The following is a 113764-nucleotide window of genomic DNA, read 5'->3' as shown; positions in this document are numbered from 1 at the left end:
TCGGGCAGTAGTTCGAGGCTGTGCACGGGCCGAGGCGCATTGGGCCACCCCACCACGGCCGTGATCCCCGACATCGCCTCATCGGCGCTGGTGTGTGCACTGCCCAGGTTGGGCATGGTGGGGCCGATCACCACCGGGCCCTCGGCGAAGTGGGTGAGCAGCGCCGTCACGAACCGCTCGGTCGGCCGGATGCTGCCGCTGACGATGGCCACCAGGAACTTGCCCTGCACCACCGACAGCGCCGATCGGTCGAACTGTTTGGCCGTGTTGTGGATGGCCAACGGCACCGACACGTTCTGCTCCGGTGGGGGTATGCCGACGATGACGGTCGCCGGTGCGTCGGAGTCCCAGTTGAGGGCGGCGGCCCGCGAGAGCAACTGCGGTCCCGTGTCACCACGCACCACTGCGTCCACCACCAAGGCCTCCAGCCGGGAATCCCAGGCGCCGCGCGACTCGGCCGCCGAGGCGTAGATGGAGGCGGCGGCAAAGCCGATCTCACGGCCGTAGCGCAGCACCGATTCGGTCAGCGCACGTAGCTGCGCGTCGTTGCGGGCCAGCAGGGGCAGCCACTTCTCGAAGAATTCCATGGCCACGCGGACCATCTCGACGGTTTGCAGCAGGGTGATGCGCCGGGCCAGATCCTGTGGGACCACCTGGAAGGCCTGCACGGTGAACTTGACGTTGCCCTCGGGGTCCTGAATCCACTCGACAAAGTTGACCACCGCGGTCTGCACCACCAACTGCACGCTGGCCCGCTGGGCGGCATCGAGGTCACCGAAGTAGGGCAGCTGGTCCTGCATGGAATGCACGGCCTCGGTGGCCAGGCGACCGCTGTACTGTTTCACGCGCCGCAAGAGCGTGTCGGGAAGCGCATCGTGCACCGTCGCCGGTGCCGGGACGTGCGCCCCCCGTTCGCCGAATACGTCGGCCGGCGGTGGCTCAGGGTTCAGCGGAGCGTCGGTCACCACTTCAATCTATGCCCTCGGCCACGCACCGATCCGCAGACGGTGAGTGGCCGAGGACATCGATGGGCTGATCAGGCGACCCCGGGGTCGCTCGTCTGCTCGGGTGCGGCTGCCACATCGGTGATCTGGTAGCGATCGGCAGCTTCCTGGGCGACAGTGAACGGGATGTTGTTGTCGCGTGCCAGGCCGACCAACACCCCGACCACGATCGACTCCGCGTCGACGTTGAAGAACCGGCGTGCGGCCGGACGTGTGTCGGAGAAGCCGAACCCATCGGTTCCCAGGGTGAGATAGGTGCCCGGCACGTAGGCGCGGATCTGTTCCTGCACCGCGCGCATGAAATCGCTGACCGCGATCGTCGGGCCGACCGTCTGACCGAGCACCTCGGTCAGATACGGCTGTGGGTGCGCCGTGTTCGGTTCGCGGACACCGAGCCGGTCGGCCTCGACGCCGTCACGGGCCAGTTCGCTCCACGAGGTCACCGAATAGACGTTGGCGCCCACATCCCACTCGTCGGCGAGGATCTCGGCCGCGCGCAAGGCATCCGGCATGGTGACCCCGGACACCAGGATGTTGGCGTAGAACTTCTTGCCGTCGGGCGCCGGCTGGAACCGATAGATGCCCTTCAGCAGCCCGGCGACGTCGAGGTTTTCCGGCTGGGCCGGCTGCGAGATCGGCTCGTTGTAGACCGTCAGGTAGTAGTAGATGTTCTCTGGGTTCTCGCCGTACATACGCTGGAGGCCGTCGGCGACGATGTGGCCGAGCTCGAACGCGAAGGCCGGATCGTAGGAGACGACCGCTGGGTTGGTTGCGGCCAACAGCGGGGAATGACCGTCGGCGTGCTGCAGACCCTCACCGGTCAGCGTGGTGCGACCTGCCGTCGCGCCGATGACGAACCCGCGGGTCATCTGGTCACCTGCGGCCCAGAAGCTGTCGCCGGTGCGCTGGAAGCCGAACATCGAATAGAAGATGTAGAGCGGGATCATCGGTTCGTCGTGGGTGGAGTACGACGTGCCGACCGCGGTGAACGAGGCCGCCGACCCCGCCTCGTTGATGCCCTCGTGCAGGATCTGGCCGTCGGTGGCCTCTTTGTAGGCGAGCATCAGCTCCGCATCCACCGAGGTGTACAGCTGTCCGTTGCGGTTGTAGATCTTGAGTGTCGGGAACCACGAATCCATGCCGAAGGTACGTGCCTCGTCCGGAATGATCGGCACGATGCGGTCGCCGATCTCCTTGTCGCGCAGCAGGTCCTTGAAGATGCGGACCAGCGCCATGGTGGTGGCCACCTGTTGTTTGCCCGAGCCCTTGCCTGCGGTTTTGAGTGCCCGGCTCACGTCGGGTTTCAGGGCCTTTGACTTTGTCCGGCGGGCCGGCAACGAGCCGCCGAGCTGCTTGCGGCGGTCCAGCATGTACTGGATCTCCGGTGCATCCATCCCGGGGTGGTAGTAGGGCGGCAGATAGGGGTCCTTTTCCAGCTGCTCGTCGCTGATCGGGATTCGGGTGGAGTCGCGGAAGGCCTTCAGATCATCGAGGGTCAGCTTCTTCATCTGGTGCGTCGCGTTGCGCCCCTCGAAGTGCTTGCCCAGTGTGTAGCCCTTGATCGTATGGGCGAGGATCACCGTCGGCTGGCCCTTGTGGGCCATCGCCGAGGCGTAGGCGGCGTGGATCTTGCGGTAGTCGTGACCGCCCCGCTTGAGATTCCAGATGTCGGCATCGGAGAGGTCCTTGACCAGCTCCTTGGTGCGGGGATCCCGGTTGAAGAAGTGTTCGCGGACGAAGGCGCCGTCGTTGGCCTTGTAGGTCTGGAAGTCACCGTCGGGCGTGGTGTTCATCAGGTTGACCAGGGCGCCGTCGCGGTCGGCGTGGAACAGCGAGTCCCATTCGCGGCCCCACACCACCTTGATGACGTTCCAGCCGGCGCCGCGGAAGAACGATTCGAGCTCCTGGATGATCTTGCCGTTGCCACGGACCGGACCGTCGAGCCGCTGCAGGTTGCAGTTGATCACGAAGGTGAGGTTGTCGAGGCCCTCGGTCGCGGCGAAGCTGGCGAAGCCGCGGGACTCGGGCTCATCCATCTCCCCGTCGCCGAGGAACGCCCACACGTGCTGATCGGAGGTGTCCTTGATGCCCCGGTCGTGCAGGTAGTGATTGAAGCGCGCCTGATAGATGGCGTTCATCGGTCCGATGCCCATCGACACCGTCGGGAACTGCCAGAACTCCGGCATCAATCGTGGGTGCGGATACGAGGGCAGACCGCCACCCTCACCGGCGTGGCTGTGCTCCTGGCGGAACCCGTCCATCCGGTGTTCGTCGATGCGCCCTTCGAGGTATGCGCGAGCGTAGATGCCGGGGGAGGCGTGGCCCTGGATGAAGATCTGGTCGCCGCCGCCCGAATGATCGAGTCCGCGGAAGAAGTGGTTGAAGCCGACTTCGTAGAGGGCCGCCGACGACGCGTACGTGGAGATGTGACCGCCGACGCCGACACCGGGACGTTGGGCCCGATGCACCATGATCGCCGCGTTCCAGCGCAGCATGGCGCGGAACCGGCGCTCGACGTCCTCGTCCCCGGGGAACCAGGGTTCGCTCTCGGTCGGGATCGTGTTGACGTAGTCGGTCGAGGTCAGTGACGGGATGGACACGCGCTTCTCGCCTGCGCGTTCGAGCAGTCGCAGCATCAGGTACCGGGCGCGCCCGGGCCCGGCGTGATCGAGCATGTCGTCGAAGGACTCGAGCCATTCGGCGGTCTCGTCTGGGTCGATGTCGGGCAGGTACGAGGCGACCCCTTCACGGATCACCCGGACACGGTTACGACCATCGCCGTTGGCGCCCTCGGCCGGCTTCTGCGAGCCCGACTCCTTGGTCGTCGTGTGTTCTGCCTGTTCGGTCACTGTGATGCCTACTCCCTCGGTCGGCCGAACACGGTGGTGTCCGGCGTGCGATGACACGGGGCCGCTCCCATGATGTCGGGACCACGGCGTCCCCCTCTTATCGTGCCGCATGTCACTACGGTTGGCACCGGGTGGGCGAGGTTGTCGCCGGATGGCTGCCACCCGCTGCGACCTGCGGTAGCGTTTCGGTGTTTGTTACTGATGAGTCAGGAGAGCGATGCGGGGCGACGGTGATCGTGGGGTCACGCGCACGACGATGAGTCGGGTGCGTAGGTCGTCGATCGCGGTCGGGATCGTCGTCGCCGCGGGCTTCGGGACCGCGGGTTGCGCGACACCGATCGACGGCTCGGGTTCCGCCGCGCCCGGCCAGGTGGCCGCCTACCAGGCCGAATTGTCGGCCTCGGTGGCGTCGTCGATTCGGCAGGACGGCGTGGACCTGTGTCGGGAAGCCATGTCGTCGATGGTGGTGATGGTGCGCGGCTACAACGCGTTCGTCCAACGTCTCAGCGAGGTGCACAGCTACGACCGGGTGGGTGACCTCGACGACCGGGCGCGCGCCAGTCTGATCGCGGGTTCGGACGTGATCCGTGGGCATCTCTCGTCTGTCACACCCGAGGACGTGGCCGATCCGACCGCGCAGTTCCTCGACTCCACCGGACGACTCGGTGACGCCATCGCCAAGCGGCGGTTGACCGGCCTCAACCCGATCGCGGCGGAGTGGACGAAAGACAAGAACCTCGTGTTGGACAGGTGCGCGCAGTACCTACCGCTGCCGCCGACCTCCGACGCGTCGCCGGCTCCGGCGCCCGGGTCGGGTGCGCCGCAGACGGTTGCGCCCCCTTCGACGGCGCCATCGGCCCCGGCGACGCCATGACGGGTGACGACCTGGTGTCCGCATACCCCTGTTCGGGTTGCACCCCGAGCATTTAGGCTGTTCTCTAAGCTGACAGTCGAATACGCATTGGCAGGGAGGTCACACGCGGTGGTAGCCGCCACAGAGTCCAGCAGCGCTGGGGACAATAGCGCCCACAAGCTCGGATTCACGTCTGGCATGGTCGTGCAGGAACTCGGTTGGGATGAGGACACCGACGACGAGTTGCGGGCCGACATCGAGGACGTCATCGGTGAGGAAATGCTCGACGAGGACGCCCAGGAAGTGATCGACGTGGTCGTGCTCTGGTGGCGCGACGGTGACGGTGACCTCGTTGATGCGTTGATGGATGCGATCGGACCGCTGGCCGATGACGGGTACGTCTGGGTGTTCTCACCCAAGACCGGAACCGATGGTCACGTCGATCCCAGTGAGATCGCCGAGTCCGCACCGACTGCGGGGCTGACTCAGACCAATGTGCTCAGTCTGGGGAGATGGTCGGGATCACGGCTGGTTCAGCCCAAATCCCGTAAGCGCGCATGAGTAGCGAGGTCGCCGAACAGCCGACGTCGCCGCTGGAGGTGGGGGAGGCGGCCCCGGACTTCGAACTGCGTGATCAGAACAATCAGCGCGTCTCGCTGTCCCGGCTGCGTGCCGACGGGCAGGTGCTGCTGGTGTTCTTCCCGCTGGCGTTCACTGGCACGTGTCAGGGCGAACTGGGCTACATCCGAGATCATGAGCCGAGCTTTATCCACGAGGGGTTGCGGACCGTCGCGATCTCGGTGGGGCCGCCGCCGACGCACAAGGTGTGGTCCTCGGCGCAGGGGTTCTTGTTCCCGATCCTCTCGGACTTCTGGCCGCACGGCGAGGTCGCACGATCGTACGGGGCCTTCAACGAGGTCTCCGGGTACGCGAACCGGGCCACCTTCCTCGTGGATCGGGACGGCATCATCCGATTCAGCGACATGCTCGAGCCCGGGGAGGCGCGCGATTCTTCGCTGTGGGACAAAGCGTTGCTCGCCGTGGCCGAGGACGGAGCGGCCCCGTCGCCGCGGTGACGGGTCGGCCGGTTTGGGCTCTGAGGAGATACCCATTACATTCATGAGTTGGCGTCGGCCGGTGGGTAACCCTGCCGGATCGTCACACGCGCGTATAGCTCAGCGGTAGAGCTCTGGTCTTACACACCAGCGGTCAGGGGTTCGAATCCCTTTGCGCGCACCACCGCGGATGTGTCGTCGAGCGGTCGTGTGAAAAGGGCGCCGCGGGCAGCGCGCCGGAACCTTAAGAGCCGCGCCGGGACTCGCCGAGATGTCGAATGAATTGATGAAGGTCCGGCGCGCCCGACACTCGATCCGCGGACGTTGTACGAGACTTTCCACGTGCGAATGATCAACGCGCGGCGCGCGATTGTCGCAGCAGGCAGCGCAGCGCTCGGGGTCGGCATCGTCGGGAGCGCGACGCTCGGGAGTTCGCTGCTCCCGGCTCTGCTGTTCGCCAGCTGATCCATCCGCGAGGCCGCGCCGAGTGGGTTGCCTCAGGAGGTATGTTGCGACACCTCCGCGACAGCGCCGGGCTTACTCGCAGGCGACCCCATCACCGTCGCCGTCGAGTGCGGCGCGGTACCCCGGCTGACCAAGCCGCAACGGCGTGGCCCCCGCGGCACGCGCTGCCGCGCAGTTCGGGAAGTAGGAGGCCGGCGCGACCCGGTCGGTCTTCGTCGGCGGGGGCGATGCCGTCTCTGATGTCGGGATCGCGGTGCCGGAACAGGCCGTGAGCACCCGTGTCATCGCGTCCTTCTCCGCCGGCGTCACCCAGAGCCGATACAGCGACTTCACCTCGATCTGGCGGGATACGTAGGTACATCGGTAGCTCTTGTTCGGCGGCAGCCAGGTGGCCGCGTCCCCGTCGCTTTTGCGTTGGTTCGCCGACCCGGCTACTGCCTGCAGGTTTCGCGGGTCGTTCGCGAAGTCACGCCGCCGATCGGCGTCGAGTTGCTGCGCTCCCTTCTGCCACGCATCCGACAGGGCGACAACATGGTCGATCTGGACCTGAGCGGAGGTGTCCGGACCACGGGTGAAGGAGATCGTCTGACGGGTGTACGGGTCGTCGAGCGTGCCGGCGAGAACCACACAGCCGCGGGTGTCGGGTTTCAGCGCGACGTCGGTGAGGTCGCGGCGCAGGATGTCGTTGCGGGTGTCGCAGCCGTTGTGGCCGTCGGTGACGCTCACGTCGTCTGACCATGATTGTCCGAACTGCTCGCGTTCGTATCCGGTCCTGGGTGCCCGACCCTTCACCGCCAGGGTGTCCAACGTCGTCAGGGAGCGTCGGACGGCTTCCGACTGTCCGGCGGGCGGTGCGGTGGTCTCCGGGGCAGGGGAGACCGACCGGGCTGCGGAACCGCTTGCGGGCGCACTCGGCACGGTCGAGCCCACTGCCGTGCGGTCGCCGCCGGCGGTGGTGTCGTCGGCATCGGGCAGCGCGCTGACCACCACGAGTCCGAGGGCAGCCACGAGAAGAACCCCGAGCAGCAGCCAGGTTCGTCGTCGGATCGGTGTCGTCTTCGGCATCGGCGCTTTCGTGTCACAGGCGGTCGGCTGACAGCATGTCACGGGCCGCCGACAGCGTCGGAAGGTGTGCGTCGGGTGCGCATGCGAGCGGGCTGCGGAACAGTGCGAAACGCGTTCGCGCAGTTGATCAGATGCTTCATCCGTTGTTCATCCGGCGCTGTTCGACCGGTGCCGGATCGCCCGGTAGCGTCGAGGGCGCCGACGGATCGATCGTTGCACTCGCCCCGGACGATCCCGAGGACGCACCACCTTTGTCGACATCCCGTACCTGCGGGACTCCGGGGGTGGTGTCAGACAACTCACCGCGCCCCGACCGCTCACCCGCGGCCGGGGCGCTGTGGATTCACCGGCCTCGCAGGCGTCCCGTCACAACCGTCGCCGCCAGCTCGTCAGACGACGCCACCGAGGTCAGCAGACCGTGCTCCGACAGCGCTTCGGCGGTCAGTCCCGCCTGCGCCGCGCCGGTTTCGATCAGGACGTGACCACCCGGGCGTAGCCATTCGCCCGCCGCAGCAGCGATCCGGCGGTGATGGTCGACGCCGTCTGCCCCGCCGTCGAGGGCTTGCCGCGGCTCGTGGTCACGTGCTTCGGGAGGCATGTGGGCGATCTCGGCGGTCGGTACGTACGGGGCGTTCACGACGATGCTGTCGACGGTGCCGCGCAACGCCGCGGGCAGCGGGTCGAACAGGTCACCGCAGAATATTCGGCCACCGAGCGGTTCGATGTTGCGGGCCGCGCAGCGCACCGCAGCCGGATCGATATCGCAGGCATACAACCGGATGTCAGAGACCTCGCGCGCCACCACGAGACCGATCGCACCGGTCCCGCAGCACATGTCCACCACCGACGAACCGGCCCGGGTGACCGCGACGGTCTGTCGGACCAACCACTCGGTGCGTCGGCGTGGGACGAACACCGCGGCATCGACGAACACGGTCTGCCCACAGAAGGTCATCTGGCCGAGCACCACCTCGAGCGGTTCTCCGGTCACGCGGCGAGCAATCCAGGCGGCGAGCTGGGTCTCGTTGTCGGCATGGGCCAGCAACAGTTGTGCTTCCTCCTCGGCGAACACACAACCGGCAGTACGCAATCGTTGCGTGGTCTGCGCCAGCAACGCGGGCGGGTCGGCGACGTTCATGATCGTTCGGCGGCGTCGGCCGCGCGCAGGTATCGTGCCGCGACGTCGTCGTGATAGCGGGCGACCGCCCGACATTCGTCGATGAGTTCGGGCGGCTCCAGGATGGTGAAGTCGGCGTCGAAGGCGCGCAACCAGCGCGCGATGCTGACCAGAGATGTACTGAAAAGCACCAATTCGCAGCTGTTCTCGTCTCCGGCCTCGATGGTGCCCCACTCGTCGTGCACCATGGCGGCAACAGTGGCCAGCGGCGCGTGGACACGTACGCGCGCCGACGCGCGTCGATACACCGCCCCGAGGCTCCGGGACAAGTATCCGGTGGCACCGCCCTCTGGGAGCTCACGCGGGACGAAGCGCGGACCGGTCGGTGTCTTCGGTTCCATGCGGTCGACCCGGAATGATCGCCAGTCGTCGCGCCCGAGATCCCAACCGATCAGGTACCACCGCAGCCCGCTGCGAACCAGCCGGTACGGCTCGACCTCGCGTCGGCTCTCGGTTCCGTCGCCGCGTCGGTAGTCGAATCGCAGGCGTTCGGTGCGGTGGCACGCGGTGGCGATGTCGGTGAGGGTCGCACCGGAGACGGGATTTCGGGTCTCGCGTGGCACGGCCTCCATGGTGAGCGCATCGAGCCGGTGGCGCAGTCGTGACGGCATCACCTGACGGAGCTTCGCGAGTGCGCCTGCCGATGCCTCGGCCATGTCGCTGACCGACCCGGTGGTGATCTCGTTGAGGCCGAGCGCCACCGCGAGCACCTCCTGATCGTCGAGCAGCAGTGGCGGCATCTCCGCCCCCGCGCCGAGTCGATAGCCGCCCCCGACACCGACGGTGGCGTCGACCGGGTAACCGAGCTCGCGGAGTTTGTCGATGTCACGGCGCACCGTGCGAGTGGTGATGTGCAGCCGGTCGGCGAGCTCAGAACCCGACCAGTCGCGGCGGGTCTGCAACAGGCTCAGCAACGCCAACAGGCGGGCGGAGGTCTCCAACATGTGACCATACTGCCGTCTTTTGCGGACAGGCGTTGACCGCATTGGTCGGCGCGGTCGACACCGTTGCGCCCCGATCGACTCCGTCCGTCGAATGACGATTCTCTCGATATCGCCATCGCCGTGTGCGAAAATCGACGTGGAGCCCGACCCGAACGGTGTGGCAGCCCGCAGCCGGGTCAGGTGGACCAATTGTTTTGTGTCAGTAACGAAATGATCAGTCGGCTCTTGTTGAATCCCTGCCGGTCCACAATCAGCGGTCTGATTCTCGAGGATCTCCAGGAGCACAATCATGACCGCACATCTCAAGAAGCTGGCAGCAGGGGTAGGGCTCGCAGCGGCAGCGGCGCTGGCCGTCGCGCCCACCGCGTCGGCGGCACCCACAACGCATGAGGCAGCAACGATCGAAGTGCCCGAGATCCCGGTGCCGATCCTGCCCGTGCCGCTGCTGCCGGTGCCGTTGTTGCCGGTGCCGCTGGTGCCGATCTTCCCGATCCCGGACGCACCCAAGACGGTGTGCATCACGATCGTGTGCGTGCCGGTGGGGTGAGTCCGGCTTCAGCGGGCGCGTGAGTGGCCGGTGACTCTCAACCCACGTCGACGGTGAGCTCGGCGCCCGTGCGTGCGACCACATCATCGACGCTCACGCCGGCAGCGACTTCGGTGAGCAGCAGCGTGCCGTCGCCCATCACGTCGATCACCGCGAGATCGGTGATGATCCTGTTGACGACACCCGCGCCGGTGAGGGGCAGCGTGCAGGTATCGAGGATCTTGGGGTCACCGTTGCGGGTCGTGTGTTCCATGAGCACGATGACCCGAGCCGCGCCGTGAACGAGGTCCATCGCGCCGCCCATGCCCTTGACCATCTTGCCGGGCACCATCCAGTTCGCCAGGTCGCCGGTGCGCGAGACCTGCATCCCACCGAGCACCGCGGTGTCGATGTGGCCGCCGCGGATCATCCCGAACGAGATCGCCGAATCGAAGAATGCCGCACCGGATCTGACGGTGACGGTCTCCTTGCCGGCGTTGATGAGGTCGGCGTCGACGGCGTCCTCGGTCGGGTACCCGCCGGTGCCCAGGATGCCGTTCTCGGAGTGCAGCGTCACGTGGATGTCGGCGGGGAGGTGATCCGGGATCAGTGTGGGCAGCCCGATGCCGAGGTTGACGTACTCGCCGTCGATCATCTCGGCGGCGGCGCGTGCGGCCATCTGCCGCCGAGTCCAGCCGGTCACGGTGGTGGTCATCAGGCGGCTCCTTCGGTGGTGCTGATCGTGCGTTTCTCGATGCGCTTGTCCTGAGGTCCGGTGTGCACGATCCGCTGCACGAACACCCCCGGCAGATGCACGTCGGCGGGGTCGATCGTGCCCGGCTCGACGAGCTCCTCGACCTGCGCGATGGTGATGCGGCCGGCCATCGCTGCGAGGGGATTGAAATTCATCGCGGTCTTGTCGAACACGAGATTGCCGTGGGTGTCGCCGACACGCGCATGCACGAGCGCGAAGTCGGCGTGGATGCCCGCTTCGAGTACATACCGTTTGCCGCCGAACACCCGCGTCTCCTTCGGCGGTGACGCGACGGCGATCGTGCCGTCGGTGGCGTAGCGCCACGGCATGCCGCCGTCGGCGATGGGCGTCCCCACCCCAGCCGGTGTGTAGAAAGCCGGAACTCCGTTGCCGCCGGCGCGCAGTCGTTCGGCGAGAGTGCCTTGCGGGGTGAGCTCGACCTCGAGTTCGCCGGCCAGGTACTGACGCGCGAACTCCTTGTTCTCGCCGACGTAGGACGCAGTGACGCGGCGGATTCGGCCCAATGACAACAGGATGCCCAGCCCGTGGTCGTCCACCCCGCAGTTGTTGGAATAGACCTCGAGGTCGGTGGCGCCGGATTCGGCGACTGCCTCGATGAGCTTGTCGGGTATCCCACACAGCCCGAAGCCCCCGACAGCGAGCGTGCTGCCGCTGACGATGTCGGCGATCGCCTCGCCCACCGTAGTGCTCACCTGTGTTGCCATGACACCTCCACCGCGCTTGCGTTCGTTCAATGAACGCGAAAGTTACTGGGTGGTGAGTCTGCTCATCTGCACGTCATGCCGCAATCTTTCGTCCAGATATCGCGCCTATTGCTCGACAGATGATCTTGGTGGACGTAACGCGTTCATTATATGAACGCTATTGTCGAGCCCATGTCCAGTGCATCCGGTAACCAGGTGATCGACCGCGCCGCGGCGTTGTTGCGTGCTGTGGCCGCCACCGAAACGGGTGGTGCCACCACCTCCGAGCTGGCGCGCGCCACCGATCTGGCCCGGCCCACCGCGCATCGTCTGCTGACTGCGCTCGCCCAGCAGGGGATGGTCGATCGGGACAGCACCAGCGGGATGTGGTCGCTGGGCCCCGAGCTGTACCTGCTGGGTGCGGGCGCCGCGCAGCGCTATGACATCACCGCGGCGGCGTCCGACATCGTGGAGCGTCTGGCCCGCGACACCGGTGAGAGTGCGTTTCTCTCGGCTCGGCGCGGTGACGAGACAGTGTGTGTGCTGAGCCGCGAGGGCAGCTTCCCACTGCGCTCACATGTGCTGTATGTGGGCATCCGGTTTCCGCTCGGCGTGGCCACCGCGGGCCTGGCCATCCTGAGTCACCTACCGGATCGGGAGGTGAACGAGTACTTCTCCCGCAGCGCACTCGAATCTTACTGGGGGGACGAGCATTCCGAGAACGAAGTGCGCAGGCGGATCGCCCGCACCCGTCGCGACGGGTATGCCACCAACCCGGCGCTGCTGGTGGAGGGGAGCTGGGGACTGGGGGCCGCGGTGTTCGATCGGGCCGGACGGCCCGCCTGGGCGTTGAGTGTGACCGGCGTGCAGACGAGGTTCGGCCGTGACCGCCGAGCGATGATGGGCGAGTTGCTCCTCGATCAGGCGCAGGCGTTGTCGGTCCGCCTGCAGAACCGCGGTTGACTCCCCGGCGGCTACTCGCGCGCCCCGAGATTCAGTTCGTCCGGATGGGCCCCCACGCGGGTGCCCGTGTCCAGTTCGGCGATAGCGGCCAGGTCGTCGGCGCCCAACTCGAAGTCGAGGACGTCGATGTTCTGCGCGATGCGCTTGTCGTGCACAGACTTGGGGATCGCGATCACGCCGTTCTGCAGATGCCAGCGGATCATCACCTGGGCCGCCGATCGGCCGTACCGTTCGCCGATGCGGGTCAGGGTCGGGTCGGTCAGCAGGGTGTTGGGCGACGAGTCGGTACCCCAGCCGGCGCCGCTGCCGCCCAACGGGCTCCACGCCTCGACGGCGATGCCGCGTGATTTGCAGTAGTCGCGCAGTTCGCGCTGGGCCAACCGCGGATGCAACTCGATCTGGTTGACGGCGGGCACCACACCGGTCGCGTCGATGATGGCGTCGAGGTGATGGGGTTCGAAATTCGACACACCGATCGACAGTGCCTTACCGGTATCGCGGAGCTCGGCCATCGCGCCCCAGGTCTCGATCATCCGTTCGCGGTTCTGCAGCGGCCAGTGGATCAGATACAGATCGACGTGGTCGAGGCCGAGACGCGCCAAGCTGGCGTCGAGCGCTGCGTGTGTCCGGTCGCGGCCGTGGTCGGCGTTCCAGAGCTTCGTCGTGACGAACACATCCGATCGGTCGACGCCGGAGCCGGCGATGCCCCGTCCGACTGCGGCCTCGTTGCCGTAGGCGGCCGCGGTGTCGATGTGCCGGTACCCGGCCCCGCCGATGGCGTAGCCGACCGCGTGCTCGGTGTCGGCGTCATCGGCCTGCCACACGCCGAGGCCGAGCTGAGGGATCAGCGTGCCAGTGGACAACTCGATGGTCGGGACGTCGGTGCTCATCACTTCAGGCTAGTGTTCCCGCGCGGGACGCCAGGCACATGACTGCGAGATCACGACGAACCCAAGCGCGGATGGGTGAGGAAGAACTGCCAGATCAGCTCGGTGGCCGACACCGTGTCGCCGACGCTGCCGGTGCTGTGGCCGGGGATCGGCGCCGGCCAGCGATGGGTTCCGCCACCCAGTCGGTAGTGCACCACCGCGGCCTCCGGACGTGCACACAGCGGCCACGAGATCCGGTCGACGGCGCGGTTCATCGGCACCACCAGCGGTGCGTCCACGCAGCCTGCGCGCTGGGTCCACCGTCGTAGCCAACTCGAGGTCGAGAGGTAGGAAGCACCGAGTTTCGTACCGCCTCGATAGGCGATCGTGCGGTCGGCGGTGCCGTGGAAGTCGATCAGCGAGATGGCCGGGCCATGGGCGCACCCGGCCACGGCCTGCTGATATACCGCCGCCCCGACGGTCGCGAAGCCGGCGAAGTCCGCGGGAAGCCGACAGGCCAGCATCGCCACGAGCCCACCGCCGTTGGACCGGCCGATCGCATACGTGCGACCGCGATCCACGCAGAACCGTGACCGCAGGTCGCGCAGCATGGCGCGGGTGAATCCGACATCATCGGCCCGCGGCGACGAATAGGGTGCGCCCTGCCACGCCGACGCGCCACCCCGGCCGGGAACGGCGACCGGATACACCACCACCGCCGGCAGACCCGAGAGGCCGGTGTAGCGCTCGAAGGCAGCGGCGCGTTCGGCTCGCCCGTGGTAGGCGAGGATCAGCGGCACCGGCACCGTGCCGGGATAGAACGCGGGAACGTGCACACGAAATCGGCGCGTCACACCACCCACCGACACCGACCGCACCATGCTCGACCCCGGTCGCACAGAGTTCCCGGCGCATCCGGACACCGGGTGGACGGCTGCGTGGTGGCCGTGCGGCGCAGGAGCGTCGAACGGTGGTAGGGGCGTTGCGGTCACTGCGGGGGCGAGGCTCGCACCCAGTCCCGAGGCGAGGATGAGACCTAACCAGACGACGGAGAGGCGCCGCCGGATGCGACGTCGGGAGCCGGGCATCGCCACAGAGTACGGCGCGGTTCGGTGGCATCGGGTGGTGTTGGCCGGACGCGGTTTCCCTTCCCGCGAGTGCCGGATCTGGAATCCTTGGCTGGTGCTCCGAGGCAAAGCGTCCCATGCCGCCCGACCCGCCGCGCGCTCGACCACAGTGTTGTCGGCCATCGTCGTTGTCGCCGTGATACTTCTCCTCGGGACAATCGCACCGCCCGCCGGTGCAGCGCCGGCGCGTCTACCGAGCACGTTCGCGTGGGGCGTGTCATCGAGCGGATTCCAGAGCGAAGGGTCGTCGCCCGACAGCAACTGGCGGCGCCACACCCACTCGGGCCGCACGCACGACCGGGTCGGGACATCGGTTGACTTTCGGCACCGCTACCGCGAGGACATCGCACGTGCCGCCCGGCTGGGTGTCGGCGTCTACCGCATCGGAGTGGAATGGGCGCGCATCGAGCCGCGGCCGGGCGTGATCGACCACGACGAGCTGGCCTACTACGACGATGTGGTCGCCGCGATCGTCGCCGCCGGCATGCGCCCGATGATCACGCTGGACCACTGGGTGTATCCCGGCTGGATCGCCGACCGAGGTGGGTGGGCCGACCCGGCCACACGCGAGTACTGGCTGCGCAACGCGCGGCGCGTGGTGAACCGCTACGACCGGTTCCACCCCTATTGGATCACCATCAACGAACCGTTCACCTACGTGACCAACGAGCTGCGCATCGGGGGGATCACGCCTGCAGCCGTCCCGACGATGGTCGACGGTCTCGTCGACGTGCATCGGGCGATCTACCGCTACATCCACCGCCGCGACCCGAACGCCATGGTGTCGTCGAATGTCGCCTACATTCCCACGGTGGAGCCGGCTCTCGACATCGCTTACCTCGATCGGCTCCGCGGCGCCCTCGACTTCATCGGGATCGACTATTACTACTCGGTGTCGCCGGGTGACACGAATGCTTGGCGTGCGGCGACCGAGGAACAGTGGCTGGCCCCCGTTGCGGCCGACGGTCTCTACTACGCGCTGCGTGACTATGCCCGGCGCTTCCCGGGCATCCCGCTGTATGTGGTGGAGTCGGGTATGCCCACACGCGACGGCGCCGACCGGCCGGACGGGTATCGGCGTGGGGACCATCTGCGCGATCTCGTCTACTGGCTGCAACGGGCCCGCGGCGACGGCGTCGACGTCATCGGGTACAACTACTGGAGTCTCACCGACAACTACGAGTGGGGAAGCTACACACCGAGGTTCGGGCTCTACACGGTGGACGTGGGGACCGACCCGACACTGACCCGCCGGCCGACGGATGCGGTCGAGGCCTACCGGCGGATCACGGCCGCCAACGGGGTTCCGGCCGAGTACCGGCCGACCCGCAGCGCCGAGGTCTGTTCGCTGGTCGCGGCGCCCTCGAGTTGCCTGGAACCGGTTCGATGACAGACCTTTCGATGACAGACCCTTCGATGACCAAGGAGGCCACCCATGGCCAAGACCGTGTTGCCCGCGGAGCCCATCGTCGACGCGCTCATCGCGCAGTGGCAGACGTTGGACGATGTGGTGTCTGCGCTGAGCGACGAACAATGGTCGGCGGACTCGATACTGCCGGGCTGGTCGATCGCCGACATCGTGGCGCACGTGATCGGAACCGAGAGCATCCTCGAGGGGCGCGACGTAACCGCCGCCCGCGACGTCAGTGCACTCGAGCATGTCCGCAATCCCATCGGTGAACTCAACGAACGATGGCTCGACCACTATCGGGAATCGCCGCGTGCGGATGTGATGGAGGCGTTCCGGGAGATCGTCGGTGTCCGCACCGAACATCTGCGTGCGATGACACAAGAGCAGTTCGACTCCGACGCGCTCACCCCCGCCGGCCAGGACACGTATGGGCGATTCATGCGCATCAGGGTCTTCGACTGCTGGATGCACGAGATCGACCTACGCGACAGCACCGGTGGGTCGGCCCCCTCGGACGAGGGGCCGGCCGGTGTGGCACTCGACGAGATCGCCGCGTCGCTGCCGTTCGTGGTCGGGAAGCGAGCCGCGACTCCCAAGGGCAGCTGCGTGCTGTTCGTGCTCGAGGGCCTCGCGGCCCGGCGCATCCGGATCTACGTCGATGACCGGGCTGCCAAGGTCGATCAGTTCCCGGACGGCGACGACTCCGCCGACGTCACGCTGACCGTCGATTCGATCGACCTCGCCCGGTTGGCCGGCGGACGGACAAGTGCGGACCCGAGCCGGGTCGCGATCGCCGGGGACGACGAGATCGGTCGAGCCATAGTCGGCGCCCTCAACTACGTGATCTGACGCTCGGGAGCGCGTCGTATGCGAACGTGTGTGCGAGGCAGGTTTCGAGTTCGGAATCCGAAGGTTCACTGTCGAGAACCCGGTGTCGTCTGAACGGATGAGTTGGGTGGGGTGCTGGCCGGTTTCGTCAACCAGCGGTGGGGGCGTCGGTGATGATCGCGCCGGAACCGAACTCGCGGGCGCGTGGGCCGTCGAGGATCTGGGCGGGTTGTGGATCACTCAGCAGCGTTCGGACGAGTTCCGGGGTCGCGGAGATCGGCTGATCGGCGGCCGCGAGGACGATGTTGCCGGTGCGTCGGCCCTTGAACATCGCCGCATCGGCGATCAACGCGACGTGCCGGAACACGGTCGTGGCGGTGGACACTTCCGCGCGGGCCAGCGCGAGATCCCGGTTGTCGCCACAATTGGCGAGGTATATTCCGCCGGGGGCCAACACACGGTGGGCCTGCTCGAGGAACTCCCGGCTGGTCAGGTGGCGTGGAGTGCGGGCGCCGGCGAATGCATCCCGCACGATCACGTCGCGAGTGTTCGCGGTCAGCGACGTCACCACCTCGCGGGCATCGCCGACCCTGATGCGTAACCGGGGGGCGCGGGGCAGATCGAACCACTCGCGGGCCAGGCGGGCGAGCTCACCGTCGATCTCCACCGCCACCTGCTTCGAGGCCGGGTATCGGCCGGCGATGAACCGTGGCAACGCACAGGCCGCCGCACCCAGGTGCAGAACGCGCACCGGGCTGTCGAACGGAAACCTCTCCGCCATCACCGCGCTCATCTGCCGCATGTACTCGAAGTCGAGGACCGCGGGGTCGGGGTGGATGTGGGAACTCTGCGACCCGTTGACAGTGAGCAGCCACCCACCGGCAATGGTGTCCGGCATCAACTCGGCCACGCCGGTGTCGATCGAATAGGTGCCGGCGACGGGCTCGGCCTGGGATCTGGGCATTGCGGTGAGTCTATGCCGCCGCCGACGGTCGCAGGATCGAGCGCGGATACGATCGCCGACGTGCCGCATCCATCGCTCCCACCTGCGCCCATCCGCCGTGCCCGATCGGGGCGCGGCATCGCGAGCGGCCTCGTGCTCGGCGCCCTCGCCGATCGGTTGCTGGGCGATCCGCCGCGCTGGCATCCAGTGGCCGGCATCGGCCGCGCGATCGCGGTACTCGAGCAACAGCTGTACGGGGATGCGCACGCCCGGGGTGCCGGGCTGACCGGGCTGAGTGTGGCGGCGGCGTGGGGCATCGGCGCGCTCGCGACGAGACGGGCGGGTGCAAAGGGCACGGTTCTGGTCACCGCCACAACCACCTGGGCGGTGCTCGGCGGGACGACGTTGTGCAGGGTGGGTGTGGCGATGGCCGACGCCCTCGACGCGGGCGACCTGGACGCGGCACGGCGCTTGGTCCCCAGCCTGTGCGGTCGCCACCCGGACGCTCTGGACGAGGCCGGGATGATCCGCGCTGCAGTGGAATCGATCGCCGAGAACACCTCCGACGCCGCAGTGGCGCCACTGTTGTGGGGCGCGGTGGCCGGCGTGCCCGGCCTGCTCGCATACCGCACCGCCAACACCCTCGACGCGATGGTCGGCTATCGCAATCCTCGTTACCAGCGATTCGGATGGGCGTCCGCGCGCCTCGACGACCTGGCGAACCTGGTGCCCGCCCGGCTGTCCGGCCTGCTGGTGGTGGCGCTCGGCGGTGCGCCGACGCGGACCGTCGCCACCTGGCGTCGCGATGCCGGTCGCCATCCGAGCCCGAATGCCGGGGTCGTCGAGTCCGCCTTCGCCGGGACGCTCGGCGTCCGACTCGGCGGGCGCACCGAGTATCGACATGGCGTCGAGAACCGCCCGCTGTTGGGGACCGGGGCGGCGCCGACGACGACCGACCTGCGGGCCGCGGTACACCTGTCGCGCCGGGTTCAGGTGGCGGCCGCGCTGACCTCGGCGATGATCGCGATTCTGGTCAATCGCCGTAGCGGCGACTGAGCTTGGCGCGCACGTCAGCGTCCGCTGTTTCCGATTCCGGAGCGTTGCCGATCTGATGACGCTGCCGGGCACCCGATGCGGTGCCCGCCTCACGCAGATCAGCGCGGACGCGCTCTCGGCGGCTGCGGGCCGCAGCGGACGGGTCCGCGGTCGCGTCGGGTGAGCCGACCGCGATGCCGGACTCGGTCTCGGATGCCATCCGTGCTGCCCGACGTCGCTGCCGGATCTCGGAATAGATGAAATATCCGGCGCCCAGCGGCGCCATGATCCCGAACGCCAGCCACTGGAGGCCGTACGAGAGGTAGGGGCCCGAATCCAGTTGGGGAAGCGAGATCTCGCCGAGGGAACCGGGCTGGTCGGGCGACAGTTGCAGATAGAACGGGTCCAGCGACGTATCGACCGCGCGGCCGACTTCGGCCGGGTCGATGGTGTAGACGGCCGCTCGTCCCGCTTCGGTATGGGCGCCGCGGCCCGGAGATGTGCCCTCACCCTTCCGGATTCGCGCGTCGATCGTGGTCGACTCGGAGGGCGCGGCGGGAATCGACGGCAACGCGCCCTGCTCGGGGCGGACGTACCCGCGGTCGACGAGGACCACGCGGGAACCGTCGTCGGTGGCGAACGGGGTGAGTACCTCGACGGCCGGCCGTTCGTCCACCGACCGCAGGCGTACCAGGACCTCGCGATCGGTCAGATAGCGCCCACGCAATGTGACCTCACGCCATTCGGTCGAGGGGTCGAACCCGGCCCCGGCCGGTGCGACCTCGTCGATCGGCACTGCCGACTGCGACATGGCGGACGTGATCAGGTCGTTGCGATGTTCGGTGTCAGAATTCTTGCCCAGCTGCCATGGTGCGAGCAGGGTGAAGCACATCGCGGCGAACGCCACGACCACCACACCCAGGGCCAGCCACCCCGGGCGTAGGAACGTCCGCAACACATGCACACCACAACGGTACCGAGCGGACGAAATCGACTCGGCCCGGCGTGACGCTCGGTGGGGGCGGCCCGCGGTAGCGTTGTCGCAATTCACTCGAACGCGACCGGGCGAAGGTGACGACGTGCACCGCGACCAGATGAGGTGGAGTTGTCGGAGCCGTACCGCGCCGTGCTGGGGCATCTTCCTCACGACGTCGGCCACTATTACCAGCTGGTCCTGACCGACGCCGCGGCACGCGCGCGGTTCGTCGAGCTGTTCGGCGATCCGGACGAGAACCATCAGGCAGCGTCGGGTCGGGGCCTCTCGCCATCTGTGCCGCCCGGCTGGGAACAGGACTACGTGTCGGCCGCAGCCGCCACCCATCCGGCCGAGGACTTCGCCGAGACGTTTGCGCATTACCTGCACATCCGGGACACCCTCGACACCGCGGCATCGTTCGCGATGGCACCCGCCGGTTCGTCGCCGGAGAGCGTGATGTCCGGCGACATGGGATTCGAACAGCTGGTGGAGTGGTGGTTACCGCTGAGCTGGGCGCTGAATCAGATCAACCGCTCGATGGGACATCCCGATCTGTATCCGTATCTGCTGCCCGACCGCGTGTTGGACAAGATCCGTTTCGTGCACAATCTCGTGTCGCCGGGGTGACGGTCGGCTCAGTTGCCGTCCAGCGTCGCATGAACCCACGCCAGCAGGCCTGGGATGGCGGCCTCGATCTGTTCGCGGGTCTCCTCGAAATCCTCGCCGGTCCCGTAGTAGGGATCGTTGAGATCCAGGTCGTCGGGGTCCGCACCGGGATCGAAGCTGCGGAGCAGACGCACCCGCTCTCCCAACCGCTTGCGTTCCAATTCGCGGACGTGTCCGGCGTCCATGGCCACCAGCAGGTCCGCGTCGAAGTGTTCGGGGGACAACTGGGATGCCACGTGGGCGTCCGGGTACCCGTGTGCCAGCAACTCGGTCCGCGCGCGGTTGTCGGCCGGTTCGCCGGTGTGCCACCCGGTGGTCCCGCAGCTGGTCACCCGGACCCGCGCACCCAGGCCCGAGTCGTCGAGTGCCGACTGAAAGATGTTCTGTGCCATAGGTGACCGGCAGATGTTGCCGGTGCACACGAAACACACGTGTAGTTGATCAGACACCAAGTACCTCGCGCAGATCTGCAATGGACCCGACCGACCAGGCCGCCGAGTCCTCCTCCCCATGCAGAGCGTAACCCCATGCGACGATCACTGCTGGGATCCCGTACAGGGCGGCACCTTCCACATCGTGAGCGCGATCACCGATCATCACCACAGGGGAATCGGTCACGGCAGAACCGGGATCCGCGGTGATACCGAGCTGCGCGAGTGCGTGTGCGATCACATCGGATTTGGCGCGTCGGCTGCCGTCATCGCTGGCGCCGGCGATGACGTGGAAGTGCTCGGCGAGCCCGAAGTGTTCGAGGATCGCGCGGGCGGTCTTCTCGTTCTTCGACGTGGCGACCGCGAGGGTGCGGCCGCCGGACCGCAGGTCGGCGAGCAGGTCGCCCATACCGTCGAACACCGAGTTCTCCAGCCAGCCCACGTCGGTGTAGCGCTCCCGGTATGCACGCATCGCGTTGTCGGCGGTGGGGCCGTCGAGCCCGAGGCCGGTGAGCGTGTCGATCATCGGCGGTCCGGCGATACCGGCCACGACCTCGGGCGAGGGCGCGTCGGCACCCACCGCGGCCAGAGCATGCCGGAAGCTGTTGGCGATGCCGTCGAAACTGTCGGTGATCGTCCCGTCGAGGTCGACCAGCAGCACCGTCGAGGGATCACGAGGATCAGCAAGAGGGGCGGCGAGATCGGGTGTTCCAGGCGTGTCGGTCACAGTTCCATGGTGCACGTAGGCTGGGGATTTATGACATCGGGGCTGTTCGCGCGGGACCGTCACGGCGATGCCGACGCCGAACCGGGACTTGTCGACTTCGCGGTCAACGTGCGGGGCGGGCCGCCACCGTTCGTCGCCGAAGCCCTGACCAGCCGGATCGGTGATCTGGCCGCCTACCCGTCGGGCGATGACGAGCAGCGGGCGGTGAAAACCATTGCCGTGGCCCATGGCCGAACCTCCGACGAGGTGCTCTTGCTGTCCGGTGCGGCCGAGGGCTTCGAGCTCCTGCCGCGACTGCGGTCGCGCCACGCCGCGCTCGTCCAGCCGTCCTTCACCGAACCGGAGATCGCGTTGCGCGCCGCCGGGATCCCCATCACCGATGTCGTGTTCACCGACCCGTGGGAACTCGACCCGGACGCCGTGCCCGATGACGCCGACCTGGTGGTGGTGGGCAACCCCACCAACCCGACCTCGGTGCTGCACCCCGCCGCCGCGATCGAACGTCTGCGGCGACCAGGACGTTTCGTGGTGGTCGACGAGGCCTTCGCCGACATCACGATCGATCCCGCCACGGGCCGTCCGGAACCGGAGTCCGTCGCTCACCGGTCGCACCCAGACCTCATCGTCATCCGCAGTGTCACGAAGACATTCGGTCTCGCCGGACTGCGGGCCGGATACCTGCTCGCCGCCCCGGAGGTGATCGCGCGGTTGACGGTCGGCCGACGACCGTGGCCGCTGGGCACCTTGGCGCTGACCGCGCTGACCGCCTGTGTCGGACCCACCGGTCGGGAGTACGCGCACGGTGAGGCGCGCCGGCTCGCCGCGGATCGCGCCGAGATGGTCGCGATGCTGTCGTCGGCGGGCCTCGAGGTCTGCGGGCAGCCACGTGCATCATTCCTGCTGATCCGGGTGCCACAGGCCTTGCGGGTCAAACAACGACTGCGTGATCGGGGTTTCGCGGTGCGCAGCGCCGCGAACTTCGTCGGCCTCGACGACGACCACATACGTCTGGCCGTGCGGGACATCGCCACCACCCGAACGCTCGTCGACACCATCACGGCCATTCGAGAGGAGATCGCGTCATGTCCACAACCGTCGCCGAGGTGATCGAGGTCCTCGACCGCGCCTACCCGCGAGGGCTGGCCGAGCCGTGGGATTCGGTCGGGTTGGTCTGCGGCGATCCCGGTGAGCCGGTCGACACGATCCTGACCTGTGTCGACGTCACCGAGGACGTGGTGGCGGCCGCGATCGGCATGGGGGCCCAGCTGATCGTCGCCCATCATCCGCTGTTGCTGCGCGGAGTGGATTCGGTGTCGGCCGACACCGACAAGGGGCGGATCGTGCATCGGCTCATCCGGTCGGGGATTGCGCTGTTCACCGCGCACACCAACGCCGACAGCGCCCGCCCCGGAGTCTCCGATGCACTCGCCGACGTACTCGACGTGGTCGACACGTTCCCCATCGAGCCGCGGTCGTCGACTGTTCTGGACAAGTGGGTGGTGATGGTGCCCGAAGGCAATGCCGAGCAGGTCAGCGAGGCCATGTTCGCCGCCGGGGCCGGCGAGATCGGCGAGTACCGGGATTGCTGCTGGTCGGTGGTCGGTACGGGGCAGTTCGAGGCGCAGGGATCGGCCGATCCGACGATCGGCGAGGTGGGATCGCGCACACGGGTCGATGAGGAACGGCTCGAGATGGTTGCCCAGCGCCGACTGCGTCGCGCGGTGCTGACCGCGCTGCGCGGAGCGCACCCGTATGAAGAGCCGGCGTTCGACATCCTCGAGCTCGCCGAAACCGAGATGTCGACCGGGTTGGGCCGGATCGGACGGCTCCGGGAACCGACCACGCTCGCGGACTTCGCCGAACTGGTCGCCGCGCGCCTGCACACCCCGTCCGGAGTGCGGGTGGCAGGGTCGTCACAGATCGCCGTCGGCACTGTCGCGGTCTGCGGCGGCGCAGGCGATTCGTTGCTCGAGGCGGTCGCGTCGGCCGGTGCGGATGTGTACGTCACGGCCGATCTACGCCACCATCCGGCCGATGAGAACCGACGTCGCGGCGGACCGGCGCTGATCGATGCGGGGCATTGGGCCACCGAGTTCCCGTGGTGCGGTCAGGTATCGCGAATGTTGGCCGCCGAGTTGCATGTCACGGTCTCGGTTCACCGTGAACCGACCGATCCGTTCGCGGTCGTCACCAGATACTGACGGCCGCGTCCGGCGTCATGGGCGGACGCGTACGGTATGGGGACCGTCGCACGGCGCCCCACCGCGGGCCCCGCGTCGGGAGAACAGAACAGTGAACGGCGCAGGGATGAGGCACTGGTGACGACTGCACAGCACGACAGCCAACGACGGAGGTGGGCACGGTGAAGGCGGATCCGGGAGCGCAGCGGCTCCTGCTCGACCTCGCCGACGTCGACGCCGAAATCGCTCGCATCGACCATCGCCGGGCATCACTCCCGGAGGATGCCGAGCTCGCTGAACTGTCCAAACGCGTCGAGGTGGCGCGCGATGACCTGGTTCGCGCCGAGATCTCCGCGGAGGATCTGACCCGGGAGTACCGCCGAATGGAGGGTGAGGCGAACGGGATGGCAGCGCGCGAAGCCAAGGACTCCGCGCAGCTGACCGCCGGTGGGCTCGCACCCAAGGCGCTCTCCGAACTGCAACACGAGCTCAACGGTTTGGCTCGCCGTCGCGCGGCGGTGGAGGACGACATGCTCGGTGTGATGGAGCAGCAGGAGGCCGTCGCCGCCGAACAGCAACGCGCCGCGGCAACCATCGATCAGGTCGACGCCGAGGTTGCGACGGTGCGTGAGCGGCGCGACCGTGCGCTGGCCGCGGCAACCGACGACCGCGAGGCGGCCGACGCTCGGCGCACGGCCTTGATTGCCGACATCGCTCCCGAGTTGCTCGCCATCTACGACCGGCAGCGTGCGTCCGGTCGGGTCGGCGCCGGCTTGCTGCGCGCACGCCGGTGCGGCGCCTGCCGAATGGAACTCGACCGAGGCACCATCGCATCGATCTCCGGCGCGTCTGCCGACGACGTGATCCGCTGCGAGGAATGTGGCGCGGTCCTGGTGCGGACCGCAGAGTCAGGTCTGTAGTAGATGACCAACGCCACCGCGACCGGCGACAGATCACCCACCTGGCAGGGGCAGCGGGTGCGGCCGACGCGGCTGTTGTTGCTGCGGCACGGTCAGACCGAGCTGTCGGTGCAGCGCCGCTACTCCGGGCGAGGCAACCCCGAACTCACCGAGCTCGGACGTCGTCAGGCGGCGGCGGCGGTCACACGACTGGGGGCCGACCCCGAGATCGCCGCGGTGGTGTCGTCGCCGCTGAGACGGGCGCAGACCACCGCACGTGCGGTCGCCGACCGGCTGGGGCTGGATGTGACGGTCTCGGACGGGCTGATCGAGACGGACTTCGGTGCCTGGGAGGGGCTGACCTTCACCGAGGCCGCCGAACGCGACCCCGAACTGCATTCCCGATGGCTGGCCGACACCGGCGTTCCCGCGCCTGACGGCGAGAGCTTCGCCCAGGTCGCCGAGCGCGTCCGATTAGCCAAAGATTCACTGCTGCAACGATACTCAGGCCAGACGGTGCTGGTGGTGTCGCATGTCACCCCGATCAAGTCGCTGCTTCGGGACGCCCTCGGCTCTGGCCCGGAACTGTTGTTCCGCCTGCACCTCGACCTCGCCTCACTGTCGATCGCCGAGTTCTTTCCCGATGGCGGATCGGTGGTCCGGTTGGTCAACGACACGGGCCACCTCGACTGAGGTGCGCCCGCGCACCGATATCCTGTATGGGCGAACGAGTCGGCCGGGCGGCCGCGGTGCGCGGAACGGCCCGACAACGGGTACGCCGACATCGAGGAAAGTCCGGACTCCACAGAGCAGGGTGGTTGTCAACGGCAACCCGGGGTGACCCGCGGGACAGTGCCACAGAGAACAGACCGCCGCCGCGGATCTTTCGAGATCGGCGGCGGTAAGGGTGAAACGGTGCGGTAAGAGCGCACCAGCGGCACGGGTGACCGTGCCGGCTCGGTAAACCCCACCCGGAGCAAGGCCGAAGCTCGCACCGCGGGAGACCGTGTGTGCGGGTGCGCGGATGGCAGAGGGCTGCTCGCCCGAGTCCGCGGGTGGGCCGCTCGAGGTACCCGGCGACGGTGTGCCCAGATGGATGGTCGCCACCCGGTCCTCGTGATCGGGAACAGGATCCGGCTTACACGCCGACTCGTTCGCCCCGCGGCCGGGATCCACCGGTCGGGCACCTGCTCGCATACAGTCGGGGGCGTGCAGCGCGTACTGTCGGCCCCCGATCTCGACTTCGACGCGGTTCGTACCGAACTCGGCGTGACCGAGGACTATGGTGCCGACGCACAGGCCGAGGCCGAACACCCGGTGGACCGGTATGCGGGTGAGCGGGAGGACCGTACCGACCTGGCGTTCGTCACGATCGATCCGCCGACGTCGATGGACCTGGACCAAGCGGTGCACATCGCTGCCGACGCCGACGGTTTCGTCATTTCTTACGCGATCGCCGACGTTGCTGCGCTCGTGGCCCCCGAGGGTGCCTTGGATCAGGAGAGCCGCAGGCGGGGCACCACGTTCTACTTCCCGGACCGATCGGTGCCACTGCATCCCCGGGCGCTGTCGGAGGGAGCCGGCTCGCTGTTACCCGACCAGCGTCGGCCGGCGGTGATGTGGACCATCCGGGTCACCCCGGAGGGTGCTGTCACGCAGGTGTCGCTGCGTCGGACGATGATCCGTTCGGTCGCCAAACTGACCTATGCCGGCGTGTCCGACGATGCCACGCGCGGCCGGCTGCATCCGTCGATCGCGGCGCTACCGGCTTTCGGCGAACTGCGGCACCGGGTCGCACTCGAACGCGGCGCCGTCGAACTCGACCTGCCCGACCAAGAGGTCACGCGCACCGATCGTGGGTGGATGCTGCGGCTGGCGCCGCACACCCCGGCCGACATGTGGAACTCGCAGCTGTCGCTGCTCACCGGAATGTGTGCGGGGCGGATCATGGCCGAGGCGGGCGTCGGCCTGCTGCGCACCCTGCCGCCGGCCGATCATGCTGCGGTGGTGGCTCTGCAGAGCTCCGCCGCAGCCCTCGGTGTCCCGTGGCCGCCCGGAGCGACGCCCGGCCAGTTCCTCGCCGGGTTGCCACGCGATGCACCCGCCACACTTGCGTTGATGTCGGCCGGGGCGGGCCTGATGCGCGGAGCCGATCATCTCGTGCTCGGCGGTGACACCGGACATGCGACTGCGGAGAAGATGAGTCATGCCGCGATCGGCGGGGTGTATGCGCATGTGACCGCGCCGCTGCGTCGACTCGGCGATCGGTTCGCCACCGAGGTGTGCCTGGCGGTCACAGCCGGCGAGCCGGTGCCCGACTGGGTGACCCGGGCGCTACCGACGTTGCCGACTCTGCTGCGGTCGGCGGGCTCGCTGGCGTCGGCTGCCGACCGGGCCGGCATCGATTTAGCGGAGGCAACCGTACTGGCCGACCGAGTGGGGGAGACGTTCGAGGCGGTGGTCTTGCACTCGGCCACGCAGAATCGGCCTGCCCAGGTGTTTCTCACCGAGGTCCCGGTGATCGCTCCGTGCGATGGTGACCCGCCACCGGGGCGTCGGTTGCCGGTGGTGCTGCGGGCTGCCGACCCGTCCGCGCGGGTGGTGCGGTTCGAGTTCATCCCCGATTCGGGGCAGTAGCTGGTGCCTCGAATCGGTACCACCGACAAACGTCAGAGGTCCTTGGCCGCCTTGCGGTAGTCGGCCAACGCCCGTTCGCCGTCGACCTCCTGCCGGGCGTCGATGCGCCCGAGGACGAACATGTCCGGTCCCGACAGGGTGTTGGTGGCTGCGAGTTCGCCGAGACGCTGACGGTTGATGCGGGTGTCGTTGTAGTCACCGAGGGAGCTCTGCAGTCGCTTGGCGGCCTTGGCGACGGCCTTGTAGCGCTTGCGACCCAACGGCTCCGCGGCATCGGTGCTGTACCGTAACCGCTTGGCGCGCTTACGGATCGTGTGCAGCTGTTCCTCCCACTCGGGGGACCGTTCGGTCATCGCGGCCAGCGTTTTCTGCGCCTTGCGGATGCTCTTGCGGTTCTTCTCGATGGACCGGTCCACGGCGGTCACGGCATCGATGTCGGCATCGGGGCCCGGCGGCGGGGAGGCGATGAGTTCGTCGATCGAGTCGAGCAAGGCGAAATAGCGGGCCGAATTCATCGCGGAGTGCGCGGCTTTGATGGCCCGATCGTGGATGGTGGTCTCGGTGCCAGTGAGTTCGGCGACCAGTGCGGCCGAGGCGTTTTCCGAGCGCAGCAGTCCCTGGTCGATGGCGATCTGAACCTCGGAATCGCGAGCGTCGCCGAGAATGCGCGCCAGCAGCTTCAGTTCCTCGTTCAGATGGGCGGTACGCGCCGGGTCGAGCACAGTGGGAAAACCGGCGAAGATGCTACGCAGTCGTCGGCAGGCCACCCGCATCTGGTGGACGGCGTCCTCGGCGTCGATGCGCACCTGCGGGTCGTAGGCGACCAGGGAGTTGCGATGGATGGCGATGTCGGTGACCACCAGATCCAGCGCGGTGGGGCGCCGTCCGAGGTGCGGTTCGACGACGGTCGGCGTCGAACCGATGGCACGAGCAAGTTTGGACGCCGACGATGCGGTTCGCCCGCCGGAGTTGCGCAGCAACTTCTCGGCCGCCTTGAGTAGACGGGTGTCGCGGCCACCGTCGAGGAGTTCGAACTCCCACTCTGCCCATTCCTGGTAGTGGCCGCCGGGCAGCATCGACTGCGCGGACACGAGGTCCTCGGCGAATTCGGCAACGGGCCGACCGTCGGCGCCCATCAGCGTGGTCACCGTGCGCGTGGTGGACAGCGCGGCGACCGGGATCAGCTTGCGGGTACGGGTCAACGCGATGACCGGGGTGATCAGCTCGGCAGGGACGTCGGCGTCGGCGGGCGCGTCGCCGAAGCCGATCCGCAGCTCACGTCGGGCACCGGCGATGCCGGTGGGGCGCTTGAGATGCCAGCCGGCGTCGTGTCCGCCGGTGCGCCGGCGCATGGTGATCCGGTTGCCGGCGAGGTCGAGGTTCTCGGTGTCGAAATAGGTGGCGTCGAGCTGAAAGGTCTCCGGTGCCGACGCGCCGATGACACCTGGCAGAATCCGGAGGTCCGGGGCGGTGTGGCCCGCGTCCACGTCGAACTTCAGTTCCACTTCGATCTGCTCGGATGGGGCCACCCCAGATCCTCCTGTTCACCGGCCGGGGCTCGGCGTGGCCCGGCGTGCGCATACGTCGTCCTGACGAGTCTAGAGTGCACCGGACATCGTCACCGCGACCGATTCGCGAAGTCGTCGGTAGCAGTGATCAAGTGGTGCTTGATACCCGGTTCGAAGGAGGCGTGACCGGCGTCGTCGACGATGTGCAACGTCGCGGACGTCCAGGCGCGGTGTAGATCCCACGCGCTGCGGGTGGGGCAGACGACGTCGTAGCGGCCCTGCACGATGACCCCGGGAATGTGCGCGATGCGGTCGATGTCGGCGAGCAATTGGCCCTCACGCAGGAAACCGTGATTGACGAAGTAGTGATTCTCGATCGCGGCGAAGGCCAGGTCGAAACGCGGGTCGCCGGCGGCCATCCCGGAATTGTCCTGGGGCTTTTTCGGCAGCAGATAGCTGGTGGCCTGCTCCCAGCCCGTCCACGCGGTCGCCGCGGCCTGCGCGAGGTCCCGGTCGGTGGAGGTGAGCAACCGGTGGTAGGCCGCGACCAGGTCGCCGTCGCGCTCGGCTGCCGGGATCGGGGCCAGGTAGGACTCCCACAGGTCGGGATAGATGTGCGCGGCTCCACCGTTGTAGTACCAGTCGATCTCACTGCGGCGCAGCAGAAAGATTCCGCGCAGCACGAGTTCACTGACGCGATCGGGGTGAGCCTGCGCGTAGGCGAGACCGAGCGTGGACCCCCAGGACCCCCCGAACACCTGCCACCGGTCGATCTGCAGATGTTCGCGCAGCCGTTCCATGTCGGCGATGAGGTGGCCGGTGGTGTTGACCGACAGGTCGGCACCGTCGGCGATGTGCGGCCGCGACCGACCACACCCACGCTGATCGAACAGGACGATTCGGTAGCGCGTCGGATCGAAGAACCGCCGCTGCTCGGGCGACGTGCCGCCACCCGGACCACCGTGCACGAACACCACCGGCTTGCCGTCGGCACGGCCCGAGACCTCCCAATAGACCTGCTGACCGTCACCGACGTCGAGATGGCCGTGGTCGTGCGGTTCGATCGGCGGATAAAAATCGCGCATGGGGTAAGCCTAGAGCGTGGTCGAGAACCGGCTCACCCGTTCCTGCGCGAGGGGCGCCTCAGTAGCTGTGCTCGGGTGCGGGGAACGCTCCGCGACGCACCTCGTCGGCGTACTGCTCTGCCGCAGAGCGCAACTCCGACCCGACGTCGGCGAACCGTTTGACGAATTTCGCCGTCTTGCCGTGCGTCAGGCCGGCCATGTCCTGCCAGACCAGCACCTGCGCGTCGGTCTCGTTGCCCGCGCCGATCCCGACGGTCGGGATGGTGAGTTTGCGGGTGATCTGTCCCGCGAGGTCGGCGGGCACCATCTCCATCACGACGGCGAACGCGCCGGCTTCCTGGACTGCGATGGCATCGGCGACGAGTTGATCGCCGGCGTCGCCCCGTCCCTGGACGCGGTAGCCGCCGAGCCCGTTCACGCTCTGCGGAGTGAAACCGATATGCGCCATCACGGGAATCCCGGCCGCGGTCAGCGTGGTGATCTGATCGGCCACCCGCTCACCACCTTCGAGCTTGATCGCGTGCGCGCCGGTCTCCTTGAACACCTTCACCGCGGACTCCAGCGCCTGCTGCGGGCCGGCCTCATAGCTGCCGAACGGCAGGTCGGCGACGACCAGGGCATGCGGCGCGCCGCGAACCACGGCGCGGATCAGCGGGATGAGTTCATCGACGGTCACCGGGATCGTGGTGTCGTAGCCCAGAACCACATTGGCCGCGGAGTCACCGACGAGTAGCACCGGGATCTCGGCGGCGTCGAAAATGCGGGCCGTCGAGTAGTCGTAGCAGGTCAGCATCGACCACTTCTCGCCGTCAGCCTTCATCTGGCCGAGATGGTGAACGCGAGTGGTGCGGCGACGGGGGGCCGAGGCGGACGAATCGCCCGCAGCGGGGCCCGTGGCGCCATAGACCGAAGATTCGGACATCGTTGTCTCTTTTCTGCCTCGAGTCCTGCCGTGCAGGTACCCGGGTTGGGGTTGGACACTGCCATTGTGGCACCGGGGAGTGCCCCGATACATGCCGGTGACCTGTGGTTTTTCTCACATCCGGCGAATGGTTGCGGCGAGCGGTGACCGTACGATCTGTGCCATGGCGAGTTCCGGGACGCTACCTCGACGCGCCGGATTGCTCGTCCTGCTGGTGCTGGTGACGGTCGTCAGTGGCTGTCGCGTGATCCCGGCGGACGCCGAGATCGACTGGCGGCCCTGTGGTCCGGAGTTCGCAGTGGCCGCCGGCGCGGTACCCGGCATGCTCGCCGGGCGTGTGTCGTGCGGTTGGGTCGAGGTTCCGCTCGACCCAACCGACACGGGTCGGGGGAACGTCGATCTCGCCGTTGCGCGGATCTCTGCTGCGGGCCCGAGCAACGGCACGGCGGTCATCGACCCGGGCGGCCCGGGGGCGTCGGGCGTCGGCCATCTCGTCGGCGCGGCGGCGGCGCTGGCATCGCAACCGATCGCCGCCACCCATGATCTCGTGGCGGTCGATGCGCGCGGGGTGGGCGCCTCGCGGCCGTCGCTGCGGTGTCGCACCGATGCCGAGCGTGACGCCGAACGAGCGATGGACTTCGGTGACCGGTCGACCACCGGTGTGCGACGCATCGAGTCCTACCGGCGCAGCATCGCTCAACGATGCGCCGATCGGATCGGCGAGCACTTCCTCACGCGGGTCGGCACCGACTTCGTGGCAGCGGACCTCGACCGTGTCCGCCAACTGCTCGGCGTCGAGGAGATCTCGTTTCTCGGTCACTCCTACGGCACCCGTCTCGGTTTCGCCTACGCGCAGCAGTATCCGGACCGCCTGCACGCGATGGTCCTCGACGGGGTGGTGGATCCCACGCAGGACCCGGACGATGCGACGGTCGAGCAGATGGCCGGCTTCCAGGCTGCGTTCGACGCATTCGCCGCCGACTGCGTGGCCTGGGCGGGGTGTCCGCTGGGTGATGGGGCCGGTCGCGCGGTCGAGGTCTACCGCGGCCTCGTCGGGCCCTTGGTCACCAGGCCCGTACCCGCCGGTGATCGATCACTGACCGCCGGGGATGCGGAGTCGGGCACCATCTTCGCGCTGTACCAGCGGTCCCGGTGGGGCGATCTGCGTCGCGCGCTCGGCTCGCTCGAGCGCGCCGACGGCACTCCGATGGTGCAGTTGGCCGATGCGTACGAGGGACGCGGCCACGATGGTCGCTACGGTCCGATGCAGGATGCGTTCCTGGCGATCAGCTGCGCCGACGAACCGCCGCTCGACGCGGGAGCCGACCCCGGCGAGCTGGACCGGCGGATAAGGATCGCCGCGCCGTTCCTCGACGACGGACGTGGCACCGGTCGGGGCCCGGTGAGTATCTGCGAACTTCTGCCTCCACCGGCCCGGTCGCCGGCGGAGCCTGGCGCCGATCCGGCGAGCGTGGCCTGGCCGGCGACGGCGCCGACTCCTCTCGTCGTCGCTTCGACCGGGGACCCGGCGACGCCGTATCGGACGGCGATGTCGGTGGCCAACAGGATCGGGGCGCAGACGGTCACCGTGGTCGGCGCCGACCACACGGCGGTCTTCGTCGGTGACCGCTGCGTCGACGAGGCGGTCGACAGCTATCTGGCTGATCCCATCAACTCGTCACGAAGTCTCACATGTTGAGATGGCATCTGAAAAAGCCCAGCGTGTCGGGTTTGACTTGCGCGTGTAACACAGATTTAACAGCGTACTTCTAATGTCCCGGACATGGATCGCCAAAAGGAATTCGTGCTGCGGACCCTCGAAGAGCGCGATATCCGATTCGTCAGGCTGTGGTTCACCGACGTACTCGGCTATCTCAAATCGGTGGCGATCGCGCCGGCCGAACTCGAAGGAGCCTTCGCAGAGGGTATCGGGTTCGACGGTTCGGCCATCGAGGGGTTCTCCCGCGTCTCCGAGGCGGACACGGTTGCCAAGCCGGATCCATCGACGTTCCAGATCCTGCCGTGGACCACGTCGGCGGGCCGCCACCACTCGGCCCGGATGTTCTGTGACATCGCGATGCCCGACGGCACGCCGAGTTGGGCCGATTCCCGGCATGTGCTGCGCCGCCAGCTGAACAAGGCGGCCGACCAGGGATTCAGCTGTTATGTGCACCCGGAGATCGAGTTCTTCCTTCTCAAGGACGCCCCGCTCGACGGCAGCGTGCCCACACCGGCCGACACCGGCGGCTACTTCGATCAGGCCGTGCACGACGCGGCGCCCAACTTCCGGCGGCACGCGATCGAGGCGCTCGAGTCGATGGGGATCTCGGTGGAGTTCTCCCACCACGAAGGCGCACCCGGCCAGCAGGAGATCGACCTGCGCTACGCCGACGCGCTGTCGATGGCCGACAACGTCATGACCTTCCGGTACGTGATCAAAGAGGTCGCGATCGAAGAGGGCGTCTGGGCCACGTTCATGCCCAAACCGTTCAGCGAGCACCCCGGCTCGGCAATGCACACCCACATGAGCCTGTTCGAGGGCGACTCGAACGCATTCCACAACCCCGACGACCCGATGCAGTTGTCGGCGACCGGAAAGAAGTTCATCGCAGGCATCCTGCACCACGCCAGTGAACTGTCCGCGGTCACCAACCAGTGGGTGAACTCTTACAAGCGGCTCATTCACGGCGGGGAGGCGCCGACGGCGGCCACCTGGGGTGGCGCGAACCGGTCCGCGCTGGTCCGGCTACCGCTCTACACGCCGAACAAGGCATCCTCGCGCCGAATCGAGGTCCGCAGCCCGGATTCGGCCTGCAATCCGTACCTGACGTTCGCCGTGCTGCTGGCGGCCGGTCTCAAGGGCATCGAGGAAGGCTACGAACTGCCCGACGAGGCCGAGGACGACGTGTGGGCGCTCACCCCAGGTGAACGCCGGGCGATGGGCTACCGGGAACTTCCCGGCAGCCTCGCCGACGCGCTGACCGAGATGGAGAAATCCGAGCTGGTCGCCGAGGCGCTCGGGGAGCACGTCTTCGACTACTTCCTGCGTAACAAGTGGACCGAATGGGCCAACTATCGCAGCCTGGTCACCCCCTACGAACTCAAGAGCTACCTGCCTCTCTGACCCGCCACCTGAGTGAGAGGTGGTCGGCTCCGCCCGCTAGTTTTGGGTTGTGACTTCACTTCGTGGACGAGGCCGCCTGCCCAGCGCGGGACGGCTGGGGCTGCTCGAGGACACCGCTCCGGGCCACCTCTCGGAGTTGGGTTGGAACAACGACGAATCGGTCGACGTGCTCTGGGCCCTGTCGCGCGCGGCGGACGCGGATCTGGCGTTGCGTGCGTTGATGCGGATCAAAGGCGTGGTCTCCGCCGACGAGTGGTCGGAGATCGACCGGCTGATCCGTGACGACCGTGGCTTCCGGGGACGCCTGTTCGCGGTGCTCGGGGCGTCCGATGCCTTCGGCGATCACCTCGTCGCCGAACCGGCGAGCTGGCGGTTGCTGACGTCGTCGACGCTACCCACCCTCGACGAGATCTATACCCGGATGCTGGCATCGGTCGACGCCAGGGCCGAACCCGGCGAGGTGGAGCAGGGCAACAAGCTCTATCGCGCGGCGGTCACCGGACCCAAAGCTGTGGTCGCTCTGCGGATCGCGTATCGGAATCTGCTGCTGGAGCTGGCCGCGCACGATCTGGCGCCCACAGTCGAAGACGAACCGGTTCACTATCTGCCCGAGGTCGGCGGATTTCTCGCCGACGCCGCTGACGCGGCCTTGACGGCTGCGCTCGCCGTCGCGATTGCCGAGGTGTGCGGCGACAACCCGCTGCCGGTACGGCTCGCCGTGATCGCAATGGGCAAATGCGGTGCGCGTGAGCTCAACTACGTCAGCGATGTCGACGTGGTTTTCGTCAGCGAACCGGCCGACGGCGTGGCCGCCCGGATCGCCGGCGAGATGATGCGCGTCGGGTCGTTGGCGTTCTTCGACGTGGACGCGGCGCTGCGACCCGAGGGCAAGGCGGGCGCGTTGACCCGCACGCTGGAATCCCATGTCGCCTACTACCGACGATGGGCGAAGACCTGGGAGTTCCAGGCGCTGTTGAAGGCGCGCGCCATGACCGGCGACATGCAGCTCGCCGCCGACTACGTCGACGCCGTCAACCCGATGGTGTGGACGGCTGCCGAACGGGAGGATTTCGTTCCGGAGGTGCAGGCGATGCGACGGCGCGTCGAATCGCTGGTGCCCGAGGAATTGCGTGAACGCAACCTCAAACTCGGCAGCGGCAGTCTCCGCGACGTCGAGTTCGCGGTGCAGTTGCTGCAGATGGTGCACGGACGTGTCGACGAGGACATCCGCGAGAAGGCCACCGTGGACGCGCTGACCGCCCTCACCGCCGGCGGCTACGTCGGTCGTGACGACGGCGCCAATCTCAATGCGTCCTATCAGTTCATGCGTGCCCTCGAACATCGTCTCCAACTGCAACGCCTGTCGCGGACACACCTGTTGCCCGCCTTCGAGGACACCGGCAACATGCGGTGGCTGGCGCGGGCGGCGCACATCCGCCCAGAAGGTGACAAAGACGCCACCACCGTGTTGCGCGAGGAACTGACCCGGCAGAAGGCCCGTATCCGTCGCTTGCACGAGAAGCTCTTTTACCGTCCGCTGTTGGAGGCGGCCACCCGGTTCAACACCGACGAACTGACGTTGTCCGACAAGTCGGCTGAGCGTCGGCTGTCCGCCCTCGGCTACGCGAAACCCGAACGCGCACTGAGTCACATCCGCGCGCTGGCGTCGTCGCCCGGGCGACGGGGCCAGATCCAACTGCTCATCCTGCCGTCGTTGCTGGAGTGGATCGGCAACACCCCCGATCCCGATGCCGGCCTGCTGAACTATCGGCGGCTGTGCGACGTGATGGACGACGCCGAATGGTTCATCCGCCTGCTGCGCGACGACGGTGTGGTCGCCGAGCGGTTGATGCACGTCCTGGGCACCTCGGAGTACATCGCGAACCTGCTGATGCGTTCGCCGGAGGTCATCCACCTCTATTCCGACGGCGCCAACGGACCCAAACTGTGCGACGTGCGACCAGAAGACGTCGCCAAGGGGCTGATCGCGTCGACGGTGCGGCAAATCGACCTGAAACGTGCGGTGGCGGTGGCTCGTTCGCATCGACGGTTCGAACTCGCGCGGATCGCCTCAGCCGACATCCTGGGACTGATGGATGTGCCGGCGGTGTGCGCGGCCCTGTCGAGTGTGTGGGCGGCGGTGCTGAACGCGGCACTGAGCGTGGCGATCGCGCAGTCCGAACGCGACCGCGGTGAACCCGCGCCCGCGCGGATCGCGGTGATCGGTATGGGCCGGCTCGGCGGGGGAGAGCTGGGCTACGGGTCCGACGCCGATGTTCTGTTCGTCTGCCAGCCGCAACCGAACGCCGATGAGTCGGCCGCAGTGCGATGGGCGCAGACGATCGCGGAGAAGGTCCGATCGATGCTGGGGTCGCCCAGTGAGGACCCGCCGCTCGAGGTCGACACCGGGTTGCGTCCGGAGGGTCGTAACGGGCCGGTGGTGCGGACGCTCGCGGCGTATGCGGCGTATTACGACCAGTGGGCACAACCCTGGGAGATCCAGGCGCTGCTCCGGGCGCATCAGGTTGCCGGCGACGATCAGCTCGGTGTCGACTTCCTGCACATGGCCGACCGTATCCGCTACCCCGAGGGTGGGGTGTCGGCGGATGCGGTGAAGGAGATCCGCCGGATCAAGGCGCGCGTGGACGCCGAACGGCTCCCGCGCGGTGCCGACCCGGCGACGCACACCAAACTGGGTCGAGGCGGCCTGGCCGACGTCGAATGGACGGTCCAGCTCCTGCAGTTGCGTCACGCGCATCGCTACATGTCGCTGCACAACACGTCCACCCTGCAATCGTTGGACGCCATTGGGGCGGTGGAACTGCTCGGCGAGAACGACGTGGCGCAGTTGAAGGAAGCGTGGCTCACGGCCACCCAGGCGCGCAATGCGCTGGTGCTGGTACGGGGCAAACCGGTCGATCAATTGCCGGCCCCCGGCAGCCAGCTGCGTGCGGTTGCCTACGCCGCGGGGTGGCCCGAAGACCAGGCCGCGGAGTTCCTTGAGCATTACCTGCGGGTGACGCGTAGAGCGAAGGTCGTGGTGCGCAAGGTGTTCGGCGCATGAGCGGGCACAACGCACAGTCGGTGTCCGTGGGTCTGCGTTCAGCAACCGCGGTGGCCCACGATCGCGCCGAACGAGCGCATTTCGTCGACGATCTGATGTCGGGACGTCTCGACGCCGCCGGGTACCTACGGATGGCGGTGCAGCTCTATTTCATCTATCGCGCATTGGAATCGGTCGGTGACGAACTCTCCGGCGACGAGGTCGCCGGAGCGGTGGTCGACGAGCGGTTGCGCCGGCTGCCGCGCCTGACGGCCGACTTGGCGGCACTCGGCGTGGACCCGACCACGATCACTCCGTTGCCCGGGGTGACCGCGTATGTGGCTGCGATCGAGCGGACTCGCACCGATCCGGTCCGATTCGTCGCCCACCACTACACCCGGTACCTCGGTGATCTCAGTGGCGGACAGGTGATCCGCAGTCGGATGAAATTGCACTACGGGCTGACCGACGACGCGCTGAGCTTCTACGTTTTCGACGAGATCGACAAGCTCAAGCGCTACAAAGACACGTACCGGGACACCCTGGATGGCCTACCGCTCGACGACCACCAGGTGCGCATCCTCCTCGATGAGGCGGTCCGGGCGTTCGAGCACAACGAACAGATGTTCGCCGAGCTGGCGGGACACTAATTCGTGGAATCCGCCCGGTTCTCCCGAGCGCTGGTGATCCCTGCCTTCACCAGCAGGTAGGGGACCACCAGGGTCGCGGCGGCGGTCACCAGCCAGACGATGACGGTTGCGGCGATCCAGGTTTCGACGCCGCTGATCTCTATCCCGTTGCCGCCCAGCAGCGTCGCCAACAGCAATGCCACAAAGGTGGAGACCAGACCCACTCCGCCCATGAACGCCTCGGCGTTGCGGTGGACGAACTTGGTGATGAACGGGCTCAGGATCAACTGTGCGGCGGCGAAAACCGCCAGGGTGATGAGGAACCCCGCGAAGTGGACGGTCATGTCGTCGAGGATCCAGGTCGCGACGAGCAACCCGATCGCCGCGGAGATGAGATAGGTGAGCGTGCGCACCAGAATGCGGATCATGACGTCATCCTAGTGTCCGCAGGCCTGGCACCTGCAGCATTCGCCGGCCTGCTCGACCGTGTCGTCGCCAGAACGACGCCGACGCGCAACGATCGGGCCGGGCGGCTCGACCGGTGAATCAGGTCACGATCAGACGCGACGACCGGTGCCGGTGCGCTTGAGGATTGCCGAACCGACCGCGACGACGATGACCGAGCCGATCAGGGCACCGATGATGCCGCCCCAGTCGAACTTGTCGTCATCGCCGATGCCCAGCAGGCCGGTGAAGATCCAATAACCCAGCAGTGCGCCCAGTAGACCCAAGACGGTTGAAGCCGCCCAGGACTTCCATCCGCTCATCGCCTTGAATGCGTCGTTGGGGACCAACGCGCGGGCGATGGCTCCACACACGAAACCGAGTAGCAGCGCTGCGATCAGACTCCCGATGTCCATGACACCTCCTGAACGCAGACTAATCGCGCCGGGTCACGGCGACACCGATATTCGGTGACTACAAGATTTCGACTTTGGCGCCGGAGTCGAGCAGGATCTCGCTGCGGTCGTCGTCGGAGCTGGTGACGAGCTCCAGCAGGAGCTGATCGGTGGCGGTCCGGGTCGCGGGCGTGCGGACGACGGCTCGGATGCCGTTGACGCTGATGCGGTCGCCCGGAGTGAGGTCTTCGACGAATCTGGTGCGGCTCATGTCCTCAACTTAAATCGAATCGGAGTGAAACGGCAGGGTACAAAGGCCTTAACGTGACGTCAATCACGCGAATGTTGAGCTGCGCAGACGGCGAAGGGCGGCCGGGTGATATCCCGGCCGCCCTTCGCGTCAGGCGTGCTGCGCAGGTGCTGCGCTCAGCAGTCGTAGTAGAGCGAGAACTCGTACGGATGGGGACGGATCTGCACCGGCTCGATCTCGTTCTCACGCTTGAGCGCGATCCAGGTCTCGATCAGGTCCTCGGTGAACACGCCACCGGCGGTGAGGTATTCGTGATCCTCTTCGAGCTTGTCGATGACCGCGGACAGCGAGGTCGGCGCCTGTGGGATGCTCTTGGCCTCCTCTGGCGGGAGCTCGTAGAGGTCCTTGTCGACCGGCTCGTGCGGCTCGATCTTGTTCTTGATGCCGTCGAGACCGGCCATCATCATCGCCGCGAACGCCAGGTACGGGTTGCCCGAGCTGTCCGGGCAGCGGAACTCGAGGCGCTTGGCCTTCGGGTTGTTGCCGGTGATCGGGATACGCACGCAGGCGCTGCGGTTGCGCTGGCTGTAGACCAGGTTGATCGGGGCTTCGTAACCCGGGACCAGGCGCTTGTAGGAGTTCACCGTCGGGTTGGTGAAGGCCAGCAGCGACGGCGCGTGGTGCAGGATGCCGCCGATGTAGTAGCGCGCCAGATCCGACAGACCCGCGTAGCCGGCCTCGTCGTGGAACAGCGGCTTGCCGTCCTTCCACAGCGACTGGTGGGCGTGCATGCCCGAGCCGTTGTCGCCGAAGAGCGGCTTCGGCATGAAGGTGACGGTCTTGCCGTTCGCGTACGCGGTGTTCTTGATGATGTACTTGAACAGCAACACGTCGTCGGCCGCGTGCAGCAGGGTGTTGAACTTGTAGTTGATCTCCGCCTGGCCGCCGGTGCCGACCTCGTGGTGGCCGCGTTCGAGCTCGAAACCGGCGTTCTGCAGGTTGGTCGACATCTCGTCGCGCAGATCCACGTAGTGGTCGTACGGCGCGACCGGGAAGTAGCCACCCTTCGGGCGGACCTTGTAGCCGAGGTTCGGGCTGCCGTCCGGGTCGGTCGGCGAGGCGGTGTTCCACCAGCCCGATTCCGACTCGACCTCGTAGAAGGTGCCGTTCATCTCCGATCCGAAGGAGACGCCGTCGAAGATGTAGAACTCGGCCTCGGCGCCGAAGAAGCAGGTGTCGGCGATGCCGGTGGAGGCCAGGTAGTCCTCGGCCTTGCGGGCGACGTTGCGCGGGTCGCGGCTGTAGGCCTCACGGGTGAAGGGGTCGTGGACGAAGAAGCTGATGTTCATCGTCTTGGCCTTGCGGAACGGATCGATCCGCGCAGTGGCCGGGTCGGGTAGCAGCATCATGTCCGACTCGTCGATCGACTGGAAGCCGCGAACCGACGAGCCGTCGAAGGCGAGGCCGTCCTCGAACACGTCCTCGGTGAACGCCGAGGCCGGGATCGAGAAGTGCTGCATCACACCGGGCAGGTCGCAGAAGCGGATGTCGACGTACTCGACACCTTCTTTCTTGATGCCCTCGAGTAGTTCTTCTTTGCTGCTGTACACCGTGCGGTGACTCCTTAACTTGTTCGGGTGGCCAGCGACCTGGCCCGACTCAATCCGCCGCACCACGAGATGCAGCGCCGGATCTCAGCTGGAACCGTATGGACGCGAGGTTGCCTAGCCGTCAAGGGCATGTTTCTCCTGTGTTACACGCCCTTGATGCCTCGACAACACGGGTGTCCCGCATCGCAACAATGCCATGCCCGTCCCCGACGCACCACGCAACTCCCCGAATCGTCGCGAACGGTCGTCGGGGAGGTCGGCACACACGGGCCGATACCATGGAGAACATGCGAGTACCGACTCCGTCCGATCATTCGCCCACGCCCGGTGTGGGGGAGTGGTTCTGATGGGCCGCGCAACGGGAACGTGGCTGTCGGGACCACAGATCGGTCCGGGCGGCGGTGGCGACTACCGCGGGCAGGATTTGGGACTACCGGAGTCGGGACCCGGGTCCCTGGCCGGTGGCTGGCTGCGGACCCTGGGACTCGGAGTGGATTGGATTCTGGCCGGTGGGGTTTCGCTGCTGTTCGTCTCGTTCGACTCGCCGAATCTGGGCACGACGGTGTTGTTCGTGTGGTTCGTGCTGGGAGTGGTGTCGCTGACGCTGTTCGGCTTCACTCCAGGGCAGTTCGCTGTCGGCCTTCGGGTGGCGCGCGTCGACTACGGACCCGATCGGACCGAGGCGGAGGTGACCGGCGAGGTCCCGGTTGCCGCGGTCGGCATCCTGCGAGCTCTCGGTCGGCAGGTGCTGATCGTGTTCCTGGTGCCGGCGCTGATCAACGACTACAACGGGCGTGCTCTGCACGATCGCGCCACCGGCACGGCATTGGTCCGGAGCCGCTGAGCCAGGTGATGGCCGCCGGTGCCACCTCGTAAAGGGCCACCGGCCGCCCGTCAGAAGGCCGCGCCCAAGCGCGCGAGCACCTCGCGCGACTCCGCCGCCGACTCGGCGTCGGTGACCGTCAGGACCGAGGCCCGCCACGTCGCGGCGAGGACTCGGCCGGTGCTCGTTCCGCCACGCGTGATGTCGGACAGGAACTCCGCCACGCGGTCTTCTTCGGCGTAGGGCGCCGCTTCGCCGAGAATGCGCGTGAACTCGTTGTCGACGGCGAAGTCGAACCCGACCACGAGCGCCTGTCGTAGCCGGAACGAGTCCCGACCGGCCGCCGCGCCCGTCATGCGGTCCAGCAGTCGTTGCTCGACATCGGTGCGCACCACCCGGTAGAGGCCGAGCTTGTTCTGGAAATGGTGATACAGGGCCCCCGTGGTGACGTCGGCGGCCCCGGCGAGATCTCCCACGGTGACCTCTGCATACGGTCGGGCGCCGAACAGTTCGACCGCAGACAGCACCAATCGGCCCTTGGCTGAGGTCGATACCGGAAACCACTCACGCACGCGTCCATAATGCCGTTATGCTTTGCATAATCCAATTATGTCGAGAGGGTGCACTATGAAGCTGGAATTCTTATTGGCTCCGACGCGCGACCTACAGGCCTCGCTGAGCCTGTATCGCGACGGATTGGGCCTCGTCGAGAAGTGGCGAGAAGGCGATATGACTGTGACGCTCGCGCTGCCCGATTCCGATGTCGGGATCATGCTGGACGCAGCCGACCCGGATGCCCCGAGCGGTCCGGTGTTCGCGGTCGACAGCGTCGCCGCTTTTCACGCCGACCGGCCGAGTGAACTCGGCGTCGTCGCCGAGCCGTCGGAGATCCCGGACGGTTCGATCGCCGCCTACAGCGACCCGGGCGGTTTCGTCTTCTACGTGTTGGATCAGGCACAGGCCACGTGACGGCGCGTGGGTGACCGCACGCCCCCGCGGATCAGCCCTTACGCCGCGCGGTGCGCTGCATCCCGCGGACCTTTGCGTTGCCGGGCATCGGGCCCTTGGGCATGCCCGGCCCCTGCGGATTGCGTCCGCCCAGCGCCGACAACCGACCCTCGAGGGTCTCCATCCGCTTGCCGTCGATGTTCTTGGGCAGCTTGTTGATGTGGCGCTCGAGCTTGTTCAGCGGGATCTGCCCGTCGTCGTTGCCCACCACGATCTCGTAGATAGGGGTGTCGCCGACGACCCGCGCGGCCTTCTTCTTCTCTTGGGCGAGCAGGGGTTTGACGCGGGCGGCCGAACCCTCGCCGACGAGGATGACACCCGGCTTGCCGATGACCCGATGGACGGCGTCGAGATGGGCGTTGCCCGAGACGGCCTGCTTCACCCGCCATTGGCCGCGCATGTTGCCCAACGCCCAACCGGCGGCTCCCGGCTGGCCTTCGGCCCGGGTGTAGACGGTGCGCTGCACGCGACGGCCGAAGAGGATGAACGCGGCGAGCAGGCCCAGGACGATACCGAGGGGCAACAGCAACCACACCGAACCGAACAGCAGGCCGAGCCCGACGAAAATGGCGACGATGAGCACGAACAGGCCGACCATGTACGGGATCAGCCGCTTGTCTTCCTTCCGCTGCATCTGGAAGGCCTGCCACAGTTGCTGGCGACGTTCCTTCGACGCCTGCTTCCGAGCCTTCTTCGCCGCGGCTTTCGCCTCTTTGTCTTGCGCCTTTGCCATGGAGCCCAGTTTACGGCGCCACGCCACCACCCCTCGCAAGGGTTCCTCCGCACGTGGTACGCAGGTCCTCCGGACGCGCGCCGCGGAGGCGGAGATGGCCCAGGGACGAACCCAGGGGCCGGTGTCGAGCCCGGTTACCTGCCGGCGAGGCGGGTGAGGAGGCTGGATGCCTCCTGGCTGGCCGAACCCTCGTCGGCGAGGTGCGCCAGCGCGGGGGACAGGTCACGGCCGCGATGTGCCATGGCCTGCGCGTAGAGCCGTCCCGCGCGGTAGGACGAGCGGACCAGCGGTCCGGCCATCACTCCGGCGAAGCCGACCTCGGTGGCGAACTCGGAGTGGTCGACGAACTCCTCGGGCTTGACCCACCGCTCGACCGGGTGGTGCCGCGGCGAGGGGCGCAGGTACTGGGTGATGGTGAGGATGTCGCAACCGGCCTCGTGCAGGTCGACGATGGCCGACTGCACCTCTTCTGGCGTCTCGCCCATCCCGAGGATCAGGTTGGATTTGGTGACCAGTCCGAAGTCGCGGGCCTGGGTGAGCACGTCGAGCGACCGCTCGTACCGAAACGCCGGTCGGATGCGCTTGAAGATGCGCGGCACGGTCTCCAGGTTGTGCGCCAGGACCTCGGGACGGGCCTCGAACACCTCGGCCAGCAGATCGGGTTTGGCGTGGAAGTCGGGGATCAGGTTCTCCACACCGGTGCCCGGGTTGAGGCGGTGGATGGCCCGTACGGTCTCGGCGTAGAGCCACGCGCCCTCGTCGGGCAGGTCGTCGCGGGCGACACCGGTGATGGTGGAGTAGCGCAGACCCATCGCCTGGACGCTCTCGGCGACGCGACGCGGTTCGTCGCGGTCGAGTTCGGCGGGTTTGCCGGTGTCGATCTGGCAGAAGTCGCAGCGACGCGTGCACTGTTCACCGCCGATGAGGAAGGTGGCCTCGCGGTCTTCCCAGCACTCGTAGATGTTGGGACAGCCGGCCTCTTCGCAGACGGTATGCAGGCCTTCGCGTTTCACCAAGCCCTTGAGTTCGGTGTACTCGGGCCCCATGGTTGCGCGGGTCTTGATCCAGTTCGGCTTGCGCTCGATGGGGGTCTGCGCGTTGCGCACCTCGAGGCGGAGCAGTTTGCGGCCGGCCGGCTCGGGGGTGGCCGAGGAACCGTTGGCGGCGGTCGTGTGGTCGGTGGATGAGGACACAGTCACTGCTCCGATGCTACGCCCGTGGTGCTCAGGGCATCCGGGGCGCGATGGTCGTGGTCGAGTGCGTTGGTGATGGCCGCGGCGACAGGATCTATGAACGCGTCGAGTCCCAGGGGTCTGCCGAGTTCGCGGGCCAGCGAGGTGACGCCGGCGTCGGCGATGCCGCACGGGACGATCGCGTCGAAGGCGGACATGTCGGGGTCGACGTTGAGTGCGAAGCCGTGCAATGCGACGCCGCGGGCGACGCGGATGCCGATCTGACCGAGTTTGCGTTCGTCGGCCTTCGTGACGCTCGCAGGCGTGTCGACAACCCACACACCTGACCGACCCTCGACGCGGGTCGTCGCGACACCGAGATCTGCGCAGACGGTGATCAGTGCTTCTTCCAGGCGACGGACGTACTCGACCACATCGAGGGGTTCCGCGAGCTTCACGATGGGGTAGCCGACCAATTGCCCCGGCCCATGCCAGGTGATGCGGCCACCCCGGTCGACGTCGATGACCGGCGATCCGTCGGTCGGTCGATCGGCGTCCTCTGTTCGTTTGCCCGCGGTATAGATCGAGGCGTGCTCGAGCAGCAACAGCACGTCGTGGTCGAGGACTCCGTCGGCACGGTCACCGGCCAGTTGATGCTGCAGGTCGTACGCGGTGCGGTAGTCGACGAGTCCGTCGAGTAGTCGGACCTCGATCGGATCGCTCGAGGCGCGGATCGAACCCTCACGCATTGACGTATCCGAGTGCGGTGTCGATGTCGGGATGGCGGAATGAGAATCCATGTTCGGTGAGCACGTCAGGTGCAACGCGCTGACTGAACAGAATCATTTCCTCGGCCATCTCGCCGCCCACCGCCTTCGCCGCGAAGGCAGGCACCTTCAGGACTGTCGGACGATGCATCGAGCGGCCCACGGCCGAGGCGAACTCACCGAACGGCAGCGCACCCGGGGCGCACAGGTTCACCGGACCGCTGATCGAGGATTCGAGCAGGAACGCGATCGCGCGTACCTCGTCGGGCAAGGTGATCCAGGAGAAGTACTGCTCACCGCTGCCGATCGGACCGCCGAGGCCGAACCAGAATACCGGCCGCAGCCGACCCAAGAGACCGCCCTGGCGCGAGAGCACCGGTGCCGTCCGCAGCAGCACCACGCGGGTACTGCTGCCGGCGTTGGCCGTCGCCGCGTGTTCCCAGTCGGTGACCAGGCCGGCGAGGAATCCGCCACCGGCGCCGTCGGCCTCGGTGGCCACGTGACTGCCGGTGTTGCCATAGAACCCGGTCGCCGAAGCGCTGAGAAAGGTGGGCACGCCTGCGGCGGCCACTGCTTCGGCCAGCACCTCGGTGGGCGTGATCCGGGAATCCCGCAACTCCTGCTTGAACCGCCCACTCCAACGCTGGTTACCGACCCCGACACCGCCGAGGCCGATCACCGCGTCGACGCCATTGAGACTCTCCGCTGGGACCCCGAAAGTTTCAGGGTCCCAGCTGAACTCGTCGTCATCGAGTGCCTCGCGTCGCACCAGTCGGACCACCGTGTGGCCGGCCTCGCGCAGTGCGGCGACCACCGCGGTGCCGATCAGGCCCTGCGAGCCGGCGACGGCGATGCGCATCTCGCCCTAGAGTCCCAGATCAGCCGCGAAGCCGCCCTGCTCGAGCCGCTTCTTGATCGTCGTCAGGAAGCGGCCGGCGTCGGCGCCGTCGATCAGACGGTGATCGTAGGTCAACGGCAGGTAGGACATCGAACGCACCGCGATCGACTCCGAGGCGTCGTCGCCGGTGATCACGACCGGACGCTTAACGATCGCACCGGTGCCGAGCATCGCCGCCTGCGGCGGGACCAGGATCGGCGTGTCGAACAGTGCGCCCTGGCTGCCGATGTTGGTGATGGTGAACGTGCCGCCGGCCAACTCGTCGGGCTTCAGGCCGCCGGCGCCCTTGCGGGCGCGGGCCGCGATGTCGGCGATGGCGCGGGCCAACCCGGCGATCGACAGGTCGTCGGCGTTGTGAATGACCGGCGACAGCAACCCCTGCTCGGTGTCCACGGCGATGCCGAGATGCACCTTGTCGTAGTAGGTGATCTCCTTGCGGTCCTCGTCGATCGACGCGTTGACATTCGGATGCGCCTTGAGCGCCTCGACGACGGCCTTGGCGATGAACGGCAAGAAGGTGAGATTCACACCCTCGGAGGCCTTGAAGGATTCCTTGGCCTGCTTGCGCAGCGACACGATCTTGGTCATGTCCACCTCGAAGACCTGCGTCAGCTGCGCGCTGGTCTGCAGCGATTCACGGGTCTTCTTCGCGGTGATCTGACGGATGCGGTTGATCTTCTGCGTGGTCCCGCGCAGCTCGGCGAGCTCCGGCTTGATCTCCGGCGACGATCCGGCCGACGCGGCGGGTGCCGACGGCGTCGCCGCGGCGGGCTCGGCCGGAGGCTGGGCCGGCGCCTTCGCCGACTCCGCGGCGGCCAGCACATCCTGCTTACGGATGCGCCCGCCGACACCGGTGCCCTTGATCGAGTTCAGGTCGATGTCGTTCTCGGCGGCCAGCTTTCGGACCAGCGGCGTGACATACGGGGTCGAGGTCATCGTCTCGGGCTCACCCTTGGCGACCGTGACGGTGTCGGTTTCGGCGGCCGGGGCTGACTTCTGCTCGGGGGCCGGCTTCGACTCGGTCTTCGCGGGCTCCGGTTCCGGCTCCGGTTCGGGTTCGGGCTTGGCGGGCTCGGGTTCGGGTTCGCGCTTCGGAGCCGGTGCCGCCGACGCGTCGCCGATCACTGCGAGCTTCCCGCCGACCTCGATCACGTCGTCTTCCTGAGCGACGATCTCGAGCAGGGTGCCGGCAATCGGCGCGGGGATCTCGGTGTCGACCTTGTCGGTGGACACCTCGAGCAGCGGCTCGTCGGCCTCCACGCTGTCGCCGACGGACTTGAGCCAATTGGTGACGGTGCCCTCGGTGACGGACTCGCCGAGTTCGGGCATCACCACATCGGTGCCCTCGGCCGACCCGCCGCCCTGGGTGGACTCCGCGGACGGCTTCTCGGCAGGCGCCTCGGCCTCGGTGGAGGGGGCCTCGTCGGCCTGCTCGGGTTCGCCGGCGTCGGTCGGCTCGTCGCCACCCGCCGAGTCATCACCGCTCGAGCCGTCACCGGCCTGCTCATCGGCGTCGCCGATGAGGGCGAGTTCCCCGCCGACCTCCACCACATCATCTTCTTGCGCGATGATCTTGGTGAGCACACCCGAAGTAGGCGCAGGGATCTCGGTGTCGACCTTGTCGGTGGAGACCTCGAGCAGTGGTTCGTCGGCCTCGACCGTGTCGCCCTCCTCCTTCAGCCACCGGGTCACTGTTCCCTCGGTGACGCTTTCACCCAGGGCGGGCATTTCGACGGAGAAGGCCATCGTTGTTGACTCCTGAACTCGAGGTGTTGTCGTTGGTCTGCGCGCCGCGGTGTGTGCGCCGTCGGTGCACCGAGACGGGCTGAGGCGGGTGAGCCGACCGTCCCCGATCACCCTACCCAAGCCGCGTCACACAGATGTGCTGTGGCCGGACTTGTCTGTGCGGCGGTCAGCCGTCGGCCGCGATGTCCTCGAGGACGCGCGCGATGGTCCGGACGGGAACGCCGGTGCCGCCCTTGGGGGTGTAGCCCCACGCGCCGCCGGTGTTGAATGCCGGTCCGGCGATGTCGATATGCGCCCACGCAACCGACTCCGGCACGAATTCTTTGAGGAAGATGCCGGCCGCGAGCATCCCACCGTTGCGGTGATTGGTCACGTTGGCGAGGTCGGCGACCCGTGATTTGAGATCGGCGCGGAGCTCGGTGGGCAGGGGCATCGCCCAGGCGTTCTCGCCGACCTCCCGCGACAGCGCGGCAACCCGATCGCGGAACTCGTCGGTGCCCATGACCCCCGGCGTACGCGCGCCGAGCGCCACCATCTGGGCGCCGGTGAGGGTGGCGGTGTCGATGAGGTAATCCGGTTCGTCCTCGCACGCGCGGACGATGGCGTCGGCGAGGATCAGCCGGCCTTCGGCGTCGGTGTTGAGGACCTCGACGGTGGTGCCACCGTACTGGGTCAGGACGTCGCCGGGGCGCTGGGCGGTCGACGAGGGCATGTTCTCGGCCATGGGCACCGTGGCGGTGACCGACACGTCGAGGTCGAGTCGTGCGGCCAGGATCGTCGCGGCGATGACGGCGGCCGCGCCCCCCATGTCCGAGGTCATCGCATCCATGTTGGCGGCGGGCTTGATCGAGATGCCGCCGGTGTCGAAGGTGATCCCCTTGCCGACCAGGGCCACCTTCTTGGCGCCCTTCTTGCCGGCGTGGCTGAGTCGGACAAGCCGCGGCAGGCGCGAGGAACCCTTACCGACACCGATGATGCCGCCGTAGCCGGCCTTCTCCAGCGCGGTGTCGTCGAGCACCTCCACCTTGAGTCCGACCGAACTGCCCAGGCGGCGGGCCCGCTCGGCGAATTCCTCGGGGTAGAGGTGGCTGGGCGGGGTATTGACGAAGTCTCGTGCGATCGCCACGGCGTCGGCCACCGCGGCGGCGTGCTCGAGGTCAGACTTGGTCGCCTTGTCCTTGTCGTCGCTGAGCAGCGTGATGCGTGTTGGGGGTGTCTTCTTGGGCTGGGTCTTGTCGGACCGGAAGGTGTCGAAACGGTAGGCGCCCAGGAAGAGTCCCTCGGCGACGGGTTGCAGCTGCAGCGTCGACAACGTGGTGGCGACGGTGCCGACACCGTCGAGTTCGCGGATCACCACGCCCGCGGCCTGACGCAGCCGTTCAGCATCGTCGACGTCGGCGGATTCGCCGAGCCCCACCGCAACCACCAGGTCCACCGGCAGTCCGTCCGGTGCGGGGAGACGGGTGACCTCCCCATGCGCACCGGTCGCTCCGAGTCGGCCGACCGCCGTGGCGATCGCGTCGGCCTGCGCGTCGTCGAGGATGCCGTCGCCGATGACCAGGGTCGGTTCGGTGTCGGTGTCGGGCTTGATGAGACCGATCACCAAAGCGTCATCCGACTTGCCGAGAGAGGTTGCCACTGCCAGTTCCGGGCCGCGCACGCGGTCGATGCTGTCGTTCTTGCTCACGGCGTCAACTCTAGTCACGTCGACTCGGGTCACGCGGAGTCCGGCGACGTCGATGTCGACGCTGTTGTCGCCGCGAGGACCCTAAGGTTGTCGGTATGACCGAACTTCTCGCCGGACCGATCGCCGACCGTCACACTGCCCTCGGTGCCACTTTCGCGGCCTTCGGTGGCTGGCACATGCCGGTGTCCTACGCGGGCACCGTCGCCGAGCACACAGCCGTACGCGAATCGGTGGGCCTGTTCGACGTGAGTCATCTGGGCAAGGCGGTGGTGGCCGGGCCGGGAGCGGCGGAACACGTCAACCGGGTACTCACCAACGACCTCGCCAAGATTGGTCCCGGAAAAGCTCAATACACGTTGTGCTGCAACGACTCCGGTGGAGTCGTCGACGACATGATCGCCTACCTCGTCAGCGACGACGAGGTGTTTCTGATCCCGAATGCGGCGAATACCGCGGCGGTGGTTGCGCAACTCTCGGACGCGGCGCCCGCCGGGGTGACGATCACCGATGCGCATCGCGACTTCGGGGTGTTCGCAGTGCAGGGCCCGAAGTCGCCGGATGCGGTGGCCGAGCTGGGGCTGCCCACGGAGATGGAATACATGGCGTTTGCCGACGCGGAACTGTCCACCCCCGACGGCGCGGTGCCGGTACGGGTGTGTCGCTCCGGCTACACCGGGGAACGCGGCTTCGAGATACTGCCGCGGTGGGCCGATGCCGGCCCGGTGTTCGACGCGTTGCTGACGGTGGTGCAGCGACTCGGTGGATCGCCGGCCGGGCTGGGTGCTCGGGACACCCTGCGCACCGAGATGGGCTACGCCTTGCACGGTCACGAACTGAGCCCGGAGATCAGCCCGGTCCAGGCGCGGACCGGGTGGGCGGTCGGTTGGACGAAGCCGGAGTTCGTCGGGCGTGAGGCGCTCAGTGCCGAGAAGGCGGCCGGACCGGCGCGACGTCTGTACGGACTCAAGGCGACCGGCCGGGGAGTACCGCGCGCCGACTGCCGTGTTCTGGCCGAATCCGGCGGTGCCGACATCGGCGTCTGCACCTCCGGGACGTTCTCACCGACCCTCAAGCAGGGCATCGCGTTGGCCCTGTTGGCCACCGATTCCGGGGTGGGCAAGGGCGATCAGGTGGTGGTCGACGTCCGCGGCCGCGACCTGGCATGTGAAGTCGTCATCCCACCGTTCGTCACCTCGCACGTCTGAGGCGCGGCGTCGCCGTTGACGGCCGCGGTAATCCGTTTGCCGCCCGGCGGTACGATTGGCCAATGACCTTGCAGTTCACGCGTACCGAACATCCCCACCCGGTGTCGGAGAATCGTCGTGCGGAGATCCTCGCCGCACCCGGTTTCGGCAAGTACTTCACCGACAACATGGTGATGGTCGACTACGACGTGGACCGCGGATGGCACAACGCGCAGGTGCGCCCGTACGGGCCGATCGCGCTCGACCCGTCGGCCATGGTGCTGCACTACGGCCAGGAGGTGTTCGAGGGGCTCAAGGCCTACCGGCAGCCGGACGGGTCCATCGCGGCCTTCCGGCCGGAGTCCAACGGACTGCGCCTGCAGCGTTCGGCCGAGCGGCTGGCGATGCCGCCGCTGCCGGTGGACGACTTCATCGCCTCCCTGCGTGTGCTGCTCGACGCCGACAACGAGTGGGTGCCCGCCGCCGGCGGCGAGGAAGCGCTCTACCTGCGCCCGTTCATGTTCGCCTCGCAGGCCGGTCTCGGTGTCAACGCGCCGTCGGCGCAGTACATCTACTCCGTGATCGCCTCTCCGGCCGGCTCGTACTTCACCGGCGGTATTAAGCCGGTCAGTGTCTGGCTGTCCACCGAGTACGTGCGGGCTGCGCCCGGCGGCACCGGATTCGCCAAATGTGGCGGCAACTACGCCGCCGCATTCCTGGCGCAGGCGCAGGCAACCGCGCACGGCTGCGATCAGGTCGTCTGGCTCGACGCGGTGGAACGTCGCTACATCGAGGAGATGGGCGGCATGAACCTGTTCTTCGTCTTCGGATCCGGGGCCGACGCCCGCCTGGTGACGCCCGAACTGACGGGGTCGTTACTGCCGGGAATCACCCGGGATTCGTTGTTGCAGTTGGCCACCGACGCCGGCTTCACCGTCGAGGAACGTCGCATCAGCACCGAGGAGCTGCGCAAGGGAGTCGCCTCCGGCGACATCACCGAGGTCTTCGCATGCGGCACCGCGGCCGTTATCACGCCGGTCGGCCGGGTGAAGGGCGACACCGAGGACTACCTGATCGGCGACGGCGCGGCCGGCGAGGTCACCCAGGCGTTACGCGACACACTGACCGGCATCCAGCGGGGCACCTTCGCCGACACCCACGGCTGGATGACGGAGTTGTATCGCCGCTGAGTCTGTGCCCGGTGGTCGGTCTCAGATGAGTAGGCCGATCACCGCGAGCGCCACGCCCACCTCGGTTCCCGCCCCGAGGACGTCACCGTTGATACCGCCGATCCGGCGGGCGCAGTGGGCGGTACCGAACCAGCCGAACGTCACCACCACTGCGACGACGGCCACTGCCCAGCCCGCCGCCGGGAAGTCGAGACCGTCGGCCTGCCATCCGACGCCGATGGCGCCCACCACTGCTGCGGCCGCCCACACGGCGATCGACATTCGCTGCGTGCCGGCGACCAGGGCACCGAACCCTTCGGCACGCGCCGGGTGCAGTCCGCGGCGTGCACCGATGACGGCGACCAGTCGACCCAGCGCAATCGCGTAGGCCAGTTCATACCAACGGTGCTGGTCGGTCAGCGCGCCGAACCCGACCGCCTGAATCGCGAGCACCACGACGATCGACGCCACGCCGAACGGCCCCGAAGACCCGCTCCTCATCACCTCGACGACGCGGTCGGGCGGCCCGTAGCAGCCGAGCCCGTCTGCGGTGTCGGCGAGGCCGTCGATGTGCATCCCCCTAGTGAGCAGCGCCAACGCCGCCACGATCAGGAGCCCGATCAGCGCGGTGGGTAACTCGGTGAACGACAGCGCCGCGGCGAACGCGGCACCGAGTGCGCCCAGGGTGACCCCGACCACCGGCACCGCGGCCATCACCGCAGCCCCCACCCGTCGGTCCATCGCCACCGCGGGCTGAGGAAGTGGGACGACGGTGAGCCAGCTCAGCGCGACGTGGACAGCCCGGACCGGGGACGGCATGATCGCCCGGTCAGCGGGTCACGGCGACTGCTGTGGGTGACGGCTCGCCGGGCGCTGTCGCAGACGGCGAGTCGGTAACGGTCGGCGACGCGTCGCGGTCGCTGACGCCCGCCTCGTCGAAGGTCGCCATCGTGGACAGGATGTCGACTGCCGACGCCACGAGGGGGAGGGCGGCCAGCGCGCCACTGCCCTCGCCCAGGCGCATGGACAGGTCCAGCACGGGTTCGAGGTCGAGATGATGCAGCGCGATGGTGTGTGCCGGTTCCACCGAGCGGTGTCCGGCCAACCACCACCGTGATGCGCCCGGGGCGAGTTCGGCAGCCACCATCGCAGCAGCGGTGACGACCATCCCGTCGAGGATGACGGGGGTCCGGCGCACCGCCGCCTGAGCGAGGAATCCGGCCAGCGCGGTGAGGTCGGCTCCGGCCACCGAGGCCAGCAACGACAACGGATCGTGCACATGGCGTCGCGCGCGGCGCATCCCGTCGCGGATCGCCGCAGTCTTGCGAATCCATCCGGCGTCGTCGATTCCGGTGCCCCGTCCCACGATCTCTACGGGTTCACGGCGCGACAGCGTGCCGATCAGCACGGTCGCGGGGGTGGTGTTGCCGATGCCCATCTCGCCGCCGATCAGCAGATCAGCACCCGAATCCACCAGTTCGTCGGCGATCGCCCGTCCGGCCGCGAGGGCCGTGCGGGCCTCGGCGAGGGACAACGCGTCGGTGGTGGTGAGATCGCCGCTGCTGCGGCGCACCTTGAACCGGGACACATCGGGTGCGGTGTCGGCGTCGACGGACATGTCGAACACATGCACCGTGGCGCCGGAACGTCGGGCCAGTACGTTCACGGCCGCGCCGCCACCGGCGATGTTGGCGACCATCTGGGCAGTCACCTCTGGCGGGAAGGCCGAGACCCCGGAACGGGCGACACCGTGGTCGCCGGCGAACACCGCAACCGTCGGCGCGCTGAGCGGACGCGGCGGACACACGCCTTGGCACGACGCCAGCCACACCCCGATGTCCTCCATACGGCCCAGCGAGCCGGCCGGTTTGGTCAGGGTGAGATGCCGTTCCCTGGCCGCGCGCGCGATGCCGAGATCCGGAGTGGCCACGGTTTCGAAGACCTCGGCATCGGTGGGGTCGACCGAACTCGACTTCTGTGCTGCCGTCGTGGGATTCGCACCGGGTTCGGCTGGGGTTTCAGGCTTCGTGCGTTCCGGTCGGCCGGGTGCCGGCCGAGGGGCATGTGGGGAGGGTGGGGAGGAGACGACGGGGGTGACCGGGGTCGGCGCGGCGGCTGCGGCGGTGGCGGGTAACTCGACCACGCGCCCCGCGACGACCAGCACCACCCGATCACACGCGGCGGCGACAGCCTCGTTGAGCGTGCCGAGTTCGTCCTGAAAGCGGCGTCCGGCAGGGGTGGGTGGCACCAGCGACAACCCGGCCTCGGGGCTGATGATCACCAGGTCGCCGGTGAACGACGCGATCGCGGCACACAGGGTGGCGCGCAACTCGGCTAGGTCCACCGGTTCGGGACCCCATCCGCCGAGTTCGTCGAGTTCGGCGGCGAGCCACGTCCCGAGGTCGTCGATCAGCGTCGGGGTGTGCGGGTCGGATCGCAGCGCGCCGCCGATGTCGATGGTCTCGAGAGTCGTGTACCGCTCATCGCGCCGTTGGCGGTGCGCGGCGACACGTGCCACCCACTCGGCGTCGGTCGATGTGGTTGGACCGGTGGCGAGATATCGGACCTCGGTGTGCGCGCGCAGCAGCGACTCACCGTGCCCGGACTTGCCCGATCGCACCCCACCCAGGACGAGAGTGCGCACGCCGGCGCGAGTGGGCTGCGAGTTCACCTCACCGGGCGAGGACCCCCGTGACACCACCGATCAGACCTCGTCGCCCGGCGACACCTGCGGTTTGGGGGCACGCATCATCCGCAACTGCATGGCACGGGTGAAGGAGTACCAGCCCAGCCGAAAGCCGGTCTGCGAGGAATCGGTGTCGGGATAGCGCTCTCGGACGCGGCGGTTCACCAGCCGACCGAGGACCACGGCGTCGATGGCCATGAACAGCACGAACACCAGCAGCACCATGTTGGCGTAGACCGCGAGCTGCGGGACGAACATCACCACGATCAGTGCGATCGCGAACGGCATGAACAGGCCCGCGAAATTGCGGCGGGAGTCGACGATGTCGCGCGCGAAACGGCGCACCGGACCCTTGTCGCGCGGCATCAGGTACCGCTCGTCACCGGCCATCATCTTCTCGCGCTGTTCGTTGCGCTGTGTGCGTCGATCGTCGGCGAGTTTGCGTTTCTCGTCTTTCGACAGCGTCGACTTCAGGGCCTTCTTGCGCGCACGTGCTTCCGAGCGGTTGGTGGGCGGCGGTGCCACCGGGCCGCGTCGTCGGCCTTCGGCCTGGCGTCGCGACGGGGTCGCGCGGCCTTTGCCCGGGGTATAGGCGCTGCCTTTGGAGTCGGGTTCTTCGGTGAGGGATGCACCGGCTTCGGTGGCCTCGGACGCCGCATCGTCGGTGCTCGTGGCGGCGTCGTCATCTGACTTCCATGGCAACTTCACACCATCGAGCCTAGGCGATTCCGTGCTGCCGAGGTTTGCCGACCTCCCTATACTTCGTGCGCATGAGAGCACGCCTCGGACAGCAACCGTTTCGGCAGGCGACATGCGCGTACTGATCGCACCGGACTCGTTCGGGGACACGCTGTCGGCGGTGGCGGCGAGCCGGGCCATCGCGCGAGGATGGTCTGCTGCCCGACCGGCCGACGACGTGCGTTGCGCTCCGCAATCCGACGGTGGACCGGGCTTCGTGGACGTCTTGGCCTCGCGTCTGGGGACCATGCGCACCGCGACTGTGGCGGGCCCACTCGGCGCGGCGGTCGATGCCCGGTGGCTGCTCGACGATTCCGAGTCGCGTCCGGTCGCCTACATCGAATGCGCGCAGGCGTGTGGGCTCCATCAACTCGGGGGCCGGCCGACGCCGCGTACCGCGGTGTCAGCAGACACCACCGGGGTCGGCGAACTGATGGTCGAAGCACTCGGCGCGGGCGCGGCGACGATTGTGGTTGGTCTGGGTGGGTCGGCGACCACCGACGGTGGACGCGGGATGATCGACGCGCTCGGCGGTGCTCGGGAGGCGGCGGCGCGATTGGCCGACGTGTCTCTGGTGGCGGCGTCGGACGTGGAGAACCCGTTGCTCGGGCAGTGGGGAGCGGCGTCGGTCTTCGGGCCGCAGAAAGGCGCCGACCCCGCCACAGTCGAGCTCCTCGAACGCCGGATGACCGATCACAACGCGACACTGACCACCATCGCCGGCCGAGATATCTCGGTGGAGGAAGGTGCGGGAGCCGCGGGCGGCCTCGGGGCCGCTCTGCTCGCGCTGGGCGCACGACGGATCTCCGGTGCGACCGTGGTGGCCGATGCGACCGGCCGCGCCGCGGATGTCGAGGCCGCGGGCTTGGTGATCACCGGCGAAGGGAAGTTCGACTCGCAGACGCTGCGCGGCAAGGTGGTCGCCGCCCTCACCGCAGCTGCGACCGCGGCCGGAATTCCGACAGTGGTGTTCGCCGGTCAGGTGGCGTTCACGTCGGATGAGATCGCTGCGGCCGGGATCGCCGGTGCGCATGCCATCGTCGACATCGCCGGTTCGGTGGAGGTGGCGATGAACGACGCCGACCATCAGTTGACTCGACTCGCAGAGCAGGTTGCGGCGCAGTGGTCGGAGGGGGATGTCGAACGCGGGTCGCGCGGTGCGTGACCGGCCGTGAGCGGCGATGCGGCCCTCACTGCCTCCGACCGATCCGCGCGGCGCTCGAGCGACCATCTGACCGGCGCCCTCTGCGCCCTCGGTGCCTACGCGCTGTGGGGATTCCTACCGCTGTACTTCGTCCTTCTCGAACCCACCGGACCGTGGGAGGTGGTGGCCTGGCGGATACTGTTGTCGCTGGTCTTCTACGCGGTGCTGGTCCCGCTCTCGGGCGGTTGGCCCCGGCTGCGTGGGATCCTGCGACAGCCACGACTGCTGGGCGCGACCGCGTTGGCCGGGGTGCTTATCTACGTGAACTGGCAAATCTTCGTGATCGCCACCTACACCGGCCACGTGATCCAGATGAGTCTGGGGTACTTCATCAACCCGATCGTGACCGTGATCCTCGGCGTGCTGGTGTTGCGGGAACGGCTGCGGCCGCTGCAGTGGGTCGCGGTGGTACTGGCGGTGGTGGCGACGCTCGTCATCGTGCTGGGGTACGGCGCGTTCCCATGGTTGGCCGTGGGCGTGGCGTTCTCGTTCGGGTTCTACGGGTTGGTGAAGAAGACGATCGGCGCAGACGTCGACGTCACCAGTGGACTGACGTGCGAGTCGTTGTGGCTGGCCCCGCTGGCGATCGGACAACTAGTGGTGGTGGCGCTCACCACCGGCTTGACGTTCGGTTCGGCCGGACCCGGTCATGCGGTCCTGCTTGCCATGGCCGGTGTGGTGACGGCCACGCCATTGATGTTGTTCGCGGCGGGCGCGCGCCGGGTGCCGCTCGTGGTGCTCGGCATCGCCCAGTTCGTCACCCCGACGATGCAGCTGATGATCGGTGTGGCGATCCTCGACGAGCCCATGCCGCCGGAACGATGGGCCGGGTTCGCGATCGTCTGGATCGCTCTGGCCATCTTCACCACCGACGCGGTCATCGCGAGCCGGAGACGAACCACTGACGGTGTGCCGGGACCGCCGATTCGGCAGGAATAGAGTCGGACGAGGTACCGTTGAAGCGAGCACGTGGCCCAACAGTGGGCCGGAGTTGACTTCGGCCCGGTCGGACCCCGACAGCGCAGGACCTCCATCCGAGACATACAGGAGCATCGATGACCGTTCAGAACGAATCCGGAACCGCCACCACGACCGGTGTCCTTCTGACCGACGCAGCTGCCGCCAAGGCGAAAGGCCTGCTCGAGCAGGAAGGTCGGGATGACCTCTCGTTGCGGATCGCCGTTCAGCCGGGCGGGTGCGCGGGACTGCGCTACCAGCTGTTCTTCGACGACCGCAGCCTCGACGGTGACCTCACCGACGATTTCGGCGGCGTCACCCTGGCGGTGGACCGCATGAGCGCACCCTATGTGGGTGGCGCCACCATCGACTTCGTCGACACCATTGAGAAGCAGGGATTCACCATCGACAACCCGAACGCGACCGGCAGCTGCGCCTGCGGCGACTCGTTCAACTGATCGACCGAACCTTTCACACATCGACCGCATCTCCTGCCTCACGGGGGTGCGGTCGATGTCGTCTGCGCGGCTGGGTAGCGTGGACTGCTGTCCAACTCCTGCGGAATGAAGGGCCTTCCACACGTGGCAACCGTTGTCTGTGGCTCCATCGCGACCGATCATCTGATGACCTTCCCCGGAAAGTTCTCTGAGCAGCTCGTCGGCGATCACCTCGAGCACATCTCGCTGAGCTTCCTGGTGGAAGACCTGGTCGTGCGACGTGGCGGGGTGGGCGGCAACATCGCGTTCGCGATGGGTGTGCTCGGCGGTGACCCACAACTGGTGGGTGCGGTCGGCGCCGACTTCCACGACTACCGTCAGTGGCTCGAAGCGCACGGGGTCGATTGTTCGTCGGTACGGATCTCCGACACCCAGCACACGGCGCGGTTCATGTGCACCACCGACCAGGCGATGGCGCAGCTGGCCAGTTTTTACCCGGGTGCGATGAGTGAGGCGCGCGAGATCTCGCTGGCCGGGGTCTTCGAACGGACCGGTACTCCGGAACTCGTGTTGATCGGCGCCGATGATCCCGAGGCGATGATTCGGCACACCGAGGAGTGCCGACGGCTCGGCGTCCCGTTCGCTGCCGACCCCTCACAGCAACTCGCCCGGCTCGACGGCGAGCAAGCCCGCGCACTGATAGACGGCGCAACGTACCTGTTCACCAACGAATACGAATGGGGTCTGCTGCGGCAGAAGACCGGCCTGTCGGAGGCCGATGTCGCCGAGATGGTCGGTGTGCGGATCACCACGCTCGGCAAGGACGGGGTCGAGATCGTGGAGAAGGACGGCACCAGGACACACGTCTCGGTTGTGCCGGAGACCGAGAAGGTGGACCCGACCGGTGTCGGCGACGGCTTCCGGGCCGGTTTCCTCACCGCCCTCGACAAAGGCCTCGGCTTCGAACGTTCCGCGCAGATCGGTTCGATGATCGCCGTGTTGGTGCTCGAGACCGTCTCCACCCAGGACTGGACCTGGGATCGCGACCTCGCGCTCAAGCGCATCGGCGAGGCCTACGGCGACCCGGCCGCCGACGAGATCGCCGCCGCACTCTAGCTCCCTGACGCGCCCAGCACAGTAGCCGACAGAACCCACAAAATCGCCGACAGAACCCAGCCGCACGCGTGCGAGTGATTCTTTCGACGGAAATCTGGGTTCTGTCGGCGATTTTGTGGGTTCTGTCGGCGCGAAAAGGGACTCGACCCGCTACAACCGCACCGGGTAGTGGTGATCGGTGATGTCGGGGACGATCGACTTCTCGACAAAGATCCCGTGCCAGACCATGAACATCAACAGCGTCCACAGCCGGCGACTGTTGTCCACGACTCCGTCGCGGTGCTCGTTGAGCATCTCGACCACGACGTTCTTGTTGAGGATATGGTCGGTCTGCGAATGCTCGATGACCTCGTGCGCCCAGTCGAACATCTCGGAGCCGGCCAGCCAGTGGCGGATGGGCACCGGAAAGCCCAATTTCTTGCGGTGCAGCACATGGGGCGGAACGATCTGTTCGAGGGCCTGCCGAAGGGCGTACTTCGTGGTGCCATGGGCGATCTTCTCGTCGAAGGGGAGTGTCTCTGCGACGCGGAACACCTCGGGATCGAGGAACGGCACGCGCAGTTCCAATGAATTGGCCATCGTCATCTTGTCGGCCTTCACCAGGATGTCGCCGCGCAACCAGGTGAACAGGTCGACGTGTTGCATGCGGGCGACGGGGTCGAGGTCGGTCGACATTGCGTAGATGGGCGCGGTGACGTCGGTATGGGTCCACTCCGGACGGTAGTCGCGGAGCACCGCGCGCAGTCGCGCATCGTCGAAGCTGCGGGCGTTGCCGTAGTAGCGCTCCTCGAGCGTCAGTGAGCCGCGGTGCAGCAGGCTCTTGCCGCGGGTCCCCTCCGGAATCCGGTCGGACACCCGCCCCGCGAGCCGGCGCAACGCGCCGGGCAGCCGGTCGAACGCACTCAGTGACAGCGGCTCCTTGTAGATCGTGTAGCCGCCGAACAACTCATCGGCGCCCTCACCGGAGAGCACCACCTTCACATGCTTGCGGGCCTCCCGGGCGACGAAGTAGAGCGGCACGAGGGCCGGGTCGGCGACCGGGTCGTCGAGGTACCACACGATCTCCGGGATGGCCTCGATGAACTCTCGCGGACTGACGACCTTGACGACGTGTTTGGCGCCGATCGCCTCGGCGGATTCCACCGCCACGTCGATCTCGGAGTATCCGTCGCGCTCGAAGCCGGTGGTGAAGGTGACCAGGTCGGGGTTGTGGCGGATCGCCAGCGCAGCGATCGCGGTGGAGTCGATGCCGCCGGACAGGAATGACCCCACGGTCACGTCGGCGCGCATGTGTTTGGCCACCGAATCGGACAGGACCTCGGCGATCTCGTCGTATCGGGCCTGGGAGTCCCCGCTGCCGAACGGTCGTACCGGGAAACGGGGTGTGAAGTATCGCTGGATCTGTGGCGCCTGGCCCGGGCGGATGGACGCATGACACCCGGATTCGAGTCGTCGAATCGCCGCATGCAGGGTTTCCGGCTCGGGAACATACTGCAGCACGGTGTAGTGCTCGATGGCCCGAGGATCGAGGTCGTCACCCAACCCGAGCAACCCGGTCAGCTCGAGCAGGCTCTTCTTCTCGCTGCCGAACGCGGTACCGCCGGGGCCGGTCGCGATGAACAGCGGCTTGATGCCGAATGGGTCGCGAGCGAGGAACAACGAGCGTTGCCGGGTGTCCCAGATCGCGAATGCGAACATGCCACGCAGGCGACGCACCGCGTCCGGTCCCCAGTGATGGAACGCTGCGACGATGGCCTCGCCGTCACCCTCGGTGGCGAACTCGGCGTCGTGATCGCGAGTCAGTTCCGCGCGGATCTCGAGATAGTTGTAGATCTCGCCGTTGAACACGAGTGCGTACCGGTCGGGGTTTTCTGGCGGTCCCCACCGCAGCGGTTGGTGCGAGTGTTCGATGTCGATGATCGACAGCCGGTTGAATCCGAGGACGAGGTCGGCATCATGCCAGGTGCCCGGCTCGTCCGGGCCGCGGTGGCGCATGCAGCGCGACGCGTCCGACACCGATCCGACAGCGTCGGATGCCGAACCGTCCGAGGTCAGCAGACCGAGCAAACCACACACCAGACAGGCCCCATTTCGTCGACGTCGCGATGCTGTTCTGACGCGTCGAGTATGCCTGACGTACGCGCCACGCAAGGCGTACGGTCCGCGGGTCGGTTCAGCGTGGTGCCGTGGCGAGGCACGCAGGTAAACCCCAATCACGAAACGTTGCACGGCTTGGTCTACGCTGCGTAGTACTAGGTGCAAGAATTGCCTTGGCGCTGGGTGCGACTTGACTCGGCGCGGGCGAAGAAAGCCCTGTGCGAGTCATGTGGCATGGCAACTCGGTCGGCACGTGTGCCGACATCGAGCGAGCGGGAAGGCGTGAAATTGGCACACGGTGGACGGCCGCGGGCGACAGGGGCCCGTTCCGCATCGCGGACGATCAAGCAGGTCGGTGCACTCGTCGCACTCGGCATCGGGGCGTTGCTGCTGTCGGGATGTGACGCCCGTACGGCGATGCGCTTCGGTTGGCCCGAAGGCGTGACCCCCGAAGCAGAGAAGATGGGCGAGCTGTGGACCTGGTCGGTCATCGCCGCACTCCTCATGGGCATCCTGGTGTGGGCCCTGATCTTCTGGACCATCACCTTCCACCGGGCCAAGCCCGGCAAGGACGTCTTCCCCCGGCAGACCGCGTACAACGTGCCGCTGGAACTGACCTACACGGCGATCCCGTTCGTGATCATCGCCGTGCTCTTCTACTTCACCGTCGTGGTCCAGAACGACGTCGAGAGCAAGACCGACGACTCCAAGGTCGTCGTCGACGTGACCGCGTTCCAGTGGAACTGGAAGTTCGGCTACCGCGAGGTCGAGTTCACCGACGGCTCGCGCTATGACGGCTTCGAGGGCGAAGGCAGCCCGTTCGAGCTGCAGGCACGCAACGAGGCCAACCACCACGGTGAGGAGCTGCCCCTCCCGGCCGGCGGTCGCGACGACGATATCCGGAACTACCTGCAGTTCAACCAGATCGAAACGGTCGGATCGTCGAACGAGATCCCCGTGTTGGTGCTGCCGACGGGCCAGCGCATCGAGTTCGAGATCGCCGCGGCCGACGTCATCCACTCATTCTGGGTGCCGGAGTTCCTCTTCAAGCGCGACGTGATGCCGTTCCCGGAGCAGAACCACTCCGACAACGTCTTCCAGATCTCCAGCATCGACCGGGAGGGTGCCTTCGTCGGGCGTTGCGCCGAGATGTGCGGCACCTATCACTCGATGATGAACTTCGAGGTCCGTGCGGTTTCGCCGGAGAAGTTCGACGCCTACATCCGCTATCGGGAGGACAACCCGCAGGCGACCAATGCGCAGGCGCTCGAAGAGATCTGCGAGGTTCCCGAGTCGGTGACGACGGTTCCGTTCGACACGCGACGCGCCACCGACGGCGACACCCCGACCGACCTCGGTGATGCCTCCAACACGTCCTTGCCTAACTGCACGGTGGGAGCAAACGGATGAAAATCGAAGCCCGAATCTTCGAATTGCTGACGGCATTCTTCTTCCTCGCGGGCATCATCTACACGATCTGCACTGCGTTCGCTAGTCGCGGCGTCGAGTGGGTGGGCGTGACCGGAATGTTCTTCAGTGCCGGCCTGACGCTGATCGCCGGCACCTACTTCCGGTTCGTCGCTCGTCGTGTCGAGATCCGTCCCGAGGACTACGAAGACGCCGAGGTCGAGGACGGCGCAGGCGAATTGGGCTTCTTCAGCCCCCACTCCTGGTGGCCGATCCTGTTGGCCTTCGGCGCCGCCCTGTTCGGCATCGGTTTCGCCACCCACAACCTGTGGTTCGCGATCTTCGCGGGGTTCGTCATCATCGGCACCGCGGCAGGACTCGTTTTCGAGTACCACGTGGGTCCGGAGAAGCACTGACCCACAGCAGCCTCTGACAACGGCCGCCTCCCTGACCACGCCGGTCGGAGGCGGCCGTTGTCGTCGTACGCCGGCTGGCCCCGTCGGGGATCGCCGTCAGCGTCGGGGCGCCGGGGTATAGACCGACAGCGCACGGTAATCGACGCGGAATGTGGCCTCGTCGTAGCTCTCACCGACCTCGCCGTCGTGGGCCACCACGAGCGGCTCGTCCACCGCGGAGAACGAGAACTCGGGCACCTGCAACTCGTGATACAGCGGCGACCGCTCCAACCGTCCGGTGAGCATGGAACCCACCAGACGTGCGAGTGCGAATCGGTGACCGACCTCGAGGATGCGTACATCGAGTAGTCCGTCGTCGATCCGCAGTCGTCGCGATGGTGCGAAACCGGACGGCCGGTACAACGAATTGCCGAGCAGGAACAGCGACGTCTCCATGACCACCCCGTCGACACGAATCCGGACGGGGCGGGTGCGGCGTAGCGTGGCCATGAGCGCGACGGCGGTGGCGAAAGGCCGACTACGTTTGTGCTGCAGGCGGGTCCGGGTGCGGACGAAATGCGGGTACGCGCCGATACTAGCCGTGTTCAACACGACCGTGTCATCGTTGAGCCGGACGATGTCCACGCGTGTCAAGCGGCCTTCGGCGATGGCGCCGACGGTGTCGGCCACCGACCGGATGCCCAGATCCCGGGCGAAGTGGTTGAACGTACCGCCGGGCAGAACCGCCAGGGGAACCCCCGCCTCGAGCGCCACCGGCGCGGCGCAGGCGACGGTGCCGTCGCCGCCGGACACCGCCAGTACGTCGGCCCGTTCCGCGGCCCGACGTAAGAGATTGGGCATGTCGTCGTCGGGGCCGATTTCGATGATCTCCGCGTCGGGGAGCAGTGCACGCACTTTGTCGAGCACCTGTCGTCCGTTGCCGGACCCCGACTCCGGATTACCGACCACCACCACGCCCGCCCCAGCCGGACACGCCGGCGCGGGTACATCCGACGGCGGGGCGATCGCGATGTCGTGAGTGGTGATGGGCGGCACCAGACGCCCGCCGATGACTGCGATGGTCGCCCCGATCCCGAACCCGGCCAAGACATCTCCGGGGTAGTGTGCGCCGGTGGCGATGCGGGACAATCCGACCAGGCCGGCAAGGCCACCGAGGACGAGTCCCGTCGGGGCGTGTTCGATGCCGACGCCCATGGCGAAGGCGGCCGCGCTGGCCGAGTGTCCCGACGGCAGCGAGTTGGAGGTCGGGGTCCGCCGAGATCGCCGCTGCAGCGGAACCGATGCCGTCTCGGGCCGAGGACGACTGCGGATGCGTTTGGCTATCTGGTTGGTGAGCACGCTCGTCACGCCGACCGTCACAACTCCGCGTACCGCGGCACGTTGCGCCGTCGCGCCACCGCCGAGTGCCATCGCGCCGGCGATCGCAAACCAGAGATTCGAATGATCGGCGGCCCGGGTCAGCCGTGGCATCACTGCGTCGAGTCCGGGGGAGTGGGACTGCGCAATGGTCTCGAATATCTCCGCGTCGAGTGTGCCCAGTCCGCGGGTGATCTCGCGCAAACCCGTGGAGTCCCAGCGGGATCGGAGAGCGGCACGTGGCGAGCGGCGCGGACTGATCACTCCTCGATCCTACGCACGCGAACGACCACGGCCGCCGTCGCGATGTGCGACGGCGGCCGTGGTCGATGCTCACCGCAGATCAGTCGAGCGGGTTGCCACCCTTTGCCTGCAGTTCGCGCAGCGCCTGCTGCTCGGACTTCTCCACCTCGTGTTCGCGCTCGGTGTTGCGGATCTGCTGCTCCGGCGGATCCTCGAGCAGGATCGAGCCGGTACCGGGTGCTCCTGCCGAACCGAGTTTGTTCATCCGCTTCGGCAGTGCGGCACCCTCGTAGGGGAGCGGGATCGGGTGGCCGTGGTCGTCGACCGGGCCGAGAGGTTGGTGCACCTCGATGTACTCACCCTGCGGCAGCCGCTTGATGATGCCGGTCTCGATGCCGTGGGCCAGCACCGCGCGGTCACTGCGCTGCAGCGACAGTGCCCACCGGTAGGCGATGAAGTAGGCCAGCGGCGGCACCACGATCAGACCGATCCGGCCCATCCAGGTGGTCGCGTTCAGCGAGATGTCGAACTTCAGCGCGATGATGTCGTTCATGCACGACAGGGTCAGGATGATCCAGAACGACAGTGCCATTGCGCCGATACCGGTGCGCACCGGCACGTCACGCGGACGCTGCAGCAGGTTGTGATGCGCATCGTCGCCGGTCAACCGCTTCTCGATCCACGGGTAGGCGAACATCACCGCGAACATGATGGTGATGACCACGACCACCCAGAAGATCGCCGGGATCGTGTAATTGCCCAGGTACAACTCCCAGGCGGGCATGAGTCTGGCCAGACCGTCCGTCCACATCATGTAGATGTCGGGCTGGGAGCCCGCGGACACGTGCGCCGGGTTGTAGGGGCCGATGGTCCAGACCGGGTTGATCTGGAAAATGCCCGCCATCATGGCCAGCACACCGGTGGTGATCGCGAAGAACGCACCTGACTTGACTGCGAACACCGGCAGGATCCGCACACCGACGACGTTCTTCTCGGTGCGGCCGGGGCCGGGGAATTGGGTGTGCTTCTGGTACCAGACCAGTGCCAGATGCGCGCCGATCAACGCCAAGATGATCCCTGGGAACAGCAGGATATGCATCATGTACAGGCGCGGGATGATGATGTCGCCGGGGAACTGGCCGCCGAACAAAGCCCAGTGGATCCAGGTGCCGATCAGCGGGATACCGAGGACGATACCGCTCATGGCGGCGCGGACGCCGGTACCCGAGAGCAGGTCGTCTGGCAGCGAGTAGCCGAAGAAGCCCTCGAACATGGCCAGGATCAGCAAGACGCAGCCGATGATCCAGTTGGCCTCACGCGGACGACGGAACGCGCCGGTGAAGAAGATGCGCGCCATGTGCACCACGATCGACGCCGCGAACAGCAGTGCCGCCCAGTGATGGATCTGACGCACGAACAGGCCGCCACGAACCTCGAACGAGATGTCCAGGGTGGTGGCGTACGCCTTGGTCATCATCACGCCATTGAGTGGCTGATAGGCGCCGTCGTAGATGACCTCGCTCATCGACGGATCGAAGAACAGGGTCAGGTAGACACCCGAGACCAGCAGGATGACGAAGCTGTACAGCGCAATCTCACCCAGCAGGAACGACCAGTGGGTGGGGAACACCTTGTTGATCTGCCGCCGGATGCCCGGGGCGGCGTGATATCGCGAGTCGACCTCGTTGGCCTGCGCCGCGACACGGTCGGCGATGGTCATGACTTACGCTCCCAAAATGCCGGTCCGACGGGTTCGATGAAGTCGCCTGCGGCGACCATGTATCCCTGATTGTTCACTGTGATCGGCAGCTGCGCCAGTGCTCGGGCGGCCGGACCGAAGACCGGCTTGGCGTATTCGAGCGCGTCGAACTGCGACTGGTGGCACGGGCAGAGGATGCGGTTGGTCCGCTGCTCGTACAGCGAGGTGGGGCAGCCGAGGTGGCTGCACACCTTCGTGTAGGCGAAGTAGTCGCCGTAGTTGAAGCTCTCCTGCCCCTTGCGCTTGATGGCGCGGGCAGCGTCCTCGGGGCGCAAGCGGATGAGCATGACGGGGTTGCTGACGTAACGCAGACCCTCGACGAGCTTGTGGCGCGACTCCTCGGTCTCGCCGTACCCGTCGGACACGCGCCACGGGAAGACCGTCTCCATGGCGCCCGCGTCGAGGTCTTCCGGCCGGACCAGGGCGACCTGGTGCGGGTTGCCGGTGTCGCGGCGTAGGAAGACGGTCTCGTTGGGATCGTCGGCGGGGTTGTAGATCGGCGACCAACCGGTGTGCCACAGCGGCGCATCGTCGCCCTTGGCCCACGGGTTCTTGATGATGCCGCCGAGGCCGGCGACGAGCCCGGTGACCGCGAAGGCGCCGAGCCCGAAGGCGGCCGATCCGAGAATCATCTTGCGACGCGGCAGGGTCGAGGTGGTCAGGGAGTCGTTGAACTCCGCTGCGACGGTCCGCCTGTCGACCTCGTTGGAGCCACCGTCGTGGCGATCCTGCACGGAGATCTCGGCAGGGATGAACTTCTTGGTGAAGATCACCATGCCGATGCCGATCGACAGCACCGACAGACCGAAGGTGATACCCAACAGGGGAGTGTTGAGGGTGTAGCGCCAGTAGTCGGCGGAATCGGGGAGTGCGAACTCCCAGTGGTTCCAGATGAAGATGATGAAGCAGGCGATCGCCGACAGGCCGGCGATGGTGAACCAGATCGCGACCTGCCGCTCGGCGCGCTTCTCCACCCCGGTGCCGGGTTCGGGGAACCGTTCGGCGCGGTGAATGATCTCCACACCGTCGAGATTGGTGCCGAGTTTGACCAGATCTTCCTTGCTCATCTGATCGAGCTCGTCCTGCGACGGGGTGTCCTTACCGTCGTGTGCACTCATGTCCGTGATCCCATCCACATCGCGCCGGCGACAATGGCCGTGACGCCTACTGCCCACATCACCATGCCCTCACTGACCGGGCCGAATCCACCGAGGTTGAGGCCACCCTGGGGGTTGGACTCGGTGACGTACTTGATGAAGCCGATGATGTCGCGCTTCTCCTCCAGCGAGAGCTGCCGGTTGGAGAACTTCGGCATGTTCTGCGGTCCGGTCAGCATCGCCGTGTAGATCTGCTGCTCGGAGACACCGTCGAGGTTGGGCGCGAACTTTCCGGACGAGAGCGCGCCACCACGACCGGTGAAGTTGTGGCACGAGGCGCAGTTCAGACGAAACAGTTCGCTACCGCGGCCGAGGTTCTCGCCACGAAGCGATTCCTGGGCAAGGACCGGCAGGCCGTCCTCCATCTTGACCGACCCATCGGGGTTGCGCTCGTAGATCACCTGCGGTCCGCCGCCCTCGGACTGGATGTACGCGCCGAGCTGGTCGATCTGCGCCTTGGTGAACTTCGGCGGTTTGCGCGTCGCCTGAGCCTCGCCACGGGCCGCGGGCATGCGGCCGGTGGACACCTGGAAGTAGACCGCCGCATCGCCCACACCGAGTAGCGCCGGGCCACGGTCTTCCACACCCTGCAGGTTGGCGCCGTGACAGGTGATACACGAGGTCTCGTAGAGCTTCTTGCCGTCGGCGATCAGCGCGGCGTTGGACTCGTCGGCGATGGCGACCTGTGGCTTGGGTGTCAGGACCGATGCCAGGACGCCTGCGCTCACAAGTCCGACGAGGAGCAGCAGCGTGCCGCTCGCGCGACGACGCAGCTTACGTCGAGACTTCGCCTTGCGCGCCGAGGTGGAGGCGGCCGGTGCACCCGTGCCGGCGTCCACGTCGTCGTTATCCGACGGTCGCGGTGGAGATGAACTCATCTGTGACTCTCTACTAAGCGGGCGGACTGAGATGTGCTGTTCTGCAGGAGGCCGGGACCGGCTACCTGATGAAGTAGATCGTGACGAAGAGGCCGATCCAGACGATGTCGACGAAGTGCCAGTAGTAGGACACCACGATGGCAGCGGTGGCCTGTGCCGGCGTGAACTTCGACAACTTGGTGCGGATCAGCAGGAAGACGAAGGCGAGTAGACCGCCGATGACGTGCAGGCCGTGGAACCCGGTGGTCATGTAGAAGACCGAACCGTAGGCGCTCGAGCTCAGCGTCGTGCCCTCGTGAATCATGTGGTAGTACTCGTAGCCCTGTCCGGCGACGAAGAACGCGCCCATCAGGAAGGTCAGTACGTACCAGCGGCGCAGTCCGAAGACGTCACCGCGTTCGGCCGCGAACACACCCATCTGGCAGGTCACCGACGACAAGATGAGGACCGTCGTCACCGGGATCGCGAGAGTGAGGTTGAGCTCCGTCGGCTCTGGTGGCCACCCCACCGAGGAGTTGGCGCGCGCGACGAAATACATCGCGAACAGTCCAGCGAAGAACATGAGCTCACTGGACAGCCACACGATCGTGCCGACGCTGACCATGTTGGGCCGGTTCAGCGAGTGCACGCGCGAGGTGATGGCTGTTCCTGAGGTACCTACAGCGCTAGTCACAAAATGAAGTATGACGGTTCGTAGTAAGGGCTGACCACTTGGGTCCGATATTCACCGGAACTTTTTGTTTCGTCGCTGGTAGTCGCCGGTCGCCGACTGTTCCGGCGTGTCTGGACGAGCATGGTTTCCTGGAGGTGTGACGGGTGATTCGAGCTGGTGGACCGGAGGCCTCGCCGGTGCGGCGTGACCTCAACGGCCGCCCGGTGGAGGTGGGCCGACTCACGCGGTTGCGTGACCGGGTACTGGGCCGACGTGAGGTGGCCGCGCAGGTGCAGGTCGACGACCCGAGCCTGGTGGTGGTCGTCGAATCCGCAGACGATGCCGTGGCGAGTTCGACTGCCCTGGCCGACTCGGCGTGGCGGGCCGACGACGAGGTGGTGCTGCGTCATGTGCTGCGACTGCCCTCCTCGCAGGTCGACGACGCGGTCGCGCTCGCCGGGCTGGACGGGTACCAATCCGCCAAGGTGGGGCCCGTCGACGGACTCGCATCCGACACCGGCACTGCCGACGAGGTGATCGTCGTGCTCGCTCGGGTGCAGCTGCTCGATGCCATGCATCTGTCGCAGGAGCGCTCACGGATGGCCAGCCTCGGTTCGCGACACGGTGGCGAAGTGCTGCGCTGGCAGGTCCTGCAGCCACCGGTGGCGGGTCGCTGATCGGCGGGCCACTACTGTTTTCTCTGTGAGCAGCACGGACTCTTCCGCGTACACCTGGCCGCACATCCTCGGACGCGTCACCGACCGGATCGATCTCACCGTCGACGAGGCGTCGTGGGCGATGAACGAGATCATGAGCGATGCCGCGACCGGCGCGCAGATCGCTGCATTCGGTGTCGGGGTGAAGATGAAGGGCGCGGCTCCCGCCGAACTACGCGGCCTGGCGTCGGCGATGCTGGAGCACGCGGCCCTCGTCGAGGTGAGTCGGCCGGCGGTGGACATCGTGGGCACCGGCGGAGACCGCTCGCACACGGTGAACATCTCCACGATGACCTCGATGGTGGTGGCTGCTGCGGGTGTGCCCGTCGTCAAACACGGCAATCGTGCGGCGTCGTCGAAGAGCGGCGGTGCCGATGTGCTCGAAGCCCTCGGCGTCGACATCACGCTCGGGCCCGACGCGGTGGCGCGATGCGTGGACGAGGTGAACATCGGCTTCTGCTTCGCACCGGTGTTCCACCCGGCGTTCCGGTTCACCGGACCGCCCCGCAAGCAGATCGGTATCCCGACCGTGTTCAACGTGCTGGGGCCGTTGACGAACCCGGCGCGGCCCTCGAGTGGCCTGATCGGATGTGCGTTCGACGATCTCGCGCCGGTACTGGCGCAAGCGTTCGCCGACCGTGGCAGTTCGGCACTGGTGGTGCGTGGCGACGACGGACTCGACGAACTGACCACCACGACCACATCCACGGTGTGGCAGGTCGTCGATGGTCAGGTCACCCGGCTCGCTCTCGATCCCGCCGACCTCGGGGTCGAACGCGTCGAACTGGCCGCCTTGCAGGGTGGCGATGCGCAGCGCAACGCCGCTATCGCGCGCGATCTGTTCGCGGGCACCCGCGGTCCGGTGCGCGATGCCGTGCTCCTCAATGCGGCGGCGGCGCTGGTCGCATTCGAACAACGCGCCGTGCTGACCGACAGCGGGCTGACGGATGCGATGGTCGAGGCGATGACCCGCGCGGCTGCGGTGCTCGACGGCGGTGACGTCGCCCGTCTACTCGAACGCTGGGCGTCGCTCAGCGCCGAACTCGCCGACGAGCGCTGAGATCCGCATCAGGCCGAGACCCGTGTTGGTCGGGGACGCGCCCTGTTCACTCCTCGCCGATGGAGAATCCGCCTTCGACATCTGACCGCGAGTAACTGCGGAATGCGATGTGAGTGGCGCTGTGGGTCACCCCGGGCAGTCGATTGATCTTGCCGGTCACCACGTCCGCGATCTGGTCGTGGTCACGCACCTTGATCTTCGCGATCAGGTCCACGTCACCGGCGCACGAATAGACCTCCGACACCCCGGGGATGTCGGCCACTGCCTGCGCGGTCTCCGGGATCTGGTGGACGTCGGCGTGGATCAGGACGATGGCGGTGATCATGGTTGACACAGTAGTGCGGTGCGTCGTGTCACCCGGCGCGACGGGGCGACTCGCGTGCGTCGTGAGCGACACGCGACCAGGCCGACCATCGTTGTGCGCATGCGCCCGGCAGAACGAACGGCTCGCTGGCCCCGACGATGCGCGCGCCGGGTTCGGTGACCCAGCGGTAGAGCAGCGCGGACTCCTCGGCGGGCGCCCCGAACAGGGGGCCGACACCCGGAAGGACGGTTTCGGCGGCGGCCACGAGGGTGTCGACCACCGGCATCGGCGGCACCCCGCGACGCGCGACGCCTGCACCTGCGAGACGGCCGTGTCTGATCACCGCCAGCTCCCATCCGTGCTGCTCGTCACGCCGGGCCACCACCAGTTCGGCGATCCGATTCAGTGCGGACAACCGCTGACATCGCGCGAGCACGTCGATGGTCGCCGACAAGCGGTCCCGGTGGCGGGCGGCGCTCTCGAACATCTGCATCTCGGACAGGTGTGTCAGGCGATCGGTGAGTGTCGCGAGCGCCACGTCGGAATCGCCGGTCATGACATCGCGGACAGCCGAGACCCGAGGCAGATAGTCGGGGAGTGTCAGCGGCCGATCCGAAGCGGCGTGGCAGCCTCCGATGCGAGGCCCACCGGCCGCCTCGGAACGGCACCAGTGGTGGGAGGCGGACCCGCTGCGTGTCGTGCAGCTCCGCAGACCGGTGGCCGCCGCGAGCATGTCGGCAATGGTGGCGGCGGTGGTGCGATTACCGATGGGGCCGATGCTGTCCTCGGTCGGGGTGCGTGAGACCTTCAGACGAGGGAACCGTTCACCGGTCAGCACCACCCACCACCCACGATGCGGTTGCGTCGAGCGGCGGTTGTAGGCGGGTGCGTGGGCAGCCAGCAGGCGCAGTTCGCGTACTCCGGCTTCGAGCCCATGAGCGCATTCGATGTGATCGACCCGTGTGGCCAGCCCCACCATCTCACTCATCCGCGGACGCGGGTCGCTGCCGGTGAAGTAGGACGACACCCGCCGACGCAGGTCCACCGCGGTACCCACATAGAGGACCTCGTCAGATGGCCCGCGAAACAGATACACCCCCGGCCGCGCCGGCAGACTCTGCGCCATCGACCGCTTGGCACGTAGGCGTGGATTGGTCCGGGGCAGATAGGCGGTCAGCTCGCGGTAGGTGCCGACACCCTGGTTGCCGACCCGTTCGAGCAGATGGTGCAGCACCTCGACGGTCGCCCGGGCGTCGTCGAGCGCGCGGTGGGTGGGCCGAACCGAGACGTTGAATAGGTCGGCGAGGACCGACAGCCGCACCGACGGGGCCTCCTCGCGGGTGAGAACGCGACGCGCCAATGTGACCGTGCACAAGCTGGTGTCGAACGGCCATTCGATGCCGAGGGCGCGGGCGTTGTGCCGCAGGAAGCCCATGTCGAACCGTGCGTTGTGGGCCACCAGGATCGCTCCTCGGGCGAACTCCACGAACGAGGAGAGCACCTCGCCGATCATGGGCGCATCCGCAACCATCGCCTCGGTGATCCCGGTGAGCGTGACGATCTTGAGCGGGATCGGACATCCGGGGTCGACGAGGGTGGCGAATTCGCCGATCACCTCGCCGCCGCGGATCTTGACGGCCCCGATCTCGGTGATCTCATCGTTCGCCGCGCTGCCGCCGGTGGTCTCGAGGTCGACGACGACCATCGTGGTGTCGAACAGTGAACGGTCGAAATCGTCGTCGTCGAGACCGGCGTCACCGTCGAGATCGGAAAAGGAGAGTTGTCCGTCGCCCACCGCCTTGATACCCACGCACCGAACATTAGTTCGATGCAACGACAGATGCTGATGTGACAGGCGGGAACGGTGGGTTTGGTGTCCTTCGCGCCGATTCTGTCGGTGGTCGTTCCTACGCTTCATCGCAAGCGACGAATCGGGCCGGAGGGTGACTCCGACACGCGTCGACATCCCGACCGTAGCCAAGTGAGATGGAGATCACAGATGTACGTCGATTGCCAGACCTGCCCGGGCCGTCCGGCCGCCTGTGACGGATGCATGATGCAGGTCCTCTTCGATGCCCCCAACTGCGAAAACCCGGTGGGTCAAGGTGGAGGAAAGGTCACGGAATCGGGCCGTTCGCCGGACGCGGTGATCGACGCCGCGATCGATGTCTTCGTCGATGCTGCGATGGTCACCAGAGCGTCTGCAGTATCTGCAAGAACGAGTAAAACCACTGTTCAAGAGGCTGTTTCGGGGCAGCGCCTGCGGATTCTGCGCGCTGGTTGAGATTTCGGTGCGCGACCGGCATAAGTCGGTCGGTGGACAGACCCGCATTCGATTTCGTAACCTTTCCGAGACCTTTTCAGAGCGTCCCGCTCCAACAGGAGTGGTCTGGATCGGTCACCGCTCAATCGCCCATCTGGGCGAACCGGGGAACCATCAGTTTCGGAGCAATCCGAATTGGGGTGAATCGCGCATGCCCGACGACGCTGTTTGTCGTCGGATGTGCTGCGTAGGGCCATTCTTCCGGCCCGAATCCGACAGCTAACCCGGTCGGCGGTCGAAGGGAGAGCAAGGAGAAGTCGCTTCGTGGCGAAACATCGTTTGGAGCAGCCCAACCGGGGCAGCAAAGTGGCCAAGCGCGCGGTTGTGGCCGGGTCGATCACGGTCGGCTCACTCGCCGCTGCGGCAGGTCCCGCGCTCGCCGCACCGGTTCACGTGCCGAACATCGGCAGTTTCGAACTTCCTGGGGTCGACAGCAAGCAGATCCCCCAGCAATTCCAGGAGCCCAAGGCCGCTGCGCCGCAGGCCGCCCCGGTGGCCAAGAACCCGGCTGCCAGCGTCGAGATCCCGAACATCGGCACCTTCACGGTCCCGGGTCTCAACAACGACCAGATCCCGCAGCAGTTCCAGCCCAAGGGTGGCGGCGGCGGCATCCTCGGCGTGCAGCCCACCGTGGCGCAGAAGGCCGTGAGCAACGCCGAGAGCAAGATCGGCTCGCCGTACTCCTACGGCGCGGCCGGGCCGAACGCGTTCGACTGCTCCGGCCTCGTCTACTGGTCGTACAAGAAGGCCGGTAAGACCATCCCCCGTGACAGCTACGGACAGCTCGGCGGCGGCACCCCGGTCGCCTCGATCGCGCAGGCAAAGCCGGGAGACGTGCTGATCTTCAACGGTGGCGGCCACGCCGGGATCTACGCCGGCAACGGCAAATTCGTGCATTCGTCGACCTACGGCACGCCCGTGAAGAAGGACAACGTCAGCAATTGGTCGCTGACCGGAATCCGTCGTTACTGAGCGATCGGGTCGCAGCACGGAGTGGACTTTGTCGGGCGGATCACGTGATCACGTGATCCGCCCGACACATCACGCGGGTCCGTGGTCGACCAGTGGCGTCGACCGCCCGGTGATGTGGGGGAAATGGTGGTGAAGAGGTGACAGCCGTGGTTTCCGGCCGGTCGGGGACACGCAGACGACCCGTGCCGGTACTGCTCGTCGCGGTCCTGGTCGCGCTGGGAATGGTGTCCGGGCAGTTCGGTGCCGCGATGACCGCCGGTTCGGCGGCGGCGGCTCCGGTTCGCACTCCTGACCAACTCCTCACCGAGTACAAGAAGCTGAGCGACGACGCCGAGAAATCGGCCGAGGCGATGCACAACGCCCAGATCGAATACGACAAGCAGCGGCGCATCGTGGCTCAGGCGAAGAAGGCGTCGACCGAGGCCGATCGCACCCTGGCATCGACGCAGCAACGGCTGGAGAACTACCAGACCCGGGTCGACTCGGTCGTACGTGCCAGCTACAAGGGTGCGCGGGTCAACCGGCTCTACGCTGTCCTCGTCAGCGACTCGCCGCAAGCGCTGCTCGACCAGATGTCCGGTCTGGAGCTCATCTCCCGGCAATCCGCGGCAGATCTCCAGGGCCTCAAAGACGCCCGCGCCACCACCACCGAGGCCAAGCGGGCGGCAGACAAGACGGCGGCCGATGCGACCGCGGCGGTGGCCGCCGCGGAGAAAACGCGTGGGGAACTGCAGGCCAAGCAGGCGAATCTGCAACTGCAGGCGGTGCAGATCCGGGCGGTCTATGAATCGATGACCGGTAAGCAGCTCGCTGCCCTGCGCGGCCCAGATTTCGACTTCGACCCCCGGCTCGTGCCCAAGGGAACCTCGTCGGCTCTCGTCGCGGTGCAGGCCGCGCTGACTCGTATCGGTGATCCGTACGTGTGGGGCGCGACCGGGCCCAGTTCGTTCGACTGTTCGGGTCTGATGGTGTGGGCCTACCAGCAGGCCGGCAAGACATTGCCGCGGTCCAGTGAAGCGCAGAGCGGGTCCGGTCAACCGGTCGATCGACAGAACCTGAAGCCCGGTGACCTGATCATCTACTACTCCGACGCCCACCACGTCGGCATGTACGTGGGCGACGGTTACGTGATCCATGCCTCGACGTTCGGCGTGCCGGTGAAGGTCGTGCCGATCGACGATGCCGGACCGTACAACACCGCCCGTCGGTACTGAGTGGCGATCGGCGACGGACACGTGCCGGTGACCGGCAACCAGACGGATCGGTGGCGCCGAGCCCCGGGCGCACTCCTCGCTGTGCTCACCGTTGCGGTCCTCGCCGGTTGTGCGGCCCCGGCCGAGCAGGGCACGCCATCGAGCAGCGCGTCCACCACCGCGACGACGTCGCTGAACGTCTTTGAACAACAACGTGCGGACGGCGTACAGCGAACGCTCGACGATCTCAGTGGCGCGCTGAGTGCAGGCGATGCAGATCGGGTGGACGGGCTCATCGATCCGGCCGCCACACCCGAGTTCCGTGCCCGACTGCGCGCCGCTGCGGTCAACCTCTCCGGCAGCGTCGTGAGCGCGGAGTCCCCGCGACCAACCGCCCCACGGCCGTCGACCGCGCCGCTCTCGTCGCCGCCGACGACCGGCCGCGTACCGAACTCGTCGGCGCCCCCCAGATCACAGCCGAGTGGTTCGTCCCCCACGGTCGCGACCGTGGCGCCGCGCGGAACTGCACTACGGCTCAAAGATTTCCGATACGAGGTCGCGCCCACCACGGAGGCGGAGGTGCTGGTGCCTGCGGACCTGCAGCAGCGACTCGACGCGCAGGGGAGTTCGGACTCGTGGGTGGCGCCGATCGAACTCCGGTACGCCCTCGGCGGCGCGAGCACCCCGGGGGTCGACGAACCGGATGTGGTGGTGGGCATGCAGCTGGTGATGGCGCGCTACGGCGACGACTGGACGGTGGTCGGTGATGGCGCAGCGATCGGTGGTGACGCCGCCCCCACCCAGTTGTGGGATCTGCCCGGCCTGGGAGCATCCGATGTCCAGACATCCGGCGGCACCTCGGTGATCGCCTCGTATCCGGGGACCGTTGAGGTGGTCGCGCGTGTCCGCGAACTCGCGCCGGGTTCGGTGGAGGCGGTGACGGCGTTCTGGGGTGAGGACTGGCCCCGGCGGGCGGTCGTGGTGGCGACCGCCCGCCCAGGCGAGTTCCGGACGTTGACGCGCAGCGCCGGGACCGACGTCGCCGCAGCTGCCGCCGCAACCGTCTACAGTCGTGTCGACACTGACGACGGCGTGGCGGTGGGGCAGCGAGTGGTTCTCACGCCGGGTGCCGCGCGGCTGTCGAATGCGGCACTCGGCGTGGTGCTGCGCCACGAGCTCACCCATGTCGCAGCGCGCGTCGACACCGCGGCGGGCGCGCCGCTGTGGATCACCGAGGGAGTACCGGAATATGTCGGACGCAACGGCACCTATACCCGGTTCGCGGATGCGGCACCGGATCTCGCTGCTGCCGTGGACGTCGGCGACCTCCCCGCGGATCTACCGGCCGACCGCGACTTCGCGGTCGATTCCGACGGCGCACGACGTGCTTACCAGTCCGCGTGGTCGGTGGCGGCCTATGTCGCCGACCGCTACGGCGAGGACCGCCTGCGTGAGCTCTACATCGGGGTCGCGGCCACCGACGACACCGCGCAACAGGATGAGGCCATCGTGGACGTGCTCGGTGTGTCGCGTACCGAATTCGTCGCGGGATGGCGACGCTGGCTGAGCACCCAGGTGCGCTGATGCGACGTACTTTGTTGGTGACCAACGATTTTCCGCCCCGGCCGGGCGGAATCCAGTCGTATCTGCAGAATTTGGTGGATCTGATGCCGCCCGAGGAAGTGGTGGTCTACGCACCGCGATGGCGGGGACACGAGGAGTTCGACGCCGCGCAGGCCTACACGATTGTCCGTCACCCGACGTCGCTGATGTTGCCGACACCGGCCGTCGCGCGGCGTGCCGCCCGGCTCATCGCGACCCATGACATCTCGACGGTGTGGTTCGGTGCCGCCGCACCATTGGCGACGCTCGCCCCGGCGATGCGGCGGGCGGGGGCACAACGGGTCGTTGCGAGCACGCACGGGCACGAGGTCGGCTGGTCGATGCTGCCGGTCGCCCGGCAGGTGCTCGCCCACATCGGTCGACACACCGACGCGGTGACCTTCGTGAGTCGTTATACGCGTGGCCGTTTCGCATCCGCGTTCGGTGCGCACGCCGCACTGGAGTACCTACCGCCGGGCGTGGACACCGACCGCTTCGCGCCTGATCCCGGCGCACGTCGGCGCCTACGCGACCGGTTGGAACTGGGCGATCGTCCGACGGTGCTGTGTCTGTCCCGACTGGTGCCGCGCAAGGGTCAGGACGTCCTGATCCGGGCGCTGCCGTTGATCCGTCGCGAGGTCGGTGACGTGGTGCTGGTGATCGTCGGTGGTGGCCCCTATGCGGAGCACCTGCATCGGCTCGCCGACGACGACGGGGTCGGCGACCACGTAGTGTTCACCGGTTCGGTGCCGTCGGCGGAGCTACCCGACTACCACAATGTCGCCGACGTCTTCGCCATGCCGGCCCGCACCCGTGGGGGAGGGCTGGACGTGGAGGGGTTGGGCATCGTCTACCTCGAGGCATCGGCCACCGGGGTGCCGGTGGTGGCCGGACAATCCGGCGGAGCACCCGAGACCGTGGTGGAAGGCGTCACGGGCACCGTGGTCGACGGGACCGACATCGACGCCGTGGCGCTCGCCATCACCGCGGTCCTCAGCGATCGCTCCGCTGCCGCCGAGATGGGTGCCAACGGACGCGAACACGTGCTGCAGAGCTGGCAGTGGAGTGCCATCGCGGCACGTCTACGTCAGCTGCTGTAGCTCGAGCCGCCCGCCTGGCGCCGTGCGATGTCGGCTACCGCGCGTAGATCGCGTCGATGTCGTCGGAGAACTTGTCGACCACCACATTCCGCTTGACCTTCAGCGTCGGCGTCATCTCGCCGGTCTCCTCGGTGAAGTCGTCGGCGAGCACCCGGAACTTCTTGATCGCCTCGGCGTGCGAGACGGTCTCGTTGGCGGCGTCGACCGCGCCCTGCACCTCGGCCCGCAGGTCCGGATCGTCGACCAGGTCGGCAACCGTGGCGTCGGAAGGCTTCCCGTTGCGCTGCTTCCAGCCGCCGAACGCCTCCGGATCGATCGTGACCAGCGCTGCGATGAACGGTTTCGCGTCGCCGATGACGAGTGCCTGCGAGATGAGTGCATTGGCCCGGATCACGTCCTCGAGACCCGCCGGAGAGACGTTCTTGCCGCCGGCGGTGACGATCAGCTCTTTCTTCCGTCCGGTGATCGTCAGGTAGCCGTCCTCGTCGAGTGTGCCGAGGTCACCGGTGTGGAACCAGCCGTCTTCGACAGCAGTTGCCGTCGCCTCCGGATTCTGCCAGTACTCGGCGAAGACCACACCACCCGACAGCATCACCTCGCCATCGTCGGCGATCCGGACACGGTTGCCCGGCAACGGTTTCCCGACGGTACCGACTTTCACGGCGCCGGGGGTGTTGACGCTGAACGCCGCCGTGGTCTCGGTGAGTCCGTAGCCCTCGTACACCGGAATTCCGATGCCGCGGAAGAAGTGGCCGAGGCGTGCGCCCAGGGGTGCGCCACCCGAGATCGCGGCCTCGCACTGCCCGCCCAGAGCGGCGCGCAACTTTCCGTAGACGAGACGATCGAACACTGCGTGCTTTAACTTGAGGAACAGTCCGACCGAACCGCGTTCGTCGGCGGAGGAGTACTCAATCGCCACATCCGCGGCCAGGTCGAAGATCCTGCCCTTCCCGTCGTCGTGGGCGGACTGCTGTGCGGTGTTGTAGACCTTCTCGAACACCCGTGGCACCGAGAGGATCACCGACGGCCGGAACGTTGCGAACTCGGCGACCAGGGTGCGGGTATCGGCGTGGTGGCCGACCTCCACCCCGGCCTCGATGGCCACCAGGGTGATGGCGCGGGCGAGGACATGTGCCAACGGCAGGAACATGAGCAGACGTTTGCCCGGGCCCAGCAGGGTGTGCATCGGGCTCTCCAGGACCCCGCGCACCTCGGAAAGCATGTTGGCGTGCGTCAGCTCGCATCCTTTGGGGCGACCGGTGGTTCCGGAGGTGTAGATCAGCGTGGCCGGATCGGCGCAACGCAGGGCGGTGCGCCGCTTGAGTACCTCGTCGTCGTGGACCTCGGCGCCCACCGCGGTGAGGTGCGCGATCGCGCCGTCACCGTCGGACGCGTCGATCTGGAAGACGTCCACCGAATCGAGGCCGTCGATGCCGTCGACGATCCGACGATGGCCGTCATCTTCGACGATGATCGCCCCGGCCCCGGAATCGCGCATGATCCATTCGATCTGCGGTCCGGACGACGAATCGTAGATGGGCACCGTGATGGCACCGGCCGACCAGATCGCGAAATCGATCAGGTTCCACTCGAGGCGAGTACGCGAGAGGAGTGCGATGCGGTCGCCGGGCGACACGCCCACGGCGATCAGGCCCTTGGCGATGGCGGTGATCTGCGCGGCCGCCTCGGCGGCGGTGACCGGCTGCCAATCCGCGTCGACCTTGCGTCGGAAGACCACCTTGTCGGGTTCGCGCTCGGCGATCCGGAAGATGATGTCCGTGCAGTCGGCATTCTCCGGGATGGAGAAGCGCGCCGGGACGCTGAACTCGGTCATCGGGCCACCTTTCAGCCTCGGTTCTCATCAGCGATGGTAGTCCCGTCGCCGCGGAAACCGTACGCGCGTCCCGTCAGGTCTGCTGTCCGGGGCCACCGAGAGTATGTGAAGCTAGTGAACGTGACGAGCATTCAGGTGGCCGACGAGACCTTTGTCGCGGCGGCTCCGTCGCTGGCCGCCGAGGCGGTCGGGGACCAGGGCAACTGGCGGCGCTGGTGGCCCGATCTCCGTCTCGGCGTCATCGAGGATCGCGGTGCGCAGGGCGTTCGCTGGACGGTGGACGGTCCACTGGTGGGCAGTATGGAGGTCTGGTGCGAACCGGTCCTCGATGGGTTCACCCTGCACTACTTCCTGCACGCCGAACCGGTGGACACCGGGGCAGGCGCCTGGGATGCGGATGGGCTCGCCGAGGCCAACCGTCGCCGTCGCGCAGCCGGCCGGGCGATGTCTTTCGAGGTGAAGGCGCGCCTGGAGTCTGGGCGTGTGGTCGGCGGACCGGCGACCCGGGACCCCGACGCCGACACCACGTCGGCGAACGCGACGGCCACGAAAGTGGTGCGGTGATGGCCGACCACACCGAGCGTTCCATCGTGATCAACGCCGACGCGTCCGACATCATGGCGGTTATCGCCGATTTCGATCACTATCCCGACTGGGTGTCCGCGGCGCGGGAGGTGGAGGTGATCGAGACCGGGGTCGACGGTCGGCCGCGAGTGGTGCGGTTCGTCCTCGATGCCGGCGTGCTCCAGGACACTTATGTTCTGAGCTACGACTGGGGTGCCGACGACCGGACGGTGGCATGGACATTGGTCAGCAGCGATCTGCAACGTGACCAACGCGGGCGATACGTGCTGTCCCAGCAGGTCCCGGGTTCCACCAAGGTCACCTATGAACTCATGGTGGATCTGCTGGTGCCGATGATCGGGCAACTCAAACGGCGTGCGGAGAAGGCCATCACCGAGGCCGCACTGAACGACTTGAAGAAGAGGGTCGAAGGCTGATCGATCTCACGCCCATTCATGTGGTGATCGGGCCGGGTGGCGCCGGGGTCTCGGTGGCCGCGGCATCGGGGGCACTGGGTCGGGCCCGCGGACAGCGGGCCGGACCCCGGACCCGCGGCGCCGGAAGCGGTCTCGTGCCCGAGCAGGACACGCTGCTGATCACCGTGGACCGCTGGTCGCCGACCGCGGAACTGTTCGGTGTCTACCGAACGTCGGCGGAGCCGGTGGCGGTGTCGTCCCGACTGCATCTGTTGTCGTTGGATCGGCTCGGACTGGTGGAGCGGTCGTGGTCCGACTTCACCGCCGTGCTGTCGGAGACGGTGGCCCGTTCCCGGGTATCGCTGCCGGGGCTCGGGGTGGCATCGGAGATCTCCGCAGGTGAACTCGCCGCGTTGCCGGGTATCGAGGATTTCCTGCTGCTGCGTCGGATCCGCGACGAGGCCGCCGGCGGCACCTGGCGACGGATCGTCGTCGACGTCTCGGGACTCGGCGACCCGTTCGAGTTCCTGCGGGCCGCCTCGGTGCTCAGTCAGGCGCTGAATCGGTTGTGGCCGCGCCACCGTCGGCTGGCCGCTGCGGCAGAGCGGCCGGTCCTGGCCCAGGTGACCGCGGCCGTCGACGCGATCGACCGGGACTGTGTCGACATCGCCGAACTGACGACCGATGCGCACAGTGTCGCAGTACATCTGGTGATCGGCACCGACGGTCGCGCCGAGCGACTGCTACCGGCCTTGCTGGCAAATGTCGATGTGATGGGCCTTGCCCTGCGTTCGGTGATCGTCAACCGCGGGGTCGGTGACGGTTGTGACCGTCGCGTGGCGCGCCTACGGTCGGTGGTGCACGACGACCGCGACGTCGAGGTGATCAACGTCGACCGGGTGGACGAGCCGATCGATCGGGCGGCCCGGCTTCGCAAGGTCGGCGTCACGTTCGCGCGCCCGGACGGACGCCGGTGTGGCACCGGGGCCGCACGCGTGGCGGAGGTCGGCGCCGACGACGGTTCCGAGACCGTGCGCGGCCAGGATCGGGTGTACGAACTCACGTGGCGGCAACGGCTTCCCGAACCCGACACCCTGCAGCTCGGACGATTCGGTGACGACCTGCTGGTCACCGTTGGTGGCTTCCGCCATCCGGTCCGGTTGCCCTCGGTGCTGCGGCGATGCGTCGTGGTGGACGCGGCCTGGGACGGCACCGAACTCGTCGTGCGGTTTGTACCGGACCCGAAGCTGTGGCCGAAAGGTCGCTGACGTCGTCGTTTGCCTGCCGCACAGCGGCGCGGCCGACGTCGCGTACACTACTGCCGAGCCGGACAGGGGGAGCTGCCCAGATGACCTCGGACGACACGACCGGGAGTGGTGACGACAACGTCGCCGGCCACGCGCGCGGTCCCGTCGGTGATCCGCTGCGCGACTTCCTGTTGGGCCTGGCCGCCCAGATCGACCAGGTGGCCGCGATGTTCGGTGGTACGGGCCAGCGGCAGTCGAGCGCGTCGGGTCGGGGCCGAGCGGGTTCGCCGGAGTCCGCCGCCGATGTGGCGGATCTCGTCGACCTGTCCGGTGAGATCACGTCGCTGCTCGCCGAGCTCGGTGACCTGCTCGCCCGCCTCATCTCCGCGTTGATCGCGGTGTTGGAGGCGATCGCGAGTGCGCTGCGATCGACGCCACAGACTTCTCCGCGCGCCGACACCGGTTATCAGCAGATCGCGGTACGTATCGACACGCGTGGTCCGTCGGACGTCCACCATCGCGAGTTCGAAGGTGAGGACTGATGGGGGACTTGACGATCGGTATCGACATCGGCGGTACCAGCGTGCGTGCGTCGGTGGTCGACGACCGTGGTGCGATGCTCGACACGTTGCGTGCGGCAACTCCGCCGACCGCGCAGGCACTCGAACACTGTCTGGACCGGTTGGTCGGTGAGCTGACCTCCCGGTGGGCGGCCAAGGCTGTCGGCCTGGCGATCGCCGGGTTTCTGACACCGGACCGTCGGGTGATCCGGTTCGCGCCGCATCTGCCATGGCGGGAGGCCACCGTCGCCGAGGACATGACCACCCGGATCGGCATCCCGGTGTTCGCCGAGCACGACGCCAATGCCGCTGCGGTCGCCGAACGACGTTTCGGGGCCGCGGCAGGCGGCCGGAACTCGCTGGTGCTCGCGATCGGCACCGGCATCGGCGCGGGCCTGCTGTTGGACGGACAGATCTATCGGGGCAGCTTCGGTGTGGCGCCCGAGCTCGGCCATCTCACCGTGGTCCCGGACGGTCGGCCGTGTTCCTGCGGAAAGCTTGGCTGCTGGGAACGGTATTGCAGCGGAACAGCTCTGGTCGACACGGTGCTTGAGCTGCTGGCCGACGGGGACTGGGGGCGCAGTCAACTGGCCGCAGATGTCGCAGCAGACCCGGGTGCGCTCACCGGCCGCCGCGTCGCCGGTGCTGCCGCCGACGGTGACGCCGTCGCGCTGTCGGCGTTCGCGCAATTCGCGCAATCGCTCGGGCAGGGACTCGCCATGATCGCCGACATCTTCGATCCCGATCTGATCGTGCTCGCCGGTGGCGTGGGGGCCGCGTCGGGACTGTTCCTGGACGAGGCGCGAGAACATTACGCGCGTCTGGTGACCGGTGCCGGACACCGGCAGCTGGCACGAATCCGCGGCACGCAGCTTGGTGAGAGCGCCGGTGTGGTGGGTGCCGCCGAGGTTGCGCGCCAGGCCATCAGTACGCACCTCGCCGAGGCGCCCACCCGAAGCTGAGGGTGTGTATGGTTTCTGCGGGTATCGTTTCAGCGGGTTTCGGTAACCGCCAATTGTGCGCGGATATCGACCCTGTGGTCCAGGTCTCGGCGGGTAGTGTCTGAGGCGGCGGCGATCGACGAGGTTCGGAGTCATCGATGTGGTATTACGCATTCAAGTACGTGCTGCTCGGACCGATTCTGCGAGTCCTCGGCCGACCCAGGATCGAGGGGTTGGAGAACATTCCGGAGCGTGGGCCCGCGATCCTGGCGAGTAATCACCTCGCCGTGATGGACAGCTTCTATCTGCCGCTGATGGTCCGCCGCCGGATCTACTTTCTCGCCAAGGCCGAATACTTCACGGGCACAGGGGTCAAGGGTGCGTTCCAGCGCTGGTTCTTCTCCGCGGTCGGGCAGATCCCCATCGACCGATCGGGCGCCGAGGCCGCCGCGGGTGCGTTGACCGCCGCCCGTCGGCAGCTCGAGGCGGGCACCCTGATGGGGATGTATCCGGAGGGCACACGTTCTCCGGATGGGCGGCTCTACAAGGGCAAGACGGGCCTGGCCCGGGTGGCCCTGGACACCGGGGTGCCGGTGATCCCGGTGGCCATGATCAACACCGAGAAGCTCAACCCGCCGGGGACCATAATTCCGCGACCGTCGCGCATCGTCATCAAGGTCGGTGAGCCGCTCGACTTCGCGCGGTATGAGGGGATGCAGGGCAACCGGTTCATCGAGCGGGCGGTCACCGACGAGATCATGTACGAGTTGATGCAGTTGTCGGGGCAGCAGTACGTGGACATCTACGCGGCGTCGCTCAAGAACAAGCCCACCGCGCCGGCGGAGCCGGCTGCCGCCTGACTCATACCGCCTCACTCCCACCGCGCGAACCGGGCCCGCCGGATCCGCATGGCCAAAGGATCATGCGGCGCCGGTCCCGGCCATCTCCGTGCGTGGCATGGCGGTGCGACGTTCGGTCCACTGCGGCGGCAGCAGCCACACCACCACCAGGAACCCGAGACCCCACAGGGTGTACGCGTTGCCGATCAGATGATCGACGACCGACCACTGTCGCACCGCAGGCGACAAGAACTGGAACGGGCCGAGCGCAAAGATGACGACACCGCTCGCCGCGACCGACACGTGCGCCACCTGAACGCGGCGGTCGGTGCTACGGGCAGCCACCACCGTCGCGACCAGGATCGTCGGAATCGCCCACACCCAGTGGTGGGCCCAGGATGTCGGCGACACCAGCAGACCCCAGGTCGCTACGACGCAGGTGACCAGGACGGCCGCGACCCCGGCAGACCCCGGCGCCGACGACGCGTCGGGCGCGGGGGTGCCTGGCGCGCGCAACGCCCGAAAAGCCGACACCGGACGACAGGCGCGGGCCGCGACGACGGCCAGTCCCGTCACCACCACCGAGCTGGCCACCCACAGCAACTGTTCGGTCATCTCGGCGTGCGGCACCAGCCGAATCCACATCGCATTGATGTTCTGGTTGATGCGTCCGGCCGGGTCGCCGATGCGAGTTGTGTGGAACAGGGTGTGGGTCCAGTAGGTCAGCGAATCGGCGGGTAGCCAGATCCAGGCCAGCACTCCCGCGCCTACGAAGGTGACGCCCGCGACGATTGCCGGCCGCCAGCTACGCGCGATGAGGAAGACCGCGATGAAGACCAGCGGGGTGAGTTTCACTGCAGCCGCGACGCCGGTGAGCACCCCCTGCAGCGGGCCGGCCGCCCGCGCGCGGCCCCGGCCGACGACGAACACGTCGACGATGATCAACGTCATCAGCACGATGTTGATCTGACCGAAGCCCAGGGTCATCCACAAGGGATTGGACCAGACCGCGACTCCGCCCACCATCAGCGCGATCCACCACCGGTTGGCAGTGTTACCCACCGACAGCACCCCGAGCACGATGTGTCCGCAGATCACGACGAGTGCGGCCGTCAGGATCGACATCAACAATCCGGCGAGGCCGAGACCGAGCAGACCGAGCGGAACGAAACCGATTGCCGCGAACGGGGGATAGGTGAACGGCAGCCAGATCCCATCGCTGGTGAATGGCATCGAACCGTCCGCGTACAGACTCTGACCCTGCTGCCAGATCTGCGCACCCAGCCGGTAGACATCGAGATCGATACGCGTGCGGGTACCGAAGCTGGAGGTGAACGGGACACCCACGATCTGCAGGGTCACCGACGCTGCGAAGGCCACGGCGATGACGCTGCGGATGGGCACCGACGGTACCCATCGGTGCAGCCGGGCATCGGCCTCGGACAGGACAGTCATGGTCTCGGCGTCTCTCCGCTCACAGGGTGTGTGAATACTGGTGGGTATGCGGTTCTTCTACGACTCGGAGTTTATCGAGGACGGCACCACCATCGAGCTCATCTCGATCGGTGTCGTCGCCGAGGACGGTCGGGAATTCTACGCGGTCTCCACGGAGTTCGACCCGGCGCGGGCCGGGGACTGGGTGCGGGCCAATGTGTTGCCGAAACTACCCTCGCCTGCATCGCCGGCCTGGCGCGGCAGGCGCCAGATCCGCGACGACCTGCTGGCGTTTCTCACCGACGCCGACGACGAGGTGGAGCTGTGGGCATGGGTGGGCGCCTATGACCACGTGGTGCTGTGTCAGCTGTGGGGGCCGATGACCGCGCTACCTCGGGTGATGCCGCGTTTCACCCGTGAACTGCGACAGCATTGGGAGGCGGCGGGCCGACCGAGTCTGCCGGCGTCTCCCCGTGATGCCCACGACGCGTTGACCGACGCGCGGCACAACCTGCGTCGCTGGCAGGTCATCGAACAGTCGAAGCGCTGATGGTCGCCGAGGCATGCCTCGGCCCCTCGATCGGGCACCTCGACGACTCCACTACCCTATATCCGTGGTGACCAACTGGACCGTAGACGTTCCGATCGAAGATCTCCCGGAGCTCCCGCCGCTGCCCGGCGACCTGCAGGCCCGGTTCGATGATGCCATCGCCCGTCCGGCGCTCCAGCAGCCCAGCTGGCCCGCCGATGAGGCGCGCAAGATGCGCACCGTGTTGGAGAGTGTGCCGCCCATCTGCATGCCGGTCGAGGTCCAGGCGCTGTCGGCCCAGCTCGCCGAGGTGGCCGAGGGACGCGCCTTCCTGCTGCAGGGCGGGGACTGTGCCGAGACCTTCGTCGACAACACCGAGCCGCACATCAAGGGCAACATCCGAACGCTGCTGCAGATGGCCGTGGTCCTGACCTACGGCGCGAGTATGCCGGTGGTGAAGGTGGCGCGGATCGCCGGTCAATACGCCAAGCCGCGATCGTCGGACACCGACGCGCTCGGTTTGCTGTCCTACCGCGGCGACATGGTGAACGGCTTCGTCGCCGACGAGGCCGCCCGCGTGCACGACCCGTCGCGGCTGGTGCGGGCCTACGCCAACGCGGCCGCTGCGATGAATCTGGTGCGCGCCCTCACCGGCTCGGAGGCCGACCTGCGTCGCGTGCACCTGTGGAACCGAGAATTCGTCCGCACGTCACCCGCCGGTGCCCGCTACGAGGCCCTGGCGTCGGAAATCGACCGCGGGTTGCGGTTCATGGATGCGTGTGGAGTGACCGACTCCAAGTTGGACTCCGCGTCCATCTTCGCCTCGCACGAGGCGCTGGTGATCGACTACGAGCGTGCGATGCTGCGCTTGGCGGACGACCCGGACAATCCGGATGAGAAGGTTCTTTACGATCTGTCGGCGCACTTCTTGTGGATCGGCGAGCGCACCCGACAACTCGACGGTGCACACGTCGCGCTGGCCGAACTCATCAGCAACCCGATCGGTGTGAAGATCGGGCCGACGACGACTCCGGAGCAGGCCGTCGAGTACGTCGAACGTCTCGACCCGCACAACCGGCCCGGCCGCCTCACCCTGGTGTCTCGGATGGGCAACAACAAGGTGCGCGACGTGCTGCCGGCCATCGTCTCCGCGGTGGAGGCCAGCGGGCACAAGGTGATCTGGCAATGCGACCCGATGCACGGCAATACGCACGAATCGTCCACCGGCTACAAGACCCGTCACTTCGACCGGGTGGTCGACGAGGTCCAGGGCTTCTTCGAGGTCCATCGGGCACTCGGTACGCATCCCGGCGGGGTCCACATCGAGTTGACCGGAGAGGATGTCACCGAATGCCTCGGTGGGGCCCAGGACATCTCCGATCTGGACCTGGCCGGCCGCTACGAGACCGCGTGTGACCCTCGGCTCAACACCCAGCAGTCGCTCGAGTTGGCCTTCTTGGTCGCAGAGATGTTGCGCGGCTGACGAATCGGGATCCCCGGGAACGTCGTATGTGCCATGTGGTGTAGCCGGTGCACGGTCAGATCAGGAACTGCTGGCCCGCCCACCAGGCTGCGGCGCCGATCGCGATGGCCAGCACGAGGACCAGGCCGATCCAGATGGCCGCGCGCAGCGCTCCGTTGTCGTCCTGTTCGGCCGGCACCGCGCGGGCGGCGCGGGTCGGCTGTGCCGCCCGACCGCGCGATGGCGGGACCCCCGGGGTGGCCTGCGACTGGACCCGGGTGTGCTGGGGTGGACCGGGTGTCGCTGGGGGCGCGCCGGCGGGAGCGCCGGCACGCATGCGCGCCATGGTCTCCCGCTCGGCCGAACGACGCGGTGCGGGCACGGTGAACGGTGGAAGGTCGAGGTCCTCGGCCGCGGCGAGTAACGCCCGTTGCATGTCGAATCCGTCCGCGTAGCGCTCCGCCGGATTGCGTTCGGTGGCCCGCAACACGATCTCGTCGAACTCCTCGGGTACTCCGTCGACGACGTCACCCGGTGCCGGCACGTCGTAGCTCAACCGCTGATAGGCCAGTGCCAACGGCGTGTCGCCGCGGAAAGGGGTTCGGCCGGTGAGTAATTCGAACATCATGACGCCTGTCGAGTACACATCGCTACGGGCGTCGGCGTCGCCGGACTCGACTTGCTCGGGAGATAGGTAGGCGGCGGTGCCCAGGATCACGCTCGCCGATGTCACACCGGCCTCGGCAACTGCGCGGACCAGGCCGAAGTCGGCGACCTTGACCTCGCCGCGCTCGGAGATCAGAACGTTCTCGGGCTTCACGTCGCGGTGGACCAGGCCGCCGGCGTGTGCGGTGCCCAGGCCACCGAGGACCGGGTCGACCACCGCGGTGACGGCGTGCGGTGGCATCGGTCCGCGTTCGCGCAGCAATTCGCGCAGGCTGCCGCCCTCCACCAGCTCCATCACCAGGAAGACGATTCCGTTGTCGATGCCCTGGTCGTAGACGGCGACCAGGCCGGGATGCTTGAGCCCGGCGACGGCCCGGGCCTCGAACTCGAATCGACGCAGGAAAAGTGGATCCCCGCTGTAGCGTTCGTCCATCACCTTCACCGCCACCGAACGGCCCAGTCGCAGATCGACACCGACATACACCGCCGACATTCCGCCGCGCGCGATCGGTGCGTCGATGCGGTAGCGGCTCTCGAGGGTCGCGCCCACAAGAGGATCGGCCGAAGATGTCACGCAGCCGAATCTACCGGGCGTACCACCGGCCACTCGGGACCGAAGCGGTCGGCGAGCCGGTAGGCTTCCCGGTGTGGGTTCATTACCGTTGTCCGAGGACAACCTGCCGACCGATGTCGCCACATTGACCGTCGACGAGGTGGCTGCCCGACTGCGGGTCTCACCGAACCGGGTTCGCACCCTCATCCGCGATCACCACCTGCTTGCCGTGTCCCGTGGGGGACAGCCGGCGGTACCCGCGATCTTCTTCGACGATCTCGGGATCGCCAAACACTTCACGGGTCTCGTCGACGTGTTGTTCGACGGCGGATACTCACGTGACGACGTGATGCGATGGCTGTTCACGGTTCAAGACGATCTCGGTCTGCATCCGGCGGAGGCGTTGCACACCCATTCCGCTCGCGAGGTGGTGCGCCGGGCTCAGGCCCAGGCGTTCTGAATACCGGGCGTCACATCCGACCAGCGGTGTCCGATGACGGCGACCCGCTCTCGGCGCGTACCGCGGGTGTGCTCGTGGGCCGTGCGGTGAACCAGTCCACCACGCGGCGCAGTCGCAACGGGTCGGGTCGCAGCAGCGCAGTGGCCGCCAGCGCCGACAGCGCGATGGCCAGCAGTGTCTCGGGCAGCTTGTAGAACAGGATCGAATCGTCGGGCTGGAACACGATCAACATGAAGGTGGACACGAAGACCACCACGGCACAGATGCGCGGCCTGACTGTGAAGGCCGCCGCCAGGCCGAGCACCCAGGTGTAATACCAGGGCAGCGTTGACGGTTCGAGCAACAGCACCGCGAGCATCGCCCACACCATCGCCGCCATCGCCCGGCGTTCGTCGCGGCGTCCCCACCACCACAACGCGACCAGGATGATCGCCAGCACCACCGCACCGACCGCTCGGGTCACCGTCAGGACCGGTTGCAGGTTCAATGCGGTGAAGGGCGCGGCGACGATCGTCACCACATGCGCCGCAAGGGTTGGCACGGTGAACCAGTTGATGATCCGATCTGCCCACCCGAGGCCGGTGAGCCAGCCCAGGCCGAGGCCGACCACGGCGGTCCACACGGTGAACACCGCCACCGGTATCACGATCACCGCGGCGAACACGCCCGCCACGTCTGTGACGCGTGCCGGCCGTCGTGCGCGGATGTGCGCCAACCAGATCCACACCACGAACGGGATCGCGATCCCCGCGGTGACCTTGATCGAGATGGCGATCCCGAGTACCGCGAGTCCGGCGGCGTGACGTCCGCTGACCGCCAGCGCGACCCCTGCTACCAGGATTCCCATCATGAGCAGTTCGACATGGGTGCCGGCGACGAGATGGATGAGGATCATCGGGTTGGCCACCGCCAACCACAGACCGCTCTGCGGTGACGCCGAGAAGTGGTTGGCCAGACGGGGAATCGACCACAACGCGAGCAGCAGACCGGGTAGCAGTACCAACCGCATCGCGTAGACGCCGAGGATCGCGTGGTCGCCGGTGATCTCGGTGACCACCCGGGTGACCCCGACGAAGAACGGCCCGTACGGTGCGGTGGTGGAGGCCCACACCTGGGCCATGCTGTCCAGCAGGGGACCGGCGTGGTGCGCGGGTCCGTCGGCGTAGGGATCGAAGCCCTCGCGGAAGACGGCGCCCTGGCCGAGGTAGGCGTAGACATCGCGGCTGTAGACCGGGACCGCGACCGCCAGCGGTGCCGCCCACATCAACACGCCGGTCTGCATCGTCCGAACCGTCGGCAGCGCGGCACGCGCCGAACTCCCGCGAGCTGCGAGCAGTGTCCGGCCCAGCCGCACCCAAGCGATGATCATGGTCGCGACACCGAGCCAGAAGATGGTGCCGAACAACGTCTTCCCGTGACCGTAGGTGATCATCGACAGCCCGAGATCTTGCGCGACGGTGTTGTTGCGGGCGATGTCACCGACCCCGAAACTGCCGACACACACGGCGACCGAACCCGCCGTTCCCAGCAGGAGATCGACGAAGCCCGGACGTGCGAGCATCCGGCGCCAGGCCGCCCCGTCGTGACCTCGGACGGGGGTTGTGGAAGCGGATGGCGACGTTGGGGCGGTCATGTCGATCGGTGGGCGATGCGCCTGGCGAAGGCGACCAGTTCGGCACGCACGGTGTCGCCGAGATCGGCTGCGGCGAGCGTGTCCAGGGCGGAGGTGAGCAGCGCCGAGATCCGCTGTTCCATCTCGTCGAGCGCGCCCACGTCGGTCAGTATGGTTCGGGCGGTGTCGATCTCGACGTCGGTGAGAGCACGGCCCACGCTGTGTCGCAGGGTGTCGGCCAGCGCCGGGTCGCGCTCGGTGGCTCGTGCCAACCCGACCGCGAGCAACGCGGTCCGCTTGCCTGCCACCAGGTCGTCACCGGACGGTTTGCCGGTCTGGACGGGATCTCCGAAGACGCCCAGCAGGTCGTCGCGCAACTGGAAGGCCACACCGAGGTCGTGACCGACCGAGCGCAGGTCGTCGATGAGCCCCTGTGGGGCGGCGGCCAGCGTTGCGCCGAGTTCGAGCGGTCGGGCCACGGTGTAGGCGGCGGTCTTGAATTCCATCACGCGATAGGCGGCGTCGACCGATTCGTCACCGGCAGCCTCGTTGACGATGTCGAGATACTGCCCGCCGAGCACCTCGGTGCGCATCGACGACCACACGCGGCCGACGGCGGCCGGCAGCGGACGGATCGGGCCGTCGTCGGGGGCAGGGCCGCCGGGTAGATGGCCGTGAACCATGTCGTCGGCCCACGACAACGCGAGATCACCCAGCAGGATGGCGGTGGCCACACCGTGATGTGGCGCGTCGCCGACCCAGCGGTCGGTGCGATGGCGCTCCTCGAAGTCGCGGTGGACGGTGGGGCGGCCGCGGCGCGTGTCGGAGCGGTCGATGACGTCGTCGTGGATGAGCGCGCAGGCCTGGACCAACTCCAGCGCCGCGGCCACTCGTAGTGCATCGGTATCATCCTGGCCGGCGGCTGCGCGTGGCGCCGGCGACGATCTGCCCGCGAGCCAACCGGCGTAGACGAAGACCGGGCGCACACGCTTTCCGCCGCCGAGGACGAAGTCGGCCAGTGCCGCCCCGGCCGTCCCGACCCGTGGATCGATCGCGGCCACCGCCGGGACCGCGCGGTCGAAGAACGCGGTCAGCGCGGAGTCGACGGCGGCCGGGACGTCGTCGAGTCCGGCGGGGATCGGGAGCGCGGATGTCACCCTGTCAGGCTAGTGGTAGGCCTCGGTGACCACGAGGACATGGGTGGACCGTCCCAGCGCCCGCGGATACCGACGCCGCGCGGCCGGTCCGTACACTGTTCAGGTGACTTCAACCGCCCACCCCGCCCCGTCGATCGTCGACCGGCTGTCGGCTCCGCACCGCGGACCGGTTCCGTTCTCGGTGGAGTTCTTCCCGCCGCGTGATGCCGAGGCGGAGGCGCGGTTGTGGCGGGCGGTCCGCGCGTTCGAGCGCCTCGGACCCGCGTTCGTCTCGATGACCTACGGCGCCGGCGGATCCACCCGTGACCGCACGGCGCGGATCGCGGGCGAACTCGCGACCGAGACCACCCTGCTGCCGGTGGCTCATCTGACCGCGGTCAACCACAGTGTCGACGAGTTGCGCGCTCTGGTCGGCTCGTATGCGGACAACGGCATCACGAACATCTTGGCGCTGCGCGGCGATCCGCCCGGGGATCCGCTCGGCGAATGGGTCCGCCATCCAGCCGGCGTGGAGTATGCCGAAGAGTTGGTGCGGTTGATCGCCGATCTCGGGGATTTCCATGTGGGGGTCGCCTCCTTCCCGGAAGGGCACCACCGCGCACCCGATCTCGACCACGACACCAGGACCCTGGTGAACAAGCTCCGTGCCGGCGCCGAATACTCGATCACCCAGATGTTCTTCGATGTGGAGGACTTCCTGCGGTTGCGTGACCGGGTCAATCGCGCCGACCCGGAACAGGGTGCCAAGCCGCTGATCCCGGGCATCATGCCGATCACCTCGTTGGCCAGTGTGCGACGGATGGCCGAACTCTCCGGCTCGGTGATCCCGGCCGACGTCCAGGAGAGGTTCGCTGCCGCAGCCGGCGACGGCGCAGAGGAGAACCGGGAGGCGGTCCGCGCGGTAGGTATCGATTTCGCGACCGAGATGGCGCAGCGGCTGGTGGCCGAGGGCGTCCCGTGCCTGCATTTCTGCAGCCTCAACTTCGCCAAGGCGACCAGCGAGGTCCTCGAACGGCTGGGCGTGGACACCAGCTCGGCCCTGCCCGCCGCGTCGCACTGAGTGCTGCGCGGACGACCCGTGCGCTCAGCTGCGGGGCCCCGAACCCGTTGAGGCGTCGGTGGCCGTCGGCGGGGCTTCCGTCGGCCGGGCCTCCGTCGATGACGAGGCGCTGCTCGGCCTGCGCTCGCGGTCGCGACGGGGAGTGCGGCGCGGACGTCCGGGCCGCGGGCTGCGGTCACGGTTGGCGAAGGCCAGCCGCACCACCAGGCCGACGACGACCAGACAGAGCAGCGCGATGAACCACGACCAGCTGCTCACGGCGGCAGTTGCCGGATCCGGGTAGGTGGCGTCGGCGCTGAAATCGGCGGGCTTGCCCGCTTCGGGTGTCCAATGGACGGTGCGCTCACCGATCTGTTCGCCGTTGGTCGCGGTCACCGGGCCGCCGAAGACGACGGTCAGGTCCACCAGATCGCGACCCGCGGTCAGGTCACTGAGATCGGCGTTGCCGCGGAATCGGACTACATCGTCGCTGCGCTTGGCGGTGAGGTCCATGCTCATGGCCGAGTCGCCGTACGCGGCCGCGACGATGTCACCGAGCTGACCGAACTGGCCGCTGGTGAGGTCGGTGAACACCGCACGCGTGCCGACGTAGGGGATCTCGTCCTCGGCGCCCTCATCCGCTGCGCCCTCGTCCGCCGAGCCCTCGCCGTCCGGTGCCGCCGATTCCGACTCGGGCACCGTGGAGTAGTCGGTCAGGGTGACCCGCGATGCCATGGACTCGGGAACGTCGAGCTGAGGGGCTCCGCGGGGATTGTCCGGCGAGGTCGCCACCACCACGGTTCCGGAGAATCGGTCACCTACGGTTGTCGAACGTTCGAGACACCCGGCGAGCAGCGGCGTCGCGGCCACCAAGGACAGCAGCAGCAGGATCGCGGACCAGCGGGATGTCGGGCGCACGGTGATCATCGTGCCAGACGACGCCGCGCCGACGTGGCCGACGCTCCCGGCATCGCCCTGCCGGGTCGCGATCAGCGTCGACGCAGGGCGAGGTGTGCCGAGATGCGTCCGCTCGCCCCGGTCACCCCGCCCCCGGGATGGGTCGAGGCGCCGGCGAGCAGGATGCCGTCGGCGCCGGGCACCCGGTGCGTCGACAGATCGGGATGCGGTCGCCAGAAGAACATCTGGTCGATACTCATCTCCACGTGCATGATGTTGCCCCCGACCAGGCCGAGTTCGGTTTCGAGATCCTCCGGTGTCTGGATGTGGGTGTGGCGGATGTGATCGCTGAAACCCGGGGCATATCGATCGAGTTCGGCGGTCACCGCGGCTGCGGCGGCCGGGGCGGCAGATCGCCAGTCGGTGCCGTCGGCGAGGCGACGGGGATGCCATTGGGCCCACACGTTGAGCAGGTGTTCGCCGGGTGGCGCCAGCGTCGGGTCGATGGCCGAATAGCCCATCGCGACCACGGCGGGCCGATCGGGGAGTTCGCCGACGCTCGCGGCCGTATGGGCGCGCCGCAATTGTGCGCGATCGGTCACGAGCAGGCCCAGGGCGGAATGCACCCCGTGCGTCGGTAGGTCCGAGGGCAGGTCGGGGTAGACGGGCAGGGCGTCGGTGCCGAATCGGACGGCCATCCCGATGCCGTCGCCGACCGCGATCTGCGAACGCCAGCGGTTGATGATCGTCGGGTCGTATCCACCCGCGGCCAACAGATCCAATGTGGTGAGCACGTGGCAGGCGGAGATGACGGTCGTGGCGCAGTGACCCCGATCGGCGGTGCCGACCCGCCAGTGGTCGCCGCAGCGGGATATCGCGACCGCAGGCGAGTCGGTGGCCACCTCGCCGCCGTCGTCGGCGATCCGACGCAACAGGGCCTCGGTGAGCGCGCCGCTGCCACCCAGCGCCCGGCCGGGGGGAACATCGTGTTGGAGAGCGGCGAAACCGATCATCGGGGCCGTCCCGGGCGCGTTCATCGGTGGTCCGGACTGGGCGCCGAACCAGGCGAGGGCGGCCTTGAGCGGTTCGGCGACGAACCACCGGTCCAACAGCGCATCACCGGAAGCCATCAGTTCCTGGGTGAGCGACAGCATAGCGCCGGTCCTGCTCGCGATCGGGCCCGAACGCGCGGTCTCGGCGGTACCGGTGAGGCCGGTGAACGCCGTCGCGAATCGGCCGGGAGCGGCGGGCGCGTAGAACGACCGCATGACCGCGCGGGCGCGGGGGCGCCACACGGACACGAACTGTCGGTAGGCCTCGGCGTCCGCGACGCCCACAGCGGCCGCGATGGACGCACAGGTGGCCTCGAGGTCCCGGTGGAAGATGATCGGCGCCGTGGTGGCGGTGCCGGGGGCGAAGGCCCACGGGTCGCAGTCCACGTAGCGCAGTCCGTGGGTGGCCAGGTCCAGCTCGTCGAGGATCGGGGAGTGACGGATCATCAGGTGCGCCGACGACCCCCGGTCGACGCGGTAGCCCGGAAAGCGTTCGACGGTCGACACCGCTCCACCGGCGACCGTGTCGCGTTCGAGAACCAGGACCGAACGGCCCGCCTGGGCCAGATATGCGGCCGCGATCAGCCCGTTGTGGCCCGCTCCGATGACCACGGCGTCGCGTACCGGATGGGTGCGTGGCGCCGCGCGCAGCCCCTGCACCCCGACAACGCGCCCTGTCATCGTGGCCATGCCGATCGGCGGTGGTCGGTCGGGTTGTCGGGGTGCAGGGGCAGCGCGCGACCTAGGAATGCGAACGGCCGCGGGTCGCCGGTGAAGGTGAAGTGCCGCAACACATCGGTGAAGCCGAGGCGACGGTAGAGCGCCCACGCCCGGTTGTCCTCGGCGGGGATCTCCGGTGTCGACAGCAGGACCTTGCTCTCGGAACGGCCGGCCAACAGGCGATCCAGCAGCCATTGACCCAGCCCCTGCCCCTGGACGCTGGGGTGGACGTGCAACTCGGTGAGCTCGAAGTAGTCCTCGGTGATCGCGTCGATGTCGGTGTCGCTGCGCCCGGACTGCCGCAGCCCGATCCGCAACTGCTGGTTCCACCATTGGTCGCGAGCGCCGCGATAGCCGTAGGCGATGCCGACCAGGATCTCGTTGTCGGCGACCGCCACCGGCCGTGCCAGCCGCCGCGTGGCCATCAGCGGGGAGTCGAGCTGGGCCGACGGCACGGTCGCCACCGCCCCCACCGCACGCCACCCAGGGCGACCGATGTGCTCGCGCCACAGCCCGGCACGGTGGACCTCGGTGCCGCGCGGATAGTTCATCGCGGTCACGTAGATGGTCAATGCGGGCTCGAGCCAGGCGTGGGCGTCCTGCCCGGTCAGCTCAACGAGGCGGATCGTCAACGAAGATCTGTCCTCTCGTCGAACTCTCGGTATCCGGGTCGTCGACCGCTTGAAGCTGTCACACCCGCTAGCTATATTGAATATGTCGAACGGGTGTTCGATGAACCAGCCTCCGCAAGCTGTTCTCCGGCCCCGACGACGCTGCGGCGCCGGTCCGATGTGCGAACGAGGGAAGCGTTTGCTGTCGGACCGGCGTTGTACAAAGCAGTTGAACACGGCACCGGCACGAGAAGCGTGCGGGTGACAGCGATAGCAGGCAGTGCCGTGATCGTCTCTACAAGCACGATCACCGGTGATCAGTAGGGGAGGTGAAGATGCCGAATTCGCCCACATCGCGCCATGCGACGCCGGACATCGACCCGATCGTGGTCCGACGCAGCCGCGACCTGTTCGATCGCGCGCTGATCCTTTTCGACAACGCCGACGGGGTCGAGGACTCCGCAGAACGTTTCCGTCAGTACTACTTGACCGCGTTGCGAGCCGCGGGGGCCGTGCTCGAGATCCACGAGCCGTCGATTCGGCCCACTCGGCGTCGGCATTCGCGCAGCGCCTGGAACCGCCTGCCCATCGTGGTGCCCAAGCTCGCGGACCACGCCGAGTACTTCGCCCACCATTCGGGCATCCGCCTCGACATCGAGTCCGGACTCGTCCGTACGGTGGGTGAGACGACCCTCCGGCTCACTCGTCGGCAGGTGCTCGCGCTCCTCGATGATGTCGAGGACTTGCTCATCGCGCACGAACAGGGCAAGTTGTCCGAGCGGGAGACCAGTCCGGATCGGACGGCCTGAGGCGTGGGATTCGACGCAACCACGGGTAATGGTGGTCGGCGGATGATTCTGCTCGTATCATGAGGATTGAAGCCGTACAAGCGGCTCTTGGTGCGTCGATGACGACCGCGGACCTCCAGGGTCTGTGATCGGGGTCGGTGGAGTTGGGATAAAGGAGGGTCGGTGCCTCTTTCGGAGCACGAGCAGCGCATGCTCGAACAGATCGAAAGCGCTCTGTATGCCGAAGACCCGAAGTTCGCGTCGAGCGTCAAGCGTCGTCGTCTCGGAAGGTCCAGTGGTCGGCGTCGTCTGCAGGCGGTGGCGATCTTCGTCATCGGCCTGGTACTCCTCGTCGGCGGTCTCGTCGTCGAGGTCCGTGTCGGTGGGTTCCCCATCATCAGCCTGATCGGCTTCCTCGTGATGTTCGGCGCGGGCCTGATGGCGTTGTGGGGTGGTGACGGCCGCGGCTCCACGGGCAATCAGTCGGCGGGTGGGTCCGCCGCCAAGCAGCCGAAGGCCGGCGGGGCCAAGCGGAAGTTCTCCGAGCGCATGGAGGACCGCTTCAACCGTCGTTTCGAACAGGAGTAGACCACTCCCGAGACCGACTGATCGGTCACACTTGCGCAGAGGCCGCACACCGTAACGGTGTGCGGCCTTCGTCGTGCTCGGCCTTTGTTGCCGGCGTCGGCGTCGGTGGTGACCGGAACCGACCCGCGTGACCGGAACCGACCGGCGACCCGTGTCGTCCCGCGCGGCCCCATGGAGTCCTCCGTCGGATTCCGTCGTCGTCGCCACCATTCCCTACCCGATTCCCCACCTTCCCCCACCCGATTCCCCACCTTCCCCCACCGGCCGTCGAAAGTCGCTTCACCAGCATCTTGAGATGTCGTGAGTATCAGCAGTAACGGCGTTGTCGACCTATACACGCCGAGCGTTCGAACTTCCTGCCACCAAACATCACGGGTTTGAACTGGTCTTTTACGATCGTGTGGGGCAACCGTGGGGTGTTTGGGGTGGAAAGTGGTGGAAAGTGGGGTACTGTGGCATCACTGGGTGAGGCGGACCGGACGTCGAACCCGGTGGGGCAGGAGGTGGCGACATGTCCGTGCGATTTGTCGGCACCTACACGCCCAAGTTGGACGACAAGGGGCGACTGACGTTGCCCGCCAAGTTCCGCGACGCGTTGGCAGGAGGCGTGATGGTCACACGAGGCCAGGACCGCAGCCTGTCGGTGTATCGAGCCGAAGAGTTCGATGCGATCGCCGAGCAGACCATGGCGGCTTCGCGGAACAACCCCGAAGCGCGGGCCTTTCAGCGGTACTTCTTCGCGAGTACCGATGAGCAGCGCCCCGATGGGCAGGGCCGGATCACCCTGTCGGCCGAACACCGGACATACGCGGGCCTGTCGAAGGAATGCGTGGTGATCGGTGGTTTCGACCACCTCGAGATCTGGGATGCACAGGCTTGGCGTGATTACCAGAGTGCACACGAGGAGGACTTCTCCGCCGCGGGATCTGCTGCGCTGGATGCCTTGCTCTGAGCGGCGTCCACCAGCAGACAGACATTTGAACAGCGGATCGGGTGGGTCGAGGCCTCGGCCCGGCGCGACCCTGGCGTACTTCCCCAACGCCAGGTGCGTGATCGGGTCGAGACCCCGCCCCATCGGACACGCCGGCACAGCTGGTGCCGACGCCAACGTCACAGGGGTCGACTCTCTCGTCGAGAGCTTCCCGAACCGCACAGTCCGAGGAGAGGGTCGGTGAACGAACGTCACGAGGAACCGGGAGAGCCCGGCGGGCGATCCCGCGGTTCCTCGCCGCGGCACCGATCGGGTGATCACGGACACCTCCCGGTGATGGCCGACCGGATGATCGAACTCCTCATGCCGGCGCTGACCGGGTCGCGGCGTGACATCGATCCGGTGGTGGTCGATGCGACGCTCGGTGCGGGAGGCCACACCGAACTCCTGTTGGATGCGCACCCCCGGGTCCGCGTGATCGGCATCGACCGTGATCGTGCCGCCTTGGCCATCGCCGAGGACCGGCTTGCGCGCCACTCGGACCGATTGGTCCTCCGCCAGGCGCGCTTCGACCAGATCGGTGACGTGGTCGCCGACCTCGACATCGATCGGATCGACGCCGCGTTGTTCGATCTGGGTGTCTCGTCGATGCAGCTCGATCAGTCCGATCGCGGGTTCGCCTACGCGGTCGACGCGCCCCTGGATATGCGAATGACCGCAACCGAGACGCTCACCGCTGCGGAGATTCTCAACACGTACTCACACGGAGACCTGGCGCGCATCCTGTCGCAGTACGGGGAGGAACGGTTTGCCGGGCGTATCGCGTCGGCCGTCGTGCGTGAACGTGAGCGCCGACCGTTCGACACCAGTGCGCGGCTGGTCCAGTTGCTCTACGACACCATTCCGGCAGCCACCAGGCGGACCGGCGGGCATCCGGCCAAGCGGACCTTCCAGGCGCTGCGTATCGAGGTCAATCACGAGCTCGACGCGCTTGAGCGCGCCTTGCCTGCTGCGCTGTCGCTGCTCCGCGTCGGCGGCCGGGTCGCGGTGATGAGCTACCAGTCACTCGAGGACAAGATCGTCAAACGAGAGTTCGTGTCCCGCACCACATCCACATCGCCGAAAGGCCTCCCGGTGGAACTGCCGGGTTCGGCGCCGGACTTCCGGCTGGTCACCCGCGGTGCGGAACGTGCCGACGAGGCGGAGCAGGACCGCAACCCGCGATCGGCTCCGGTCCGGGTGCGGGTGATCGAACGGGTCGAGGAAAAGGATCTCCGATGACTGTGCTGCACGACACCGACGTCGCCACGCCCACCGCCGACGCCGCCGGAGAAGCAGGCGATGCCCCGCGTGCGGGTCGGGCCCGACGACGGACCGGCGAACGCACCTCGCGTGCCACCAGATCGGCTGCGGCGCAACGAGCCATCGACCGGCGCGCGAAACGACGTGAAAGGGAGGCCCGCACCGCCCGGGTGGCCGAGCGCTCCGCTGCCAGACTCTCCGGCCGCGCCCCCTCCTCGGGTCTGCGTCACCGGATCGCATCGGTCCCATTCGTCGTCCCGATCATCGCCTTGCTCGTCGTCGGGCTCGGGCTCAGTCTCTGGTTGTCGACGAAGGCGGCCGCCGACTCCTACCGCCTCGGTGAGGAGCGACAGCAGAACCAGGCTCTGCTGGACAAGCGGGATTCCCTCAAGCGGACTTATGAATCCAGTGATTCGGCGCCGGAACTGTCCGACAAGGCTTCTCGTCTCGGCTTGATTCCCGCGAACAACCCGGCCCGGATGATCGTGAACGGCCCGGGCAAACCGCGTGTGGTCGGCGATCCGGAACCCGCGCAGGGCAAGGTGTTGCGATCGATCAATCCGCCGACCGAGCCGGACCCGGTTGCCAGTATCGACCCCGAGAAGGTCGACGACTCCCAGGGTTTGCCCGGCACCGCTGTCGGCTCCGCCGAACAGGCCGAGTCGAATGGCAGCCAATCGGCCGGAGATCAGCTGAATTCCGAACAGTCACAATCGAGTTCACCGGATGACACCGAATCCGGGGGCACGTCGACATCGCGCGCCGATAGCGAGGCCGACACGTCGCCGAGCGCCGGCGTGGTAGCACCGGCCCCGAATGTGTTGCCCACCGCCGGCAACGCGCCGAGCGCAAATTCGGCGGAATCGCGGTAAGCGAGCGGACAATTGGCAACCATGACACGTGCCGTCTTCCAGCGCCTCGACGCGGGTGGGTCCGGGAGTGGACGAGGTGGATCACGCGGTCGGGGTTCGGGCTCGGCAGGCCGGAGACCCAACCGTCCCGATTCCTTCCTCGGCCGCAGCCGGATCGCCGGGATCATCGTGATCGTGGCGGTGCTCGCGGTCGCTGTCCGGATGATCGTCGTGCACACGATCGAGGCGTCGTCGATCTCGGCGGAAGCCGCGCTGCAGCGCGAGTACACCCAGGTGCTCACCGCGAAACGCGGGGCGATCCTCGACCGCAACGGCCGGCCTCTGGCCTACACCGACGAGGCGCGGGCGTTGACGTTCTTGCCACAGGCGGTACGCAAGTCGATCGCGGAGGCACACGAGAAGGACGACGCGCTACCCGACGTGGACGAACGACTCGCCGAGATTGCCCGCGGGGTGTCTTCAGCGCTCGGGGGATCGATCGCCGAGCAGGATCTGCTCGACAAACTCAAGAGCGATGACACGTTCGTCTACCTCGCCCGCTCGGTCAGCCCCGAGGTGGCCGGCGCCATCACCTCGGAGTTCCCCGAAGTCGGCGCCGATCCCCAGGCGATCCGGCTGTACCCCGGCGGGTCGTTGGGAGCCAACATCATCGGCGACGTCAACTACGACGGCAACGGACTGATCGGACTCGAGGCGTCACTGGACTCCACCCTGGCCGGCACCGACGGTTCCAAGACCTACGATCGCGGTTCGGACGGCGCGGTCATCCCGGGCAGCACCCGCAACGTCCATCCCGCCATCAATGGCGCTGCGGTGCGCCTGACCATCGATTCGGACGTGCAATGGTTCGTGCAGAGTCAGGTCAACGCCGCCAAGGCGGCCTCCGGCGCCCAGAACGCCTCGGCGGTGGTGCTCGACGCACACACCGGCGAGGTGATCGCGATGGCCAACGACAGCACCTTCAACGCGGCGCAACCGCTCGAGGACCAGCAGGACGCCGATCTGGGCAACCGCGCGGTCACCTCGCCGTTCGAACCGGGCTCGGTGAACAAGATCATCACCGCCGCCGCGGCAATCGAGTACGGCGTCACCACGCCCACCGAGGTGCATCGGGTTCCGGGCAACATCCACATGGCCGGGGTGACCGTCAACGACGCCTGGGCGCACGGGGTGGAGCCCTACACCACGACCGGGATCTTCGGTAAATCGTCGAATGTCGGCACGCTCATGCTGGCCCGCAAGGTCGGCGAGAAGCGCTTCGCCGACATGGTCAACCGATTCGGTCTGGGGCAACGCACCGGCGTCGGCCTGCCGGCCGAGAGCGCTGGTGAGGTTCCGGCGCTGAGCCAATGGTCCGGCGGCTCTTTCGCCAACCTCCCGATCGGGCAGGGTCTGTCGATGACTCTGCTGCAGATGACCGGGATGTATCAGGCGATCGCGAACGACGGTTTACGCATACCGCCGCGAATCCTGTTGTCCGAGCAGCGTGACGGGCAACCGGTCGACGACATGACCCGGCCGGCGGGAGTGCGGGTGGTGAGTCCGCAGACGGCCGGCACTGTGCGGGACATGTTCCGAGCGGTGCTCCAGAAGGATCCGATGGGTGTCCAGCAGGGGACCGGCTACACGGGTGCGGTTGCGGGGTATCAGATGTCCGGCAAGACCGGCACCGCGCAGCAGGTCGACCCCGACTGCGGCTGCTATTCGAACTCGCGCTACAACATCACCTTCGCCGGGATCGCGCCGGCCGACGATCCGCGCTACGTGATCGGGATCATGCTCGACAATCCCAAACGCAGCTCGGACGGTTCCGGCGGCCAGTCGGCCGCGCCGATGTTCGGGACCCTCGCCTCCTGGTTGATGCAGCGTGACCGGGTGCCGCTGTCGGCCAAGCCGCAGGCGCGGCTGACCCTGCAGGCGGACTGACGGCTCACGGGTGTCCAGGCCGCCGCACGCATGTCCAGATCGGCCTCTCCGGTACACGGGGTCGGTGTGGCTGACGGTATCGTGAGTGAGTTCCGGCGTGCCCGACCCGGGTAGTGACGAGAAGATCAGCGAGGAGGCGGGAGCAAGGAGATGGCGTCGACTCGCCGTAAGCGTTCGAAGGTCGCTGCGGAGATGCTTCGGCCGACCACCGTGTCCCCGACCCCGGTGTCGGTGTTGTCGGCGTCCACCGGGGCCCGCGTGGACCTCGTCGGCACGGTACCCACAGACGTGGCGGTCACCGGGGTCACCTTGCGTGGCCAGGACGTCCACCCCGGTGATCTGTTCGCGGCGTTGCCGGGCGACCGGACGCACGGCGCCCGGTTCGCCGATCAGGCCGTTGCCGCCGGCGCGACGGCGATAGTGACAGACCCTGCGGGCCGCGCGGAGTTGGCGGGGGTGCTGGGTCCCGACGTCGCGTGCGCGGTGCTCGTCCACCCGAATCCGCGCGCCGTTCTCGGTCAGCTCAGCGCGCGCATCTACGGCCATCCGTCACGCCGCCTCAAGCTGATCGGTATCACGGGCACCTCGGGCAAGACCACGACCGCCTACATGGTGGAGGCCGCGCTGCTGGCGGCGGGTCACTCGGTCGGGCTCATCGGCACCGTGCAGACCCGGATCGACGGTGTGGCGCAACCGAGCACCCTCACCACGCCGGAGGCACCGACTCTGCAGGCCTTGCTGGCGACGATGCTCGAGCGCGGGGTGGACGCCGTGGTGATGGAGGTGTCCAGCCATGCGCTCGCGCTCGGTCGGGTGGATGGCGCGCATTTCGCGGTCGGCGCTTTCACCAACCTGTCGCAGGATCATCTCGACTTCCACGGGACGATGCGCGCGTACTTCGACGCGAAGGCCCAACTGTTTGCCCCCGGTTCGCCGACCGCGGCGGTGCGGTCGGTCATCTGCGTGGACGACGACTGGGGCCGGCGCATGGTCGAGGTCGCGCGCGGCGACCCGCGGACCGTGGACCGTCCGGGAGCGCCGGTCACCGTCTCCACCGGTCCCGTGCCGGCTCAGTGGCATGCCGGGCCCTCGACGATCGATGCCGACGGTCGCCAGCATGCACAGATCGCCGTGGCGGGTGGCGCGCACCATGAGCTGACCGTGCCGTTGCCCGGCCGATACAACGTCGCCAACGCGACGATGGCCGTCGCGATCGCGGTCGGTGCGGGGGTGCCCACCACGACCGCGGCACAGGCAATCGCCGAGGTGTCGGTGCCCGGCCGCCTCGAACGGGTGGATCGGGGACAGGATTTCCTCGTCGTCGTCGACTACGCGCACAAACCCGCCGCCCTCGAGGCGGTGATCGCGACGCTGCGGCAGCAGACCCGTGGCAGGGTCGCGGTGGTGGTCGGCGCCGGAGGCGACCGCGACACCGGGAAACGGCCGATGATGGGCGAGATCGCGGCGCGCGCAGCCGACCTCGCGATCATCACCGACGACAACCCGCGCACCGAGGACCCGGCCGCCATCCGATCGGAGATGCTCGACGGAGCCCGGTCGGTCGACGAGACCGGTGGCGCCGAGGTCCGGGAGATCGGTGATCGCGCTGCGGCCATCCGCGCGGCGACGCAGTGGGCGCAGCCGGGGGACACGGTGTTGATCGCCGGTAAAGGACACGAGACCGGACAGGAGATCAACGGGGTGAAGCATCCGTTCGACGATCGCGTGGTGGCCGCCGAGGCACTCGACTCCATACGAGCGTCCACCGGCGCCGAGGACTCGTGATGGCGCCCACGGTGTTGGTGGCGCCGGCCCGAGGCGGAGTCGAGGACGTGCGCGTGATGTTGCGTGACCTGGTGCAGGCCGCGGCCACTGCCCGCACGTCCGCCGACGGGGTCCGTACGTGGGCCGTCCTCGGCGAACTCACGGTCAGCGGCGAGACGTCGGAGAACGAGCGTGTGATCGAGCACGACCGCATCGGTCGCCAGGCTGTCCGTCTGGCAGTCGACAAGACCTTGTGCGTGGGAGAATCGCGCGCGGTGCGGGCGCTGCATCAGGGCGCGGTGATGGAAGGCTCCTGGGGAGACGAGGTGCGTATGGTCGCGACTGCCGACGAGGCCGGTGCGGTGCTCGCCGACGACTCCGGGTGGCGGCCCGGGCCCGATGACGTGATCCTCGTGGCAGGCGCCGACCCGGCCGTCACGGCGCTCGCCGGGATCTGGCAGGAGGGCCGGGTATGAGCCGGCAAGTCGTGTGGGGGACCGTGCGGCGGGGACAGATGACGACGGACGAGAGGCAGTGACGAGCGTGACAGGGGACCGACTCCTCGAGCAGACGACTGCGGTCAGACGGGAAGCAGGCAGGTTGACTGGGGGACTCATGGCGCCCGGGCAGACTGGGATGCGCCGGTGACCCAGATCCTGATCGCGGGCGGGATCGCGTTGGCGGTGTCGATCCTGCTGACGCCGGTCTTGATCCGGCTATTCACCCGACAGGGCTTCGGCCAGGAGATCCGCGTCGAGGGCCCACAGAGCCATCAGACCAAGCGTGGCACCCCGTCGATGGGTGGCGTGGCGATCCTGGTCGGCCTGTGGGCGGGTTACTTCGGTTCTCACCTCGTGGGCCTCTTCACCGGCGGCACGGGCGTCACTGCTTCCGGCCTGCTGGTCCTCGGGCTCGCGACCGCCCTGGGCGGAGTCGGCTTCCTCGACGACATCATCAAGATCCGCAAGCACCGCAATCTGGGGCTCAACAAGACCGCCAAATCCATCGGGCAGTTCGCCGCAGCGATTCTGTTCGGAGTGCTCGTGCTGCAGTTCCGCAATGACGCGGGCTACACCCCGGCCAGCACGAACCTGTCCTACGTCCGCGACATCGATGCGATCTCGATGTGGTCGGCGGTCTTCGTGGTGTTCTGCTGGCTGGTCGTCGCCGCCTGGTCGAACGCGGTCAACTTCACCGACGGTCTCGACGGCCTGGCGGCCGGTTCGATGGCGATGGTGCTGGGTTCCTATGTGCTCGTGACGTTCTGGCAGTACCGCAACGCATGCACGGGGGGACCGAAGACGACACAGGAGATCACGCCGGGCTGCTATGTGGTCCGCGATCCGCTCGACCTCGCGCTGATCGCGGTGGCCGGTGGCGGGGCCTGCCTCGGCTTCCTGTGGTGGAATGCGGCGCCGGCCAAGATCTTCATGGGCGACACAGGATCGCTGGCCCTGGGCGGCATGCTGGCCGGGTTGTCGATCACGACGCGCACCGAACTGCTCGCCGTGGTGATCGGCGCGCTGTTCGTGGCCGAGATCGTGTCGGTGGTCATCCAGATCGCGTTCTTCCGGACCACCGGTCGCCGTGTGTTCCGGATGGCCCCGTTCCATCACCATTTCGAACTCGGCGGTTGGGCGGAGACGACGGTGATCATCCGGTTCTGGCTGCTCACCGCCATCGCGTGTGCGCTCGGCCTGTCCCTGTTCTACAGCGAGTTCCTGGCCGTCAGTGGCTGAGCGCGCCGACATCGACGTCGCCGCCATCGCCGGGACCGGCGTGTTGGTGGCGGGTGCCGGGACCGCCGGCCGGTCCGCGGCACATCACCTCATCGCCATGGGCGCGGAGGTGACCGTGGTCGACGCCCGGTTCGCCGACCAGATCGACGACGAGCTCACCGCCGCCGGCGTAAACCAGATCGCGATCGACGCATTGGCCGATGCCGACGGTGGGCTTGATGCGTTCGAACTGGTGATCGTGTCACCGGGTTTCGCGCCGACGCACCCGCTGATCGCCCGGCTACACGGCTCCGGGTTGCCGGTGTGGGGTGAGGTGGAACTGGCGTGGCGGATCGACCGGGCAGGTCTGCTCGGTCCGCCACGCACCTGGCTGGTGGTGACCGGCACGAACGGGAAGACCACGACCACCTCGATGCTCGCCGACATCGTCACCGGTGCCGGTCGCGCCGCCGCGGCCTGCGGAAACATCGGCCTACCCGTCCTCGACGCCATGAACCGGCGTCCGCGGGTCGACATCCTCTGCGTCGAACTGTCGTCCTTCCAGTTGCACTGGGCACCCTCGGTGGCGCCGGAGGCGGGCGTGGTGCTCAACGTGGCGGAGGACCATCTCGACTGGCACGGGTCCTTCGACGCCTACGCGCACGCGAAGGCCAACGCATTGCACGGAGCCGTGGGGGTGGTGGGTCTCGATGATCCGATCGCGTCGGGGCTGCCGGTCGTCGGCCGCCGAGTTGGCTTCACTCTCGGCCCACCCGGGCGCCATGGTGAACTCGGTGTGCGCGACGGCATCCTCGTCGACCGCGCATTCGGGCCCGATGACTCGTCGCGAGACCTCATCGAGGCGTCGGCGATCCACCCGCCGGGGCCGTCCGGGGTGGCCGACGCGTTGGCCGCCGCATCGTTGGCGCTGGCCGCGGGTCTGACGCCAGACCAGGTGGCCTCGGGCCTGCGGCAATTCCGTCCGGCCGCCCACCGCGGGGAGATCGTGGCGACGGCGGCGGGTCTGGACTACGTCGACGACTCCAAGGCGACCAATCCGCACGCCGCCCACGCCGCGATCCTCGGCCATCGCCGGGTGGTGCTGGTGGCCGGTGGGCTGCTCAAGGGTGCGGCCGTCGACGACATGATCCGCGACACCCGGGACCGACTGGCCGGTGTCGTGGCCATCGGCCGGGACCGAGACTTGATCGTCGAGGCGATCGCGCGACACGCCCCAGAAGTCCCAGCAGTCACAGTGTTCACAGGGGACGATGGGCGGGTGACCGTTCAGCACGCTTCTGCGACCCCGGTGAGCGACCGCACCGCGGATTTCCCGGCGATCATCACGGCGGATTCCCGACCCTTCGGAGGGTCGGTCGAGCCCGCGGGCGCGGTGATGACCCGCGCGGTCGAGGTGGCCACCCACCTCGCGACACGTGCCGTCGATCGCCCGGACGCGGTCCTGCTGGCGCCGGCAGCCGCATCGCTGGACATGTTCGCCGGATACGGTGCCCGCGGCGACGCCTTCGCCGACGCGGCCCGGGCGTTGCCGGACGCCCGACGGGCGGGCGGGTCGTCGCAGTGAGCTCGCCGACCGAGCAGGCGTCGTCGGCCGGTCGATCCGAGTCGACGAAACGATCCGATTCCCGGTCGACGTTCGAGGGCTCGTGGCCTGCCGCCGTGGTCGAGGCCATCCGCAATCTGCTCTCGCGACCGTTGGCGTCGTACCACCTGATCCTGACCATCGCGTTCCTGTTGACCGCGTTCGGTCTGGTGATGGTGCTCTCGGCCTCCTCGGTGGAGGGCTATTCGAAGCAGGGATCGGCCTACGGGCTGTTCGCGACACAGGTCATCTTCGCGCTGCTGGGTCTGTTCGGCTTCTACGTGATGGTGCGGCTACCGGTGCGGCTGCTGCGTCGAGTGGCCGCACCGCTGATCGTGATCACCACGGTCCTGCTTGCGCTCGTGCTCGTCCCGGGTATCGGTACGCTGAGCCAGGGCGCCCGGCGCTGGTTCGTCGTGGGCGGTTTGTCGGTGCAGCCCTCGGAGCTGGTGAAGGTGGCGCTCTGTGTCTGGGGTGCCCACCTGCTCGCGTCGCGGCGCCGGGAGAACGCATCGCTGAAGGAACTGCTCATCCCGCTGCTGCCGGTGTCATTGCTGATCTGTGTGTTGATCATCCTGGAACCGAATCTGTCCACCACCATCACCATCGCGATCATCGTCGGTGCGTTGCTGTGGTTCGCCGGCCTGCCGGTGAAGGTGTTTCTCTCCTTTGCCGCCGTCGGCGCCGCGCTGGCGGTGGTGCTGGCGTTGGTCGAGGGCTACCGGTCGCAGCGAGTGATGAGCTTTCTCGGCAGTATCGACGACCCGCAGGGCGCAGGCTATCAAGCCCGGCAGGCGACGTTCGCCCTGGCCAACGGTGGTGTCTTCGGCGTCGGACTCGGCCAGAGCCGTGCCAAATGGAACTATCTGCCCAATGCCCACAACGACTTCATCTTCGCGATCATCGGTGAGGAACTCGGACTGGTCGGCGGATTGCTGGTGGTGCTCCTGTTCGCGATCCTGGCCTTCATCGGCTTCCGGATCGCGGCGCGATCGGTGGACCCGTTCCTACGTCTGATGACGGCCACCGTCACCGTGCTGATCACCGCGCAGGCGTTCATCAACATCGGCTACGTCATCGGGTTGTTGCCGGTGACCGGTATTCAGCTGCCTCTGCTCTCGGCCGGCGGTACATCGACGTTGACCGTGCTCGCGATGCTGGGCCTGCTGGCCAACGCCGCGCGACACGAACCCGAGGCGGTGGCGGCGCTCGCCGGCGGCGAACGTGGCAGGTTCGGGAGATGGCTGCGGGTGCCCGCTCCGGTGCCATACCGGCCCAGTCGTGCCGACGCACTGCGCGACCGGCTCGACCGGCAGCGGCCCGAGCGGGCCCGTCGAACGCCGTCGGTGACTGCGGGTGCGACGGTCTGGTCGCGGTTGCGGCCCGGCGGTGCGCCCGAGCCCGGCGCCCCGGCCGATCGGCGTCAGGCGGGACGCAGCCGGGCACCGCGCACCTCCGCCGTCCGGGTCGACTACCGTACGGGGTATTCCGGCAGCCGCGGCAGCGGTGATCGCGCATCGGCCGGCCCACGCACGCGCGGTGGGCCGAACCGTCGGGGAGCCGACGGTGCCGGCGCGGATAACGCGTGGGGCAGCCGGTCGGGATCGGCCGGCCCGTGGGCATCGGCGCGACGCGGCCCCGGCGCCCGGCGCTGACACCGGTCGAGACCCCGCTGTCGGTCGACGTGCCGCGGCACCGACCGTGGGGCCGGACCGCGGGGACATGCGCAACCGCGGGGGCACCGGCGAACGACGACGTGAACGTGAATGGAGTGGGGCAGCGGTGAGTGCTGAGCGAGGCCGGTCGCGGTCGGATCGACCACTGTCGGTGGTGGTGGCCGGAGGCGGGACCGCCGGACACATCGAACCGGCTCTCGCCGTGGCGGACGCGGTGACCCGGCTGGACCCCACGGCTCAGGTGACGGCGCTGGGCACCACCCGTGGTCTGGAGACGACGCTGGTCCCCGAACGGGGCTACCAACTCGAACTCATTCCGCCGGTGCCATTGCCGCGCAAGCCCGGGATGGAACTGGCCAAGACGCCTGCGCGGCTGGTCGGTGCGGTCTCGGCGACCCGATCGGTGCTGGCCGCGGTCGGCGCCGACGTGGTGATCGGGTTCGGCGGCTACGTGTCGCTGCCCGCGTACCTCGCGGCCCGCATGCGGGTGCGGGGCCGCAGCCGGCTGCCCATCATCATCCACGAGGCCAATGCGAGTGCCGGGATCGCGAACAAGGTCGGCGCCCGGTTCGCCGATCGGGTGATGGCCGCGGTGGCCGGCTCCGGTCTCGAGGCCGAGGTCGTGGGCATCCCGGTACGCGGGGTCATCACCGAACTCGACCGTCCCGGGCTGCGCGCCAAGGCTCGTCACTATTTCGGTCTCGACGCCGATGCGCCGACGCTGCTCGTCTTCGGCGGCTCACAAGGCGCCCAGCGACTCAACGACGCGGTCGCCGGCGCGGCCGGGGCGTTGGGTGACGCCGGTATCGGTGTCCTGCACGCCTACGGGCCGAAGAACTCGATCTCTCCGGTCTCGCCGCCGGGGGCGCCGCCCTATCGCGGGGTGGGCTACCTCAAACGGATGGACCTCGCCTACGCCGCCGCCGATCTGGTGATGTGCCGGTCCGGCGCGATGACCGTCGCGGAGATATCGGCGACCGGCCTGCCCGCGATCTACGTCCCCTTGCCCCACGGGAACGGGGAACAGCGACTCAACGCCCTGCCCGTCGTCGACGGCGGCGGTGGGGTATTGGTCGACGATGTCGACCTGACGTCGGACTGGGTTGCCCGCGAGGTGCCGGCCATGCTCGCCGACACCGATCGGCTGTCGGCGATGTCGACCGCGGCCGGCCGTACCGGCCACCGCGATGCAGCCGACGCCGTCGCGACCGCAGCGCTCGAGCTCGCCGCCCGCCGTCGCTCGGGTACGTACCGGGCGCGTCTGCGAACCGCGTTTCGTTCGCCCGCATCACCGGACGAACGGTGACAATGAGCAGAGGACTGGACGTGACCGGCGGCGCTCGCCGGCGCTCGGCTGCGGAGGTGAGACGATGAGCAGCGGACCGATCGCCCCCGTCGGCGACCTGCCGGAGATGCTGCGGCGAGTGCACATGGTCGGGATCGGCGGCGCCGGGATGAGTGGGCTCGCCCGAATCCTGCTGGCCCGCGGCGGTCGGGTGTCGGGATCGGACGCGAAGAACAGCCGCGGCATCCTCGCCCTGCGCACCCGGGGCGCCCGGATCCAGGTCGGCCACGATCCGTCGGCGCTTGATCAGCTGCCCGGCGGGCCCACCGCCGTGGTCACCACCCACGCCGCGATCCCGAAGACGAATCCGGAGCTGGTCGCGGCGCGCTCACGCGGCATCCCCATCCTGCTGCGTCCGCACGTCCTCGCGCAGCTGATGGCCGGTTACCGCACGGTGTTGATCGCGGGCACCCACGGCAAGACCTCGACCACCTCGATCGCCGTGGTGGCCCTGCAGCATTGCGGTCAGGACCCGTCGTTCGCGGTGGGCGGCGAGCTGAACGAGTCAGGCACCAACGCCCACCACGGCAGCGGCCCGATCTTCGTCGCGGAGGCCGACGAGAGTGACGGATCCCTGCTCGAGTACGAACCCGATGTTGCGGTGGTCACCAACATCGAGGCGGATCATCTCGACTTCTTCGGGACCCGGGAAGCCTATGTGCAGGTTTTCGATGCCTTCGCCGAGCGGATTCGACCGGGTGGGTCGCTGGTGGTGTGCCTTGACGACGAGGGCGCAGCGGCCTTCGCGGGACGATGTGCCGATGGGCTTGCCGAACGCGGCGTCGCCGTCCTCGGCTATGGCGAGGGTCGTCACGCCGCACTCGCGCCGTCGGTGTCGAATGTCGCCGAGCTGGTGTCCTGGTCGCCGCGCGGTGCCGGCGGACTGGCCCGGGTGCGGTTCGGTGCGCCGGTGGCAGAGCCCACCGCCGAACGCGATATGCAGTTGACGGTGCCCGGTAAGCACATGGCGCTCAACTGCATCGGTGCCGCCGTCGCCTGTCGGGTGACCGGCAGTGCGCTGTCGTCGGTCATCGACGGGGTGGCGGCGTTCAGTGGGGTGCATCGGCGCTTCGAGTTGCGTGGCCGCGCCGGCGGCGTCGAGGTGTACGACGACTACGCGCATCACCCGACGGAGATACGGGCCGTGCTCACCGCGGCACGGCAGGCCGTCGAGACCAGAGCCGCCGAGGCGGTCGAAGCGCCGGGTGGCGACGACGGTGGCCGGGTGATCGCGGTCTTTCAGCCCCATCTCTACTCCCGCACAAGTGAGTTCGCCGACGAGTTCGCGGCGGCTCTCGACCTCGCCGACGAGGTGGTGATCGCCGATGTGTACGGGGCCCGGGAAGAACCGATCCCCGGTGTGAGCGGCGCGACGATCGTCGATCGGGTGCACCGACCGGCGTTCTTCGTGCCGGATCTCTCGACGTTGGCGCAGCTCGTCGTCGATCGGGTCAAACCTGGCGACGTCGTGCTGACACTCGGCGCCGGCGACATCACCATGCAGGGGCCCGAGATCCTTGCCGAACTGCGCCGCGCTCCCGGCGCCGAGGCACAGATGCCGCCGACCGTGAGCGGACCGGCACCTGCTGACGCCGCGGGATCCCCACCGTGACCACCCCCAGGGCACGCACCGGGCGTACTCTTCCTCGCCCACGATTGCTGCTGGGCACCTTGGCGGTCATCGTGGTGGTGGTGGGGCTCGGGCTCATCGCCTACTACACCCCGCTGATGGCCGTCCGCTCGACGGATGTCCGAGACAACCAGGCGGTGCCGGCAGATCAGATCGTGGGTGCTGCCGACGTGGCCGACGGGACTCCGCTGCTGCAGGTCGACACCGCGGCTGTCGCGCAGCGGATCGCGGCGATCCCGTCCATCGAGTCGGTGCGGGTGCAGCGCAGCTACCCGTCGTCGTTGACCATCACCGTGGTGGAGCGTCAGCCGGTGGTCAAGGTGACCGATGGGCAGAAGGTCCACGTGCTCGACCGGTCCGGGGTCGGTTACCTGACCTACGACAGCACGACCGGTGTGCCACCCGAGGTGAACGCTTTGCCCGAGTTCTCCACACCCAACCCGGGTCCCAGCGACCCCACCACGGTGGCCACGCTGCGTGCGGTCCATGAACTCCCGGAATCCATCTCCGGTCAACTCGTCGCGGTCACGGCGTCGTCGCCGGTCGACATCCAGTTCACGTTGAAGGGTGACAAGACCGTCGTGTGGGGGGACAGCGAACGCGGCGCGGAGAAGGCCCGCACCCTCACCGCCATCCTCACGCGCCCCGCTTCCACGTACAACGTCTCGAGTCCGGAGTTTCCCGCGTTCAAGTGATTCCGTGGCGCGGCGCATCCGAATCGCCCGGTTGAGCAAAAAATGCCGGTCAAGTTCGCGACACGCCGCGCGCTTGCTGGCGGCCCGGCCATCGGATGCCTAGCGTCATCCCCAACATCCAACTACTTGACATAACTCTAAATCTATGGTTCAGGTTTAGGGTTTCGGATCGAACGAGGAAGGCGGGCACATGACGCCACCGCACAACTACCTGGCCGTGATCAAGGTCGTCGGCATCGGCGGCGGCGGCGTCAATGCCGTCAACCGAATGATCGAGCAGGGGCTGAAAGGTGTTGAGTTCATTGCGATCAACACAGACGCGCAGGCCCTGCTGATGAGTGACGCCGACGTCAAGCTCGACGTCGGACGTGACTCGACCCGCGGTCTCGGCGCGGGTGCCGATCCCGAGGTCGGACGCCGTGCCGCCGAGGACGCCCGCGACGAGATCGAGGAACTCCTCAAGGGCGCGGACATGGTCTTCGTGACCGCGGGGGAGGGCGGTGGCACCGGTACCGGTGGTGCGCCGGTGGTCGCGTCCATCGCTCGCAAACTCGGCGCCCTCACCGTGGGCGTGGTCACCCGGCCCTTCTCCTTCGAGGGCAAGCGTCGTGGCGGTCAGGCCGAAGCGGGCATCACTGCCCTGCGGGAGTCCTGTGACACCCTGATCGTGATCCC

General features: G+C 67.6%; 106 protein-coding genes, 1 tRNA gene, 1 other RNA gene, 1 pseudogene and 1 riboswitch (2 of these 110 cut by a window edge). Of the genes and pseudogenes, 63 read left to right on the top strand and 46 right to left on the bottom strand.

Annotation, left to right across the window (positions count from 1 at the left end):
* Together ACIGKQ_RS01315 and aceE are read right to left on the bottom strand one after the other, a co-directional pair.
* A protein-coding gene (locus ACIGKQ_RS01315) for a CdaR family transcriptional regulator (RefSeq protein ID WP_235722710.1) crosses the window boundary here: on the bottom strand, window positions 1–965 show its 5' portion. Its footprint begins 307 nt before the window's first position; 965 of the gene's 1272 nt are visible here — the first part of the coding sequence; the start codon lies at window positions 963–965; the stop codon falls past the left edge of the window.
* Window positions 966–1036: 71 nt separating this feature from the next.
* Window positions 1037–3853 (bottom strand): pyruvate dehydrogenase (acetyl-transferring), homodimeric type, encoded by a 2817-nt coding sequence (aceE, locus tag ACIGKQ_RS01310; RefSeq protein ID WP_266062909.1) that lies wholly within the window; start codon window positions 3851–3853, stop codon window positions 1037–1039.
* A gap of 256 nt (window positions 3854–4109) precedes the next feature.
* Here aceE and ACIGKQ_RS01305 point away from each other — a divergent pair, with 256 nt between their 5' ends.
* The 5 genes from ACIGKQ_RS01305 (at window position 4110) to ACIGKQ_RS01285 (ending at window position 6226) form a co-directional block, all read left to right on the top strand.
* Window positions 4110–4727, top strand: coding sequence for a hypothetical protein (locus tag ACIGKQ_RS01305; protein ID WP_235722794.1), 618 nt, complete (start codon window positions 4110–4112; stop codon window positions 4725–4727).
* A gap of 108 nt (window positions 4728–4835) precedes the next feature.
* Complete coding sequence (locus tag ACIGKQ_RS01300; protein ID WP_160901083.1) at window positions 4836–5267, top strand: DUF3052 domain-containing protein; 432 nt, start codon at window positions 4836–4838, stop codon at window positions 5265–5267.
* Window positions 5264–5782 carry a peroxiredoxin gene (locus ACIGKQ_RS01295; RefSeq protein WP_235722713.1) on the top strand — a complete coding sequence of 173 codons (519 nt, stop codon included), beginning with the start codon at window positions 5264–5266 and terminating at the stop codon, window positions 5780–5782. Before ACIGKQ_RS01300 ends, ACIGKQ_RS01295 begins: the two co-directional genes overlap by 4 nt.
* Before the next feature lie 88 nt (window positions 5783–5870).
* Window positions 5871–5945: transfer RNA gene (locus tag ACIGKQ_RS01290), tRNA-Val, on the top strand.
* Between the two features lie 158 nt (window positions 5946–6103).
* On the top strand, window positions 6104–6226 hold the full coding sequence (locus ACIGKQ_RS01285; protein WP_266062913.1) for a hypothetical protein: 123 nt from the start codon (window positions 6104–6106) through the stop codon (window positions 6224–6226).
* 72 nt (window positions 6227–6298) lie between these two features.
* On the opposite strand, the gene ACIGKQ_RS01280 is transcribed toward ACIGKQ_RS01285, so the two are convergent.
* From ACIGKQ_RS01280 to ACIGKQ_RS01270, 3 genes are all read right to left on the bottom strand, one after another.
* Complete coding sequence (locus tag ACIGKQ_RS01280; protein ID WP_235722714.1) at window positions 6299–7291, bottom strand: DUF1524 domain-containing protein; 993 nt, start codon at window positions 7289–7291, stop codon at window positions 6299–6301.
* A 343-nt stretch (window positions 7292–7634) separates the two neighbouring features.
* Window positions 7635–8429, bottom strand: coding sequence for a putative protein N(5)-glutamine methyltransferase (locus tag ACIGKQ_RS01275; protein WP_396572017.1), 795 nt, complete (start codon window positions 8427–8429; stop codon window positions 7635–7637).
* Window positions 8426–9412, bottom strand: coding sequence for a YafY family protein (locus ACIGKQ_RS01270; RefSeq protein ID WP_235722716.1), 987 nt, complete (start codon window positions 9410–9412; stop codon window positions 8426–8428). The genes ACIGKQ_RS01275 and ACIGKQ_RS01270 overlap by 4 nt, the downstream gene beginning before the upstream one ends.
* A gap of 289 nt (window positions 9413–9701) precedes the next feature.
* On the opposite strand from ACIGKQ_RS01270, the gene ACIGKQ_RS01265 reads away from it, so the two are divergent.
* Window positions 9702–9959: a hypothetical protein gene (locus ACIGKQ_RS01265; protein ID WP_235722717.1), complete on the top strand. Its 258-nt coding sequence runs from the start codon at window positions 9702–9704 to the stop codon at window positions 9957–9959.
* Window positions 9960–9996: 37 nt separating this feature from the next.
* On the opposite strand, the gene ACIGKQ_RS01260 is transcribed toward ACIGKQ_RS01265, so the two are convergent.
* Together ACIGKQ_RS01260 and ACIGKQ_RS01255 are read right to left on the bottom strand one after the other, a co-directional pair.
* The gene (locus ACIGKQ_RS01260; protein WP_235722718.1) at window positions 9997–10653 is read right to left on the bottom strand and encodes a 3-oxoacid CoA-transferase subunit B; all 657 of its coding nucleotides are present in this window, start codon (window positions 10651–10653) and stop codon (window positions 9997–9999) included.
* Complete coding sequence (locus ACIGKQ_RS01255; protein WP_235722719.1) at window positions 10653–11417, bottom strand: CoA transferase subunit A; 765 nt, start codon at window positions 11415–11417, stop codon at window positions 10653–10655. The genes ACIGKQ_RS01260 and ACIGKQ_RS01255 overlap by 1 nt, the downstream gene beginning before the upstream one ends.
* A 171-nt stretch (window positions 11418–11588) precedes the next feature.
* Between ACIGKQ_RS01255 and ACIGKQ_RS01250 the strand changes: the two genes are divergently transcribed.
* The gene (locus tag ACIGKQ_RS01250; RefSeq protein WP_396572015.1) at window positions 11589–12359 is read left to right on the top strand and encodes an IclR family transcriptional regulator; all 771 of its coding nucleotides are present in this window, start codon (window positions 11589–11591) and stop codon (window positions 12357–12359) included.
* Window positions 12360–12370: 11 nt separating this feature from the next.
* Here the strand turns inward: ACIGKQ_RS01250 and ACIGKQ_RS01245 are convergent, their stop codons facing one another.
* The gene (locus ACIGKQ_RS01245; RefSeq protein WP_396572013.1) at window positions 12371–13249 is read right to left on the bottom strand and encodes an aldo/keto reductase; all 879 of its coding nucleotides are present in this window, start codon (window positions 13247–13249) and stop codon (window positions 12371–12373) included.
* A gap of 50 nt (window positions 13250–13299) precedes the next feature.
* On the bottom strand, window positions 13300–14097 hold the full coding sequence (locus tag ACIGKQ_RS01240; RefSeq protein ID WP_396572012.1) for an alpha/beta hydrolase family esterase: 798 nt from the start codon (window positions 14095–14097) through the stop codon (window positions 13300–13302).
* 196 nt (window positions 14098–14293) lie between these two features.
* Here ACIGKQ_RS01240 and ACIGKQ_RS01235 point away from each other — a divergent pair, with 196 nt between their 5' ends.
* Both ACIGKQ_RS01235 and ACIGKQ_RS01230 read left to right on the top strand, forming a co-directional pair.
* A complete protein-coding gene (locus ACIGKQ_RS01235; protein ID WP_396572010.1) occupies window positions 14294–15745 on the top strand; it encodes a family 1 glycosylhydrolase in 1452 nt (483 codons plus the stop codon).
* 45 nt (window positions 15746–15790) lie between these two features.
* Window positions 15791–16615: a maleylpyruvate isomerase family mycothiol-dependent enzyme gene (locus ACIGKQ_RS01230; protein WP_235722724.1), complete on the top strand. Its 825-nt coding sequence runs from the start codon at window positions 15791–15793 to the stop codon at window positions 16613–16615.
* Between the two features lie 127 nt (window positions 16616–16742).
* On the opposite strand, the gene ACIGKQ_RS01225 is transcribed toward ACIGKQ_RS01230, so the two are convergent.
* Window positions 16743–17558: a spermidine synthase gene (locus ACIGKQ_RS01225; RefSeq protein WP_396572008.1), complete on the bottom strand. Its 816-nt coding sequence runs from the start codon at window positions 17556–17558 to the stop codon at window positions 16743–16745.
* Between the two features lie 60 nt (window positions 17559–17618).
* Here ACIGKQ_RS01225 and ACIGKQ_RS01220 point away from each other — a divergent pair, with 60 nt between their 5' ends.
* Window positions 17619–18593 (top strand): cobalamin biosynthesis protein, encoded by a 975-nt coding sequence (locus ACIGKQ_RS01220; RefSeq protein WP_287016935.1) that lies wholly within the window; start codon window positions 17619–17621, stop codon window positions 18591–18593.
* On the opposite strand, the gene ACIGKQ_RS01215 is transcribed toward ACIGKQ_RS01220, so the two are convergent.
* Window positions 18571–19536, bottom strand: coding sequence for an SURF1 family protein (locus ACIGKQ_RS01215; RefSeq protein ID WP_287016934.1), 966 nt, complete (start codon window positions 19534–19536; stop codon window positions 18571–18573). The genes ACIGKQ_RS01220 and ACIGKQ_RS01215 overlap by 23 nt on opposite strands.
* A 103-nt stretch (window positions 19537–19639) precedes the next feature.
* On the opposite strand from ACIGKQ_RS01215, the pseudogene ACIGKQ_RS01210 reads away from it, so the two are divergent.
* Window positions 19640–20175 (top strand): annotated as a pseudogene (locus ACIGKQ_RS01210) (putative zinc-binding metallopeptidase); the annotation flags it as partial.
* 8 nt (window positions 20176–20183) lie between these two features.
* On the opposite strand, the gene ACIGKQ_RS01205 reads toward ACIGKQ_RS01210, so the two are convergent.
* Both ACIGKQ_RS01205 and ACIGKQ_RS01200 read right to left on the bottom strand, forming a co-directional pair.
* Window positions 20184–20663 carry a low molecular weight protein-tyrosine-phosphatase gene (locus tag ACIGKQ_RS01205; RefSeq protein ID WP_287016933.1) on the bottom strand — a complete coding sequence of 160 codons (480 nt, stop codon included), beginning with the start codon at window positions 20661–20663 and terminating at the stop codon, window positions 20184–20186.
* Window positions 20656–21372, bottom strand: coding sequence for an HAD hydrolase-like protein (locus ACIGKQ_RS01200; protein WP_396572005.1), 717 nt, complete (start codon window positions 21370–21372; stop codon window positions 20656–20658). The genes ACIGKQ_RS01205 and ACIGKQ_RS01200 overlap by 8 nt, the downstream gene beginning before the upstream one ends.
* Window positions 21373–21402: 30 nt before the next feature.
* On the opposite strand from ACIGKQ_RS01200, the gene cobC reads away from it, so the two are divergent.
* From cobC to ACIGKQ_RS01170, 6 genes are all read left to right on the top strand, one after another.
* Window positions 21403–22479 (top strand): Rv2231c family pyridoxal phosphate-dependent protein CobC, encoded by a 1077-nt coding sequence (cobC, locus tag ACIGKQ_RS01195; protein ID WP_396572003.1) that lies wholly within the window; start codon window positions 21403–21405, stop codon window positions 22477–22479.
* Entirely contained in the window at window positions 22455–23573 is a 1119-nt protein-coding gene (locus ACIGKQ_RS01190; RefSeq protein ID WP_396572001.1) for a Nif3-like dinuclear metal center hexameric protein, read from the top strand. Before cobC ends, ACIGKQ_RS01190 begins: the two co-directional genes overlap by 25 nt.
* A 161-nt stretch (window positions 23574–23734) precedes the next feature.
* Window positions 23735–24472, top strand: a complete 738-nt coding sequence (locus ACIGKQ_RS01185) for a zinc ribbon domain-containing protein (RefSeq protein WP_235722733.1) — start codon at window positions 23735–23737, stop codon at window positions 24470–24472.
* A gap of 3 nt (window positions 24473–24475) precedes the next feature.
* A complete protein-coding gene (locus ACIGKQ_RS01180) occupies window positions 24476–25144 on the top strand; it encodes a bifunctional RNase H/acid phosphatase (protein ID WP_396571999.1) in 669 nt (222 codons plus the stop codon).
* Window positions 25145–25179: 35 nt separating this feature from the next.
* Window positions 25180–25608: RNase P RNA component class A (gene rnpB / locus ACIGKQ_RS01175), an RNA gene on the top strand.
* A gap of 52 nt (window positions 25609–25660) precedes the next feature.
* Window positions 25661–27088 carry an RNB domain-containing ribonuclease gene (locus tag ACIGKQ_RS01170; protein ID WP_396571998.1) on the top strand — a complete coding sequence of 476 codons (1428 nt, stop codon included), beginning with the start codon at window positions 25661–25663 and terminating at the stop codon, window positions 27086–27088.
* A 32-nt stretch (window positions 27089–27120) separates the two neighbouring features.
* Here ACIGKQ_RS01170 and ACIGKQ_RS01165 read toward each other — a convergent pair whose 3' ends face one another.
* The 3 genes from ACIGKQ_RS01165 to panB form a co-directional block, all read right to left on the bottom strand.
* On the bottom strand, window positions 27121–28617 hold the full coding sequence (locus tag ACIGKQ_RS01165) for a CYTH and CHAD domain-containing protein (protein WP_266060917.1): 1497 nt from the start codon (window positions 28615–28617) through the stop codon (window positions 27121–27123).
* Between the two features lie 89 nt (window positions 28618–28706).
* Complete coding sequence (gene pip / locus ACIGKQ_RS01160; protein ID WP_396571995.1) at window positions 28707–29681, bottom strand: prolyl aminopeptidase; 975 nt, start codon at window positions 29679–29681, stop codon at window positions 28707–28709.
* A 58-nt stretch (window positions 29682–29739) separates the two neighbouring features.
* Window positions 29740–30603, bottom strand: coding sequence for a 3-methyl-2-oxobutanoate hydroxymethyltransferase (panB, locus tag ACIGKQ_RS01155; protein ID WP_396571993.1), 864 nt, complete (start codon window positions 30601–30603; stop codon window positions 29740–29742).
* Between the two features lie 163 nt (window positions 30604–30766).
* Between panB and ACIGKQ_RS01150 the strand changes: the two genes are divergently transcribed.
* The 4 genes from ACIGKQ_RS01150 to ACIGKQ_RS01135 all read left to right on the top strand — a co-directional run bounded on the left by ACIGKQ_RS01150 (window position 30767) and on the right by ACIGKQ_RS01135 (window position 37420).
* Window positions 30767–32302 (top strand): alpha/beta fold hydrolase, encoded by a 1536-nt coding sequence (locus ACIGKQ_RS01150; RefSeq protein WP_396571992.1) that lies wholly within the window; start codon window positions 30767–30769, stop codon window positions 32300–32302.
* Between the two features lie 84 nt (window positions 32303–32386).
* Window positions 32387–33727, top strand: a complete 1341-nt coding sequence (gene glnA, locus ACIGKQ_RS01145; RefSeq protein WP_235722742.1) for a type I glutamate--ammonia ligase — start codon at window positions 32387–32389, stop codon at window positions 33725–33727.
* 49 nt (window positions 33728–33776) lie between these two features.
* On the top strand, window positions 33777–36791 hold the full coding sequence (locus ACIGKQ_RS01140) for a bifunctional [glutamine synthetase] adenylyltransferase/[glutamine synthetase]-adenylyl-L-tyrosine phosphorylase (protein ID WP_396571989.1): 3015 nt from the start codon (window positions 33777–33779) through the stop codon (window positions 36789–36791).
* A complete protein-coding gene (locus ACIGKQ_RS01135; RefSeq protein WP_235722744.1) occupies window positions 36788–37420 on the top strand; it encodes a biliverdin-producing heme oxygenase in 633 nt (210 codons plus the stop codon). The genes ACIGKQ_RS01140 and ACIGKQ_RS01135 overlap by 4 nt, the downstream gene beginning before the upstream one ends.
* Here the strand turns inward: ACIGKQ_RS01135 and ACIGKQ_RS01130 are convergent.
* From ACIGKQ_RS01130 to glnA (ACIGKQ_RS01115), 4 genes are all read right to left on the bottom strand, one after another.
* Window positions 37417–37827, bottom strand: coding sequence for a hypothetical protein (locus ACIGKQ_RS01130; RefSeq protein WP_396571987.1), 411 nt, complete (start codon window positions 37825–37827; stop codon window positions 37417–37419). The genes ACIGKQ_RS01135 and ACIGKQ_RS01130 overlap by 4 nt on opposite strands.
* Window positions 37828–37956: 129 nt before the next feature.
* Window positions 37957–38259, bottom strand: coding sequence for a GlsB/YeaQ/YmgE family stress response membrane protein (locus ACIGKQ_RS01125; RefSeq protein WP_396571986.1), 303 nt, complete (start codon window positions 38257–38259; stop codon window positions 37957–37959).
* Window positions 38260–38317: 58 nt separating this feature from the next.
* Window positions 38318–38509, bottom strand: coding sequence for a hypothetical protein (locus tag ACIGKQ_RS01120; RefSeq protein WP_235722748.1), 192 nt, complete (start codon window positions 38507–38509; stop codon window positions 38318–38320).
* Window positions 38510–38664: 155 nt separating this feature from the next.
* The gene (gene glnA, locus ACIGKQ_RS01115; RefSeq protein ID WP_235722750.1) at window positions 38665–40098 is read right to left on the bottom strand and encodes a type I glutamate--ammonia ligase; all 1434 of its coding nucleotides are present in this window, start codon (window positions 40096–40098) and stop codon (window positions 38665–38667) included.
* A 346-nt stretch (window positions 40099–40444) separates the two neighbouring features.
* Here glnA (ACIGKQ_RS01115) and ACIGKQ_RS01110 point away from each other — a divergent pair, with 346 nt between their 5' ends.
* Window positions 40445–40942, top strand: a complete 498-nt coding sequence (locus ACIGKQ_RS01110) for an RDD family protein (protein WP_235722751.1) — start codon at window positions 40445–40447, stop codon at window positions 40940–40942.
* 50 nt (window positions 40943–40992) lie between these two features.
* Here ACIGKQ_RS01110 and ACIGKQ_RS01105 read toward each other — a convergent pair whose 3' ends face one another.
* The gene (locus tag ACIGKQ_RS01105) at window positions 40993–41493 is read right to left on the bottom strand and encodes a TetR/AcrR family transcriptional regulator (protein WP_396571984.1); all 501 of its coding nucleotides are present in this window, start codon (window positions 41491–41493) and stop codon (window positions 40993–40995) included.
* A gap of 55 nt (window positions 41494–41548) precedes the next feature.
* On the opposite strand from ACIGKQ_RS01105, the gene ACIGKQ_RS01100 reads away from it, so the two are divergent.
* Window positions 41549–41890: a VOC family protein gene (locus ACIGKQ_RS01100; protein WP_396571983.1), complete on the top strand. Its 342-nt coding sequence runs from the start codon at window positions 41549–41551 to the stop codon at window positions 41888–41890.
* Between the two features lie 31 nt (window positions 41891–41921).
* Here ACIGKQ_RS01100 and ACIGKQ_RS01095 read toward each other — a convergent pair whose 3' ends face one another.
* The 6 genes from ACIGKQ_RS01095 to ACIGKQ_RS01070 all read right to left on the bottom strand — a co-directional run bounded on the left by ACIGKQ_RS01095 (window position 41922) and on the right by ACIGKQ_RS01070 (window position 48932).
* Window positions 41922–42662 carry a DUF4191 domain-containing protein gene (locus ACIGKQ_RS01095; protein WP_235722755.1) on the bottom strand — a complete coding sequence of 247 codons (741 nt, stop codon included), beginning with the start codon at window positions 42660–42662 and terminating at the stop codon, window positions 41922–41924.
* A 134-nt stretch (window positions 42663–42796) separates the two neighbouring features.
* Entirely contained in the window at window positions 42797–43855 is a 1059-nt protein-coding gene (lipA, locus tag ACIGKQ_RS01090; protein WP_396572174.1) for a lipoyl synthase, read from the bottom strand.
* 2 nt (window positions 43856–43857) lie between these two features.
* Window positions 43858–44583: a lipoyl(octanoyl) transferase LipB gene (gene lipB / locus ACIGKQ_RS01085; protein WP_235722756.1), complete on the bottom strand. Its 726-nt coding sequence runs from the start codon at window positions 44581–44583 to the stop codon at window positions 43858–43860.
* Complete coding sequence (locus ACIGKQ_RS01080; RefSeq protein ID WP_396571981.1) at window positions 44576–45460, bottom strand: TIGR01777 family oxidoreductase; 885 nt, start codon at window positions 45458–45460, stop codon at window positions 44576–44578. Before ACIGKQ_RS01080 ends, lipB begins: the two co-directional genes overlap by 8 nt.
* 6 nt (window positions 45461–45466) lie before the next feature.
* Window positions 45467–47245, bottom strand: coding sequence for a 2-oxoglutarate dehydrogenase, E2 component, dihydrolipoamide succinyltransferase (gene sucB / locus ACIGKQ_RS01075; protein WP_396571979.1), 1779 nt, complete (start codon window positions 47243–47245; stop codon window positions 45467–45469).
* A gap of 166 nt (window positions 47246–47411) precedes the next feature.
* Complete coding sequence (locus ACIGKQ_RS01070; RefSeq protein WP_287016921.1) at window positions 47412–48932, bottom strand: leucyl aminopeptidase; 1521 nt, start codon at window positions 48930–48932, stop codon at window positions 47412–47414.
* Between the two features lie 95 nt (window positions 48933–49027).
* Here ACIGKQ_RS01070 and gcvT point away from each other — a divergent pair, with 95 nt between their 5' ends.
* Together gcvT and ACIGKQ_RS01060 are read left to right on the top strand one after the other, a co-directional pair.
* Window positions 49028–50137 carry a glycine cleavage system aminomethyltransferase GcvT gene (gcvT, locus tag ACIGKQ_RS01065; RefSeq protein ID WP_266060935.1) on the top strand — a complete coding sequence of 370 codons (1110 nt, stop codon included), beginning with the start codon at window positions 49028–49030 and terminating at the stop codon, window positions 50135–50137.
* Between the two features lie 62 nt (window positions 50138–50199).
* A complete protein-coding gene (locus ACIGKQ_RS01060; RefSeq protein ID WP_266060937.1) occupies window positions 50200–51306 on the top strand; it encodes a branched-chain amino acid aminotransferase in 1107 nt (368 codons plus the stop codon).
* A gap of 21 nt (window positions 51307–51327) precedes the next feature.
* On the opposite strand, the gene ACIGKQ_RS01055 is transcribed toward ACIGKQ_RS01060, so the two are convergent.
* The 3 genes from ACIGKQ_RS01055 to ACIGKQ_RS01045 are packed head-to-tail and all read right to left on the bottom strand — an operon-like array spanning window position 51328 to window position 54679.
* Window positions 51328–52104, bottom strand: coding sequence for an adenosylcobinamide-GDP ribazoletransferase (locus ACIGKQ_RS01055; protein ID WP_396571977.1), 777 nt, complete (start codon window positions 52102–52104; stop codon window positions 51328–51330).
* 10 nt (window positions 52105–52114) lie between these two features.
* Window positions 52115–53986 (bottom strand): nicotinate-nucleotide--dimethylbenzimidazole phosphoribosyltransferase, encoded by a 1872-nt coding sequence (gene cobT / locus ACIGKQ_RS01050; RefSeq protein ID WP_396571975.1) that lies wholly within the window; start codon window positions 53984–53986, stop codon window positions 52115–52117.
* Window positions 53987–53989: 3 nt separating this feature from the next.
* Window positions 53990–54679, bottom strand: a complete 690-nt coding sequence (locus ACIGKQ_RS01045) for a DUF3043 domain-containing protein (protein WP_235722767.1) — start codon at window positions 54677–54679, stop codon at window positions 53990–53992.
* Between the two features lie 103 nt (window positions 54680–54782).
* Here ACIGKQ_RS01045 and ACIGKQ_RS01040 point away from each other — a divergent pair, with 103 nt between their 5' ends.
* The 4 genes from ACIGKQ_RS01040 (at window position 54783) to ACIGKQ_RS01025 (ending at window position 58423) form a co-directional block, all read left to right on the top strand.
* Entirely contained in the window at window positions 54783–55874 is a 1092-nt protein-coding gene (locus ACIGKQ_RS01040) for a glycerate kinase (RefSeq protein WP_396571974.1), read from the top strand.
* Window positions 55875–55880: 6 nt separating this feature from the next.
* On the top strand, window positions 55881–56852 hold the full coding sequence (gene rarD, locus ACIGKQ_RS01035; RefSeq protein ID WP_287016917.1) for an EamA family transporter RarD: 972 nt from the start codon (window positions 55881–55883) through the stop codon (window positions 56850–56852).
* Between the two features lie 116 nt (window positions 56853–56968).
* Window positions 56969–57328: an iron-sulfur cluster assembly accessory protein gene (locus ACIGKQ_RS01030; RefSeq protein WP_235722770.1), complete on the top strand. Its 360-nt coding sequence runs from the start codon at window positions 56969–56971 to the stop codon at window positions 57326–57328.
* A 105-nt stretch (window positions 57329–57433) separates the two neighbouring features.
* Complete coding sequence (locus ACIGKQ_RS01025) at window positions 57434–58423, top strand: carbohydrate kinase family protein (protein ID WP_235722771.1); 990 nt, start codon at window positions 57434–57436, stop codon at window positions 58421–58423.
* 150 nt (window positions 58424–58573) lie between these two features.
* Here the strand turns inward: ACIGKQ_RS01025 and asnB are convergent, their stop codons facing one another.
* Window positions 58574–60499, bottom strand: a complete 1926-nt coding sequence (gene asnB / locus ACIGKQ_RS01020) for an asparagine synthase (glutamine-hydrolyzing) (RefSeq protein ID WP_235723254.1) — start codon at window positions 60497–60499, stop codon at window positions 58574–58576.
* A 363-nt stretch (window positions 60500–60862) separates the two neighbouring features.
* Between asnB and ACIGKQ_RS01015 the strand changes: the two genes are divergently transcribed.
* Together ACIGKQ_RS01015 and ACIGKQ_RS01010 are read left to right on the top strand one after the other, a co-directional pair.
* On the top strand, window positions 60863–61930 hold the full coding sequence (locus ACIGKQ_RS01015) for a cytochrome c oxidase subunit II (RefSeq protein ID WP_235723265.1): 1068 nt from the start codon (window positions 60863–60865) through the stop codon (window positions 61928–61930).
* On the top strand, window positions 61927–62343 hold the full coding sequence (locus ACIGKQ_RS01010; RefSeq protein ID WP_235723253.1) for a cytochrome c oxidase subunit 4: 417 nt from the start codon (window positions 61927–61929) through the stop codon (window positions 62341–62343). Before ACIGKQ_RS01015 ends, ACIGKQ_RS01010 begins: the two co-directional genes overlap by 4 nt.
* A 96-nt stretch (window positions 62344–62439) precedes the next feature.
* On the opposite strand, the gene ACIGKQ_RS01005 is transcribed toward ACIGKQ_RS01010, so the two are convergent.
* The 5 genes from ACIGKQ_RS01005 to ACIGKQ_RS00985 form a co-directional block, all read right to left on the bottom strand.
* Window positions 62440–63963: a bifunctional phosphatase PAP2/diacylglycerol kinase family protein gene (locus ACIGKQ_RS01005; RefSeq protein WP_287015057.1), complete on the bottom strand. Its 1524-nt coding sequence runs from the start codon at window positions 63961–63963 to the stop codon at window positions 62440–62442.
* A gap of 79 nt (window positions 63964–64042) precedes the next feature.
* Window positions 64043–65662, bottom strand: coding sequence for a cytochrome bc complex cytochrome b subunit (locus ACIGKQ_RS01000; RefSeq protein WP_235723251.1), 1620 nt, complete (start codon window positions 65660–65662; stop codon window positions 64043–64045).
* Entirely contained in the window at window positions 65659–66819 is a 1161-nt protein-coding gene (locus ACIGKQ_RS00995) for a ubiquinol-cytochrome c reductase iron-sulfur subunit (RefSeq protein ID WP_287015056.1), read from the bottom strand. The genes ACIGKQ_RS01000 and ACIGKQ_RS00995 overlap by 4 nt, the downstream gene beginning before the upstream one ends.
* The gene (locus ACIGKQ_RS00990) at window positions 66816–67736 is read right to left on the bottom strand and encodes a c-type cytochrome (protein WP_396571971.1); all 921 of its coding nucleotides are present in this window, start codon (window positions 67734–67736) and stop codon (window positions 66816–66818) included. Before ACIGKQ_RS00990 ends, ACIGKQ_RS00995 begins: the two co-directional genes overlap by 4 nt.
* 61 nt (window positions 67737–67797) lie before the next feature.
* Entirely contained in the window at window positions 67798–68409 is a 612-nt protein-coding gene (locus ACIGKQ_RS00985; protein ID WP_287015054.1) for a heme-copper oxidase subunit III, read from the bottom strand.
* Between the two features lie 143 nt (window positions 68410–68552).
* Between ACIGKQ_RS00985 and ACIGKQ_RS00980 the strand changes: the two genes are divergently transcribed.
* Both ACIGKQ_RS00980 and trpD read left to right on the top strand, forming a co-directional pair.
* Complete coding sequence (locus ACIGKQ_RS00980; RefSeq protein ID WP_287015053.1) at window positions 68553–69065, top strand: hypothetical protein; 513 nt, start codon at window positions 68553–68555, stop codon at window positions 69063–69065.
* 25 nt (window positions 69066–69090) lie between these two features.
* Window positions 69091–70164, top strand: coding sequence for an anthranilate phosphoribosyltransferase (trpD, locus tag ACIGKQ_RS00975; RefSeq protein WP_287015052.1), 1074 nt, complete (start codon window positions 69091–69093; stop codon window positions 70162–70164).
* Window positions 70165–70210: 46 nt separating this feature from the next.
* Here trpD and ACIGKQ_RS00970 read toward each other — a convergent pair whose 3' ends face one another.
* Together ACIGKQ_RS00970 and ACIGKQ_RS00965 are read right to left on the bottom strand one after the other, a co-directional pair.
* On the bottom strand, window positions 70211–70489 hold the full coding sequence (locus ACIGKQ_RS00970; RefSeq protein WP_160901131.1) for an Lrp/AsnC family transcriptional regulator: 279 nt from the start codon (window positions 70487–70489) through the stop codon (window positions 70211–70213).
* Between the two features lie 28 nt (window positions 70490–70517).
* The gene (locus ACIGKQ_RS00965; protein WP_396571969.1) at window positions 70518–72278 is read right to left on the bottom strand and encodes a DEDD exonuclease domain-containing protein; all 1761 of its coding nucleotides are present in this window, start codon (window positions 72276–72278) and stop codon (window positions 70518–70520) included.
* A 243-nt stretch (window positions 72279–72521) separates the two neighbouring features.
* On the opposite strand from ACIGKQ_RS00965, the gene ACIGKQ_RS00960 reads away from it, so the two are divergent.
* The 5 genes from ACIGKQ_RS00960 to ACIGKQ_RS00940 all read left to right on the top strand — a co-directional run bounded on the left by ACIGKQ_RS00960 (window position 72522) and on the right by ACIGKQ_RS00940 (window position 77658).
* On the top strand, window positions 72522–72752 hold the full coding sequence (locus tag ACIGKQ_RS00960; RefSeq protein WP_287015050.1) for a hypothetical protein: 231 nt from the start codon (window positions 72522–72524) through the stop codon (window positions 72750–72752).
* A gap of 108 nt (window positions 72753–72860) precedes the next feature.
* Window positions 72861–73041, top strand: a riboswitch (cyclic di-AMP (ydaO/yuaA leader).
* 14 nt (window positions 73042–73055) lie between these two features.
* Window positions 73056–73763 carry a C40 family peptidase gene (locus tag ACIGKQ_RS00955; protein WP_266060963.1) on the top strand — a complete coding sequence of 236 codons (708 nt, stop codon included), beginning with the start codon at window positions 73056–73058 and terminating at the stop codon, window positions 73761–73763.
* A 221-nt stretch (window positions 73764–73984) separates the two neighbouring features.
* Entirely contained in the window at window positions 73985–74977 is a 993-nt protein-coding gene (locus ACIGKQ_RS00950) for a C40 family peptidase (protein ID WP_287015082.1), read from the top strand.
* 27 nt (window positions 74978–75004) lie between these two features.
* Entirely contained in the window at window positions 75005–76540 is a 1536-nt protein-coding gene (locus ACIGKQ_RS00945; RefSeq protein ID WP_287015049.1) for a hypothetical protein, read from the top strand.
* The gene (locus tag ACIGKQ_RS00940; protein WP_287015048.1) at window positions 76540–77658 is read left to right on the top strand and encodes a glycosyltransferase family 4 protein; all 1119 of its coding nucleotides are present in this window, start codon (window positions 76540–76542) and stop codon (window positions 77656–77658) included. Before ACIGKQ_RS00945 ends, ACIGKQ_RS00940 begins: the two co-directional genes overlap by 1 nt.
* 34 nt (window positions 77659–77692) lie before the next feature.
* On the opposite strand, the gene ACIGKQ_RS00935 is transcribed toward ACIGKQ_RS00940, so the two are convergent.
* Complete coding sequence (locus ACIGKQ_RS00935) at window positions 77693–79492, bottom strand: long-chain fatty acid--CoA ligase (RefSeq protein WP_287015047.1); 1800 nt, start codon at window positions 79490–79492, stop codon at window positions 77693–77695.
* A gap of 105 nt (window positions 79493–79597) precedes the next feature.
* On the opposite strand from ACIGKQ_RS00935, the gene ACIGKQ_RS00930 reads away from it, so the two are divergent.
* The 6 genes from ACIGKQ_RS00930 (at window position 79598) to ACIGKQ_RS00905 (ending at window position 84080) form a co-directional block, all read left to right on the top strand.
* Window positions 79598–80056 (top strand): hypothetical protein, encoded by a 459-nt coding sequence (locus ACIGKQ_RS00930; RefSeq protein WP_287015046.1) that lies wholly within the window; start codon window positions 79598–79600, stop codon window positions 80054–80056.
* Complete coding sequence (locus ACIGKQ_RS00925; protein WP_235723238.1) at window positions 80056–80493, top strand: SRPBCC family protein; 438 nt, start codon at window positions 80056–80058, stop codon at window positions 80491–80493. The genes ACIGKQ_RS00930 and ACIGKQ_RS00925 overlap by 1 nt, the downstream gene beginning before the upstream one ends.
* 20 nt (window positions 80494–80513) lie before the next feature.
* Window positions 80514–81740, top strand: coding sequence for an ArsA-related P-loop ATPase (locus tag ACIGKQ_RS00920; protein WP_287015045.1), 1227 nt, complete (start codon window positions 80514–80516; stop codon window positions 81738–81740).
* 80 nt (window positions 81741–81820) lie between these two features.
* Entirely contained in the window at window positions 81821–82261 is a 441-nt protein-coding gene (locus ACIGKQ_RS00915; protein ID WP_235723236.1) for a hypothetical protein, read from the top strand.
* Window positions 82261–83241, top strand: a complete 981-nt coding sequence (locus ACIGKQ_RS00910) for an ROK family protein (protein WP_287015044.1) — start codon at window positions 82261–82263, stop codon at window positions 83239–83241. Before ACIGKQ_RS00915 ends, ACIGKQ_RS00910 begins: the two co-directional genes overlap by 1 nt.
* Window positions 83242–83378: 137 nt before the next feature.
* Entirely contained in the window at window positions 83379–84080 is a 702-nt protein-coding gene (locus ACIGKQ_RS00905) for a 1-acyl-sn-glycerol-3-phosphate acyltransferase (RefSeq protein ID WP_235723234.1), read from the top strand.
* Window positions 84081–84140: 60 nt separating this feature from the next.
* Here ACIGKQ_RS00905 and ACIGKQ_RS00900 read toward each other — a convergent pair whose 3' ends face one another.
* On the bottom strand, window positions 84141–85514 hold the full coding sequence (locus ACIGKQ_RS00900; RefSeq protein ID WP_287015043.1) for a glycosyltransferase 87 family protein: 1374 nt from the start codon (window positions 85512–85514) through the stop codon (window positions 84141–84143).
* 46 nt (window positions 85515–85560) lie between these two features.
* Between ACIGKQ_RS00900 and ACIGKQ_RS00895 the strand changes: the two genes are divergently transcribed.
* Together ACIGKQ_RS00895 and ACIGKQ_RS00890 are read left to right on the top strand one after the other, a co-directional pair.
* Window positions 85561–86043, top strand: a complete 483-nt coding sequence (locus tag ACIGKQ_RS00895; RefSeq protein WP_287015042.1) for a polyadenylate-specific 3'-exoribonuclease AS — start codon at window positions 85561–85563, stop codon at window positions 86041–86043.
* Between the two features lie 67 nt (window positions 86044–86110).
* On the top strand, window positions 86111–87505 hold the full coding sequence (locus ACIGKQ_RS00890) for a class II 3-deoxy-7-phosphoheptulonate synthase (protein WP_235723263.1): 1395 nt from the start codon (window positions 86111–86113) through the stop codon (window positions 87503–87505).
* Between the two features lie 55 nt (window positions 87506–87560).
* Here ACIGKQ_RS00890 and ACIGKQ_RS00885 read toward each other — a convergent pair whose 3' ends face one another.
* Window positions 87561–88724: a protein kinase gene (locus tag ACIGKQ_RS00885; RefSeq protein ID WP_266060971.1), complete on the bottom strand. Its 1164-nt coding sequence runs from the start codon at window positions 88722–88724 to the stop codon at window positions 87561–87563.
* 73 nt (window positions 88725–88797) lie between these two features.
* On the opposite strand from ACIGKQ_RS00885, the gene ACIGKQ_RS00880 reads away from it, so the two are divergent.
* The gene (locus ACIGKQ_RS00880) at window positions 88798–89163 is read left to right on the top strand and encodes an Rv2175c family DNA-binding protein (RefSeq protein WP_235723230.1); all 366 of its coding nucleotides are present in this window, start codon (window positions 88798–88800) and stop codon (window positions 89161–89163) included.
* Between the two features lie 10 nt (window positions 89164–89173).
* Here ACIGKQ_RS00880 and ACIGKQ_RS00875 read toward each other — a convergent pair whose 3' ends face one another.
* Complete coding sequence (locus tag ACIGKQ_RS00875; RefSeq protein ID WP_235723229.1) at window positions 89174–90724, bottom strand: alpha-(1->6)-mannopyranosyltransferase A; 1551 nt, start codon at window positions 90722–90724, stop codon at window positions 89174–89176.
* Window positions 90725–90792: 68 nt separating this feature from the next.
* Window positions 90793–91932, bottom strand: coding sequence for a polyprenyl synthetase family protein (locus ACIGKQ_RS00870; RefSeq protein WP_266060974.1), 1140 nt, complete (start codon window positions 91930–91932; stop codon window positions 90793–90795).
* Between the two features lie 103 nt (window positions 91933–92035).
* On the opposite strand from ACIGKQ_RS00870, the gene metF reads away from it, so the two are divergent.
* Window positions 92036–92992, top strand: a complete 957-nt coding sequence (gene metF, locus ACIGKQ_RS00865; protein ID WP_287015041.1) for a methylenetetrahydrofolate reductase [NAD(P)H] — start codon at window positions 92036–92038, stop codon at window positions 92990–92992.
* Between the two features lie 24 nt (window positions 92993–93016).
* On the opposite strand, the gene ACIGKQ_RS00860 is transcribed toward metF, so the two are convergent.
* The 3 genes from ACIGKQ_RS00860 to ACIGKQ_RS00850 all read right to left on the bottom strand — a co-directional run bounded on the left by ACIGKQ_RS00860 (window position 93017) and on the right by ACIGKQ_RS00850 (window position 96272).
* Window positions 93017–93898 carry an LppM family (lipo)protein gene (locus tag ACIGKQ_RS00860; protein ID WP_266060976.1) on the bottom strand — a complete coding sequence of 294 codons (882 nt, stop codon included), beginning with the start codon at window positions 93896–93898 and terminating at the stop codon, window positions 93017–93019.
* Window positions 93899–93960: 62 nt separating this feature from the next.
* Complete coding sequence (locus ACIGKQ_RS00855; RefSeq protein WP_266060977.1) at window positions 93961–95601, bottom strand: NAD(P)/FAD-dependent oxidoreductase; 1641 nt, start codon at window positions 95599–95601, stop codon at window positions 93961–93963.
* Window positions 95598–96272, bottom strand: a complete 675-nt coding sequence (locus ACIGKQ_RS00850) for an N-acetyltransferase (protein WP_235723224.1) — start codon at window positions 96270–96272, stop codon at window positions 95598–95600. Before ACIGKQ_RS00850 ends, ACIGKQ_RS00855 begins: the two co-directional genes overlap by 4 nt.
* 314 nt (window positions 96273–96586) lie before the next feature.
* Between ACIGKQ_RS00850 and ACIGKQ_RS00845 the strand changes: the two genes are divergently transcribed.
* The 15 genes from ACIGKQ_RS00845 to ftsZ all read left to right on the top strand — a co-directional run.
* Complete coding sequence (locus ACIGKQ_RS00845) at window positions 96587–97060, top strand: SAV_6107 family HEPN domain-containing protein (RefSeq protein WP_266060978.1); 474 nt, start codon at window positions 96587–96589, stop codon at window positions 97058–97060.
* Between the two features lie 162 nt (window positions 97061–97222).
* Window positions 97223–97627 carry a DUF3040 domain-containing protein gene (locus ACIGKQ_RS00840; RefSeq protein ID WP_235723222.1) on the top strand — a complete coding sequence of 135 codons (405 nt, stop codon included), beginning with the start codon at window positions 97223–97225 and terminating at the stop codon, window positions 97625–97627.
* A gap of 511 nt (window positions 97628–98138) precedes the next feature.
* On the top strand, window positions 98139–98579 hold the full coding sequence (gene mraZ, locus ACIGKQ_RS00835) for a division/cell wall cluster transcriptional repressor MraZ (protein WP_235723221.1): 441 nt from the start codon (window positions 98139–98141) through the stop codon (window positions 98577–98579).
* A 312-nt stretch (window positions 98580–98891) separates the two neighbouring features.
* Window positions 98892–99839, top strand: coding sequence for a 16S rRNA (cytosine(1402)-N(4))-methyltransferase RsmH (rsmH, locus tag ACIGKQ_RS00830; RefSeq protein WP_266061141.1), 948 nt, complete (start codon window positions 98892–98894; stop codon window positions 99837–99839).
* A complete protein-coding gene (locus tag ACIGKQ_RS00825; protein ID WP_266060979.1) occupies window positions 99836–100732 on the top strand; it encodes a hypothetical protein in 897 nt (298 codons plus the stop codon). The genes rsmH and ACIGKQ_RS00825 overlap by 4 nt, the downstream gene beginning before the upstream one ends.
* A 21-nt stretch (window positions 100733–100753) precedes the next feature.
* The gene (locus ACIGKQ_RS00820) at window positions 100754–102658 is read left to right on the top strand and encodes a penicillin-binding protein 2 (protein ID WP_235723219.1); all 1905 of its coding nucleotides are present in this window, start codon (window positions 100754–100756) and stop codon (window positions 102656–102658) included.
* Window positions 102659–102808: 150 nt separating this feature from the next.
* Entirely contained in the window at window positions 102809–104443 is a 1635-nt protein-coding gene (locus ACIGKQ_RS00815) for a UDP-N-acetylmuramoyl-L-alanyl-D-glutamate--2,6-diaminopimelate ligase (RefSeq protein ID WP_266060981.1), read from the top strand.
* Window positions 104443–104898 carry a UDP-N-acetylmuramoyl-tripeptide--D-alanyl-D-alanine ligase gene (locus tag ACIGKQ_RS00810; protein WP_266060982.1) on the top strand — a complete coding sequence of 152 codons (456 nt, stop codon included), beginning with the start codon at window positions 104443–104445 and terminating at the stop codon, window positions 104896–104898. The genes ACIGKQ_RS00815 and ACIGKQ_RS00810 overlap by 1 nt, the downstream gene beginning before the upstream one ends.
* A gap of 168 nt (window positions 104899–105066) precedes the next feature.
* Complete coding sequence (gene mraY, locus ACIGKQ_RS00805; protein ID WP_235723216.1) at window positions 105067–106161, top strand: phospho-N-acetylmuramoyl-pentapeptide-transferase; 1095 nt, start codon at window positions 105067–105069, stop codon at window positions 106159–106161.
* On the top strand, window positions 106154–107725 hold the full coding sequence (murD, locus tag ACIGKQ_RS00800) for a UDP-N-acetylmuramoyl-L-alanine--D-glutamate ligase (protein ID WP_235723215.1): 1572 nt from the start codon (window positions 106154–106156) through the stop codon (window positions 107723–107725). Before mraY ends, murD begins: the two co-directional genes overlap by 8 nt.
* Window positions 107722–109398, top strand: a complete 1677-nt coding sequence (gene ftsW / locus ACIGKQ_RS00795; RefSeq protein ID WP_287015040.1) for a putative lipid II flippase FtsW — start codon at window positions 107722–107724, stop codon at window positions 109396–109398. The genes murD and ftsW overlap by 4 nt, the downstream gene beginning before the upstream one ends.
* Before the next feature lie 67 nt (window positions 109399–109465).
* Entirely contained in the window at window positions 109466–110725 is a 1260-nt protein-coding gene (murG, locus tag ACIGKQ_RS00790; RefSeq protein ID WP_372512360.1) for an undecaprenyldiphospho-muramoylpentapeptide beta-N-acetylglucosaminyltransferase, read from the top strand.
* A gap of 64 nt (window positions 110726–110789) precedes the next feature.
* Entirely contained in the window at window positions 110790–112376 is a 1587-nt protein-coding gene (gene murC / locus ACIGKQ_RS00785) for a UDP-N-acetylmuramate--L-alanine ligase (protein ID WP_266060986.1), read from the top strand.
* The gene (locus ACIGKQ_RS00780; RefSeq protein ID WP_266060988.1) at window positions 112373–113089 is read left to right on the top strand and encodes a cell division protein FtsQ/DivIB; all 717 of its coding nucleotides are present in this window, start codon (window positions 112373–112375) and stop codon (window positions 113087–113089) included. The genes murC and ACIGKQ_RS00780 overlap by 4 nt, the downstream gene beginning before the upstream one ends.
* Window positions 113090–113279: 190 nt before the next feature.
* A protein-coding gene (gene ftsZ, locus ACIGKQ_RS00775) for a cell division protein FtsZ (RefSeq protein WP_235723210.1) crosses the window boundary here: on the top strand, window positions 113280–113764 show its beginning. Its footprint extends 688 nt past the window's final position; 485 of the gene's 1173 nt are visible here — the first part of the coding sequence; it begins with the start codon at window positions 113280–113282; the stop codon falls past the right edge of the window.

Origin of the sequence: Gordonia sp. NPDC062954 (genome assembly GCF_044543825.1) — a bacterium.
Lineage (GTDB): Bacteria > Actinomycetota > Actinomycetes > Mycobacteriales > Mycobacteriaceae > Gordonia > Gordonia tangerina.
The sequence above is the reverse complement of the archived record's forward strand: the minus strand, read 5'-3'. Positions and strand labels throughout refer to the sequence as shown.

Excerpts from the sequence above, each read along its gene's own strand:
- ACIGKQ_RS01305 (WP_235722794.1), top strand. The coding sequence starts at position 4,110 with ATGAGTCGGGTGCGTAGGTCGTCGATCGCGGTCGGGATCGTCGTCGCC.
- ACIGKQ_RS01295 (WP_235722713.1), top strand. The coding sequence starts at position 5,264 with ATGAGTAGCGAGGTCGCCGAACAGCCGACGTCGCCGCTGGAGGTGGGG.
- ACIGKQ_RS01280 (WP_235722714.1), bottom strand. The coding sequence starts at position 7,291 with ATGCCGAAGACGACACCGATCCGACGACGAACCTGGCTGCTGCTCGGG.
- ACIGKQ_RS01275 (WP_396572017.1), bottom strand. The coding sequence starts at position 8,429 with ATGAACGTCGCCGACCCGCCCGCGTTGCTGGCGCAGACCACGCAACGA.
- ACIGKQ_RS01270 (WP_235722716.1), bottom strand. The coding sequence starts at position 9,412 with ATGTTGGAGACCTCCGCCCGCCTGTTGGCGTTGCTGAGCCTGTTGCAG.
- ACIGKQ_RS01265 (WP_235722717.1), top strand. The coding sequence starts at position 9,702 with ATGACCGCACATCTCAAGAAGCTGGCAGCAGGGGTAGGGCTCGCAGCG.
- ACIGKQ_RS01260 (WP_235722718.1), bottom strand. The coding sequence starts at position 10,653 with ATGACCACCACCGTGACCGGCTGGACTCGGCGGCAGATGGCCGCACGC.
- ACIGKQ_RS01255 (WP_235722719.1), bottom strand. The coding sequence starts at position 11,417 with ATGGCAACACAGGTGAGCACTACGGTGGGCGAGGCGATCGCCGACATC.
- ACIGKQ_RS01250 (WP_396572015.1), top strand. The coding sequence starts at position 11,589 with ATGTCCAGTGCATCCGGTAACCAGGTGATCGACCGCGCCGCGGCGTTG.
- ACIGKQ_RS01245 (WP_396572013.1), bottom strand. The coding sequence starts at position 13,249 with ATGAGCACCGACGTCCCGACCATCGAGTTGTCCACTGGCACGCTGATC.
- ACIGKQ_RS01235 (WP_396572010.1), top strand. The coding sequence starts at position 14,294 with ATGCGACGTCGGGAGCCGGGCATCGCCACAGAGTACGGCGCGGTTCGG.
- ACIGKQ_RS01230 (WP_235722724.1), top strand. The coding sequence starts at position 15,791 with ATGGCCAAGACCGTGTTGCCCGCGGAGCCCATCGTCGACGCGCTCATC.
- ACIGKQ_RS01225 (WP_396572008.1), bottom strand. The coding sequence starts at position 17,558 with ATGCCCAGATCCCAGGCCGAGCCCGTCGCCGGCACCTATTCGATCGAC.
- cobC (WP_396572003.1), top strand. The coding sequence starts at position 21,403 with ATGACATCGGGGCTGTTCGCGCGGGACCGTCACGGCGATGCCGACGCC.
- ACIGKQ_RS01190 (WP_396572001.1), top strand. The coding sequence starts at position 22,455 with ATGTCCACAACCGTCGCCGAGGTGATCGAGGTCCTCGACCGCGCCTAC.
- ACIGKQ_RS01180 (WP_396571999.1), top strand. The coding sequence starts at position 24,476 with ATGACCAACGCCACCGCGACCGGCGACAGATCACCCACCTGGCAGGGG.
- pip (WP_396571995.1), bottom strand. The coding sequence starts at position 29,681 with ATGCGCGATTTTTATCCGCCGATCGAACCGCACGACCACGGCCATCTC.
- panB (WP_396571993.1), bottom strand. The coding sequence starts at position 30,603 with ATGTCCGAATCTTCGGTCTATGGCGCCACGGGCCCCGCTGCGGGCGAT.
- ACIGKQ_RS01150 (WP_396571992.1), top strand. The coding sequence starts at position 30,767 with ATGGCGAGTTCCGGGACGCTACCTCGACGCGCCGGATTGCTCGTCCTG.
- glnA (WP_235722742.1), top strand. The coding sequence starts at position 32,387 with ATGGATCGCCAAAAGGAATTCGTGCTGCGGACCCTCGAAGAGCGCGAT.
- ACIGKQ_RS01135 (WP_235722744.1), top strand. The coding sequence starts at position 36,788 with ATGAGCGGGCACAACGCACAGTCGGTGTCCGTGGGTCTGCGTTCAGCA.
- ACIGKQ_RS01130 (WP_396571987.1), bottom strand. The coding sequence starts at position 37,827 with ATGATCCGCATTCTGGTGCGCACGCTCACCTATCTCATCTCCGCGGCG.
- ACIGKQ_RS01125 (WP_396571986.1), bottom strand. The coding sequence starts at position 38,259 with ATGGACATCGGGAGTCTGATCGCAGCGCTGCTACTCGGTTTCGTGTGT.
- ACIGKQ_RS01120 (WP_235722748.1), bottom strand. The coding sequence starts at position 38,509 with ATGAGCCGCACCAGATTCGTCGAAGACCTCACTCCGGGCGACCGCATC.
- ACIGKQ_RS01110 (WP_235722751.1), top strand. The coding sequence starts at position 40,445 with ATGGGCCGCGCAACGGGAACGTGGCTGTCGGGACCACAGATCGGTCCG.
- ACIGKQ_RS01100 (WP_396571983.1), top strand. The coding sequence starts at position 41,549 with ATGAAGCTGGAATTCTTATTGGCTCCGACGCGCGACCTACAGGCCTCG.
- ACIGKQ_RS01095 (WP_235722755.1), bottom strand. The coding sequence starts at position 42,662 with ATGGCAAAGGCGCAAGACAAAGAGGCGAAAGCCGCGGCGAAGAAGGCT.
- lipB (WP_235722756.1), bottom strand. The coding sequence starts at position 44,583 with ATGCGTGAGGGTTCGATCCGCGCCTCGAGCGATCCGATCGAGGTCCGA.
- ACIGKQ_RS01080 (WP_396571981.1), bottom strand. The coding sequence starts at position 45,460 with ATGCGCATCGCCGTCGCCGGCTCGCAGGGCCTGATCGGCACCGCGGTG.
- sucB (WP_396571979.1), bottom strand. The coding sequence starts at position 47,245 with ATGGCCTTCTCCGTCGAAATGCCCGCCCTGGGTGAAAGCGTCACCGAG.
- gcvT (WP_266060935.1), top strand. The coding sequence starts at position 49,028 with ATGACCGAACTTCTCGCCGGACCGATCGCCGACCGTCACACTGCCCTC.
- ACIGKQ_RS01060 (WP_266060937.1), top strand. The coding sequence starts at position 50,200 with ATGACCTTGCAGTTCACGCGTACCGAACATCCCCACCCGGTGTCGGAG.
- ACIGKQ_RS01055 (WP_396571977.1), bottom strand. The coding sequence starts at position 52,104 with ATGCCGTCCCCGGTCCGGGCTGTCCACGTCGCGCTGAGCTGGCTCACC.
- ACIGKQ_RS01040 (WP_396571974.1), top strand. The coding sequence starts at position 54,783 with ATGCGCGTACTGATCGCACCGGACTCGTTCGGGGACACGCTGTCGGCG.
- ACIGKQ_RS01030 (WP_235722770.1), top strand. The coding sequence starts at position 56,969 with ATGACCGTTCAGAACGAATCCGGAACCGCCACCACGACCGGTGTCCTT.
- ACIGKQ_RS01025 (WP_235722771.1), top strand. The coding sequence starts at position 57,434 with ATGAAGGGCCTTCCACACGTGGCAACCGTTGTCTGTGGCTCCATCGCG.
- ACIGKQ_RS01010 (WP_235723253.1), top strand. The coding sequence starts at position 61,927 with ATGAAAATCGAAGCCCGAATCTTCGAATTGCTGACGGCATTCTTCTTC.
- ACIGKQ_RS01000 (WP_235723251.1), bottom strand. The coding sequence starts at position 65,662 with ATGACCATCGCCGACCGTGTCGCGGCGCAGGCCAACGAGGTCGACTCG.
- ACIGKQ_RS00995 (WP_287015056.1), bottom strand. The coding sequence starts at position 66,819 with ATGAGTGCACACGACGGTAAGGACACCCCGTCGCAGGACGAGCTCGAT.
- ACIGKQ_RS00990 (WP_396571971.1), bottom strand. The coding sequence starts at position 67,736 with ATGAGTTCATCTCCACCGCGACCGTCGGATAACGACGACGTGGACGCC.
- ACIGKQ_RS00970 (WP_160901131.1), bottom strand. The coding sequence starts at position 70,489 with ATGATCACCGCCATCGTCCTGATCCACGCCGACGTCCACCAGATCCCG.
- ACIGKQ_RS00960 (WP_287015050.1), top strand. The coding sequence starts at position 72,522 with ATGATGCAGGTCCTCTTCGATGCCCCCAACTGCGAAAACCCGGTGGGT.
- ACIGKQ_RS00950 (WP_287015082.1), top strand. The coding sequence starts at position 73,985 with ATGGTGTCCGGGCAGTTCGGTGCCGCGATGACCGCCGGTTCGGCGGCG.
- ACIGKQ_RS00940 (WP_287015048.1), top strand. The coding sequence starts at position 76,540 with ATGCGACGTACTTTGTTGGTGACCAACGATTTTCCGCCCCGGCCGGGC.
- ACIGKQ_RS00935 (WP_287015047.1), bottom strand. The coding sequence starts at position 79,492 with ATGACCGAGTTCAGCGTCCCGGCGCGCTTCTCCATCCCGGAGAATGCC.
- ACIGKQ_RS00925 (WP_235723238.1), top strand. The coding sequence starts at position 80,056 with ATGGCCGACCACACCGAGCGTTCCATCGTGATCAACGCCGACGCGTCC.
- ACIGKQ_RS00915 (WP_235723236.1), top strand. The coding sequence starts at position 81,821 with ATGACCTCGGACGACACGACCGGGAGTGGTGACGACAACGTCGCCGGC.
- ACIGKQ_RS00910 (WP_287015044.1), top strand. The coding sequence starts at position 82,261 with ATGGGGGACTTGACGATCGGTATCGACATCGGCGGTACCAGCGTGCGT.
- ACIGKQ_RS00905 (WP_235723234.1), top strand. The coding sequence starts at position 83,379 with ATGTGGTATTACGCATTCAAGTACGTGCTGCTCGGACCGATTCTGCGA.
- ACIGKQ_RS00900 (WP_287015043.1), bottom strand. The coding sequence starts at position 85,514 with ATGACTGTCCTGTCCGAGGCCGATGCCCGGCTGCACCGATGGGTACCG.
- ACIGKQ_RS00895 (WP_287015042.1), top strand. The coding sequence starts at position 85,561 with ATGCGGTTCTTCTACGACTCGGAGTTTATCGAGGACGGCACCACCATC.
- ACIGKQ_RS00875 (WP_235723229.1), bottom strand. The coding sequence starts at position 90,724 with ATGCTCGCACGTCCGGGCTTCGTCGATCTCCTGCTGGGAACGGCGGGT.
- ACIGKQ_RS00860 (WP_266060976.1), bottom strand. The coding sequence starts at position 93,898 with ATGATCACCGTGCGCCCGACATCCCGCTGGTCCGCGATCCTGCTGCTG.
- ACIGKQ_RS00855 (WP_266060977.1), bottom strand. The coding sequence starts at position 95,601 with ATGACAGGGCGCGTTGTCGGGGTGCAGGGGCTGCGCGCGGCGCCACGC.
- ACIGKQ_RS00845 (WP_266060978.1), top strand. The coding sequence starts at position 96,587 with ATGCCGAATTCGCCCACATCGCGCCATGCGACGCCGGACATCGACCCG.
- mraZ (WP_235723221.1), top strand. The coding sequence starts at position 98,139 with ATGTCCGTGCGATTTGTCGGCACCTACACGCCCAAGTTGGACGACAAG.
- ACIGKQ_RS00825 (WP_266060979.1), top strand. The coding sequence starts at position 99,836 with ATGACTGTGCTGCACGACACCGACGTCGCCACGCCCACCGCCGACGCC.
- ACIGKQ_RS00820 (WP_235723219.1), top strand. The coding sequence starts at position 100,754 with ATGACACGTGCCGTCTTCCAGCGCCTCGACGCGGGTGGGTCCGGGAGT.
- ACIGKQ_RS00815 (WP_266060981.1), top strand. The coding sequence starts at position 102,809 with ATGGCGTCGACTCGCCGTAAGCGTTCGAAGGTCGCTGCGGAGATGCTT.
- ACIGKQ_RS00810 (WP_266060982.1), top strand. The coding sequence starts at position 104,443 with ATGGCGCCCACGGTGTTGGTGGCGCCGGCCCGAGGCGGAGTCGAGGAC.
- murG (WP_372512360.1), top strand. The coding sequence starts at position 109,466 with ATGCGCAACCGCGGGGGCACCGGCGAACGACGACGTGAACGTGAATGG.
- murC (WP_266060986.1), top strand. The coding sequence starts at position 110,790 with ATGAGCAGCGGACCGATCGCCCCCGTCGGCGACCTGCCGGAGATGCTG.